The sequence below is a fragment of the Cupriavidus alkaliphilus genome (assembly GCF_900094595.1).
Lineage (GTDB): Bacteria > Pseudomonadota > Gammaproteobacteria > Burkholderiales > Burkholderiaceae > Cupriavidus > Cupriavidus alkaliphilus.
This window is the reverse complement of record NZ_FMAD01000004.1, coordinates 282529-394013: the sequence shown is the minus strand read 5'-3', so window position 1 is coordinate 394013 and position 111485 is coordinate 282529. Positions and strand designations below refer to the sequence as shown.

Here is a 111485-nt window from a genome sequence, read left to right as displayed (position 1 = left end):
AGCGCGGGCTGTCGTGCCGGAATGCGTGCGGCAGTGGGTGCGTTGCTGCGCGGGGGCGCCGGGTCCACCTGCGGGACGAGGCAATGGCGGTGCGCAATGCGGTGCTGCGGATACTGCATGGCGGTGTCTCCTGTGCGATGCGGCGCGAGGGCCGCCCGGCAAGCCGGACGGTGTTGCCGCCCGGTGACGCCGTGTCGGGAAAGCGTTCCCGCACGATCGTTCGTTTTCGCCGACTTTTGCATAGGCCCGCGGGCACCGTCAAGGAAAGCGGCCCGCTATTCCGCACCGCGAAATAGCAGCGGCCGCGCCTCCGGGTAAGCCCTGACGAAGCGGGCCGCCACCATCGCTGCGCTACATGGTTGACATGCCGCGCCTGCATGGTCCGGACCAGCTTGAAAAAGCCGCCGCCGCTTTCTATGGTGCCTTCATCAGCCCAGGCACTGTCGCGGCAATCCACCCTGCAGTTTGCTGATGACCAGGGGGGAGAGCCGATGAAGATTGCGCAGATTGCACCACTCGCCGAACGCTGCCCGCCCAGCCTGTATGGCGGCACCGAGCGCATCGTTTCGTACCTGACGGAAGAACTGGTGCGCCAGGGCCACGAGGTCACGCTGTTCGCCAGCGGCGACTCGGTCACCGGCGCCGAACTGGTGCCGTGCTGCGACATGGCACTGCGCCTCGATGCGGACGTCGGCGACCATCTGCCTTACTACGTGATGATGCTGGACCGCGTGATGGCCGCCGCCACGTGCTTCGATGTCCTGCATTTCCATATCGACATGCTGCAATGCCCGCTGCTGCGGCGCCTGCCGGTGCGCGCGGTGACCACCTTGCACGGGCGGCTGGACCTGCGGGAGCTGCAGCCCTTTTATGCGCATTTCCCGCAATTCCCGCTGGTGTCGGTCTCTGACGCGCAGCGCGCGCCGATGCCGCCGGTAAACTGGGTGGGCACGGTCTACCACGGCATCCCGGCGACGCTGCTGGACTACTGCGCCAATCCGGCGGGCGACTACCTGGCGTTCCTGGGCCGCATCTCGCCGGAAAAGCGTCCCGACCATGCCATCGAGGTGGCCGCGCGCGCGGGTTTGCCGCTGAAGATGGCGGCCAAGGTCGACCGGGTCGACCGCACCTATTGGCAGGAAGTGATCCGCCCGCTGGTGGCCGCGCACGCCGAAGTCGAATACATCGGCGAGATCGACGAGTCCGCGAAGTCGGCGTTCCTGGGCAATGCGCGTGCGCTGTTGTTCCCGATCGCGTGGCCCGAGCCATTCGGCCTGGTGATGATCGAGGCCATGGCCTGTGGCACGCCGGTGATTGCGTTCGACTGCGGTTCGGTGCCCGAGGTGATCGAGCCGGGCATCAGCGGCTATATCGTGCACAGCGTCGACGAAGCAGTGGCAGCCGTCGCCCGCGTGGCCACGCTGCCGCGCGCCGGCGTGCGCGCCGCGTTCGACGCGCGATTTACCGCGGAGCGGATGGCGCGCGACTACGTGCGCATCTACCAGGGCTTGCCGACCCCCGGCGACGCGGGCGAGGCACACGGCGAGGCCGACGGACTCGCGCTCGCATAACCGCACACGACCACTGCTGGAGAGACCCCCTCATGCCTGCAGAATCCACGGAACATTCCAACCGCTCGGTGGCGGTCGCCGGCGCCGGCGACGTCGCGCAGTTCTATATCCCCGCGGCGGCGTCGCTGCAGGAGCGGCGCCCGCGCACGCTCAAGCATGGCGACACCTTCGCGCTGTTCGACCATAACGGCGATGCGATCGGTGCGCCGGGCAGCCCAGAGGGGCTGTTCCATTTCGACACGCGCCACCTGTCCTTCCTGCGGCTGACGGTGGAAGGGCAGCGCCCGATGCTGTTGTCGTCAACGCTGCGCGACGACAATGCCGCGCTGACCTGCGACCTGACCAATCCGGACCTGTTCGACCAGGAGGGCGGCCTGTGGCTCGAGCACGACCTGATCCACCTGCGCCGGTCGCGCTTCCTGTGGAACGGCGCCTGCTATGAACGCCTGAGCGTGCGCAACTTCGACGACCGGCCGCGGCGCGTGTGCATCGACATCGCCTTCGATGCGGACTTTGCCGACCTGTTCGAAGTACGCGGCACGCAGCGGCTGCGCCGCGGCACCATGCACCCGCCGCAAGTCGACGGCGCCGCGGTCACGCTGAGCTATACCGGCCTGGACCAGGCGCGGCGCGAAACCCGGCTGTCGTTCGATCCGCCGCCGCAGGCCCTGAGCGGCACCCGCGCCAGCTTCACGCTGCAGCTCAAGCCGTCGTGCATGCAGCTGCTGCGCATGGAGATCCGCTGCAAGTCGGTGGACCACGAGGAGCGCGAGGCCCAGTCCTTTCTGGGCGCGCTGCTGCAGTCGCGGCGCGAGCTGCGGCGCTCGTCCGGGCGCGCCGCGTCGATCACCACCTCGAACGAGCTGTTCAACGAAGTCGCGCGGCGCAGCATCTCCGACCTGTACATGCTGCTGACCAACACCGTGCACGGACCTTACCCGTATGCCGGCATCCCGTGGTTCAGCACGGTATTCGGCCGGGATGCGCTGATCACCGCGTTGCAGACGCTATGGCTTGATCCCGAGATCGCGCGCGGCGTGCTGCAGTACCTCGCCGCGATGCAGGCCGAGACGGTCGACCCCGGCGCCGATGCCGAGCCCGGCAAGATCCTGCACGAGATGCGCCATGGCGAAATGGCGCGCCTGGGCGAGGTGCCGTTCGCGCTTTACTACGGCAGCGTCGACGCCACGCCGCTGTTCGTGCTGCTGGCGGGCGCCTACCTGCGGCGCACCGGCGATGTCGACACCGTGCGCGCGCTGTGGCCCAGGCTGCAGGCCGCGCTGGACTGGATCAGCGAATACGGCGACCGCGACGGCGACCTGTTCGTCGAATATGGCCGGCAGTCGCCCGAGGGCCTGATCAACCAGGGCTGGAAAGACAGCCGCGATTCGGTGTTCCACGAGGACGGGCGGCTTGCCGCCGGTCCGATCGCGCTGGCCGAGGTCCAGGCCTACACCTACGGCGCCTGGCAGGCCGCGGCGCAGATCCGCGCGGCGCTGGACGACAGCGAAGGCGCCGCCCGCTATGCCGCCAGGGCGGAAGTGCTGCGCGACGCCTTCGACAAGCACTTCTATGACCCCGCGCTGGGTACTTATGTGCTGGCGCTGGATGGCAAGAAGCAGCCGTGCCGCATCCGCGCCTCCAACGCGGGCCATACGCTGTTTACCGGCATCGCGCTGCCGCAGCGCGCGCCGTCCGTCGTAGGCACGCTGATGCAGAGCACTTCCTTCTGTGGCTGGGGCATCCGCACCGTCGCCGCGGACGCGGCGCGCTTCAACCCGATGAGCTACCACAACGGCTCGGTATGGCCGCACGACAATGCGTTGATCGCGGCAGGCATGGCGCGCTACGGCTACCACCCCGAAGCCAGCCGCATCTTCGAGGGCCTGTTCGCGGCATCGAGCTATATCGACCTGCGCCGCCTGCCCGAACTGTTCTGCGGCTTCGCGCGCCAGCGCAGCCAGGGCCCGACCTTCTATCCGGTGGCGTGCGCGCCGCAGGCCTGGGCCGCCGCCGCGCCGCTGCTGATGCTGCAGGCCTGCCTGGGGCTGGACTTCGACACGCAGGAGCCGGCGATCACGTTCGAGAACCCGTCGCTGCCACCGTTCCTGGACGAGGTGGTGTTCCGCAACCTCGGGGTCGGCGGCGGCAGCGCCGACGTCGCGGTGCGGCGCTCCGGCGAGCGCGTGGTGGTCGACGTGCTGGAGCGGCGCGGGCCGGTGCGGGTGCTGACGCGGAATTAGTGCCTGGCGGTGAGCGGGTGCGGGCCTTTCCCGCACGCGTGCCGCGGGCTAGGTGAGGTCTGCCGGCAGCGCGCGCAGGCAGGCTACCAGCGCCGCCACCACATCGTCTTCCACCGGCTGGCGCCGCCACATCACGCCCACCGGCGGCAGGTCCCAGCTCAGCGCATGGGGCAGGGCCACCGCGCCCCTGGCCTCGACCAGTTCGTTGGCGACCGCCCTGGGCACGATGGTCGTCGCCGCCGGATGCCTGCGCATCAGCGTGGCCATGGTCTTGATCGAATAGGTCTCGACCATCGGCGTGGGCTGCGCCACGCCCGCCACCGCGAAGATGGTGTTGATGGTGCGCCGGATCGGCGTGTTGGGCGGCGGCAGGATCCAGTCGCGTTCGGCCAGCCGGTGCCAGTCGAGCGCGCCGCGCGCCAGCCGCGCCGCGGCCGCGATGGGCACGACCAGCGCGGGCTCTTCGCGATACAGCGGCTGCTGCACGATGTCCGCGCCCGGTGCAAAGAAGGTGCGCGCGATGACGCAGTCCAGCTCATGCTCGCGCAGCGCGCTGACCAGCTCGTCGGTGGTGCCTTCGCGCACCAGCACCGACACCCGCGGGGTCTGCGCCATGCCGAAGGTGCAGGCCGTATCGAGCACCCCGCGGCTGATGTAGGGAATCACGCCCAGGCGCAGCCGCCCCGACAGCCCCGCTTCGATTGCCGCCAGTTCGCGCCCCAGCGCATCGGCATCGGCCAGTGTCAGCCTGGCATGTGCCAGCACCGCCAGGCCGGTGGGCGTGGGCTCCAGTCCGCGCCGGGTGCGGGTGAACAGCGGCACCATGAAGATGTCTTCGATCTCGCGCAGGGTCTTGGTGACGGCGGGCTGCGACAGGTTGAGCTCGGCCGCCACGCGCGACACCGAGCGCTGCCGCGCCAGCGCGAGCAGCAGCGGCAGGTGCCGCAGGCGCAGCCGCGATACCAGGTTGTGGACCAGTTTGTCGGGGGCGATGGACATGGTGCCTGCCGCCATGGGGCGGTCTGGTTGTATGACCGAATGGTAATACCACAATAACCAATCAGGCGCTGCCGGTTATCCGGCAAACCTATACTGGCCGGCATCACAGGAGCGTCGAACATGTTCACCACCCGTCCCGAGATCGTTGGCACCTTTGGCGTTGCGTCGTCCACGCACTGGCTGGCCACGCAGACCGCCATGGGCGTGCTGGAGCGCGGCGGCAACGCCTTCGATGCCGCGGCCGCCGCGGGCTTTGTGCTGCAGGTGGTCGAGCCGCACCTGAACGGCCCCGGCGGCGAAGTGCCGATCCTGTACTGGAGCGAGCGCGAGCGCGCCATGCGCTCGGTGTGCGGGCAGGGCCCGGCGCCGGCGCTGGCAGATCCTGCCGCGCTGCGCGCCATGGGCCTGGACCTGGTGCCCGGCATCGGTCTGATCCCGGCCGCCGTGCCCGGTGCCTTCGGCGCATGGCTGACGATGCTGCGCGAGCATGGCAGCTGGTCACTCGCCGAGGTGCTGGCGCCCGCCATCGGCTATGCGCGCGACGGTTTTCCGCTGGTGCCGCGCATCGCGCGCGCGATCCTGGCGGTGCAGGCACTGTTCCGCGACGAATGGCACAGCTCGGCCCAGACCTGGCTGCCCGACGGCAAGGTGCCGCGCCCCGGCAGCCTGCACACGCTGCCGGTGCTGGCGGCCACCTATACCCGCATCGTCGAAGAGGCGCAGCGCCGCAGCGATACCCGCACCGGCCAGATCGATGCCGCGCTGGACTGCTGGTACCGCGGCTTCGTCGCGCAGGAAATCGATGCGTATTGCCGCCATACGCCCGTGCGCGACACCACCGGCGACCAGCACGCCGGCCTGCTGCGCCTTGACGACATGGCAAGCTGGACGCCCGAGATCGAGGCGCCCGCGACCCTGGACTTTGGCCGCTATACCGTGGCCAAGTGCGGCATCTGGAGCCAGGGGCCGGTGTTCCTGCAGCAGCTCGGCATGTTGCGCCATGCCGGCCTCGAGCAACATGCGCCGGATTCGCCCGAGTTCGTGCACCGCATTGCCGAGGCCGCCAAGCTCGCCATGGCCGACCGGCTGGCGTGGTACGGCGATCCGCGCTTCGCCGCGAGCCCGCTGGCGGGTTTGCTGGACGATGCCTACCTGGCCGCGCGCGCGCAGCGCATCGGCGCGCAGGCGGCGCTGTCGCTCGAGCCCGGCACGGTCAACGGCATTGCGCCGCGCCTGCCCGACCTGGCCGCGGCCACGCGCACGCTGCAGCGCGCCGACGTGCGCTTCGGCGTGGGCGAGCCCACCTTTGCCGAACTGCCGCCGGTGGCCGAATGGGCCGAACAGGAGATCTTTGTCGGCGATACCTGCCATATCGATGTGATCGACCGCCACGGCAACATGGTCGCGGCGACGCCGTCGGGCGGCTGGCTGTCGTCGAGCCCGACCATCCCGGCGCTCGGCTTCGCCCTCAATACCCGCCTGCAGATGACATGGCTGGAACCCGGCCTGCCCAATACGCTCGCGCCCGGCAAGCGGCCCTGCACCACGCTGTCGCCGTCGCTGGCGCTGCGCGACGGCGAGCCCTACATGGTGTTCGGCACGCCCGGCGGCGACCAGCAGGACCAGTGGTCGCTGGCGTTCTTCCTGCGCCATGCCGTGCATGGCATGAACCTGCAGGAGGCGATCGACGCACCGGCCTGGCATGTCGACCATTTCCCGGCTTCGTTCTGGCCGCGCCAGACCGTGCTCAACCGCATCAGCATCGAATCGCGCTTCCCGGAAAGCACGCTCGCGGCGCTGCGCGAGCGTGGCCACGACGTGCGCGTGGGCGAGCCGTGGTCCGAGGGCCGCATGTCGGCCTGCTCGCGCCAGTTCGACGCCCGCGGCCGGCTGGTGCTGCGCGCCGGCGCCAATCCGCGCGGCATGCAGGGCTATGCCGCCGGACGCTGACGCTGCACCGGAGCGCAACCCACGAATAAACAGACACGGCGGGCCGCATCGTGCGCCCGTCCCGAAAGAGGAGGAATCACACCATGCGATGGATGACCAAAACCCTGCTGGGCGGCATGGCCGCGCTGGCCATGTGCCTAGGCGGTGCCGCACACGCCGCCGACAACTGGCCGCAGAAGCCGGTCACGCTGATCGTGCCGTGGGCCGCCGGCGGCTCGACCGATATCCTGGCGCGCGTGCTGTCCGAACACCTGACGCGCTCGCTCGGCCAGCCGGTGATCGTCGACAACAAGCCCGGGGCCTCGGGCAATATCGGCTCGGCCATGGTCGCGCGTGCCAGGCCCGACGGCTACACGCTGCTGGTCGGTTCGATGAGTACGCACGCGATGAACCCGGCGCTGATGCCGAACATGCCGTTCCGCGGCGTGGAGGACTTTACGCCGCTGGGCCTGCTGGCCTACGTCACCAACACGCTGGTGGTGCACCCGTCGGTGCCGGCGCAGAACGTCAAGGAGCTGGTTGCCTACGCCAGGGCCAACCCGGGCAAGCTGGCCTACGCCAGCGCCGGTCCGGGCTCGACCAACCACCTGAGCGCGGTGCTGTTCGAGAAGATGGCCGGGGTGCAGATGCTGCACGTGCCGTACAAGGGCGGCGCACCCGCGGTAGTCGATACCGTGGCCGGCCAGACCCAGCTGCTGTTCTCGGCGGGCACGCAGACGCTGCCGCATGTGAAGGGTGGCAAGCTGCGCCTGCTGGCCGTCACGGAGAGCAAACGCTCGCCGCTGCTGCCCAACGTGCCGACCGTGGCCGAGGCCGTGCCCGGTTATGAACTGGCGGTCTGGTATGGCGCCTTCGGTCCGAAGGGCATGCCGGCGGATCTGGCCGCACGCCTGAACCGCGAGATCAACGCGGTGATGTCGCTGCCCGAGGTCAAGTCCAAGATGAACGCGATTGGCGTCGAGACCGCGACCTCCACGCCGCAGCAGTTCGGCACCATCCTGCAGCGCGACGCCGACCGCTACGGCAAGCTGATCCGCGAACTCGGCATCAAGGGGGAATGACGTGAGCCAACTGCGCACGGCCGCGCTGGTGGCCACCGTCAATGCGCTGTGCGACCGGCTGCAGCAGGCCGGCGAGCCGGCCATGGCGTTCGAGGCCATCGGCGCCGCCACGCTGCAGGCCATGGGGCCGGGCCTGCTGACCATCAACGCCTGGCACGCCGGGCCGGCCCAGATCGAGCGCCTGTGGTCTTCCAACCCGTCCGCGTACCCGGTCGGCGGACGCAAGTCGAAGGGCGACAGCGCATGGCGGCGCCAGTTGCTCGAACGCGGCGAAGTCTTTGTCGGCGAGGGCGATGCCGCGCTGGCAGCGGTGTTCGACGACGTGCAGGTGATTCGCGGGCTGGGCTGCACGGCGGTGGTCAATGTGCCGCTGTGCTACCAGTCGCGCGTGATAGGCACCTTCAACTACCTTGCGGACCGATCGGCATGGCCGGTAGCGGAGCTGGCGGCGTTGCGTGTGCTCGCGGCGCTGGCCACGCCTGCCGTGCACGCCTTGCTGGCCGCGCGAGGCTGACCGCCGGATTTTCGCGGCCGCAGCGGTGGCGGCGCGTTTCCTGCCACTCAACCCAGCCTGGTACCGGTGGCACGCGCCAGTTCGGCCAGCAACGCGTCCTGGAAGCGGATATCGTTGACAGCGGGATGCGGCCGCTGGCGCTGCTGGTGGTACCAGTAGCCGCCGCTTGTCAGCGCCGCGGGGTCGTCGCTGGTGGCGAGCCACTCCTGCGTCAGGTGCCCTAGCCGGAGGTTGTCCGGCGCGTCCGGGCCACCCATCTTCGTCGGCACCCAGCCCGGGTCGACGGCGTTGCTGATCACGTCGGGCCACAGCCGCGCAACGGCTGCGGCGAGGGTAGTGATGAAGAGCTTGCTCTCCGAGTAGCCGCCCGTGTCCGTGCGGCCCGTCCAGTCCATCCCGGCAAGCGTGGCGCGTGCGCCCCGGTGCATGCTGCTGCTCAGGTAGATCAGGCGTCGGGGGCGCTGGACCAGGACCGTGAGCAGGTACGGTGCCACGACGTTGATCACCATCAGTTTCGCACCGGAGATGACGGCGGCGTTGTGGATGACAGCGTCCATCCTGCCAATCGCATTGACCTGGCGGGCGAGATCGCGGATCTGCGCAACGTCCGACAGGTCGCCGATCGTGGCGATGGCCCCCTGGTCCACCAGTGCTTTCACGGCGGGCAGCCGGGCCTGCGAGCGGACGTGCACCACCACCTGATGGCCGTCGGCAAGCAGCGTCCGGGCAGCGGCATGGCCCAGTCCGTCGGACGAGCCGGTGATGAACACGCGGGCCTTGCGGCCGGTGCCCCGCCGGGCGTTTGGCATGGAGGGCTGCGTGCGGGGATCCGTGGGCGTCTGCGCCCGGGAGGTCGTGGCGGCGATGAGCGATCCCGCGGCCAGGGCCGGACCCAGTCCGGCGCCTGCGGCAAGAAACTTTCTGCGATCCATGGGCATGTCCTCCTGTCCCGCAATACAGGGAATCGGGTGCTGGGCGTGCTGGTGGTCCTGAAGAACTGCCCAACCTGTTCAATCCGTTTTTTACCACCAAGAAGCACATGGTAACCGGCCTCGGCCTGTCGATCAGCTACGCGCCGGTCGAGCGCCATGGCGGCCGCATTACCGCGGAAAGCACGGTCGGGCAGGGTGCGGAATCTATCGTCAGGCTGCGCGAAGACAGGTCCGCGGCAGGGACAGGGCCGGATGTCCAGCTCTCATAACGCTTCCGCCTCAGGACGCAACGCCTCCGCTATCTGATCCACCTGCATTTTGATCATCGCCAGCAGGCAGTGGACGCCGTGGCATCCCTCCGACCGTTCGCTTTCCACTTCCAGCAGCGACAGGACGCTGCCCAGGCCGGCCTGGATCCGCTCGAGCGATTCCAGGGTTTCTGCCGGAATGCCGATGAAGATGGTTTCGTGCTGGGGATGGGGTTGCTCTTGCATTGCGTTCTCCTGAAGAAGGGTGGAGACCCGCCTGATGCAAAACAGTAGAGGGTGGCGGGCCAGACAGCGGGGGTCGCAATACCGGCTCGCAGACGAACAACCGGCCAGCCTATTGGCTGCCCCGCCCGGCCCGCCATGGTGAAGCGACGCGCGCGTGCGTTTGGAGATGGTCGCCTGAGCGACCATCCGTCCACGAAAAGCGGGTTGCGACACCCGATCACCGTTGTTTCGGTGATGGCCTTAGTTTTGCCTTTTCAGTGGGGGATGGCGATCAGACGATTCGCAATTTTGGGGCGCTTCGTCAGACGACGTTCGTGAGGGGCATCGGCCGGCGGCTTACGACCCATAGCGGCCATCGAAGCTTCCCGAATGCGGACGTTTGTTCGGCGACAGCTATCAGGGCCATACAAAAGACTCGGTCCTTGTCGCGATCCGCTGCGGCCTGTTCGGCGCGACTGCCTGGCTTGCCGCGCCGTCTGGGAAGCGATGTTTGATCCGATCGAGCGATCCGTACAGGGAGGGGACTGGAAGGCCGTTAAATGGTCTTCGATTTCAGGATATGCCGCACGTCGGCACGCTTGCCGTGGACGTAGGGCTAGATGCGGAAGCACTCGGCGATGGCGAATATCCGCTGACAATGTGACCGAGCCGTTACGGACCTGCATCGCCTAATCAAGTGTCCGTTGCGCGTTCCGGACCGGCTGCTACCGTTGCCGTGGCTAATCCCGCGAAGATGCGTTTTTTCGCCGAAGGGCCGGAGGGTGGCTCCGCCCCGCATGGACTCACGTGGCCGTTACTCCGCCGAAATCTTCGCCCGCTTGACCACCTCGCCATAGCGCTGCAGCCTATCAGCCATCATGCGCTCGAATGCGGCCGGTGCCATGTCTTCCGGCGGCACCACGCCGCGTGAGCGCAGTGTGGCCTGCATGGCGGGATCTGTGGCGGCCTTGCGCACGGCCTGGTAGATCTTCTGCACAACCGGCTGAGGCGTGCCGGCCGGTGCCGCGAGGCCGGTCCAAGAGCTCAGGTTCAGTTCCGGATGGCCGAGTTCGGCCAGCGTAGGCACGTCGGGCAGTTGTTCGAGCCGTTGTTCTGAGGCTACCGCCAGGGCGCGTACCTTTCCGTCCTTGATGTGCGGGAGCATGATGACGACGTTGTCGAGAATGAACTGCACCTCGCTGCTCAGCACCGCGGTAATCAACTGCGAGCCACCGCGGTATGGGATATGTGTGGCAACAGCACCCGTGCTTGCCTTGAACATCTCGACATTGAGCTGGCCCATGCTGCCGGCACCGCCGCTGCCGTAGTCCAGCTTGCCAGGGTTCTTCTTCGAATAGGCGATGAACTCGGCAAAAGTGCGGACCGGGAGGCTGGCATGTACAACAAGCGCGTTAGGCTGGCGACCGAGAATGGCGATGTTCTCGAAGTCCTTGATCGGATCGTAGCCGATGCGCGGCTGCGTCAGCGGATTGGCAAGGTGGCTGCTTTGCGACGAGACCACTAGCGTATAGCCGTCTGGCTTGCTGCGGGCGACCGCTTGCGTCGCGACCGAGCCGCCCGCACCCGGACGGTTATCGACAACGACCGGCACGCCGAGAATGCGCGATAGCGGCTCCGAATACTGCCGCGCCATGATGTCGACCGAACCACCAGGCGGAAACGGGACCACCAGCGTGATGGGCCGGGCAGGCCAGCTGTCCTGTGCCATGGCGCCAATCGGTGCGGCGGCGGCAAGAGTGGCGGCGCTCAGGCCAAAAGCAATGATGCTACGGCGGGAAAAGGGCAGGTTCTGCATGATGGCAAAGGCTGGATGGATCAGGGATTCCGGCGATGGCGGGACATGCCGCTCATTGCATGCCGAGGATGGCGAGCGCCAGGGCCTGCGCCCGCGGCACGAAGGTTGAAAGCTCGCAGTACTCGCGCTCGGTATGGGGATGGCCGCCCACCGGGCCGGTTCCGCACAGCGTAGGCGTGCCGACGGAGCTGGTCAGGCCGCTGTCGGCCGCGCCCCCGGTGAATTCGCCGGCGACCGCAAAGCCAACCCGCTCGGCGCTGCGCTGGTAGAGCGCCAGCAGCGCGTCCGGGGTAGTCGCCATCGGCATGGTCCGGCGCATATCGGTGATGCTGCCGCGCGTACGAGGGATCGATTCGGCTTCGATGATCTCGCGGATGCGGCCATACAGCGCCTCCATATCGGTTTCGGCGGTGAAGCGCACGTCGAGCTGCGCCTTCGCGTGTGGCGCCACCATGTTCGGCACGATCCCACCTTGCACGCAACCGACATTGGTCGTGACGCCCGATGCGGCATCGGTCAGCGCGTGCAGTGCCAGGACCTTGCGCGCCAACGCGTCGATTGCGCTGGCGCCATGGGCGTGATTGATGCCCGAATGCGCGGCCACGCCCTCGACCTCGAACTCGACCACCATCGAGCCTTTGCGGCCCGTCACGAGATTTCCGCTGACGCGGCCCGGCTCGGCATTGAAGACCGCGCGCACTTCCCGTGCGACCGTCATGATGCGGTCGCGTGTGGCGGGCGAGCCGATCTCCTCGTCGCACGAGAAGAATAGCCGCACAGGAGGCGCGTTCCGGCCCAGCCGTACGAGCGCTTCAGCAACGAACACATTGAGCACCAGGCCGGATTTCATGTCGGCCACGCCGGGGCCATAGGCACGCCCGCCTTCAACGCGGAACGGGCGCTCGGCCGCCGTACCCACGGGATGCACCGTATCCATATGCCCCATCAACAAGACCGGCAGGCCGTCACCAGAACCGGGGACTTGTGCGTCGAGGCAAACGCCGTATCCAGGGACTGTATGGAAGCGCACAGGAACGCCCGCGGCTTCCAGGTGGGTACCAAGCGTCTCGGCCACGGCTTGCACGCCGGCTTCATGGCGGCTGCTGCTGTCGATATCCACGATTTGCTGCAGCAAATCCTGCATTGCCTGATTCTGGCTCTGCAGCCAGTCGAGCAGCGCATCGGTGCCGGGGGCAGTTTCTTCAAGTTGCATAGGTTTCCTCTTCCCAACCAGGGAGGAACGATGGACTGCAGTGAAACGGCGATGAAATCAATATTGCAGTGATGATATAATCATGCAATGAGCATTGCACGGTGTCAACATGACGAATACCCGCAACGAAACTGTCGGCGACACGCTGCTCGACCGACTGGCGCGCGAAGCCGCTACGCTGACGGCACGCGAGCGCGAACTGGCCGATGCTTTGACGCGAGGCTATCCGCACGTGCTGCTGGAATCCGCAACGGCACTGGCCGCACAGCACGGCACCAGCGCGTCGACGGTGGTAAGGTTGTTTGCCAAGCTGGGCTATGCAAGCTATGCAGAGGCTCAGCGCGAGGCACGAGCCAACGTAACCGCGACGCTGCCGACTGCGGGCCAGCGCGCGCCGGCGCTGATTGGAGGCAAGCGCGACATGCGCGCCTGCCTCGACGACGCCTTCATGCACGACCAGCACAACCTGACGGCGACGCACGAATCGCTGGATTTCGCCGCCTTTGAGGCGATTGCGCGCCTGTTGGCCGGCGGAAAAGGGCGGGTGTTTATCCTCGCCCAAAAGAACAGCGCTCCAGTCAGCGCCTGGTTGGCCCTGCATCTGAACATGTGCCGGCCGAACGTCCAGGAACTAGGCGCAGGCGCCGTGACGGCCACCGACGCCATGTTATGGGTCGAGCCGGAAGACGTGTTGCTGACGTTCAGCATTCGCCGCTATTCCAGTGCGCCGGTCGCCATCGCAAGGGCATTTCGAGAGATGGGCGCCCGCGTCGTGGCCATCTGCGACAGCCCTGCCGCACCGCTCGTGCCACTGGCAAATCACCACCTGCTGGTGCGCACGACCAATGCGTCGCCGTTCGATTCCTACACTGCGTCGTTTTTCCTGTGCAATGCGCTGGTGTCGGCGGTCGCACAACTCCGCCAGCCGGCCGTTATTGATGCCTTGCAGCGCCGCGATGCGCTATGGCAGGCATTTGAGACGGATCCGATAGACGGATTGCGCAAGAAATAATCTGCCTGGGTGGAATGGACTCGAGGCTCGCAGATGGGCCGCCGCGGTCAATGATGGTCGGTCTCGGCCCTCCTTCTGTCGGGAAGCGGCCTTCCTGGCGTCAAGGGCAACTACCGACCCTTCTCTGTCGTTCCACGTGGGCCGCAGTAGCGGCCGCTATCGTGTGTAAAGCGGCCTTTGCCTACCCCGCGCGGACGGCTTTTGCGTTCATGCAATGGCCTTGCCCATCAGTCGTCCACGCATCATCCATAGGTTGCTCAGGGCGAGCGAACAGCGCATGCACCTGCTGCGTGTTTTTCATCGTGCGCGGCGATGAACATGGCGACGGCCGACCGGCAATAGGATTCGATTTCGTTGTCGTCCTCTGCTCTCGCCTCGTCGAAGCGGGCGATAAGCAGGAGATCGGATCCTTTGAAAAGCGCGGCAAACAAGCGGGCCGACTGGCGAGCATCGGGTACGTTCAGAATCGCTTTCGCGTGCAACTGACGCAACACCGCCTCGATTTGGGCGATGACATGGGCGGGCCCTGCTTCGTAATGGAGCTTGCTTAACGACTTTTGGTTCGTCTTGTCGGCCAAAACCATGGCTTCGACACTGCGGACGTCCGGGCTCAACAGCGTGCGAAGCAGGGATGACCCCACCGCCATGAGCTGATCTTCGGCTGAACCGTCGACGCCTTCAAAAAGAGCCTGCGGTGCAAACTGCTCGCAGCGGGCCGTCATGGCCGCGCTGAACAGCGCCTCCTTGTTCTCGAAGTGCCGATAGATGCTTAGCTTGGATATCTTCGCCCGCTGGGCGACCTTGTCCATGGTCGTCGCTTGAAAACCCAGTTCCACGAAGAGTTCGCAGGCGGTGTCGACTATCGTTTGGCGAAGCGCCTCGTTGGCGGGCCGACCGCGCCGGCTCTGGCTGTTTTCGGTCACGTCAATTCCAGTACTTGACAGTATTCAAATTCTTGTACTACGATACCACGGAGTATCGTAAATGTGCAAGCCAAGGGTAGGTTCCAACCGGTTGTCCAATTCAGCTTTCCCCTGGCCGCCTTGCGATAACGAATGCGGCATTGTCCGGCCGGTCAATAGCCATGGGCAACAATCCCGCCAATGCCGAAGCCTTGCTCGCTGACCGTCTCAAGCGCTTATCTCCGGACGTTCTTGCGCACTAGGCCCAGTCACTTCTCCATCTACAACACGGAGCCCAGCACCATGAATGACGTCATCATCATCGGCGGCAGCTTTGCCGGCCTCGCCGCCGCCCTGCAGCTGGGCCGTGCCCGCCGCAAAGTCACCGTTCTCGATACCGGCCGGCCGCGCAACCGCTTTGCCGGCCACTCGCATGGCCTGCTCGGCCACGATCACAAGCCGCCGATGGACATCCTAGTCGAGGCGCGGCAGCAGCTCGCGCGCTATCCAACGATCAGCCTGGTCAATGCTCGGGCCGAGAGCGTGTCTGGCGCCATCGGCGATTTCTGCGTCGTCACTGACGATAACGAAAGCCTTGGGGCGCGCCGCCTGATCCTGAGCTATGGCATCGCCGACCAGATGCCTGATGTTCCGGGCTTTGCCGAAAGCTGGGGCACATCCATCGTGCCCTGCCCCTATTGCGACGGTTTTGAAGTCGCCGGCCAGCATTGGGGCCTCGTCTGGTCCGGCCCACAGTCGCACCAGTCTGCCAGGCTGTTCCGCGATTGGACTGACAAGTTGACTGTCTTCGCCGATGGTCATGACATTGCGGCCGATATCCAGGCCGATCTGGCCCGCCGCAACATACCTGTCGTCGATGGCCGGATCGTCGAGATCGCCCATCACAAGGGCCATATCACCACGGTCAATCTCGATACCCGCCGCAATGTCGCGGTCGACGTCCTGTTCGCCCATCCGCGCAACCAACCGTCAGCAAGCCTGCATGAATCATTGGGTCTTGCCACGGTCGATACGCCCACTGGCATCGTCCTCAAAGTCGACGAGCGCCGCCAAACCAGCATCCCCGGCATCTACGCCGCTGGCGACCTCGCCACGCCCTTCTTGCCCTCGGTCACCCAAGCATCATCGCAGGGCGCGATGGCGGGTATCTTCGCCCAGCAGTCGATGGTTGTTTGAGAGCACAGACTCCTTTCTCCCGTTTGCGTCGTCGCCTTCGAAAAGGTTGGCGTAGATCGGCGCGGTGAAGGACGAATCGTCGAGTCAAGGAGATGACATGGCAGAGCAAAGTGCCGATCAGGTCGGTGGCTGGAACGGTCAAAGCGCGGAACGCTGGGTTGCCAACCAGGCCCGGCTCGACGCTATGGTGGCGGTGTTCGGCCAGGCCGCGATGGAAGCCGCCGCACCTGCGACGGGTGAGCGCGTGCTGGACATCGGCTGCGGCGCGGGCGCGTCGAGTCTGGCTCTCGCAGCCCGCGTCGGCGCAGGGGGCCAAGTGCTGGGCGTGGATATATCCGAACCGCTGATCGGCCGGGCGCGCGCGCTTGCGCAACGGGATACGCCGGCCCTGTTTCAGGTGGCCGACGCCAGCAGCGCAGAGCTGCCCGAGGCCGCGTTCGACATCCTGTTCTCGCGTTTCGGGGTGATGTTCTTCGACGACCCGATAGCGGCGTTCGCACACATGCGACGCGCGCTCCGGCCCGGCGGGCGGGTCGCTTTCGTCTGCTGGCGCGGCGCGGCCGAGAACGATTGGGTGCGCCTGCCGATGGGCGCGCTCAAGGGCATCGTCCCGCCGATCGCGCTGCCCGATCCCGAAGCGCCCGGCCCGTTTTCCTTCGGCGACCCGGGGCGCGTGGCACGCATCCTGACGGCGGCTGGCTTCACCGATATTGCTATCGACCCCTTCGACGCTGCCGTCCCGTTCGGCGAGGGCGGGACGCGGGACGCTGCGATCGACGACGCGGTGACGATGACACTCGAGGTCGGCCCGTTGTCGCGTGCGCTCGCTGATCAGCCCGACGACATCCGCGCCCGCGCCTCGGCCGCAGTTCGTGCCGCCTTCGCGGGCCTCCCCGGCGAGCGGTCGGTGATGATCAACGGCGCGGCGTGGATCGTCATGGCACGCAATCCGGTAAGCTGACAGGGATTAAACAGGGAGACGCCCCCGCTCGGTGGAGTGGGGCGTTTTTGGCCGGCCAAATTGATGTCCCTGCAAGCTTGGAAGCCACCATTAGTGAGCTAGAGGCTCGATGGCACGGTACAGGCCGCTTTTGGCCGGTCTCGACCCGCTGGTCATTTGGGGCCGGACTCTGCAGCGCCAGAAGAGACTTCCGACCCGTCTCTGCCGTCCAGCGACTCAACGCCGAACTGCCGGAGTGGCAATCACGCCGGTGCGTGGCTCCATCGCCATCCCTTTATTGTTATTCGACTTCGCCGCTATCGGTATCGCCAACTTCAGCGTCCTTCTCGTGGCGCATCGCCGCGGTGGTCAAGGCGGCCACTTCCGCTGGCGCGGCGTCCTTGCGCTCGCTGTAGCGGTCCGTCAGGTAGTCACTGCGATCTCGCACCAGCAGCGTGAACTTGTACAGTTCCTCCATGACGTCGACCACTCGGTCATAGTAGGACGATGGCTTCATGCGGCCATTCGCGTCAAATTCCTGGTATGCCTTGGCGACTGACGACTGGTTCGGGATCGTCACCATGCGCATCCATCGCCCAAGCACGCGCAGTGCATTTACCGCGTTGAAGGATTGAGAGCCACCGCAGACTTGCATCACAGCGAGCGTGCGTCCCTGTGTCGGCCGAATGCTGCCCATTTCCAACGGTAGCCAGTCGATCTGGTTCTTGAAGACTGCAGTTAGCGTTCCGTGTCGCTCGGGGCTGCACCACACCTGGCCTTCAGACCACTGCGAGAGCTTGCGCAACTCGACCACCTTGGGATGGTCCGCCGGAACACTGTCGCACATTGGCAGGCCATGTGGATCGAACACGCGGGTCTGCGCGCCGAAATGCTGCAGTATCCGTTCGGCTTCGTGCACGAGCAGGCGGCTGTATGATGACTCTCGCAGCGACCCATAGAGCAGCAAGATACGTGGCGGATGCGTGCTGATCCGTGGCGGCTCCAGCTTGGTCAGGTCCGGTGTGTCGAGCACTGCGGAGACGACATTGGGCAAGTCCACGGTCATTCGACCCTCCGGCCTTGTGCGTCGACGACGATCTCGCCATCCTCTTTGGAAAATGCGCGTTGCTGTGGCGAAGGCAGAATCTCGAGCACGACTTCCGAGGGCCGGCACAGCCGTACGCCAAGCTCCGTTTTGACAAACGGCCGGTTGATCAGGATCGGCTGAGCCAGCATCGCATCGAGTAATTGATCATCGCTGAACGCCGGATCGGAGAGACCCAGTTCGCTGAACGGTGTGCCCTTCTCGCGGATGGCCTGGCGAACCGTGAGCCGGGCTTGGCGGATCATGTCCTGCAATTCGGCGCGAGAGGGAGGGTTGGTCAGGTATTCGATGACTAGTGGCTCGATTCCGGCATTGCGGATCATCGCCAGCGTGTTGCGGGATGTGCCGCACTCAGGATTGTGGTAGATGGTGATGGACATAGTGTTTCTCGGGTGCTCTGCCTCAGAATCAGTCGACCTGATGCTCACCAGAAGACTCAATCACATTGGGATGATCACGGCGCACGCGGCGTGGCTCGAGCATCCGATGCAGCATGAGTCCGATCGCGGCACCTGCGCATTGAGCCAGCACGAATCCCGGTACGCTGCCCGGTACAATACCGGCGAAGCTGTCGCTGAACATCCGCCCAAACGCCGCCGCCGGATTGGCAAACGACGTGGACGCGGTGAACCAGTAGGCAGCACCGATATACGCCGCCACCATGGCGGAAGCCCGACCGTTCGGTGCGCGCAGGATCACCAGAAGGAGACCGGCGGTTGCAACGGTCTCTGCAATCCATTGCCCCGGACCACTACGGACCTTGGCGGAGAACTGCAGGATTGTCATGTCGAACATGGCATGAGCCAGCCACGCTCCCAGGACCGCGCCGATAAGTTGTGCGGCGATATACGGAACCAGTGCGGCGCCAGGCAGTTCTCCTTGCACCACCATGACCGAACTGACCACCGGGTTGAAATGGGCGCCGCTGATCGGACCGAAGACTTCAATCAGGATGTACAGGCCACCGACGGTTGCCGCCGTATTGGCCAGGAGTGCCACAGCGACATTGCCGCCTGCAAGCCGCTCGGCCATGATGCCCGAGCCGATGACGATGGCAAGCAGCAGGGCTGTTCCAAGCGTTTCGGCGGCCAATCTGTTGCGTAAATCGATCATGGCCTCAGCTCTTCGAGATACGGTCGAGGTGCTCCCGCAACTCGGCGTTGCTCATCGAGTCCAGCGGCAGCATCAGCAGTTGCATCATCCGATAGCCGATGGCCTGCCGCGTCAACTCGAAGGCTTGGCGCTTCCCTTCATCACCGCCTGGCGCATTGGAGGGATCGACATATCCCCAATGCACCTTGACTGGGCTTCCCGGCCAGTACGGGCATTCTTCGGCCGCCGCGCTGTCGCAGACAGTGATGACAATGCGCATCTCAGGGGCACCGTCGCCAGTGAACTCATCCCAGCTCTTGCTGCGATAACCGCTGACGTCCACGCCGGCGTTGCCAAGCGCCTCGATGGCTAACGGGTTGATCCGTCCGCTGGGGGCGCTTCCGGCACTATAGGCGCGCACGTCTCGGCCGAATTGTTGGGCCAGATGGTTCAACATCCCTTCGCTCAGCACGCTGCGGGCTGAATTATGGGTACAGAGGATCAATACGTTCGTCGTCATGGGGCGCTGCGAAACAAGAATGAATGCGGATTGGAAAACGTGTCAGCGCTTTCCGATGTCCTGGACAGCCTTCTGAAGCGCGACTGCGTCCAGCTTGGGAAAAGGCAATGACAGGAATAGTTCGATACGGCGCTTGAGCGAAATGGTTGCGTCGTTGATGGCCTGCTGCTTCTGGGCTTCCGTTCCCTCGCAGGCAGCCGGATCGGGGACGCCCCAATGCGCTGTCATGGGCTGGCCAGGCCACACGGGGCAGACCTCACCTGCTGCCTTGTCACATACCGTGAAGACGAAATCGAGTTGTGGCGCACCGTCCTGCGAGAATTCATCCCAGCTCTTGCTGCGAAAAGCCGTTGTATCCAGTCCGTGTCGCGCCAGCGCCGCCAACGCCAGCGGATTTACCACGCCGGTCGGATGGCTACCGGCGGAATACGCCCGGAAGCGCCCCTTGCCCAGATGGTTCATCAGCCCTTCCGACAAAATCGAACGTGCCGAATTGCCCGTGCAGATGAACAGCACATCGCTCATGGAGCACCATTAGCAGCAGGAGGACTTCGAGTTGACCGCAATGCCGAGCGGCTTGCCCTTCGGAGCACGAGGGGCGCAACAGGCCGATTCCTGACCAGACGCGTCGGCTTTTCGGGATTCGCCGTACACCGCCACATTGCCGAGGGTGTGAAAGTGCTCCCATGCAATGCCTTGCGGATCCGTGACCCAGTACTTCTCGCTTCGCGCATAGCAGCAGGTGGTTTCGCCCTCGTCGAGCAGCGCCATGTCGGCGGTTTCGGCGCGCTGCTTCAGTTCGGCCAACTCGCCTGCATCGTCTGTTTGAAACCCGAGATGGTCGACGCCGGTCTCCGCACCGCGCGCCGAAATCGCGAAATTCACGCGAGGATCCTCCAGCATCCATTTCGCGTAGTCTTCTTTCACGACAGTGGGTTCGGCTGCGAAGAGGGCCGAGTAATAGCGGATGCTCGCGGTCAGGTCGGCGACGCTGACGTGGACATGGAAGCGTTTCATGATTTTGGCTCGGAGGCGACGGAGCAGTTGGACACAGGAGAGCACGGATTGCCGCTGCAGCAGTTCTCCGTGAGATAACCCAGCAATGCGTTCATGGTCTCGAACCGAGCCGTATAGATGATGGAGCGTCCAACCTGGCGGCTGGAAAGCAGGCCCGCGCGGTGCAATTCTTTGAGGTGGAAGGACAGCGAGGACGCCGGCATGTCCATCAGTTCGGCGACCCGACCAGCCGGCAGTCCTTGCGGACCGGCCTGGACCAGCATCCTGAACACGGATAAGCGGATCGAATGAGCGAGCGCGGCAAGCGCTTCAAGGGCGTGATTGGTTTCCATGATTCGAATATAGTCGAATCATGGAACTCTGAGAAGTGAATTCTTTATGACAAGTACGAGGGAATATGTGATTTTATCGACACATTGCGTGGTAGAGTGGCAATGACTGGTGCGTGGCAGAGACTCGGCCGAATGCGGTCGTTGCGAGACCGTTTCCCCGATGGCAGAAGTCGGCCGGCAAGCGACCGCTCGCCGGCCGTGATGTCATCAAACTTCGGTCTGCTCCGCCATCTCAAGAGCGTCGTCGACCTCGATGCCAAGATACCAATTTATGACCATAGCGGACGTCTGCGTCAGGTTGTTGTTTTGCTGGAGCGCTTGAAGAGGTGAAGGACCTCGTTTTGTTCGTTCCCGACGATAACTGTCCAGCCCAGCAAAGTCCCCTTGTTACACAGCCATTAGTTGAGGGCGCGCATTCCAGCCGAGCCAAGTTTTGCAAGCATCTTCAGATTCTCCCATCGTCCTCTTGGTCGCTGGGATTCAAGAAGAGGTCGGCCGCCTTCCTGCATTGGGCTACATTTTCCCCCTTGCATGACAATGAATTCTTGATTGCGCGCGAAAAGGCCGTCACACGTTTCTAAGAAATCAGCATCTTCATAATGCACGCTGAACTCGGCACTGGCTTTCACGTTAGCTCCAGGAACTAGGCGCTCCTGATTGTCATCGCAACAAACTTCGGCCATGGTGGTGGAGAGCGGACGCCTATCGACCGGCGATGCCGAAGACGAGCATCGATATCATCCACCGTGCCTCAGCCGCCATGGTGCGACCCTACTTGCAATGACTTTGAATAACGTGCCGGACATTGCGACGACGTGAGTTCGAGGGCGGTTCATCCAAACGGCATACTGCGGCGACCTGCCGCTCCCCAGCCCCTCCAGAAGCGCCGTCGAACCGGGCGTGGAACTCGGGCCTGGATCTGGTCTGACAGGGCGGCCGATACCTGTTCGGGTGCTGATTGAGACCCATGGCGCCTAAAGTTCTGGCAAGGCAGCCGTTTGTTCGCGACGCCCGCCATCAGCCCGCTGCGCCAGCGCATGATTGAAGACATGCGGATGCGCAAGCCCCAGTTCACCGCCGGAACCACAGCAGCGACAGACCGCAGGCCAGGACCAGCAGTGGGACCGAGGCCGCTGCCAGCAAGGCACTGATCTCGATTTCCTTGCGCTCCAGCGCGAAACGGGCGCTCAGTTGGCGATACACCTGCGTCAGGTCCGCAGCCGAGCCAGCCTGGAAGTACTCGCCGTCAGTGAGCGTCGCGACCTCGCGCAACGTGGGTTCATCCAGGGAGTCAGAGAGGCTCGACACTGCCGCACCCTCGTCCCGCGGCGTACCAAAGCCCACGGTATAGACGCGCACACCGCGCTGGGCGGCCATGCGCGCGGCGTCCAGAGGGTCCGGACCAGTGGTGCGGCGACCATCGCTGAGCAGGATCACTGCACCGTGCCGATAAGAACCGGGCTGCGCCGACGGCTGCTCCTGCTCGCGCTTGCGGACGGCCGCCGCCGCGGCGGCCTCTGTCCGGGATCTGCCGCCGGGCCCGGGGGCGAGCGACTCGCCGCTGAAGAGGATTGCTTCCAGGTCGATGCCATCGTCGGGGAACAACACCGCCAGCGCCTGGATCAATCCGCTGCCGGTCGCCGTGCCGTGCTGGAGTTGGAAGCGATCGATCGCGTCGAGCATGTCGTGCCGGTTGTCGGTGGGGGGAAGCACCACGGTCGCCGTGGCGGCAAAAGAGACAATGCCCAGGCGCACGCTGGCCGGCAGGCCGAGGATGAGATCCCGCGCAGCCTGCTGGGCGGCGCTGATCCGGGCGGGCGCGACATCGGTCGCCGCCATGCTGCGGGAGGTATCCATGGCCAGTACCAATGTGACAGTGTCGGTCGGCAGCGTGATGGTCGCGATAGGACGGGCGCAAGCCAGCAGGGCTGCGCCCAGCGCGAGCAGGAAGAGTAGCGGCGGGATGTGACGCCGCAGTCGTTGATTGCGACCCAGCACGGCGCGCGGCAGCGCAAGACTGGCATACAACAGGGCGATTTTCTTGCGCCGCGCAATCAGGTACAGGTAAGCGGCTGCCAGCAGGGGAAGCGAGAGCAGCAGCCAGAGCATTTGCGGCCAGAGAAACTGCATGCCCTGCTCCTTGGCGTGTGGTAAGCCGACGGTACTGCATTTTCCATGTCGGGACGGGACCTCGAGGGCTGCGATGAGATGGGGAGAGCCCGGTTCACGCCTGTAGTTTAGCTACGGCGTACCGGGCTGATGCCTATGGCGTGAGGACGACGCTGCGGAATTGCTTGCGGGCGGGCGGCACATCCTTGCACACGCGCTTGCCGTACCGCACGTCGCCGTCGTCAGAGAGGATGCGGACAGCCGTCGTGCCCGACAGCTCAAACATGCCCTCGGGCTTCACATCGGCGATGGCGTCCGTACCGAATGCCACGGGCGTATCCGTGCTGGCGCCAGATCACCGGTACAGCGCAAACGTCCCATCGTCGGCCACCGGCCCGGCGGCGATCACGTATTCCTTGCCCACCCGCTCGATTCCGTGCCCGGTCTGCTAACCCTGCCCTGTGCCCGCCCACCCCGATTAGCAGCGGACGACGACGGGCCTCCATCCTCCAACTGGCGCGAGCGGCTACCGAACGGCCGGATGCCGGCACCCCCGCATGATGCTTCCGGCCATACCTGGCATCATCCCGACGCCGTGCTGTTCGCGATTACCAAGAATGGGCTGGTAGCCGGGGTGACGGCTCCGGAGGGGTATGTCAGCGATATGCCGGCATTCGGGCAATTGCTGTCCGACCAAGACATCGTCGCCGTGCTGGCGTATATCAAAAGTACCTGGCCTCGGAAAATGGCTGCGGCGCAGCGGGAAGTTACGGAAGCGCAAGGCCGTTGATGCCCGTCGGCAGTGCAGCGATGGGCTGGACGTGGGAAGCGGGGTCTCGGCCACAGGTTGGTCAAGGCTGCAGGTGCACTTGGTCGGTTGCTGTGATGTGCTTGTCGATCGGCCGAGATCACTCGACTGTTGCCACTCGGTCTAGAAAGGAGATGACCGGAAACGGCGCGCAAGACCTGACGACGTTTCGTAAGCTAGCCAAGCGATGGATCAGACAAGCGGAGCCGGTTCCTTTCGGGCCACTGCATCGTCTGCATCGGATGTGAACATGCGGCTGCCCCTTTCACCAACACTTTCCCATGACCCTCGTCCGCCTTCCCAAAAACATACTTGCGCTAGCTGCGGTCTGCCTGACCTCGCTGATGTTTGGTCTCGAAATATCCAGTGTCCCCACGGCCCTCTCGACCATTGAAAATGTGCTGAACACCGATTTCAGCCAGATTCAATGGATCATGAACGCCTATACACTTGCCTGCACCACGGTGCTGATGGCGACTGGGGCGCTGGCGGACCGCTTCGGACGCAAGCGCATTTATGTGGCCAGCATCGTGCTGTTCGGGCTCACGTCCCTGGGCTGCGGGCTCGCGCAAAGCGCGCCGGTCCTGATCGCCAGTCGGTTTCTTCAGGGAATTGCCGGCGGCGCCATGCTGATCTGCCAAGTGGCAGTGCTTTCGCATCAATTCCCGGAAGGGACGGAACGCAGCAAGGCATTCGGCGCCTGGGGAATCATCTTCGGCATTGGCCTTGGCTTTGGTCCGATTATCGGCGGCCTGATCGTCGCAGTTGCCAACTGGCAGTGGGTCTTCCTGGTTCATTCGCCGGTTGCTATCGTTGCACTGGCTCTGGTCCTGGCCGGCGTACAGGAATCCTGCGACCCAAATGCGCAACATCTGGACGTTCTTGGCATCCTGACTCTTTCCGTGTCGTGTTTCGGGCTCGTCTACTTCATCACGCAAGGCCCGGATCTCGGATATTCCAGTCCCACCGCATTGAGTATCGTCTCCGCGACGGTATTGAGCTTCATTGCATTTGTCTTTGTCGAGATGCGCAGCTCTCGACCCATGTTCGACTTTTCGGTGTTCCAGATCCGCTCGTTCTCGGGCGCGCTGTTCGGATCAATCGGCATGAACTTCAGCTACTGGCCGTTCATGATCTACCTGCCGATCTATTTTCAGGACGCCCTTGGCTATACGAGCGTGACCGCCGGACTGTCGCTGCTCGCCTATACGGTACCGACGCTTGTCGTGCCACCGGTTGCAGAGCGACTTGCATTCAGGTTTGAGGCGCGCAGGGTCATTCCGCTCGGCATGTTCACCATCGGCCTTGGCTTCCTGCTGATGATGTTTGGCGCACGCGCGGAGGACGCTAGTTGGCTCACAATGCTGCCGGGTTGCCTGTTGTGCGGAACGGGGCTGGGCCTGACCAATACACCGGTCACCAATACAGCCATGGGTTCAGTCTCGCCAAACCGCGCAGGCATGGCGTCGGGTATTGATATGAGCGCGAGACTGATCAGCCTGGCGATCAATATCGCGCTGATGGGCCTTATTCTTCTCGAGGGCGTGCATGCGTATCTCACGCGCGCACTTTCCAGTTTTCTAGAAACGTCATCGCTTCGTTTGCTCGCAGCACAGGTAGCCGGAGGCAATATCGGGCATCTGGCGCAGAGCGGTGCTGAAATTGCGGCAGTCGACCCGCACGGTGTGATCGTTCATGAGGCTCTCGTACACGGCTTCGGGTTCGTGATGCTGTACGGGGCGATCGGTGCGTGGGCTTTCGCCCTGCTCAGTGTCGCAGTGTTTGACGCTGGCACGCGCGCACATCGCCAGGCACCTGCAGTGGATAACGGTTTCCGCCATCCCAGCCCGTAGAGCAATCATCGGAGCGGAGAAGGTCAGCGGCTCACCAGCAAGTTCAAACTTCACTTGCCCGCAAAGGCAGGCCCCCTGGTACGACGACGCTCGCCGATTCATTTGGAGTCACGAAGACTTACATGAATAGTGGTTCCGCGCATCGCTCATCCTGCAGAGGCTGGTCAACCCAAATCCCTCGCGTCGCTGGCGAAAGACCGGACTGCGCGTAAGTCTTGATGGGCGAACTGGCGGGCACGACGAGGACCAGAGGCGACTGCAGCATCACGCTTATCGGCGTCAGCTTCTGCGGATCGACGATGCCAAGCTTGGTATAGACGATTGCGGAGCTTACGGCGTAGGCTACTGTGCGCACACAGTAACCTACGCAACCGCGCTCGGAACGCACGGCATCCGGGTTGCAGAGAGGCCTAGCGCACGGTCTTGAAGGCCGCGCGCAGTTCCTCGGCGAACAGTTGCGGTTGTTCCCATGCCGCGAAATGCCCGCCCTTGGACACCTGGTTGTAGTAGTAGAGCGACGGGTAGGCCTGCTTGCTCCAGGTTTCGGGCGCACGGTAGATCTCATGCGGGAACACTGTAATCGCTACCGGCACCTTGATGTCGCGCGTTTTCTGGGCTTCGGCGCTGAAGTTATTGTTGTTGTTCTCCCAATAGAACCGAGACGACGATGCGCCGGTGTTCGTCAGCCAGTACAGCGTGATGTCGTTCAGGATCGCGTCGCGCGTCAGCACGCGCTCGGGCATGCCGTCACTGTCGCTCCACTGGGCGATCTTTTCGTATGTCCATGCGGCCAGGCCCGACGGAGAGTCCGACAACGAATAGCCGATGGTCTGCGGACGCGTGACCATCATCGCGCCGTATGCGGCATTGCGGCCGAAGAACGTGCTCAGCGATTGGTAGGCGTCGCGTTCAGCGGGCGTCAGTTCCGTCGGCGCCGGGTCGCCGGCCAGGATCGACTTCATGAGACCGCCGGGCACGGTGGCAGGCATGTTGAGGTGGATCGCACGCAGGCCCGCCGGTGCCTGACGGGCGAGGGCGTCGGAGATCACCGAGCCGTGATCGCCGCCTTGCGATACGTAGTGCGTATAGCCGAGGCGCTTCATCAGGACATCCCATGCGCGGGCGGTGCGGTCGGGGTTCCAGCCGAGCTCTGTGGGCCGGCCCGAGAAACCATAGCCGGGAATCGACGGGATGATGACGTCGAACGCGTCCTCCGCCTTGCCGCCATATTTCTCGGGATCAGTCAGCGGCCCGATCGTATTGACGAACTCAAAGATGGAACCGGGCCAGCCGTGCGTCAGGATCACGGGCAAGGCGTTGGGGTTGCGAGAACGCACGTGGATGAAGTGGATATCGACGCCATCGATCTTCGTGACGAACTGCGGCAGCGCATTGAGCTGTGCCTCGGCCTTGCGCCAGTCGTACTTGGTGCCCCAGTAGCGGACCAGTTCGCGGACCTGCGTGGTCTGAACGCCCTGCGAATCGTCGTTGACGATTTCCTTGTCGGGCCAGCGCGTGGCGGCGATGCGCTTGCGCAGGTCGTTCAGCTGGGCCTGCGGTACGTGGGCCTTGAAGGGGCGGATGCTGTCGTCGGCGTTGGTGGATTTTGCGGCCACCGCTTTCGGGGCGGCATCGACCGCCCTGGCGGGTTGTACGTATCCGGCAAAGGCGAGCGATGCGGTAGCGGCCGCGATAGCGAACGGGAAGCGTGGGAGGCTGCGGATGACTGCGTTTGACACTTTGGTTCTCCTTGTTGATTTCGTCAATTTACAGGTACGTTTGTGCAACCCTACGGAGTCTATCGATCCCATTCGAGCCAAGGTTGTCAGCCGGGAGTGGGTTTTGCATCGAGACGTATCGTTGGGCGATGCAGATACAGAGCGATACACAATGCCGGGCCAGTGGCGTTCGTTCCGCGAGGAAATGAGGGCGGTGCGAATCGTCTCGCAATGCGTGGTCCGGATCCACAGGGGGCATCGATGCATGGACGCGACGCACTGGGAGGCGCAGCGGTTGGGTGCATTTCATTGCCGGGCGGCTACCGGAACGCCAGGCACCGGGAAGTTACCGCGCCGGTACGGTCTTGCTCGCCGCAAGCAATCTCTGAATTTCAGCTTCCGTTTCCTTGTACCGTCCCTCGCCATAGTGCTGATAGACGATGCGGCCGGTGGTATCGATCAGGTATGTGGCGGGCCAGTATTGGTTACGATACGCCGACCACGTGCCGTACATGTTGTCCTGCGCCACCGGATAGCGGATATCGAACCGCTTGAGCGCGGCCTGCACATTGGCCGTCGATTTCTCGAATGGGAACTCGGGCGTGTGCACGCCCACCACCACCAGGCCCTGGTCCTTGTATTTTTCGTACCACTGCTTCACGTATGGCAACGTGTTCACGCAGTTGATGCACGAGTACGTCCAGAAATCCACCAGCACCACCTTGCCGCGCAGTTGCTGCATCGTCAGCGGCTCGGAATTCAGCCAATGGTCGATATTCACGAATTCCGGTGCCTTGCCCTGATCGCCCACCTTGGGGCTCTCAGCGATGGCACCCGTGCCGAACGTATAGATGGCAGCGATGGCTGAGGCCGCCAGGAAGACGCGGATGAGGTTGCGCATGATTCGGGTGTCCGCAGGGAAATGAAGTCGGAAGTGATGTCCCTCATCCGCCCATGGAGGACGAGGGACACATGGGTCAGACCAGCACGGTCTCGATGTGGATGTTGCCGTGCAGCGCCTTCGAGTACGGACACGTACGGTGCGCGGTGTCCACCAGCGATTGGGCCACTTCGCGGTCGATGCCGGGGATGACCGTGGATTGGCGATGGTTGGGCGACGTGCCGGACTCAGGCGTAGGCGCCATCGAGGTACGGATCGACCGAGCGGGCGGGATCGGCCGACACCCCGGTGCGGTCCGTGCCCGCAACGGTGTGTGCGCCGTCATGGTACGGATCCACGGTGCGCGCGCCGTCGAAGTACGGGCTGCGCTGGTCCTGCACGGCACGGGCGCCGTCGCTGAACACGTCGTGGGTATCCTGGATGGTGCGGGCGCCATCTGAATACGGGTCACGGGCACCGAGGACGGAAGCCTGCGCGCCGGCAGCGGCGGCAGCGAGGGACAGAGCGAGGACGAGGCGCTTGGCGAAGTTCTTGGACATGATCGTTATCCTTTGCGTTGAATGAGGTTGCGTGGTTTGCGTGGTGTGTTGCCGGTAAGCTGAAGCAGCGTTTTCGCTTTGTCTGTTGTGCGTTGCGCTGCCACGGAACGTATTTAAGGCGTCCCACGTATCGCGCTCGTAGCGCCTTTGGGGTCCTTATGTCAGGGCACGTATCGGTGCGACGGCCTGATACAAGGGCATACAAAAAGCCGGGGGTGGGAAAGCGTTTGGAAAACCTGGAAGGGCGGGAGCGTGCAGCGCGAGGTGGCGCCAAAACGACATGGCCGCACCGGAAACCGGCGCGGCCACAATAGGGAAGGCAAAGAGGCGACTGCGATGGCCGAAAGGGGCCAGAAGAAGATTGCGAGGTCAGGCGATGCGAATCTCGGCCACCAGGCCGCCGCTTTCACGATTGCGCAGCTTAAGCGAGCCACCCACGGCCACGGCAAGCTGGTGAGCGATGGCCAGGCCCAGGCCCGTGCCGCCGGTTTCGCGGTTGCGCGATTCCTCCAGCCTGACAAATGGCTGCCTGTGGTCGCTGGGAGTCTGATGCCAAAACTCCGTCATTCCGAGCGCAGTCCCTGAAACCGGTGAGGGCACCGCCGTCGCGTGATGCAGTGAACGCACAGCGATTCCGGCTGTAGTCCCTGCTTGTTGCAGCGCCTACGGCGTCTCATTCGCTTGGTCCTTAAGCCATTGTCGAAAGACCTGCAGCGATGGTAATTGCGCGGACTCTTCCGGGTACACCAAATAGTAGCCTTTTGGGTAGCGCCACATACGACGCGACAGGCGTTTCAATCGTCCGAGCGCAATCATGTCGTCGGTCATGTAGGGGGGGAGTAGCGCTACGCCCATTCCGGCAACGGACGCATTTAGCGCCATCGACATGATCTCGTAGCGAGGACCTTCGCGCGTGGCGTCGCCCTCGATGCCTTCGAGCCTGAACCATTCGTCCCATGCGCCAGGCAAGGTCTGATGGTGAATCAGCGCCGAACGGGGCGTATCCGGGTTGATCGCCTTGCCATGCCTGCGGATCCATTCCGGTGCGGCGTAGGGCGAAAGCATTAGCGGCAGCACAAATTCATTGTGAAGTCCTTCGCGCTGTCCATCGCCAAACTCCAGCGATGCGTCCACAGCCGTGGTGCGGAAGTCCACTGGCCCGACACGCGTGCCGAGATTCAGTGTGATCTCGCCGTGGTCTCTCGTGAAGCCGGGCAGGCGCGGAATCAGCCAGTAGGTGCCAACGGATGCGCCGGCCGATAGCGAAAGCGCTCCGCCTCGCCCTTTCAGCGCAATAACATTGGCCGTCGCGCGTTCCAGCCTTTGCAGCAGCGGCGCAATCTCGTTCAGGTAGTAGCGGCCGGCGTCGGTCAGCACCAGCGCATCGCGCCGGCGCGTGAACAGTCTGACCCCGAGCCTGTCTTCCAGTGTCTGGATCTGCCGGCTTACCGCCCCCTGCGTGAGCCGCAGTTCCTTTGCCGCCGCCGTGAACGAATGCAGCCGGGCGCTGGCTTCCAGGCACAACAGGGACATCGTGGAGGGGGCGCGTACGTTGAAGTTCATTGGGGGCAGGAGCGTGCGCGTTGGATTCGGTACCGGCATCCATGAGGAAATCTCATACTAGCCTCAGGAAACATGGTTTGTCCAACACCCGCTGCGAATCTACGATCCGTGGGGTATATGGGGTGTTTCCAACGACAAGAGAGGCAGGAGAAAGGCCAATGACCACCAGACGCTTAACACGGCGCGAGATGATGAAACTGGGGCTCGCCGCCGCATCACTGGGCCTGCCGGGCGTGTCACGGGCCGCCGGCTGGCCCGCCCGCCCGGTTCGGCTCGTCTTGCCGTCCGCCGCGGGCGGCTCGCCGGATGCCCTGTGCCGGATCCTGGCCGAAGAGCTTTCGGTGTCACTGGGGCAGCCGTTCATCGTCGACAATAAGCCCGGCGGGGCAGGGAACGTGGGCATGGTGGACCTGGTCAACGCTGCCGCGGATGGTTACACGATCGGTTACGGCAACGTCGGCACGCTCGCCATCAACAAGTCGCTGTTCCGGAAGCTGCCCTACGATCCGGACAAGCAGCTCGTGCCCGTGGCCCTGCTTGGCTATGTCCAAAACGCATTGGTGGTGCGCAAGGACCTGGGTGTGAACAGTGTCCAGGCGCTCGTCGCGCTGGCCAAGGCCAAGCCCGGCACGCTGACGATGGGGTCCGCGGGCAACGGCACAACTGGGCATCTGAGCGGAGAACTGTTCAAGAGCATGACCGGGGCGTCGATGACCCACGTGCCCTATCGCGGCAGCCCGCAAGCGATTCAGGACCTGATGGGCGGGCAGGTCGATCTGATGTTCGACAATCTCAGCTCCATTTCGCCGCACATCAAGGCGGGCCGGCTCAAGGCGCTGGCGGTGACCGGCGCACAGCGCAGCGGCCTGTTCCCCGACATTCCGACGCTAACCGAATCGGGCGTGCCTGGCTACGACATCGTGGCCTGGGGCGGCATCGTGGCGCCCGCCAAAACGCCGTCAGACATCGTCGCCCGGCTGAACAGTGCCATCAATGCCAGCCTAACCAAGCCGGCCGTGCGTGACCGCTATGCCGCCATCGGCTTCGAGACACTGACCGGCCCGCCCGCGCGGCTGACCGAGCGTGTGGCGCGCGAAACGCCACTTTGGGCTGGCGTCATCAGGCGCTCCGGCGCGCAAGTGGACTGACCTTTCAAACATTTCCCCTCAGATCGCATCATGAAGACTTCCATTCGCGCATGCCTGGCGTGGCTCGCCCTGGCGCCGATGTTCGCACTACCCTCGGCTGCCCAGCAGGCCAAAGGGCAGCCTGAGCCGTCCGGCAATACCCGCAAGCCCGGTGTTGTCATCCTCGCAACTGGCGGCACGATCGTCAGCTCGACGCGCTCGCCCACGGACATGGCCAACTACAGCGGCGCCCTGGCCGGCGTCGATTCGCTGTTGAAGGCGGTGCCGCAGATTCACGACTATGCCAACGTGCGGGCCGAGCAGATTGTCAACGTCGGCAGCAACGTCATCAGCAGCGAAAACATTCTCAACCTTGCCAAGCGGGTGAACGCCGTACTGGCGGAACCCGATGTGGCGGGCGTCGTCGTGACGCACGGCACGGACACGATGGAGGAAACGGCATATTTCCTAAGCCTCGCCACGCGGTCGAGCAAGCCGGTTGTCATCACAGGGTCGATGCGGCCTGCCACGTCGCTGAGCGCGGATGGCCCGGTCAACCTGCTAAACGCGGTCATGGTAGCGGCCGATCCGGGCTCGCGTGACCGTGGCGTCATGGTCGTGATGAACGACCGCATCAGCGCGGCACGGTACGTGACAAAGATGAACACGCTGAACGTGGACACGATGGGCGCGCTGGAGCAAGGCTACCTTGGCGCCATTGCCGGCGAGCGCGTGCTCTATTACTTCGAGCCGGCACGCGCCAAGGGAGAGCTGTACTTCGACGTTTCTTCCGTCACGAAGCTGCCGCTGGTGGAGCTGGTCTATCGCTACCAGGGGCAGGAAATGCAGCTCGTGCGCGATGCGGTGAAGGAGGGTGCGCAGGGCGTGGTCATCGGGTTCACCGGCAATGGAAACGCCAGTCCCGACCACGAGGCGATGATTCGGGAGTTCGGCAGCAAGGGGATTCCGATTGTGCGAAGCTCCCGCGCGGTGAGCGGCATCGTGACGCCCAAGGTATCGGGCAGCATGGCCACCGGCAGCCTGTCCGCGCAGAAGGCACGCATCCTACTGATGCTTGCGCTGACCCGGACAAGGGATCTGGGGCAGATCTCAGAGTTCTTCGCGCAACAATGAATGCCGGGGCAAGCGCATGACTACGACGCTGGATCTGATTATCGAAGGCGGCACCGTCATCGACGGCACTGGCGCGCCCCGTCGCCGCCTGGACGTGGGTATCGCGGGGGACCGCATCGTTCGCCTCGGGGACCTGTCGGGTGTCCCGGCAGCCAGGCGCTTCGATGCGTCCGGGCGCATCGTCGCCCCAGGCTTTATCGACGTACATACGCATGATGACCGGCTCCTGCTCGATGCGCCGGAGGGGCCGCATCCAAAGCTGTCGCAAGGCGTGACAACGGTCATCACCGGTAATTGCGGCATCAGCCTGGCGCCGCTGCAATTGGCGGGGGCGCCCCCCGCGCCGCTCGACCTGCTTGGCACAGGCGCCTGGCGATACGAGAATTTCGGCGACTATCTGGACGACCTTGAGGCGGCCCGGCCGGCGGTCAATGCCGCCTGTCTGGTCGGCCATTCGACGCTGCGGGTAAGGCGCATGGACCGGCTCGACCGGGTTGCCACGGCCGGCGAGCAGCGCTTGATGGCGGCCGATCTCGACGCTGCGCTGGCAGCGGGCGCCATCGGCATGTCCACCGGGCTTTATTACCCGCCCGCCAGGGCGGCGGACGCTGCCGAAGTGATCGCGGTCGGCGCGCCGCTGACCAATGCCCAGGGCATCATCACGATGCATATGCGGGATGAGGGCGACGCCATCGTCGACGCGTTGACCGAGTCGCTGCAGATCGGCTACGCGCTCGGCATCGAAATCGTGCTGTCACACCATAAGCTGGTGGGCAAGGCCAATCATGGGCGATCCGTGGAAACGCTGGCCATGATCGAAGCTGCCGGCAGGAAGCAGTCGGTCTGCCTGGACTGCTACCCCTACAACGCGTCATCAACCATGCTGCTACCGGCGCGTATCGCCCAGTCCGACGACGTCCGTGTGACGTGGTCGAAGGCCGATCCCAGCGCCGCAGGCCAGTCACTGTTCGCATTGGCCCGGGAGCGTGGCACGTCGCCCGAGGCGCTTGCCGAGGCGCTGCAGCCAGCGGGCGCCATCTACTTCGCCATGAACGAAGACGATGTGAGCCGCATCCTGCAGTACCCGGCGACGATGGTTGGCTCCGATGGCCTGGCGCACGACGTGAGTCCACATCCCCGGCTCTGGGGCACCTTTCCCCGTGTGCTGGGGCACTATGCGCGCGATCGCGGGCTGTTCCCGCTGGAAACTGCCGTTCACAAGATGACGGGGTTGAGCGCCAGCCGCTTTGCCCTCGCAGGGCGGGGCGTTGTCGCCGAAAACCATTTCGCCGACATCGTCGTGTTCGACGCACAGACGGTGAGCGATGCGGCCACGTTTGACCACCCCACGGCGGTCAGCACCGGTATCAAGGCGGTGTTCGTCAACGGCAAGCTTGCTTGCCAGGACGGGCAATCCATGAATGTGCACGCGGGCAGCGTGCTGCGCCACCGGCGCGCAACATAGAACGTGTCCGTCCAAGGTCCGCAGCACGCGGCCCGGTCCCCATGACATGGGATCTCAAGCGCTGACGCCGTAGCGAGGAGGCCACGCAAAGAGCAGGCGAAATTTAAGTCGGTGGCAGTCTCCGGCGCGCGAGTGATGGATCTCCTATCGCAACGGTGACACTTGTAATTCGGTCTACGCCCTGTGGCTCCCTCACCCTCCATGCCAACCGCTTGAGGCGGTCACTTTGCCGCTTGGGAGGAACCAGAGCTGTTCAGCGCCGAGTCGCGCTCCGGGTTTCGATCACTACGCAATGTGTAAGAATCTGCGTCGCTCGCCGACCAACAGCCCGGGCCGCCCTCGTCAAATCGGACGACCGAGATTGCGCGTGATTCGGCCAGTCGATAGGCACTCGACTACTGGCCGGAACTGGCCGATCTCGGTCGTCAGCGGCCCTTGCTGCGTGCCGCGTGGCGTAGTGGCGGCGACCGACCCTTCTCGGCCGTTCAATTGACAGAGTGCCAATGGCCGTTTAGGTGCTCAGTAGCTCAGTAGCGGGCCTTTCGCGCGCTGTATGAGTTTCGTGGACCGAAAAAAAAGTGGCCAGCTATCGCTGGCCATCTTCCTACCCATGCGGCCTCATCATTGCAGGCTCTGCAGCTCCTGCGTGTACACCTTCATGAAAGTCGCATTCGAGAAGCCAGCGGCGTAGCCGTAGTTGGATACCCATTTCACCATGCGGCCGAGTTCCGGAGACCACCAGCTGGTGATCGTTTCCGAGTACGTGGCGGTACCGAGATTGCCGTTAGGCAATTGAGTGTCGTTCGAGTTCGTGTACGTGATCACGTAGTTGATGCGCAGCGCGTTGAACGTGCCGGCGGCCGTCGTGATGGGCTCGTAGCCCGCCACATTGGCCTGGACGTTACCTGTTTCATGATAGCCGGCCGCGCAGCTGTAGTTCCACGAATCGGTCCACGTCTTGCCGACGTACAGCGGGAAACTGTAGAGATTGCGCTTGGGCGCGTACGTGCACACGTTGTTATTGCTCAGGTACGTGCGCGTCAGGCGGTTGCGGTCCTGATCCTGCGTGTAGCTTTGGTACGGCGTGTTGGTGTCGACGTTGAGACCGGTGACCGAAGCAATGCCGTTGTAGACCGCCGTCGTCGTGTAGGCGATGTGCTGCGTACCACTGCCGCCACCGAGACGTTGCGATGTTTCGGCGAACGTGGCCACTTCGCCAACCTTGTGGGCAGGTGCAGCGTAGCGCTGCGGCGCCACGGTCAGATTCAGCTTGAACACCTTGCTGGCATCGCTCGCCAGCGTTGCCGTCAACTGGATGGTGTCGCCTGTCGGGCTGATTAGATTGCCGGACCAGTTGGTGTCGTTCAGTGTCTGGTTGGCTACCGTGGTCAGGTTGCTGGTGATGACCGCCTGCCACCTGACCGGTGCACTCGTCCGCAGCGCGATGTAGTCACCCGACTGCACGTTGAGCGTCGCGGCTTGGCCGGTACCGACCGACGTTCCTTGCGTAGTGCTGCCCGACGCGCTGACGTTCAGCGTGCCGCCGCCGCCATCGTCCCCGCCACCGCCACCGCCGCACGCACAAAGCATCGCGGCCAGCGCGCAGCTGGCCATCCATTTACCCATTCCCTTCATGATTTCCCCTAACGACTCTTTTCAGTTTTCTAGGGCTTGGGATCCTTATTCGCATTCCAAAGCCGGGGCAAATTTTAGAAGGGAGTGATGTGCGCGACGCTCCCGACCGAAGAGGGGCTTGACTCCGTGTGCCTGAATGACCGGTCGTAACTCATCAACGAACTGTCTTTATGCCGATCCCCGGCGGCTGCTCATGGCCGATCTCGGCCCTCCGCCTACCCCGACGGGAGCTGGCTGGCGCCAAAGGCGACGACCGACTCATAGCGCAAATTCGCCTTGTCACAAAGCTGCCGTTCAACGAGCAAGCTCAGCCGCGCCGACGTACCGGCGGCGGCTGCAGCGGTTCGTTAGGCATCACGCTGCAACGAAGGACGAGCAGGCTTTGAGCAAGGTGGCCACCACTTACAAAGGTTGAGGATGACCGCTTACTGACTGGAATCCATGTCAATGAAAAAGGTACTCGCGGGAGAGTGTCATTGATCGCCGACCCTGCCCGTCAACTCTCGGGGTCATCCCCGAACTCGCGGAGTTCCTGCGAGCAGCGGCACGCTTTGGCAATCTTCGCAGCCCACAGGATGGCGGCTTCGCGCGATGGGAGCTGCAGGATACAGAAGCCGCCGTCGAACTCCTTGGTCTGGGGATAAGTTTCGTTTGTGACCGTGCCGTCTGAGGCGACCATGAGCGGTGCGACATCCGCGTTGATACCACCACCGAACACGTACACGCCTGCAGCCTTCGCCTCGCGTACGACCTGGCGCGCAGCTTCGCCCACGGCGTCAAGCGACTCGGCGGGAACTTTCATCGCCGTTGCAGGAAAGGAGATAAGGTATTTCGTCATCGTGCTGTCCTCCGGTTGAGGTCGGTGATGTTTGTGAGGCGTGACGGGTGATGGGGCGATGTGGGGCGCACCTGGTACGGATGATCGCACGCTCCTGTGAAGGCATGACGATCACTGGGGGCTGTCAGCGTTTTTGTGTTCAGAGCACTTAAAGGCTCACCGTCAACTTAGCCGGTGGGCCAGCATTATCTCAGCGATGCGGGTGGGTGAAGCGTTCCTCATAGAGAATCGCAAACTGGTTCATGGCAGCCTTCCAGTCATGCGTTGAACTGCCCCACTTGCAGGTGATGTTGCGCAGGGCCAGCCATAGCAGTTTGGTTGCAGCCTCGTCGCTAGGGAAGTGCCCGCGCGTCTTGATGATCTTGCGCAGTTGCGCATTGATGCTCTCAATGGCGTTGGTCGTGTAGATGATCTTGCGGATTGCCGGTGGGAACGTAAAGAACGGGATCACCTGTTCCCAGGCGCGACGCCAGGCCGCGGCGATCGGCGGGTACTTCTGAGCCCATTCGCTCTGCTCGAAGACCGCCAGTTCGGCCAGCGCCGACTCAACAGTGGGCGCGGTGTACACGGGCTTGAGCGCTGCCGCGACGGTGCGGCGCTCTTTCCAACCGGCGTAGTTCACGCTGTTTCGGATCAGGTGCACGATGCAAGTCTGCAGCGTCGTGTCCGGGAACACCGCGTTCAAAGCCTGTTCCATGCCCTTGAGGCCATCCGTGACCGCGATCAGGATGTCCTGCGTGCCACGGGTCTTCAGGTCGTTGAACACCTTCATCCAGAACTTGGCGCCTTCGGTGCTCTCGATCCACAGGCCCAGGATGTCGCGCGTGCCGTCGGGCAGCACACCCAAGGCCAGATAGACGGCCTTGTTGCGCACCACGCCGTCCTCGCGCATCTTGACCCGCAGCGCGTCGAAGAAGACCACCGGGTACATCGCCTCCAGCGGGCGGGCTTGCCAGGTGGTGACCTCGTCCATGACCGCATCGGTGACCGAACTGATGAACTCGGGCGAGACCTCGGTGCCGTACTGTTCGGCCAGAAACGCCTGGATCTCGCGCACAGTCATGCCCCGGGCGTACATGGCGATGATCTTGTCGTCGAACCCGGTGAAGCGCCGCTCGTGCTTGGGGATCAGAATCGGATCGAAACTGCCGTCGCGGTCGCGCGGGATGTCCACTCGCAACGGACCATCCTCGGTCAAGACCGTCTTAGCGCTCTTGCCATTGCGTTGATTGGCCGTGCCGGCTGGGCGTTCAGCGCCAGCCGGGTAGCCCAGATGATGGCCGAGCTCGGCGCCCAAGGCCCGCTCGATGAGGGCCTTCCTGAACGCCATTGAGGCGTCCTGAACGGCCTCGGCAGTCATTGGGCCCTTACGAAATGGGCGATCAGATCCTCGGGAATGGTCGGCAGCTCACGATCGGCGGCCTGGCTCGTCTTGTTTCTACGTGGCATGACATGCTCCTTGGCGACATGTTATGCCCTAAACACAAAATTTCTGACAGGCTCGATCACTGCCCCACGCGCCTCCACGGCAACAACCGCTAAATTCCTTCTAATCCGAAGACTTCCGCCGTGTGCTCCACAAGATTAAGCCAGACAGCTCTCCCGCAGGACTGCGACCGGCGCCCGGAGCCAGCCAGCCGATTGGTGTCCATAAACACCGTTTCTATGGCACATGCTTTCCCTACATAGCGCCCCCGGCCAGCCGCCTTTGCTGCAATCTAATGTGCTCGCCCCGACCGCCTGCCGATGAAACGCACCACCACCATTCCCACGCCGCCGCCCGATGCCGCGCACCTGCCGGTGCCGGCCGACGCGCCGGCGGGCAATGGCTGCGCCGATGACCGCAACTTCGTCACGGCGCTGGCGCGCGGCATGGAACTGCTGCGGGCGTTCGGGCCGCAGGACGATTACCTGGGCAATGCCGAGTTGTCGCGGCGCACGGGCATTCCGCGTCCCACGGTGTCGCGGCTGACCTATACGCTGGCCACGCTTGGCTACCTTACTTATATCGAAGCCACCGAGAAATACCGGCTGGGGCAGGGCGCGATGGTGCTGGGGCATCGCTATGTCGGTGGCGCCGGCATCCGCGAGATCGCGCAGCCGCTGATGCAGTCGCTGGCGTTTGCGACCGATTGCACGGTGGCGCTGGCGATGCCGGACCGCCATGCCATGGTCTACCTGGAAAGCTGCCAGCCGCGCGGCGCGCTGGTGATCCGGCTGGCGCCGGGAGCGCGCCTGCCGATGGCCACCTCGGCGATCGGGCGGGCGTGGCTGGCGGGATTGGATGGCGACCACCGGGACGCGGCGCTGGCGGAGCTGGCGCGCCACTACGGTGCGCGCTGGCCGGCGGTGCGCGTGGGCGTGGAGCGCGCGCTGCGCGACCATGCGCGGCGCGGCTTCTGCGTGGCGCATGCGGAATGGGACCGCACCGTCAGCGGCGCGGCGGCGCCGCTGCGGCTGGCGGGCAGCAGCGAGGTGCTGGCGCTGAACATCGGCGGCGCCGCGGCGCGGCTGTCGCCGGAAATCCTGGAAGCCAACCTGGGCCCGCGCGTACGCGAGCTGGCGCAGACCCTGCAGGCGCGGCTGTGGCAGCCTGGCGGCGCGCGCGCCACTGCGCGCTTTGCTTCGGCGCAGCCGGAACCCGGGCCCGAGCCCGGCGCGGTGAAGCGCGCCTGACGTATCCGGCGCGATGCACCGTCCGCAGACGCCGGCATTCGAATTCAACGAGGAGACCACCCATGGAAGTACGCAACAAGACCGTCGTGGTGACCGGCGCCGCTACCGGCATCGGCCGCGCGCTGGCCCTGGCCTTTGCGCAGGCCGGCGCGCGCGGCGTGGCCGTGGCTGACCTGAACGCAGCCGGCGCCGACACGGTGGCGGCCGAGGTCCAGGCCGCCGTGCCCGGATGCCAGGTCTTTGCCCAGCCGGTCGACGTGGCCGACGCGGACGCGGTGCAGGGGCTGGCCGACATGGCCACGCAGCGCTTCGGCCAGGTCGACATTTTCTGCTCCAACGCCGGCATCATCCTGCGCAAGGGCCTGGACGCCAGCGCCGACGACTGGCAGCGCATCTGGGACATCAACGTGATGGCGCACATCCATGCGGCCAAGGCAGTGCTGCCGCAGATGCTGGAGCGCGGCGACGGCTACTTCGTCAACACGGTGTCGGCGGCGGGCTTGCTGTCGCAGATCGGCTCGGCGCCTTACGCGGTGACCAAGCATGCCGCCATCGGCTTTGCCGAGTGGCTGTCGATCACCTACGGCGACCGCAGCATCAAGGTCAGCTGCATCTGCCCGCAGGGCGTGCAGACCAATATGCTGTTCGGCGAGAACGGCGAGCGCAAGGGCTTCCTGCAGGAAGGCTCGGTCACCGCCGAGCATGTCGCCGCGGTGACGCTGGAGGGCGTGGCCGACGAGCGCTTCCTGATCTTGCCGCACCCCGAAGTGCTTGAGTACTATCGCCGCAAGGGCCAGGATTACGACCGCTGGCTGCGCGGCATGCGCCGCCTGCACGACAAGGTGATGCAGGAGTTCGGCGGCATCGCGGTCTGAGGCAGCAGGCAGCCTGGCAGGTTCCGGCGGCGGCATTGCCGCCGCCTTCACAATGCGCGCGGCCACGCAGCCGCGCGCGACCGGAGGAGCATCCCATGCGTTTCGGTACCGTTGCCGCGGCGGCAGTGCTTGCCGCATCCATCCTGGCCAGCCCCATCGCCGCGCAGGCACAGGGCTACCCCGCCAAGCCCATCCGCATCGTGGTCGGCTTCCCCACCGGGGGCGCGCCCGACACGCTGGCGCGCATCGTCTCGGAGAAGATCTCGCCCGCCTGGGGCCAGCCCGTGGTGGTCGACAACAAGCCCGGCGCGGGCGGCAATATCGGCGCCGAGGCCGTGGCGCACGCGCCGGCGGACGGCCATACGCTGGCGCTCGGCACCGTCGGCACGCATTCGATCAACGGCGCGCTGTATAGCAAGATGCCGTACGACATGGTTAAGGACTTCGCGCCGGTCATGCTGATCGCTTCGACGCCCAATGTGCTGGTGGTCAACCCCGGCGTGCCGGCGAAGAACGTGGCGGAACTGATCGCGCTGGCCAAGGCCAAGCCGGGCGGCCTGACCTTCGGCACGCCGGGCATCGGCACCTCGCCGCATGTGGCCGGGGAAATGTTCAATGCGATGGCGGAGGTCAAGATCACGCATGTCCCCTACAAGGGCCGCGCCATGGCCATTCCCGACCTGCTCGGCGGCCATATCACCATGATGTTCGATAACCTGCCGTCGGCCCTGCCGGTGGTGCGCGAGGGCAAGCTGCGCGCGCTGGGCATCACCAGCGCGAAGCGCTCGGCCTCGGCACCGGATATCCCGACGCTGGCCGAGCAGGGCCTGCCGGGCTTCGAGGCGGATTCGTGGTTCGCGGTATTCGCGCCGGCGAACACGCCGAAGGAGGTGGTGGCCAGACTGAATGCCGAGCTCAACCGCATCTTCACGCTGCCCGAGGTGCAGGCAAAGCTGAAGACGCTGGGGCTGGACCCGGTGCTGGGCACGCCGGAAAAACTGGCCGCGTACCAGCGCCAGGAAATCGCCAAGTGGGCGAGGGTGGTGAAGGAGTCAGGGGCCAAGGCGGAGTAGGTTCATTGCCGCCGGCGCCTTTCAAATCCCGATTGGTTACTCCCTCTCCCGCTTGCGGGAGAGGGGCGCAAACAAGCGGTGTCGGAACAGTCAGTGGTGCCGCTTGCCCCCCATCACCTGCAACCCGAATGATCACGCATCCGGCTCCACCGCCTCCCGCCCCACCGTCTCGCCACTGGCATCGCGCAAGCGGCTCAGGCTGATCATCGCCCCCACCGCCGCCACGGCCGCCGCCACATACAGCGCCATGCGCGCCGCGCCCGCCGGCGACAGGCTGAACATCAGCGCCACCAGTGCCGTGCCGGTGGTCTGCCCCAGCAGCCGCGTGGTCGCCTGCGCGCCACTGGCGCCGCCGCTGCGTTCCGCCGGCGTGGCGCCGATCATGGCGCGGTTGTTAGGGGACTGGAAGAAGCCGAAGCCGGTGCCGCACATGGCCATGCGCCAGGCGATGTCGAAGCTGCCGGCGTCCGGGCCCAGCGTGGCCAGGCCGACCAGTCCGCCGCCGAGCATGGCCAGCCCGATGCCGGCGAGGATGCTGGCCGGATAGCGGTCCGACAGCCGGCCCGAAACCGCGGCCATTACCGCCACCATCAGCGGCCACGGCGTGATCAGCAGGCCGGTCTCCTGCAGCGACCGTCCGAGCTGGTACTCGAGGAAGAACGGCAGCGCGATAAAGGCCAGCATCTGCGTCATGAACGAGCAAAATGAAGTCCCCACCGCCAGCGTGAACGAGCGGCTCGCGAACAGGTCCACTGGCACCAGCGGCGCGGCGCGGCCGCGCTGGCGGCGCACCAGCAGCCAGCCCAGCCCGACCGCCAGCGCCACGCCCGCGCAGCCGGCCAGGCGCCAGCGGGGGTGGCCGAGGCCGTCGACGCTCAGGATAAACATGCCGAACACCAGCGCCGACAGCAGCGCGCTGGGGTAGTCGAAACCGCGCGGCTGCGGCGGCGTATCTGGCAGCGCGGTGCGGCTCAGCGCCAGCGCGGCGATGGCCACCGGCACATTGACCGCGAACAGCCAGGGCCAGCTGGCCACCGCCAGGATCAGTGCACCCAGCGACGGCCCCACGGCGATGGTCACGCCCACCACCAGCGCATTGAGACCGATGCCGCGGCCCAGCCGCGTGGGCGGGTAGATAAAGCGCACCAGCGCGGTGTTGACACTCATGATGCCGGCGCCGCCGATGCCCTGCAGCACGCGCGCGGCCACCAGCATCGGCAGGTTGACCGACAGCGCGCACAGCAGCGATCCTGCCAGGAAGGTCGCAAGCCCGGCGCGGTAGACCCGCTTGTAGCCCAGGATGTCGCCCAGCGACGACAGCGGCAGCAGGCATACGGTCACCGTCAGCTGGTAGGCGTTGACGACCCAGATGGTGCTGGCGGGATCGGCCTGCAGTTCGCGCGAGATCGACGGCAGCGCGATATTGGCGATCGAGCCGTCGAGCACGGCCATGATCAGGCCGAAGAAAACGGTGAGGATGGCCCAGGTGCGCTGGGGCTGGGGCAAGCCTTGTTCTGGCGGCATGGGGGAGACATTGGAGACAATGCCGCGCCCGGGTCGGATCGGCCAGGCGGGCCACGGCGCGGCGTTGCCATTATGGTCGCGCGTGGGGCTGCTCGCAAATCCGCCAATTGTGGTAATGCGGTGCTGTCAGCGGTCACGGACTCGCCGCGGCGCCCAGCGCATAGCGCTGCAGCCGCTTGTACAAGAGGTCTGCCGCTTCGGCCATGGCCGGGACCCAGCCGGGGGCCGCCTCGCACAGTGCCTCGAGGTCCCGGCATTCCCTGACGATGGACTGGCGCCGCACGATCATGAAGGCGCCCGCCGCGGCATGCACCCAGTGGCGCAGGCCGGCCGGGTCCTGCTGCGCGAGGACGCGGGCCAGCGCCGGCAGGTCTTGCTGCAGCTGCCGGCGCAGCATGTCTTCGTAGCGGCGGCGCGGGGCCTCCACCGCGGTGGCCGGGTCGCGCGGTTGCGCGCAGGCGCCGGCATCGGTGGCGGCATCGGTGGCGGCGCCAGGCAGGCCGCGCAGGCACGCGTCCAGGTCCTGCAGCGAGGCGGGCTTGGCCAGGTAACCAGAGAAGCCGCGCAGGCGCCAGTCGTGCTCGGGGTCGCTGCATGCCACGGCGCTGAAGGCGATGACCGGCAGTCCCGGATACTTCGCCTGCACGGCGTGCAGCAAAGCGTGGCCGTCCATTTCCGGCATATGCAGGTCGGTCAGCAGCGCGTCGACGCGCGTGCGCGCCAGCACCGCCAGTGCCTGCCTGCCATTGCCCGTGACGATGGGGTGGCAGCCGATTGCCTGCAGTTGCTCTGCCACCAGCGACTGGTTCAGCGCATTGTCTTCGGCGACCAGGATGGTCAGGGGCGCCGCCGCGGGCGCGGGCAGCGCAGCCGGTGCGGGGGCGGGCATGGGCAGCGTCGCCTGCTGCGTTGCGCCGGCGGCGGCCGCCACGGCGTCGAGCAGTGCGCGATGGCTGAAGGCCGAGGCCTCCAGCATGCCGGGGCTGTGCTGCCGCGGGCGATGCGGGCCGTCGGCCGTCAGCCACACCAGCGGCGCGGACTGGCGCAGCGCATCCAGCGCCGCTGGCGCAAAGTCTTCGGTCGCGACCACGGCAGCGGGCGCGTTGCGCTGCACGCTTTCCTGCGCCGTGGCGATGGAGGCCGCCGCCTCGGTGTGCCAGCCCGCGGACTTGAGCCAGGCTTCGATCGACGCGCCGGTGCGTGGGTCCGGCGACAGCACCAGCACATGGCCGCCGTGCGTCACGCGGGCCGCCGCTGGCGCATACGGCTCGGTATCGGCCGGCGCCAGCGGCACCGACACCGTGAACGCGCTGCCGACGTCCGGCACGCTGTTGACGGCGATGCTGCCGCCCATCAGCTCGCACAGCCTGGCGCAGATCGACAACCCCAGCCCGGTGCCGCCATAGCGGCTGTCGGCGGCGGCATCGCCCTGCACGAACGGCTGGAACACGCGCGCCGCCAGTGCCGGTGTCATGCCGATGCCGGAATCGCTGACGCGGCAGAACAGCCGCTGCGTGCCATGCGCATCGGCCTGCAGTTCGCCGCTCAGCGTGATGCGGCCGCTGTCGGTGAACTTGAAGGCGTTGTTCAGCAGGTTGTTGAAGACCTGCGCCAGCCGCGTGCGATCGCCCACGACTTCCGTGTCCAGCGTCGGCGACAGCTGCAGGCAAAAGCGCAGCGGGCGGCCTGCGACCATGGGCGCATAGGCCAGCGCCAGGCTCTCCAGGGCCTCGACGGGACGGAACGGCGCATTGACGAGCGCCAGCTGCCCCGCGTCGATCTTGGAGAAGTCCAGCACATCGTTGACGATGCGGCGCAGCGAGCCGGCGGCGGTCTCCAGCGCGCGCAGCCGCGCCGCGTGCGGCTCCATGCCGCCGCTGCGCGCCAGCAGTTCGAGGTTGCCGAGCAGCGCGTTCAGCGGCGTGCGGATTTCGTGGCTCATCGCGGCAAAGAAGGTCGAGCGCACCCGCAGCATCGCCTCGGTGGCCTGCTGGGCGGAGCGCAGCTGCTGCTGCAGTGCCTCTTGCGCGGTGCAGTCCTGGACCGCGCAGAACAGCACGGCTTCATCGCGGTAGCGCGCCGGGGCATAGGTAAGCTGCAGGAAGCGCGGTGTCGCTTCAGCCGGGCCGGGCGCTTCCGGGGCCGCGACGGTGATGCTGCAGACCGATGCGGGGCCGCCGCCGGCGCCGCATGGCTGCCGTGACAGCGCCCCGGCCACCGCGGCGGACAGCGGTTGGTGCAGTCGCGCTGGCAGCAGCGATGCCGCCAGCGGATTGCAGGCCAGCACGGCGTAGTCGTGCTGGCGCACGATGCACAGGCCGACCGGCGTGGCACTGACCAGCACCTGGTTCATCAGCTCGCTTTCCAGCGCGCGCCGGGCTTCGGCATGCGAACGCCGCAGCAGGTGCCGGCTCCAGTAGTGCGCCGCGAGCACGATGGCGCCGGTCAGCAGCAGCATGGCGGCGCCGATCACCGCCAGTTCGGCCGCCAGCGCGTTGAACAGCAGCCGGTATGGCAGGTGGTAGACCAGCAGGCCGAAGCCGGGCTGCAGCGGCTGCACCAGCACCACGCCCGAGCGCGTCAGGCGCAACGCGTTGTGCGGCAGGCCGCGGACCCGCGCAGCGATGTCGCGGGCGCTGGCCGAGGTCAGCGTGCCGGCATGCGGCCACACGTCGATCAGGCGGTCCGCGTCATCGAGCAGCGCCAGGCCGGCGTGGTCCCGGGGCGGCGGCAGGCCGGCCAGGAACGCCTGCACCGGCACGCAGGCGGCCACCAGCATGGTGGGTGCGTCGCCGGCATAGGCGGCGCCGGCCAGGACCATGATGGGGCTGTCGTCAACGGGGTCGCGCAGCGGCCCCAGCCAGACGGGGTGGTCGCGCGCCGGCACGGCATGGCCGGTGCGGTCCAGCAGCGCGCGGGTCAGCTGCGCGCGCAGGCGCGGGATCAGCGCCGGATCCAGCGCCAGCGGCGCGTGCTCCTCGGGTTTGCGGATCACGACCGCGCTGTCCTCGTACAGCGAGACCGCGTAGGCGCCATGGTCCAGGTCGAAGGCCTGCTGCGTGGCCACCGCGGCCAGCGCGACCTGCCGCAGCCGCGCGAACTCGGTCGGCAGGCGCGCGCCCCAGGCCTGCCGCGTGGCATCGGCGGCCAGCAGATGGTAGTCCTTGTGCACGGCCTCGACATGGACGCCGGCCGCGCCGGTGCGGCGCAAGGCCTCGACGTCAGGGTCGCGCGACGGGGCCGCGACGGCGGCGCGGAGATGGTAGCGGATGCTGAGCGCGGTACGGCGCACGAACGAGGCTTCGTTCTGCAGCCGCTGCGACACCGTGCCGACATAATGCGCGACCTGGCTGCGCCGATAGTCCAGGTGCTGGTCCGCCGCCAGCCCGGCCAGCAGCGTGCCCGAGCACAGCACGATGGCGATCAGCGCCGCGATGGTCACCGAGTACAGGTGCTGCTGCCGCCGGGCGTGGTCGGCAAGCGCATCGAAGGTGCTGGCGAGGGTGTCGCGGGTGCGGTCGGGGTCTTGCTGCATGGCCCTGGGCGGTCAGATCAACCCGCTTTCATAGGCGTAGCGGATCAGGCCGGTATTGGTCTGCACGCCGAGCTTGCGCATGGCCACGGTCTTCTGGCTGGAAATGGTGCTGACCGAGCGGCCCAGCTTGGCGGCGATCTCGGTCAGCTGCGCGCCTTGCGCATAGAGCCGGATGACTTCGAGCTCGCGCTGGGTCGGCTCCCGCGCGGGCGTGGCGGGCAGCGCCGCGCGCTGCAGCACCGCTTGCACCGCGGGCGAGCAGAAGCAGCCCCTGCCGAACGCCGCGTGGGCGCAGGCGCGCACCACTTCCTCCAGCGGATCCTCCTTGCTGACGAAGCCGCGCACGCCCAGCTTCATCGCGCGGCGGACGATGGCGGCATTGGAGCGGGCGCTGATCACCACCACCCGCGTCGCCGGATGGCGCCGCGCCAGCCGGCTGAGCAGGTTGAAGCCGTCCAGCGAGGCATCGCCGTGGCCCATGCAGAAATCGGTGATGGCGATATCGGCGGGATGCCGCGCCAGCGTGCCGAGCAGCTCGGTGCCGTTGCGGCATTCGGCGCTGATCTGGACGCGCGCGCTGCGCTGCAGGCAGTCGCGCAGCGCGGCCATCACCAGCGGGTGGTCGTCGGCCAGCGCAACGCGCAGGACTTGGTCGTTCATGGGCAATCTCCGGGTGGGACGGCAACCGGCTTCCGGCTGGTGTCGCCGTGCGGTGGCGTCATCACAAGACTCGGATTCTGGCCAGATTCCGCGCCTCGCTGAATCGGAATTCGGCTAGTTCGCGGATGCCGCTGGATCGCGCGGAGGACCGGATCCGGCCAATGCAATGACATCTCTGGAAGATAAGCGGCATGCCGCGCGGCTTGACTTGGGTTTGCGCAGGATTGCGGCGCTTGTCTTGCGATACAGCCATTGCGGGAGATCAATGCACGGCAAAGTGCCGCTGTGGCGACATCGCCGGCCACACGTGCCAGCCACATGCCGGCGGCCGCGGCATTTTGGCGCTTGGCGGCGCGGACCGCTGTCCTAGAATGAAGCTGACACGCGCCCCGCGGCGTGTGCACCGCGTGGGGGAATGCCATGCCCGTCTATCAATACCGCTGCGAGAAGTGCGGCCATGTGTTCGAAAAAACCGAACATCTCGCGGAACATGCCTCTGCCCATCCACCATGCCCGAATTGCGGCAGCCAGTCCGTGCAGCACGCACCGGCGCCGTTCGTGGCGGTGACCCAGCGCAAGAGCTGAGTCGCGAACAACAAGATCCCAGGAGGGTGCGGACGCGCCGCCGGCCGGATGCCGGCAGCGCGTGCCGCTTCATGCGTGGCGCCTGCGGTGTCACGCGCGTTCGCGCTGCGCGCAAGCGGCGATCTCAACCTTGACGGAGGATGCCATGGCAACGAGACCGTTCACTGAATTTCCCGCCGACGAGCAGCAGCAGGTCGTGGACGCGTGCAGGCATGTCGGGCTGGCGGCGGAGATGTTCGACATTACCGACGAGGGCGACGGCGACGGCGACGCCGCGCGGCGCGTCAGCGTACGCCGGGTCGGCACCGACAAGACCAGCGTCTATGAAGCCGGCGCCGGGACCGCCTGGATGGAAGAGTTCGAGAGCGACCTGGAGTGCGGCCTGTACGGGCCGGTCACGGTCTAGCGGTGCGCGGGCGCGGCTCAGTGCCGTCCGCGCTCGCCGGTGCGCGACACCACCGACGCGCCGGCGATCAGCTCCTTGAGCAGCGCCAGCGAGGCCGCGCCGCCGGTGCGGTAGGGATCGAGCTCGGCGCGCGCGGAGAACTTGAGCAGGGTGGCGGTATTGAGCCGCGCCGCATTGACCTGCCCCATCGCCCAGCCGGCAAAGTCGCGCGTGCAGGTTTCCTCGAAATGCAGCAGGGTCACGTCGTGGTGGCGCGGATCGCGCGCGATCGACTGGAACAGCTGCGAGACCTCCTGCCGGTCGCCTTCCAGCGCCTGCAGGAAGATGCCGTTGCCATGGCACAGCACGCCGGTGATGCCGTGGCGCGGATTGCGTTCCAGGCTGGCGGCCAGGATGGCATCGAGCAGGGCGGCATCGATGGCCTGGCGGGCACGGCTGGCATAGAGCAGGCGGACTAGCATGGTCGTGGCGCTCCGGTAATGGCGCTCCGTGTGGCGGCCGGCTCGCTGCCCGCTAGCCGCGGTTATTGTTCAGCAGCGTGAGGAATTCGCGGCGCAGGCTGTCGTCCTTCAGAAACGAGCCGCGCATCACGCTGTTGGTCATCTTGGCGTCGGTGTCGCGCACGCCGCGCCAGTGCATGCAGAAGTGCTCGGCCTCCATCACGATGGCGAGACCGTCGGGACTCATCTTTTCCTGCAGCAGGTCGGCCACCTGCGCCACCGCCTCTTCCTGGATCTGCGGACGGCACATGATCCATTCGGCCAGACGCGCATACTTGGACAGGCCGATCAGGTTGGAATGCTGGTTCGGCATCACCCCGATCCACAGCTTGCCGATGATCGGGCACAGGTGGTGCGAGCAGGCGCTGCGCACGCGCAGCGGGCCCACGATCATCAGCTCGTTGAGCTGGCCGACGTTGGGGAATTCCGTCACCGGCGGGGCCTTGGCATAGCGGCCGGCAAAGATCTCCTTCAAATACATCTTGGCCACCCGGCGCGCGGTTTCCTGCGTGTTGTGGTCGTTGTCGACGTCGATCACCAGCGCCCGCAGCACGTCCTGCAGCCGGGCCTGGACTTCGGCCTGCAGCTGTTCCATTTCACCGGGCTCGATATAGCGGGCGATATTGTCGTTGGCGTGGAAGCGCCCCTGCGCGGCCTCCAGCCGCGCGCGGATGCGGGCCGAGACGCTGCCGGCGGGATGGCCGGCCCGTTCGCCGCCCGTGTGGCCGCCGGTGTCGCCGGCGTTGCTGTCCTTTGCGCGGTGCGCTGCGTCCTTGCTGTTCATGGATGGGGGTGGTGATGGCGTGAATGGCTGCGCAGCGGGTGTGTGCCGGATTCACTATATGGCAGATGCCGTGGCCTCACAACCCGCGCAGTGGCTGGGAAAGGACGTTGCGGTGGGCCGGATACGCCACAACCGATGCGCTTTCCATGAAGAGTTCGTGACATCGCTCAAGCCCGCCACGCAGGGCGCCGACAAGCCCACATAATGTCTGCACAACACCAGGCAGCCCGTCGCAGGCTGCCGGCACCCGGCCGCGGCCAAGCGCGGCCTGACGCTTTGTCGGGATCCACCTCATCATGCCGATCGCCTTTCCGTGCAGCAGCCTGATGTTGCTCCATGTGGTGACAGTGCCGGTACCGGCCACGCCGGTGGAAACCGGTGTCGCGGAACACCATGCCAGCGCCGTGCGCCACGGCGCGGGCGGACTGCGCCGGCCATTGTCGCCGGCGCCGCGCAGCCCGGCGGCGGACGTCCCCGCCAACGGTTGAGGCCGACGGCCTAAAGCAACAGCAGCGCCAGTGCCGGCAGCATTGCCGCCGGCATCACCACGGCGCCCACGCGCAGGAACTGGCCGGCGCTGACCTGCAGCCCTTCGCGGCGCAGCGCCGTCAGCCACAGCAGTGTGGCGAGCGAGCCGGTGACGGACAGGTTGGGGCCCAGGTCGATGCCGACCAGCACCGCGCCGCTGACTGCGTGCGACGCGTGTCCGGCGTCGAGCGCAGACGCCGCGATCAGACCGGCCGGCAGGTTGTTGGCCACGTTGCCCGCCAGTGCCACCACCGCGCCCACGCCCAGCAGCGCCAGCGCGCCGCCGTCGCGCGAGGCCGCCGCGACTGCGTCGGCAAGATGGCGGATCACCGCGGTCTGCTCCAGCGCCGCCACCAGCACGAACAGCCCGGCCACCATCGGCAGCACGCCCCACGACACCTCGCGCAGCGTCGGCCACAGCAGCTCGCGCCGGGTGGCGCAAACCAGCAGCAGCGTGGCCACGCCCGCGGCGCAGGTGGGCAAGCCCAGCGCGTTGCCGCGCAGCGACGCCACCAGCAGCCCCAGCCCGGTCAGCACGATGCCCAGCGCGCTCATCCACGCCTGCCGCGACAGCGGCGGCACCGGCACGTCATCGGCAATGGGCTCGGCCAGCGCTGCGCGCTGGGTCCACCACAGCGCCGCCAGCGTGGCCACGATCGCGGCCAGCGACGGCAGCGCGAAGCTCGCCAGCCATCCGGCCAGCGGCGGCATGCGCTCGCCGAAGATCACCAGGTTGGCCGGGTTGGAGATCGGCAGCACGAAGCTGGCCGCGTTGGCGATAAAGGCGCAGGCGTACAGGTAGGGCAGCGGCTGGCGCACGCGCGCGGCGCGGGTCGCGGCCAGCACGGCGGGCGTCAGCACCACGGCGGTGGCGTCGTTGGACATGAACGCCGTTACCAGCGTGCCGAAGCCGTACACCAGCAGAAACAGCCGCGGCGCCGAGCCGCGCGCCTGGCGCACGGCGAGCGCGGCAACGTGGTCGAACAGCCCGGTCTTGCGGGCCAGTTCCGCGATCAGCATCATGCCGGCCAGGAACAGGTACACGTCGTAGCCGCGCAGCACCGCGGCGAAGGCCTCGGGCAGCGCCATCAGGCCGGTGGCGCACAGCAGCAGGGCGCCACCGGCAGCCCAGAAGGCTTCGGGCAGGCGGAAGGGGCGGAACAGGACGCCAGCGGTGGTCAGCGCGGCGACCGACCAGATCAGCAGCGGGCTGTGGCTGGACATCGGGTTCGGGACGGAAATCGGGAAAGCCGCAAGTCTACAGCGGGTTTGCGGTTGGCGCTGCCGGCGTGGCGGCGCCTGGCTCCGCGCTGGTGACGGGGGTGGGCGCGGCCGGAACCGCGGGGGACGCCTGGGAGGGGCTGCCGGGGTTGCTCGCGACCGGATCCGCGAGCGGCTGGCTGGCCGGCGCCGTGGCGGGAGCCGGCGGCGGGAAGCCGATCGCGGCGATGCCCTGGCTGCCGTCGGCATTCTCCGCGTACATCCAGTCGCCGCCCGCCTGCACGAGGCCGGCGGGCGCCTGCACGCCGGCCTCCGGCACGCCGGCCAGGCGGCCTTCCATGTAGGCGGCCCACACCGGCAGCGCGGTGGTGGCGCCGAACTCATGCTCGCCCAGGCTGCGGTTGTCGTCATAGCCCATCCACGCCACCGTGACCACGCCGCCGCCATAGCCGGCGAACCAGCCGTCGACCGAGTCGTTGGTAGTGCCGGTCTTGCCGGCCACGTCGTCGCGGCGCAGGTAGCGGCGCACGCCGGTGCCGGTGCCGGTGTCGACCACGCTGCGCAGCAGGCTGTCCATCACGAAGGCGTTGCGCTTGCTGATCACGGGCGGCGGCGCGGGGCGTTCCTGCGCGTCCTGCGCGGCGCTGAACAGCACGTTGCCGTCGCTGTCGGTGATGCGCTCGATCAGGTAGGGCTCGAGGCGGTGGCCGCCGTTGGCGAATACGCCATAGGCCGCGGCCAGGCGCAGCGGCGAGGTGGTGCCGGTGCCCAGCGCCAGCGGCAGGTAACGCGGCAGCCGCCTGGGAGAGAAGCCGAAGCGGCTGGCGAATTCCACCGCATAGGGGATGCCGATCGCCTGCAGCGTGCGGATCGCGGGCAGGTTGCGCGATTCGGCCAGCGCCTGGCGCACGCTGATGGGGCCGACAAAGCGCCCGTCGTCGTTGGACGGCTGCCAGCGCGAACCCGTCGGCAGCGGCGCGTCGTTGATCAGCGTGCCGGGCGACACACCACGCTCCAGCGCCGCGGCATAGACGAAGGGTTTGAAGGTCGAGCCCGGCTGGCGCAGCGCCTGGGTGGCATGGTTGAAGCGGCTGGCGGCGAAATCGGCGCCGCCGACCATGGCCTCGATCGCGCCGGTGCTGGTGTCGAGCGACACCAGCGCGGCCTGCGGCCCTTGCGACAGGTCCTTGACGAACTTGCGGTGGCGGCGCGCGTAGCGCTCCAGCCCGCCGTGCACGGCATCGTAGGCCAGGGTCTGGCGCACCGACGACACCGTGGTGTAGACGTTCAGGCCGCGCGTGTAGGCCTCGTCGCCAAAGCGCTCGCGCGCGAGCTGGCGCGCCAGCTCGGCCACGTACTCCGCATGGCCGGCAAAGCTGCCGGGGCTGTCGTCGCTGACGACCAGGCGCGCGGCGCGGGCTTCGCGGTAATCGTCCTGGCTGATCATGCCCAGCGCCAGCATGCGCCCCAGCACATACTCCTGGCGCCGCTTGGCGCGCGCGAAATTGACCACCGGGTTCACCGCCGAAGGCGCCTTCGGCAGGCCAGCCAGCATCGCGGTCTCGGCCAGCGACAGCGACGCCAGCGGCTTGCCGAAGTAGGCGTGCGCGGCGCTGCCGAAGCCATAGGCATGCTCGCCCAGGTAGACCTGGTTCATGTACAGCTCGAGGATGCGGTCCTTGGGCAGCGCATGGTCGATGCGCCAGGCCAGCAGCATCTCGTACCATTTGCGCGCCAGCGTCTTCTCGCGCGACAGGTAGAAGGCGCGCGCCACCTGCATGGTGATGGTGGAAGCGCCCTGGGCGTAGCCCTGGCCGAGGTTGGCCAGCGCGGCGCGCAACACGCCGGGGATGTCGATGCCCTGGTGCTCGTAGAACTGGTCGTCCTCGGCCGCGAGCAGCGCCTGCACCATGTGTCGCGGGATCTGCTCGAAGGGAATGAACTCGCGGTGCTCGCTGCCGAACTCGCCGATCTGGACGTTGTCGCTGGTGTAGATGCGCAGCGGCACATCGGGCCGGTAGTCGCGCAGCGCATCGACGGGGGGAAGCTGCCGCAGGCTGACCACCGCGGCAAAACCGGCCAGCAAGGCACCGGCGGCAGCCAGCGCCAGTGCGGCGCCGCCTGCCTTGACTGCGAACTTTTTCATGGGCCGCATTTTACCCGCTGCCACCGGCCGGACCTCCGGCCGGCTCAGCGGCTGGCCGCCAGCGGCAGCGGATTGCCCAGCTCGTCATGGTCGACCGGCTGCGGCGCGGGCGCACTCGGCGGTGCCGGCCGCGGCACTGGCTGTGCCGGCGCTGGCTCCGGCTGGACCGCGGCGACGCGCAGGCGCGCCTGGCTGTGCTGGCGCGCGAATTCGCACAGCGCGAGCCAGGTCTCCTCGCGTTCGATGATGGTGAAGTGATCGGTATCCGGCACGGTCTGCAGCGCCACCGGGCCGGGCCACGCTGCCATCAGCCGTTCCGAGCAGGCATGCGGCACCACTTCGTCAGTGGCGGCCAACAGCACCTTGGTGCTCTGTACGACCTTTTTGCAATGCGAGATCGAGTCGAAGTGGTGGCGCATCAGCTGGCGCAGCGGCACCAGCGGAAAGCGCTTGCGCACCAGCTCGAGCAGCGAATCGTAGGGGGTGATCAGCTGCAGGCTCTCGAAATCCTGCAGGTCCGCCAGCTGGATCGCCACGCCGGTGCCCAGGCTGCGCCCCACCACGTGCACGCGGGCGTCGGGGAACACGCGCCGCACATGCAACAGGAACTGGCTGGCGTCGGCCACCGCCGCGCCCTCGGACGGGCGCCCGTCGGAGTGGCCCAGTCCGCGGTAATCGTAGGTGGCGAAGCCCATGCCGGCAGGCAGCCAGCGCGCGTATTGCAGCGTTTCCAGCACATCTTCGCCGCGGCCCGGCAGGTAGAACAGCAGGTCGCGCACGGTGTCGCCGGGCGCGTGGTAGATGTAGCCCCGCACCACGCCGCCGGGGATCAGGTGCGAATAGCCGATGATGCCGTCGGGCAGGTCGCGCGGGGGGCGCCGGCGCGCGTCGAACAGCAGCCGGTCCTGGTTCAGCGTCAGGTAGGTCCAGTAGCAGGCAAAGCCGCTGGCGGTCATCAGCGCGGCCGCCAGCGCGCGGCGGGTGGTCAATGGCATGGCATTCGTCAGTGGCCGCGGCCAGGCGTGGCGCGTATGCGCCGGCCTTGCCGCCCAGCCGCGCAGCCTACCTTATTTTTGCCGGCGGCGTGGCCGCGGCGCAAGCCGGCCGGCGCAGTTCTTGTACGATATGCCTCATTCGGGCGCGCGCACCCCACCGAGACGACGCGCCTTCAGGGAGCCAACCGGCATGAGCGAACAGAAACACGAGCAATACCGCGCCGAAGAGGCGCAGGCGATGGAACGCGTGGTTGCGGCCACGCGGCAGGTGCAGGTCGCCTTCACGGCGCTGCAGGCCCACTATCCGCCGCAGGGCAGCGGCAAGCCGTCGAAACTGGCGCTGCAGACCTTCGACGCGGCACTGCAGGCGCTGGAGGACGCGCAGGCGACCTTCGACGAGATCCTGAACGACCTGCTCGACGAGAAACGCTGAGCCGCCGGGCCTTTTCTGACCGCACTTTGCTTCCAGGCGCTACGTAGTACGCGGCGGCTCCGCGGAGAAGAATCCCGGCGCTTGGTCGCCGGATAAGGCAACGCGATCGAAGATTGCGGTGGCCGGGCCCCTCGCTCGTTCGAGCTTCAGCGGTTCCATATCCGCCGCAGCGGATCAAAGCATGTTGGCGATGGCTGGCCGGTGAGCGTGCCATCGTCGTAGCGCTTGATCATGGCTCCGGAGCGGCCGCCCAACGGACGGAATGCGAGGTTTGCAGGTTCCAGCGCGGGAAAGGACAGGCCGCGCGGGCATCAGTCCGCATTGTGTTCCCCAACCCCCGCCACAAAATCGTCCCCCGCCGGCAACCCCAACGAAAACTTCACCGGAAAACTCACCGCAATTCCACCCTCGACCCGCCGCACCACCTCCCGCGCCCGCACATGCGCATCCTCGAACAACTCGCCAGCCCCCAGCACCGGCGAGAACGGAATATCGAGCGGCGCAAAGAAGTCCTCCCATTCCGCCAGGTCCCGCGTGCGAAACACCGCCGCCAGCAGGTCATTGACCTCCACCTTGTGCGCACCGCGCCCGGCGCGCGTGGCGAAGCGCGGATCGCGCAGGGCCGGGAACGCGTCGCCCAGCGCCGCGCACAGGTTGTCCCAGAACTTGTTTTCCAGGATGCCCATCGCCAGGTGCCGCCGGTCGCGGGTTTCGAACAGGTCGTTCTCCGGCATCACGGTGGATGAGGCCCGGGGTGAATCCTCGTGCGCGCGCGCCGTCCAGGCACCATGGGCGGTCCACGACAGCACCGCATCGTGGATCGACACATCGAGATGCTGCCCCTGTCCGTTCTGCCGCGCGCTCATGATCGCGACGGCCAGCGATAACGCGGCGTAGCCCGACGCTGCGTAGTCCGACACCCGCACGCGCGGGCGCGAGACCACGTCGTGCACCTGCACCGGCGTGGCCCAGTACCCGGCCAGCGCCAGGTAGTTCAGGTCATGCCCGGCGTGGCTGGCATACGGCCCGGTCTGGCCGAAGCCGGAGACGGAACACAGCACGATGGCCGGATTGACCGCCGCCAGCGCGTCATAGCCCAAGCCCAGGCGCGCCATCACGCCGGGGCGGAAGCCTTCGACCACGGCGTCGGCATCGCGTACCAGGTCCAGGAAGGCCGCGCGGCCGGCGTCCGATTTCAGGTCCAGCGCCACCGAGCGCTTGCCGCGGTTGAACTGCGCATACACATGCGCGCCCAGTTGGCGCGCGGTGTCGCCGCTGCCGGGCTGCTCGACCTTGATCACCTCAGCGCCAAGCTGGCGCAGCAGGCTGCAGGCGTGCGGGCCGGGCAGCAACTGGCTGACGTCGATGATGGTGACGTCCTTCAGGCAAGACCATGCTGGCTTCATGCGGAGCCTCTGGCAGAAGGGAGGAAACACAGGCGCCGCACGCGCGGGATGGCGTGCGGCGCAAGGGGCGGGGCAGTTGTATCAGCCCAGGTCGCCGGTCATGCCGATCGACTTCATCAGGTCGCCATAGCGCGCGTTGTCGCTGGCGACCATGGTGCCGAATTGCGCCGGCGACGCGCTGCGGCGCAGCTCGCCGGCATTGGCCTTGATCTGTGCGTCGAACACGCCGGCGGTCTGCAGCGCGCGCACCGCGGCGTGCAGCTTCTGCGCCAGCTCGGGCGGGAAGTTGGCCGGCGCAAACAGGCCGCTCCAGTTGTCGATGACAAAGCCGGGCGGCAGCGCTTCGGCCATGGTCGGCACGTCGGGGAAGTACGGGGAGCGGGCGGCGGCGGTGACGGCCAGCACCCTGACCTGGTTGTTGCGCACGTACTGCGTTGCGGTGCCCAGCACCGGCATGCCGAACTGGGTCTGCCCGGTCACCATCGAGGTGATGATTTCCGGCGCGCCCTTGTAGGGAATATGCACCGCGTCGCACCCGGTCTGGTGCAGCATGGTTTCCACGGCCAGATGGGCGATGCTGCCCTTGCCGCCGGAGCCGTAGTTGAACTTGCCCGGCTCCTTCTTCATCGCCGCGACCAGCTCGGCCGCGCTCTTGTAGGGCGAGGAGGTTGGCACCACCAGCGCCGACGGCCCGCCCGACAACGCCGTGATCGGCGTGAAGTCCTGGGTCGGGTCGTACGGCATCTTGCGGTACATGTGCACGTTGATGACGTGCGAGTTGGCCAGGATGCCCAGCGTGTAGCCATCGGGCGCGGCACGGCGCAGCGCGCCCGCGCCGATGATGCCGCCGGCGCCGGGCATGTTCTCGACCACCAGCGGCTGGCCAAGCTTCTTGCCCAACTCTGCCGACAGCGTGCGCGCAATGTTGTCCGGCGTGCTGCCGGCGATAAACGGCACGATCAGGCGGATCGGGCGGCTGGGGTAGGGGGATGAGGCGCTGGCGGCGCGGGCCGGCAGCAGCAGGCTGCCCAGCGCGGCGGCGCCGGCGGTGGCAAGCCAGTTTCGGCGGTTCATGCTTGGTCTCCGTGGTCTTGTCGTATTGTGCTGTGGGCGGGGCCCGATGCCGGCGGCGACCGTGCCGCCGGCACGGTCAGCCTTGCTGCTGCTGCGGTTCCAGAATAGCCCGCGCGATGGTGTTGCGCTGGATCTCGCTGGTGCCGGTAAAGATGCGGAACATGCGCAGCTTGCGGAAGGTCTGCTCGACCGGATGGCCGCGCGTGACGCCGACATTGCCGTGGATCTGCACGGCCTTGTCCGCCACCTCGAAGCAGCGCTCCGAGACAAAGAGCTTGCACGCCGCGGCCTTCATGCGCAGGTCGGCGCCGGCGTCCGCGAGCGCGGCGGTGTGCGCGATCATGCTTTCGCTGGCCCACAGCGCCGCGGCCATGTCGGCCAGCATGTGCTGGATCGCCTGGAAGCGCGCGATCGGGCCGCCGAACTGGCGGCGCTGGCCGGCATATTCCACCGACGATTGATAGGCCCGCATGGCCAGCCCCAGCATGCTGGGGCAGTGCAGCAGGCGGTTCACGTTGATGCGCGACATGCCCAGCCTGAAGCCGTTGCCCTCGCCGCCGAAGATATTGGCGCGCGGCACGCGCACGTTGTCGAAGCGGATATCGCCATCGATATGCTGGCCCGACATCGGCACGTACTCGTTGGTCACGGTCACGCCCGGCAGATCCAGGTCGACCAGCACCGCGGTGATGGCCGGCGGCGTGGCGGTGGCGTCGGTCACGCACATGACGATGGCGAAGTCGGCAAACGGCGCGCCGCTGATGTAGTGCTTGCCGCCGTTGATGACCAGCTCGTCGCCGTCGGCCACGGCCGAGGTCTTGATGCTTTGCGCATCGGAGCCGGAATGCGTTTCCGTCAGCGCGAAGCAGGTCGATTTCTCGCCGCGGATCACCGGCTTGAAATACCGCTCGAGCTGCCCGGGCGTGGCGTATTTCAGCATGTTGCCCACGCGCGGCGGGCCGCCCAGGTCGCCCAGCACGTGCGCGGCCAGCGTCGAGCCGCTCGCGGCCAGGTCGGCCTTGAGCGCGCATTGCTCCTGGATGTTCAGGCCCTTGCCGCCGAGCGCGGTGGGCAGGCAGGCGGCGTAGAAGCCCAGCTCGCTGGAGCGCCGCCAGACCTGGCGCAGGGTCTCGCGCGGCCACGGGTCCTCGGAACCCAGGCCGAGTTCCTGTTCGAGCGGGCGCAGCTCTTCGTCGATAAAGCGGCGGATGCCGGCGCGGGTTTCCAGCAGGACGGGGTTGGTCAGGTGATCGAACATGGCGGTTTCCTCGGTGCGGTTCCGGGTTCAGTTGACGCGGCGTCCGACGCCTTGCCAGTAGCGTTCGCGCACGATCTTGCGGGCCAGCTTGCCGCTGGCGTTCTTGGGCAGCTCGGCGACAAAGTCCACCGAGCGCGGCGACTTGTAGTCGGCAATGCGCTCGCGGCAGTGCGCGATCAGCTGCTGCGCGGTGGCCTCGCGCCCGGGGCGCAGCGTGACCACGGCCTTGACGCTTTCGCCCCAGGTGTCGTCCGGCACGCTGATGACGCAGGCCTCGAGCACGTCGGGATGCTGGTACAGCGTGGCCTCGACCTCGGTCGGGTAGACGTTGAAGCCGCCGGAGATGATCATGTCCTTCTTGCGGTCGACCAGGTACAGGTAGCCGGCCTCGTCCACGCGCGCCATGTCGCCGGTGTGCAGCCAGCCGTCGACCAGGGTCTCGCGCGTCAGCTCGGGCGCGTTCCAGTAGCCGTGGAACACGTCTTCGCCACGGATCACCAGTTCGCCGATCTCGCCCACGGCCACTTCCTTGCCGTGCTCGTCGACCACGCGCACTTCGGTCTCGCCGAGCGCGCGGCCGCACGAGGCCAGGCGTTCCGGATGGCGGGCGATGGCCTCGGCATGGTCATGGGTGGACAGCCGCGTGACGCCCGAGGTCGATTCGCTCGCGCCATAGCCCTGCGACAGGATCGGGCCGATGCGCCCCCAGGCCTCGCGGATGCGTGCCGGCGCCATCGGCGCGGCGCCGTAGGCCAGCGTCTTCAGGCTCGACAGGTCGGCCTGCGCCAGCGTGGGCTCGGCCAGCAGCATGTTGATCATGGCCGGCACCATGAACACGTGCGTGATGCGCAGCCGCGCCACCTCGGCCAGGAAGTGCGCCGGCTCGAATTTCTCGAACAGCACCAGCGTCGCGCCGACGTACAGGTAAGGCTGCATCAGCATGCCGGAGGCGTGCGTGACCGGGCCGATCAGCGCCAGCCGGTCGCCGGGGCGGGCGGGGCGGTCCATGCCCGACACCACCTTGCGCAGCGCCGCCAGGCGGTTGCCGTAGCTCTGCATGGCCGCCTTGATCTTGCCGGTGGAGCCCGATGAAAAGTGCAGCACCGCCAGATCGTCGGCGGCCGGGGTGATGTCGGGCGGCGTGGTGCCGGCGTTGGCCAGCAGCGCCTCGTATTCGACGTAGCCGGCGGGCGCCGCGCCGATGGCGATAAAGGTCTCGATGCTGCCGAAGCCCGTCGTGGTGCGGTCATAGCCGGTATAGCCAGGGCCCGCGATCAGCACGCGCGGGGTGCAGTTCTCGACCACGTCGCTGGCCTCGGCCGCGGTAAAGCGCGGGTTGAGCGCGGCCTTGACCAGGCCGGCCTTGTACAGCGCGCATTCCAGTTCGACCAGCTCGGGCCGGTTGCGCGACTGCACCGCGACGCGGTCGCCGGGACGCAGGCCCAGCGCCAGCAGCGCATTGGCCAGCCGCGTCGAGCGTTCGTCGAGCTGGCGATAGGTCACGACCTGGTCCTGGTAGAGGATGGCGGGCTGGTCGCCCCAGTAACGCGCGGCGCGGCGCAGGAAATACGCGAAACCCATGCTGTCTCCGTGTAGGCTGAGTGATGTTGCTGCACGCTCGGTGGTGTGCTCGTGCGCTGTAGTCTGTAAGATGGCAGGCATCACCACAATGACGCGATGGCTATAAAGCCATAACCGTCGGGAATGTGAGGCAATGGAGACGCGCGATATCGAATACATCCTCGCCGTGGCGGCGCACGGCGGCATCGGCCGCGCCGCCGAGGCGCTGGGGATCAGCCAGCCGGCGCTGACCAAGGCGGTGCAACGGGTCGAGACGCAGGCGGGGCTGCCGCTGTTCGAGCGCACCGCCAACGGCATGGCCGCCACCTACGCCGGCACCCGCTTCCTCGAGCGCGCGCGGCGCATCCAGCTGGAGTACCAGGACGGCATCAAGGAGATGCTGGGCATCCGCACCGGCGAGCAGGGCATCCTGCGCGTGGGCTATTCACCGTCGATCCCGGGCGATGTGGTGCTCGGCGCTTGCCAGCAGCTGGTGCGCGAGCGCCCGGTGGCGCGGCTGCGGCTGCGCCGCCGGCTTGCGCGCGACCTGCTGGACCTGCTGGCGGCCGGGGAACTGGACATGGCGGTGGCGCCCACCCCGTCCGGCGCTCTGGCGGACACCTTCGCCGTGCAGCCGCTGTTCGACGACCGGCTGGTGGTGGTGGCTGACCAGGGCCACGCGCTGCTGCGGCGGCGCAAGCTGCGCCTGGCCGACCTTGCCGACCAGGAATGGCTGCTGCCGGAACGGCATATCACGCTGCGCCAGCAGGTCGATGCGGCGTTCCGCCAGCGCGGCCTGCCGGAGCCGCAGCCACGCATCGAGATCGACTTCGGCAGCAGCTCGCTGTTCGCGCTGATGCAGGGCACGCAGATGCTGAGCATCGCCAATGCCAGCGGCGACGCCATGCAGCGCGGCCTGCGCGTGCTGCCGCTGGGCGTGGAAGAGCTGGACCTGCGCCGGCGCATCGGCGTGGTCACGCGCGAAGGCGCCTACCTGTCGCCGCTGGCGCAGCGCCTGACGGTGCTGCTGCGCGAGCATAGCGGCTAGCGGGGCGCGCTTACTGCAGCGGGATCTTCGCCACTGCCGCGAGCCGCTTCCAGCGCTGGATCTCGTCCTTCTGGTACTGCCGCATCTCGGCCGGCGACGACAGGATCAGCCGGGTCGACTGGCGCGAGTAGTACTCGCGCACGTCCGCGGCATTGCCGGCCTGCGTGAACAGGTCCTGCAACCGCTTCACCACCGCCGGCGGCGTCTTGGCCGATACCGCCGCCGCAACCCAGTTGTAGGCCAGGAAGTCCGGCAGGCCGGCTTCGACGATGGACGGCACGTCCGGCAGCAGCGGCGAGCGCTGCGGCGCGGTGTAGGCCAGCGCGCGCACCTTGCCGCCGCGGGCCAGCTCGATCGCGCCGGTGGCGTCGACCACCGCGAAATCGACATTGGCCGCCATCACGCCATTGATGGCATCGCCGGCGCCCTTGTACGGTACCGCCGTGGTCTTGATGCGGGCCAGTTCGTTGAGCCATTCCGAATACAGTGTGTACGAGATCGAGCCGGTGCCGTAGTTCAGCGCGCCGGGACGCTTGCGCGCGTCGTCCAGCAGCTCGGACAGCGTGCGGTAGGGCGAGCCGGCCGGCACGATGATCACGCACGGCCCGCGCGACAGCAGCGTGATCGGCGCGAAGTCCGTCAACGGGTTGTACGGCAGCTTGCGGAAGGTGGCGGCATTGGTCGACAGCGTGGAATTGCTGCCGATAAAGACGGTGTAGCCGTCGGCTGGCGCGTTCAGCGCGGTCTGCACCCCGATAAAGCCGTTGCCGCCGGGCTTGTTTTCCACCGCCACGCCCTGGCCAGTCAGCTCGCCGATCTTCTTGGCGAACATGCGCGCGGTGGTGTCAGTACCGCTGCCCGAAGGGAAGGGCACGATGAAGCGCAGCGGCCGCGACGGAAAGGCGTCGGCCTCGGCGGCATGCGCCGCCGGCGCGGCGGCGCCCAGCAGCGCCAGTGCGGCCGGAAAGAGTCCGAGGAAGCGGCGACGGGGACGGAAAGCCTGTTGCATGGTGGTCTCCTGACGGTGGAATGCCCGGCGTGTTTCCGCCGGTGCAAGGGATCGATGCGGGCCTAACGGCGCAGGCCGAGCAGGTCGCGCGCAATGACCCAGCGGTGCACTTCGCTGGGGCCTTCGTAGATGCGCATCAGCCGGGTCTCGTTGGCCATCTGCTGCAGCGGCAGCTCCTTGGTCATGCCCATCGCGCCGAAGGTCTGCATGGCCTGGTCGATCACGTCCCAGGCCATTTCGGTGGCAAACACCTTGATCATCGACACCTGCGTGCGGGCTTCTTGCCCGGCGTCGATGCGGGTGGCGGCTTCGTAGGTCATCAGGCGGCAGGCGTGGATGCGCGTGGCGGCGTCGGCCACCCACCACTGGATTGCCTGGCGCTGCGCCAGCGGCGCGCCAAAGGTCTGGCGCTGCGGGGCGTACTCGCAGATCATGTCCAGCGCGCGCTGGGCCCGCCCGATGCACCAGGCGGCCATCTGCACGCGCCGCGTCGACAGCCGCGCCTGCATCGGCGCAAAGCCTTGTCCCTCGGCGCCGAGCAGCTGCGTGGCGGGGATGCGGCAGTCTTCCAGCACCACTTCATAGGTCGACGCGCCGCCGATCATCGGGATGCGCCGCTCGACCCGCAGCCCCGGCGTGCCGCGCTCGACGATAAAGGCCGAGATGCCGCCGCGCGCGCCGCGGGCCTTGTCGGTCACGGCCATGACGATGGTCCAGTCGGCGCGCGCCGCGCGGCTGATCCAGATCTTGCGCCCGTTCAGCACCCAGTGGTCGCCGTCGCGCTCGGCGCGCGTGGCCATCATGGCGGGATCGCCGCCGGCGCCGGGCTCGGAGATGGCGATGGCCGAGACCGTCTCTCCGCGCGCATACGGCGCCAGGTAGCGCTCGCGCTGGGCCTCGCTCGCGGTCAGCATCAGCATGCGCAGGTTGGGCGAATCCGGCGGCAGGTCATAGGGCGTGATGGTCTTGCCGAGTTCTTCGTTGACGCCCACCATCGCCACCGTGGGCAGGTCGGAGCCGCCCATTTCCGCCGGGGCATCCAGTCCCCACAGGCCCAGCTCCCGCGACATGGCGTCAAGGCGCGCATGCTCCTCGGGCAGCAGCGCCATCTGGCCGCCGGCGGCTTCGCGCGCCAGCACCGTCGGTTCCAGCGGGACCAGCTGCTCGCGTACGAAACGCGCGACCAGGTCCTTGAGCATCCGGTGTTCTTCGTCAAGTTCAAAATGCATGGGGGTGTTCTCGGCTGTTTATCGGGATTGGCGCGGATCCGGCGCGCGGGGCAGTTCGCGCAGGACCTCCTCGGTGTGCTCGCCCAGCGCCGGCGCATGGCGGCGCAGCGACAGCGGCGTGGCCGAGAAGCGCGCGGCCGGGCGCAGTTCGCGCACGGTGCCTTCGGTGGGGTGCTGCGTTTGCTGGAACAGGCCGACCGCGCGCAGGTGCGGGTGGTCGACCAGCGCATCGAGGCCGTAGATGGGCGTGGCGGGAATGTCGAGCGACTCGAACAGCTGCATCCATTCGACCGTAGTGCGCGCCGGCGTGAGTTCCGCCAGATGGCCGTACAGCGCACGGATGTTGGCGTTGCGCTGCGCGCGGTCGGCCACGTCATAGCGCTCGGCCAGGTCGTCGCGGCCCACCGCGCGGAAGAAGGCCTGCCAGTGGCGCTCGGTGTAGGGCAGCGCGCAGATCCAGCCGTCGCGGGTCGGCGCGGGGCGCCGCCCGCCTTGCAGCAGGCGGGCGTACCCGGCGCCGGCCGGTGGCGGGTCGAAGGTCAGGCCGCCCAGATGCTCGGTCATCACGAAGGCGGTCATGGTTTCCAGCATCGGCACCTCCACCATCTGGCCCACGCCGTGGCGCTCGCGGTACAGCAGCGCGGCCAGCACGGCGTTGGCCAGCGCCAGTCCGGTGGTCTTGTCGGCGAGCAGGCTGGGCACGTATTGCGGACGCTCGCCGCCGGCGGAGCCCAGCGCGACCAGGCCGCAGCCGGCCTGGATGATGTCGTCGAAGGCCGGCTTGTCGCGGTGCGGGCCGTCCTGGCCGAAGCCGGTGGCCATGCAGTAGACGATGCGCGGGTTGATGCGCGCCACCTCGGCATAGCCGAAGCCCAGCCGCTCGATCGCGGCGACGCGCATGTTGTGCACCAGCACGTCGGCGCCGGCAATCAGGCCGCGCAGCGCCGCCGCGCCCTCGGCGGTCTTCAGGTCGAGCACGACCGAGCGCTTGTTGCGGTTCAGCGCCAGGTAGATCGAGCTCATGCCGGCATGCTGCGACACGCCATTGGCGCGCATCAGGTCGCCCTCCGGGCCTTCGACCTTGATCACGTCGGCGCCGAAGTCGGCCAGCACCTGCGTTGCCAGCGGGCCGAGCACGACCGCGGTCAGGTCGAGCACGCGGATGCCATCGAGCGGGCCGGCCGGCGCCGCGCGCTTGTCTGCTTCGCTCATCGATGCCTCCTTCAACGGCGCCGGAACACGGGGGCGCGGCGCGCGGCCATGGCGGCGACGCCCTCGCGGAAATCCTCGCTGCGGAACTGGTCGCGCTGGATCGCGAGTTCGCGCCGGTTGACCTCGGCAATGCGGTCCGCCAGCCCGTCGCGCAGCGTGGCGCGCGTGGTTTCCACCGCCAGCGGCGCCGAGGCAGCGATCTCCTGCGCCAGCGCCATGGCACGGGCCTCGACCTCGTCCCTGGCGACCAGCTCGTCGGCCAGGCCGATGCCGGCTGCCTCGGTCCCGCTGATGCGCCGGCCGGTGTAGAACAGCAGCGCTGCCTGCTGCTGGCCCACCAGTTGCGGCAGCGTCAGGCTCAGGCCGAAGCCGGGGTGGAAGCCGAGCCGGTTGAAGTTGGCGCTGAAGCGGGCCTCGGCGCAGGTCACGCGGAAATCGGCCACCAGCGCCAGGCCGAGCCCCGCGCCGATGGCGGCGCCTGCCACCGCGGCGACGATGGGCTTGCGGTTGCGGTACAGCTTCATCGCATGCACGTAGAAGGCGGCGGGGTCGCTGGCGACTTCGCCCTGGCCGGCGCCGCTGAAGTCGGCACCGGCGCAGAACGCGCCGACGCCCGAGGCCAGCACGATGGCGCGGCAATGGTGGTCGTCGTCGAGCGCCAGCAGGGTATCGGCCAGGCGCCGCATCACCTCGGCGTCGACAAAGTTGTGCGGCGGGCGGGACAGCACCACGCGGGCCACGTGGCCGTCGCGGGTGACATGGATGTCGGCATCGGTTGACATGCGGGGTTGCTCCTGTGGGGGCGGCCGGCTCGGGGCCGCGTGTCCACAGTATTCGCGCGGTGCCGCCGCGCCGCTATACTCGAATTTCACTTACTGAAATTGAGTGCGATGCCTGACGCCATCCCGCCGCCCGACTCCACGCGCAGCGTGACCCATCGGACCGGCCGCTTTACCCGCGAGACCGCGGGCAGCCAGTCGCTGGAGCGCGGGCTGGTGCTGCTGCGCGCCTTCCGCGTCGGCACCACCAGCCTGACCAACGCGGAACTGGCCGCGCGCACCGGCCTGCCGCGCCCGACCGTGAGCCGGCTGACGCGCTCGCTGGTCGATGCCGGCTTCCTGCGCTACGACGTCAACGAGCGCGCCTACCGGCTGGCGCCGGTGGTGCTGAGCCTGGCGGATGCCTTCCACCAGTCCAGCCGCGCGCCGGAGATAGCGCTGCCGCTGATGCGCAGGGTAGCCGAGGCCGGCAAGGTCAACGTGGGGCTGGCGGTGGGGGACCAGCTGGAGATGGTGTACCTGGCATCGATCCGGCACAGCCGCGACAGCGTGTCGCGCACGCGGCGCGTGGTGCCGGGATCGCGCGTGCCGATGGAGCTGACGGCGATCGGCCTGTCATGGCTGGCGGCGCAGCCCGAGGAGGTGCGCAGGGACCTGCTGGCCGGCATCGCCGCCCGCCAGGGGGAGGCCTGGTCCGGCATGCGCGCGCGCGTGCTGCGCGGCATCGCGCAGGCTCAGCGGCACGGCCATTGCACCGCGGCCTACCAGCCGGGGCATCTGCTGGCCGTGGGCGCGGCTTTTTCAGGCCCGGACCAGCAGCTGTACGGGCTCAACATCAGCTACCCGTTCAACGACGCCGAGCGCCGTCGCGACCACGCGCGCTATGCCGCGCAGCTGACGCGGCTGGTGGCCGAGATCCAGCAAGCCTGGCGGCGCGCCGCCGGCTAGAGCCGCGTCAGTACACCGACGGCATGCCTTCCGGGCGGTTCTTGAAGCGCCGGTGGATCCAGTAATACTGCTCCGGCATGGTGGCGATCTGGGTTTCGAGGAAGGCGTTCATGCGGCGCGAGTCCTCTTCGACGCTGCCAGAGGGAAAGCCCTCCAGCGGGTCGAACACGCGCAGCCGGTAGCCGCGATAGTCGGGCAGCACTTCAGTGGTGAACGGCACCACGCGCGCGCCGGTCATGCTGGCCAGGCGCGAGGCCGAGGTCAGCGTGCACGCCGGCACGCCGAAGAACGGCACGAACACCGAATCGTTGATGCCGAAGTCCATGTCCGCCGCCAGCATCACCGGGCAGCCGGCGCGCAGCGTGCGCACTACCTGCTTGCCGCTGCCGTTGCGCGGGATCATCTCGGCGCCGAAGCGCCCGCGCTGGGTGCGCGAGATCTGCTCCAGCAGCGGGCTCGACATGCGCGTGTACAGCGATGCCACCGGGTGGCGCATCGAATAGAACATGCAGCCGGCCTCGATGCCGACGAAATGAAAGCCCATGAAGATGGTCGGATGCTCGGCGCACGAGGCCAGGTCGATGCGCGAATCCAGTTCGACCAGCTTGCCCAGCCGCTCGGCGTTGCCGAACCACTGCACGCCGCGCTCCAGGTAGCTGCGCAGCACATGGCCGAAGTGGTTGCGCGCCAGCCGCTCGCGCTCGGCCGGATCCATGTCCGGGAAGCACAGCGCCAGGTTGGTATGGACGATGCGCCGGCGGCGGCTGGGGATGCGGTACAGCAGCTTGCCGAGGGCGTCGCCCAGCCGGGCGGTCACGCCGTATGGCAAGGCGGCAAAGAGCTTGAAGGCTGCGATGGTGAGCGCAGCCTGGAGCTGGTGCGTCATGAAGATCCTGGGGGCGGCAGCGACGTCCGGGGCGGCCCCGGGAGCAGGCGGCTGCGCGGCAATGGTTCGGCGCCACGCGGGTGGCGGGCGGCGGGCGCGGGGAAGGCGCGAAGAGCAAGGGCCGGCTCCCGGCACATGCCGGCGCCTGGTGCGCACCGTGTGCGCGTCGGGGCGACAAAGCGGGGAAGCCACGCTGGCGCGCCATCCCGTGCGGCAGCCTGTTGCGGGCCGCTGGAGTGCGCTATGCGTCGCTGCGCAGCTTTGTGCTGAGGGCGCACTGTAGCACGATGGCAGGGGGCCAGGAACGGCAGTTACGACCGGTATCAAACCGGCAACAGATGCCGGTTGCGCAACCCCATGGCGCAGGATAGCGAGGGGCTGGTGAGGGCACGGCGCGGCCTGGCAGCAAAAACCGCCCGAGGCAACGCGCAGGGCGCGGTGCCGTCAGCGTTGTTTCAGCTCGCCGAGGTAGTAATTGACCTCGGCCAGCAGCGCCGTGTGGAATTCGGCCGGCAGCACGTGGTCGTCGGTCAGCGACAGCAACTGGTCGATGCGCTGCCGGAACTGCCGCTGGGCGCTGGCGCGCGCATCGGGCGGCAGCGCCACGGCCATGGCGCACAGCATCTCGCGCATCACCAGCAGCCGGGCGCCGTACTGGATCATGGCGTCGCCCTGGGTCTTGAGGTTCTGCGCAAGCTGTTCCGGCATGCCCTTGCGCGGCGCGCCGGTGCCGGGCGGGGCGGGTGGTGGCTCGGCGCGGGCCTTGCCGCTGGCCTCGGGCGCGGGGGTGCCCAGCATCTTGCCGAGCATGGGGATCTTGAACATGGCGAGGCTCCGGATGCGCCGGGGGCGGGGTGGTCGGGTGCATCCATCATGGAAGGGTGCGGATGGCCGGACTGTGCGGCAGCAGACAATGGAGCCGCTGCGGCACCGGCGTTCATGCGCCGGCGGCCCGGGGTTTGCGACACTTGCCCGCGCGTGCCGGCGGCAGGCACAGGCCGCAGGTATAGCGCTGGCGCGCATCGTGGGCGCCCACCACGAACTCGCCGCGGCAACCCTGGCAGCGCGCCAGCCGCAGCATGCCGCGCTCATAGAAGCGGACCAGCATCCAGGCGCGGGTAAAGCTGAGCTGCGCGGCCTCGCCGGTGACGCTCAGGTGTTCGCGATACATGCGAAAGCCGGCCAGCGTGGCTCGGATGCCGTCCAGGTGGCCGGCACGGATCATGAAGCAGTACGCGCCGAGCAGCATCGAGGCATGGGCGTTGGGGCGCCAGCCCAGGAACCAGTCGGTCGAGAACGGCAGCATTCCCTTGGGCGGAGGCGCCCCGCAAAGCTCCTTGTATAGGCGGGCCAGCCGCTCGCGCGGCAGCGACACCTCCGCCTCCAGCACCTGCAGGCGCGCGCCCAGGCCGATCATCTCGATCGCGAGCCGGGTTTGTTCCAGGTCGTGCAGCACGCTCTTGCGGGCGGGGGCAGGTAAAGGGCGGGAAGCTGCCGCAGCGGGGTCGCCAACGGCGGCGTGAGGGTGTGGGTCCATGGTCTCCTCCTGCCCGGGGCGGGTCACGGTGCGGCGCTGTCCGCATGCGTCCCGGGTCCGGCTTTGCGTGATGGAGGACGATTCTTCGATCGCAGCCGGCTTATATCCGTGATTCTTGTCAACAATCGCAATTCCACGATCGACGGCATCAAATTTGCCCGGTCTGTTGTTGGCGCAATTTGTCGGTGTCCGGCACGCCATCCAGGACGACTGTAGGAGAAGCGCCCACACGCTATCGGACAGACGCCGATTTAACGGTTCTACCCATGGGCTACGCTGCAAGAACACCAACGACAGGGAGCAACCCATGGCTGCAAACTTCCTGATCAGGCAGACCGCGCAGGGCTGGGAACTGACGGTCGAAAGCGCGCGCAAGGGCCTGGTCCAATGCGACGACCGCGACGTCGCCGTCAACATCGGCATGGCCGCGGCCAAGCGGCGCGGTGTCGTGTTGATCGTGCATGAAGAAGAGGACGATGCCCCGCACGGCCTCACTTCCCTGGCCGCCTGACGCGGCAACCCGGTTGCGTGACAACGGCGGGCGCCCTTTATCGGTGGCGCCCGCCTTTGCTTTGGTGCGGGGCGCGCGGCATGCGTGCCGCCCTCCATGCCCGCCAATGGTATGGAACTTGCGCCCCGGTGACTGGCTGCGCGGCCCGCCGGGCCGCGCCGGAAGCTCAACCCTTGGAGACAGCGATGCATCCATTCCGAAATGAAGGCGGCGGCTCCTGGTGGCGCGAGGACCGCGACGCCGATGAATCGCGCCGCAATCGCGGCGACAACCCGCGCGGCTACGGCGAGGGGCGCTATGGCCAGCGCGGCGGCCCCGCGCGCGACTACGGCGAAGGCCGCTATGAAGGCCGCCAGCGGCACGACAGCGACGTGCGCGAGTCCGGCTACTACGGCGGCCGCTCCAGCCCGGCGCAGCGGGTCTGGGAAACCTCCGCCCGGCGCCCGCCGTGGGAAGAGGATGAAGCCTGGCGCCGCGGCAGCGAAGTGCGCGACGAATGGGGCGACAGCCGCGGCAATGCGTCGCGCGACATGCCACGCGGGCGCGACCGCGTCGGCCCCAAGGGCTATCAGCGCAGCGACGAGCGCATCCGCGAGGACATCTGCGAACGGCTCGCGCACGCGCGCCATGTCGATGTGCGCGACGTGGAAGTCGAAGTGCAGGGCGGCGTGGTGCGCCTGACCGGCAACGTGCGCGACCGGCGCCAGAAATACTGCATCGAGGACATCGTCGACGATGTCTTCGGCGTGCAGGAAATCCATAACGCGGTGCGCCTGGGCGCGCCGGGCGCGTTCGGCGTATCGGGGATCACCGAAGGGGCGCAGTCTGGCGGGCAGTCGGGAGCGCAGTCCGGCGGCTCCGGCCAGGGACACATCAGCGGCGTCAGCAGTTCAGGCAGTGCCACCGGCTCCAGCGCCAGCAGCTATGGGGGCGGCATGGAAACCGGCAGCGGTGGTCCCGGCCAGGGACGCGACAGCACCGGCGGCACCACGCGCATGGGCTGATGCGGAGTTACGGCGCCGGCGGCTTGTCCGCCGGCGCTGCCGGGGCGCTCCCCGATGCGTCCTGCGCCTCGGCCATGCGGCGATGCTGCTCGGCCAGCACGTCGGCGGGCGTCACCATGGCGATGGCGGCGCGCAGCTTGTTCTGCCAGCCCGGCACCACCTCGCCCTCGCCGCGCATCATGGCATCGAAGCCGATCCGCGCCACCTCGGCGGGATCGGCCTTTTTCTGCTGGCCGAGGCGGGTATCGAGCAGGTCCGCGCGTTCGAAGAAATCGGTTTCGGTGGCCCCCGGCATCAGGCAGGTGACGGACACGCCGGTGTGCTGCAGCTCATGCCGCAGCGCGTAGGAGAAAGAATCCAGGAAGGCCTTGGTCGCGTTGTACACGGCCTGGCAGGTGCCGCGAACGAAGCCGGCGATCGATCCCGTGATCAGGATGCGCCCCTCGTGCTGGGCGCGCATGATCTGCCCCACCCGGTGCAGCAGGTGCAGGGTGCCGGTCACGTTGGTCTCCACCACGCGCTGGATGGCTGCGAAGTCCTGGTCCAGGAAGGCATGGCCCAGCCCGCGGCCGGCATTGGCGCACAGCACGTCGACGCGGCGGCTGCCGAGCGCGGCGCATACCTGTTCGACGCCGTCGGGCGTGGACAGGTCCGCCAGCAGCGCCGTCACTTCGGCGCCTTCGTCGCGCAGTTGCCTGCCGGCGATTTCGATCTGCGGTTCGTCCGCGGCAATCACCAGGTCATAGCCGCGCCGCACGCAGCAGCGCGCCAGCTCGTAGCCGATACCGGAGGACGCTCCGGTGACGACGGCTAGCAGGCCGGTACGGCGAAGCGAAGTGTCAGGCACCGAATCTCCTCGGGGTTTGTGGCGAGTTTTTACTGTGGCGTTGTAAGGATTAGCGACGCATCACCCTACGCGCCGCCAGGTGCGCACGCCCATCCAGACCCCCAGCAGCGCCACCAGCGTGACCACTACCGCCAGCGTCACCGCGGTGCCGGGGCCGAGCCCGCCGAACCACGCATAGGCATCGGAACGGCGCCACAGCGCCCAGGCGAGGGTGGCGGTGGCGACCACCAGCGCCGTCTGCGTCAGCGCGTCGACCACGCGCATCACGCCGCGCGCGGTGCCGGCAAGCGGATCGCGCCGGGCTTCTGAAGCGGAAATTTCGGGGTCGTCCATGGCAAGGGGCCGCAAAGGAATGCCTGGGACGTGCAAGTCCCGTTCCCGGTCCGCGCCCTGGTTGTGCGATGGCCGGGAGGGCCTCAGAACACCCCCAGGCCCAGTCCCGCGGCCAGCCCCTCGCCAAGCTCGGCGCACCGCGCCAGGTCGGCGGCTTCGATCTGCTTGGGGGCGAGGATGCGCTCCGGCGTCTGGGCATGCGTACAGACGATCAGCCCGGGCGCGACGCGGTTCAGGCGCCAGCCGGTGGCGATGCGCTCGAGCTGGCGCAGCGCATTCTGGCCATCGCTGCCGGCGCAGATCATGGCGGCGTAGGGCCGGCCGTTGATGCGGTCCAGCGCGGGGTAATAGCAGCGGTCGAAGAAGTCCTTCATCATGCCCGCGAGCGCGGCAAGGTTTTCCGGGCTGGCAAACAGGTAGCCGTCGGCGGCCAGCACATCGTCGGGGCCGGCCTCGGCGGCGGTCTTGAGCACGACCGTGACGCCGGGCTGCCGGCGTGCTGCATCCGCGGCGGCGGCGGCCATCTGGCGCGTGCCGCCGGTCATGGTGTGGTAGACGATCAGCAGCGTTTTCATGCGTGCGGGGGGCATGCGCGGCCGGGTGCCGCGTCTCGGGCACTGTATCACGCGGCTGCCGCCGCCCTCAGTCCAGCGTCACGCCCGTATCCGCGGTCAGCTTCAGCACTACCGGCAGGTAGGCCTTGTAGGCCGCCTCGGCCTGCGCCGGCGTGGTGCCCAGCGGTTCCGCGCCCATGTCCACGATGCGCCGCTGCATGTCGGCGCTGGCAATCAGGCTGGCGGTCTCGCGGCCGAGGCGGTCGATGATGTCCGGCGGGGTCTTTGCCGGCGCCATCAGCGTGATGGGACCGGTCAGCCGGAACGGCTCGTCGGCGTAGCCGGCTTCGGTGAAGGTGGGCACGTCCGGCAGCGCCTGTGCGCGCCGCGTGCCGGTGACCGCCAGCGGACGCAGCTTGCCGGTGGCGAAATGCTGCTTGAGCGCGGTCACCGAGCCCACCGTCACGTTGACCTGGCCGGCCAGCAGGTCGGTCACCATCGGCCCTTCGCCGCGGTAGGGCACGTGCAGCATGTCGACCTGGTATTGCCTGGCGAAATAGGTCTGGATGGTATGCGGCTGCGTGCCCGCGCCCCATGAACCCATGCGCAGCTTGCCGGGCGAGGCCTTGGCATAGGCCAGCAGCTCGGCGACGGTCTTGGCCGGCACGCTGCTGTTGACCGCCAGCACGGTGCGCGCGGTGGCAATGTCGGAGACCGGGCGCAGGTCGGTGCGGGGATCGTAGGGCAGCTTCTTGTACAGCGCCAGGTTGGAAGTGATCGGGCCCGGAATGGTCATCAGCAGGGTGTAGCCGTCCGGCGCCGCCTTGGCGACATAGTCGGTGCCGATGATGCCCCCGGCGCCGCCCTTGTTCTCGACCACCACGGTCTTGCCGAGCTGGCGCGACAGGCCGTCGCCGACGGCGCGCGCCAGCGTGTCGGTCAGGCCGCCCGGCGGATAGGCGACGATCAGGTGGATGGGCTTGGCCGGGTAGGCGCCCTGTGCCGGCGCGGCGACGGGTGCGACGGCGAGCGCCGCGACGCCGAGCCAGGGCAGAGTGGCCTGCAGCAGCGTGCCGCGCAGCCACGGCGAAAAACGGGCAACGGTCTTCATGATGGCGAGGTCTCCAGTTGATGCGATGTCACGGTTTGCCTTGCGCGGACGCCGTGCGCCCGTACGCTAGTCCAGCTTGATGCCGCGGGCCTGGATCAGCTTGCCCCACTTGCCGATCTCCTGGTCGATGAAGGCCGAGAACGCGCTGCCGCGCTCGGGATGCGGCTCCAGGCCCAGGCCAAGCAGCTTGCTGCGGGTTTGCGCATCCGCCAGGACGGCCGACGCCTCGCGGTTCAGCCGCTCGGTGACGGCGGGCGGCGTGCCGGCCGGCGCGACCAGCCCGAACCAGCCGTAGCCGACCGTGCCCGGATAGCCCTGTTCGGCGAAGGTGGGCGCATCCGGATAGACCGGCGTGCGCTGTTCCGAGGCCACTGCCAGCACGCGCAGCTTGCCGGCCTTGATGAAGGGCAGCGCCGAGGTAATGGCGGTCAGCGTGGCATCGGCTCGGCCCGCCAGCAGTTCGGTGTAGGCGGTGGCGTCGCCGCGGTAGTGGACGCTCAGCAGCTTGAACTTGCCGACCTGCCCGAACAGCTCGGCGGTCAGGTGCGGACCGGAGCCCGCGCCCGGCGAGGCCACCGTCACGCCGTCCGGCTTTTCCCTGGCCATGCGTACGAAGTCCGCCACCGTGCGCGCCGGCGAATTGGCATTGACGATCAGGAAGATCGGCCCCAGCACGCGCGGTCCCACCGCGACGAAGTGCTTGTGCACATCGTAGCGCTGCGCAATGCCGGCGGCGGTGTTGATGGCAAAGGGCGCGGCCGCCCACAGCAGCGTATAGCCGTCCGGCGCGGCGTGCGCCACGTGCTCCGTGGCCAGGCGCGTGCCGGCGCCGGGCTTGTTCTCGACCACCACCTGCTGGCCGAGCTTGCTGCCCAGCGCGTCGGCGAGGATACGCGCCGAGATATCGTTGGAGCCGCCCGCGCCGTAGGGCGACACCAGCTTGACCGGCCGCGACGGATAGGTTTGCGCCTGCGCCTGGCCGCCCAGGCACAGCACGGCCACGCTGGCCGTCAGCACGGCCCGGGCGAAGACTGCGGTTCGGTTCATGACGCTTCCTTGATGCGGCGGATGGCGGGGTAGCGGAAGGTGCGATCCAGGTGCGCGCTGCCGGGGACGTACAGGCGCAACGCCACGTAGAACGGTTCGGGCGGCGCAGGCAGCCAGTTGCCGGCGTCCGCGGGGTCCGCCGGGCCGCGCGCGCCCAGCACGATGCGCAGGCTGCCATCGGGCGCCGCGCGCAGGCCTGGCGAGCGGTCGCCCAGCGAATAGCGCTGCAGCGGGTTTTCCGCCAGCATGCAGTCCGCCTTGCGATACAGGGTCAGCGACCAGAACGCGCCCACCTGCGGCAAGCCGTGCGCGGGGAACACCAGCTCGTACTGGTGGGTGCCGTCCAGCGGCAGGCCGTCGGCATCGCAATCGGCCATCAGGTACATGGCTTCCTCGATGCCCAGCGCGCCGATGTAGTTGCGCGCCACCTCGGCGCGCAGCGCGTAATGCGAGCCGAACGAGGTGCCGATTTCCACCGGCAGCGACCAGCCGCCGCCCAGCGCGGAAGCCCTGGGCGCGGCCAGTTCTGCATCGACCTGCGCCAGTGCCGCAGCCAGCGCGGTGCGTTGCGCCTGCGTCAGCGGCGTTGCGCTGCCGATGCCGGCGGCGGCGAAGCTGCGCACCAGGTCCGCTTCGGCGGCGGGCGGCGGGTTGTCGGCCAGCATGCGCCCGACGATGGCGGCGTAGCGGTCGGGATCGCCCGGCCGCTCGCCGGCGTGCATGCCGGCGTCGATCACGCTGGCGGCAGCGGTGCCGTCGGGGCGGCGCAGGCGGATGCCGTCCTGCAAGGCATGCGCGCCGGCCAGGTCGGCTTCGCCGTCGGCCAGGATACGGCCGATGATCCAGACCGCATCGGTGGGGCAGGGCAGCGGCGTGGCGCCGGCGGGCACTTCGCCGCGCCAGGCCGGCCCGTGCAGCAGCCAGGTGCCGCCTTGGGTGCCGGTGGTGCGGGTGCCGATGTAGCCGAACGGGTTGGTATAGGCGTCGAGCAGCCCCAGCACGTAGTAGCGGCCGTGACAGTCGGGCACGTCCAGCAGCAGCGGGCCGCGCGACAGGTCGAGCCAGGCGTTGGTGTAAAGCGTGTCGTTGTTCGGCGTGACGACCTGCCGGTGCTGCGGGCCGAGCAGCGCGCGCACGTGCGTGACGGTGTTGATCCAGCGCAGCGTGGAATCGGGGCCGTCCCCGGCAAAGGTGCCGGCGCTGTCGCGGCGCGGACAGGTGGCGGCGCGCATGCGCGCCATTTCGTACAGCGGCAGCGTGTAGCGCACCGCGTCGCGGGCAAGCGCGTCGAGGGCAATGTCATGGGTTGCCATGGGCGGGCTCCTTCAGGCGATGCGCCGCAGCGGCGGGATTACGTAGTCGCCGGCGATGAAGCCGTCGGTGGGGTGGTACAGGCGCAGGATCAGGTAGAACGGGGCGTCCGGCGCCGGCAGCCAGTTGTCCTGTGCCTGCCCGGGGCGCTGGTGCGAGATAGTCAGCGTGAGCCCGCCATCGGCGTCGTATTGCAGCCCCGGGCTGCGGTCGCCCAGCGCATAGCGGCCGATCGCGTTGTCGGTGAAGAAGCGGTCGGCGCCGTAGAGCGAGACCGACCAGAACGCCTGCGCCGGCGGCAGGTGTCCGGCCGGGAAGTGCAGCGTGTAGGTGTGGCGCCCATGCAGCAGCTCGCCGTCGGCATCGTAGTCGGCGGCGGCGTAGACGGCTTCGTCGGCGCGCAGCGCGCCCAGGCCCTTCATCGCGGTCACGGCGCGCTGCATCCAGTCGTCGCCATAGCGGCCCAGCAGCAGGCTGTAGGTCCAGCTCTTGCGCGCATGGCTGCGGGTATTGGCTTCGATCAGCGCCATGCCCTCGCGCCAGGCGCGCACCAGGCCCTGCTGCACCGCGGGCCGCAGTGCGCCCACGTCGACCGGCTCGCCCGCACGGATGCCGCACTTGCGCAGCAGCGACAGCAGGCCCGCCGTGGAAGGCTCGGCCGGATACTCACGCAGCGCGTTGAAGACGTTGGCGAAGAAGTCGAGCGCCGGCTCGCCGCTGTCCTGCCAGTCGCGCACGCAGGCGGGCTGCCGTGCATTGCCGCCGGACAGGCGGAAGCCCTGCTCGAAGGCGCTGGCGGCCGGCAGGTCGTCGGAGCCGGTCACCAGCACGCGACCCAGCAGCCAGACCAGCGAGGTGGGGCAATGCACCACGTGCGCGCCGTCGGCGTGCTGGCCCGGGCCGGCCAGCACGATGTCGGCGCCCGCGGCGGGCACGTTGCGCGGGCCCAGGTTCTCGAAGTTGTTGGTCCAGGCGTCGAGCAGTTCCACCACGTAGTAGCGGCGCGCATCCGGCAGCGCGGGCACGCGCAGCGTGACCGGCCCGTCGGCCAGGTTGACCCAGGCGCAGAAGTAGAGCAGGTCATTGGCCGGGGTGACGATGTCGCGGTCGCGGTGCGTCCACGGCTGGGTGCTGGCCGACAGCGTGTTGACCGGCGCGCGCCCGTAGCCGGTGGCCTGCGCCACCGAGGTCTGCAGCCGGCAGGTGCGCAAACTTTCAAACAGCGGATACGTGGCCAGCACCAGCGGCACAGCCGCCGCGGCGGTCAGTGCTTCCTGCGGGGTGTCGACGGGAGCGCCGGCAAGGAAGGGCGCAGCGGGTTGGTTCATCGGGTGGTCTCCTGGTTTGGTCCGTTCTTGTGGCTGTCGGGGTCCGCCGCATGCAGGGTCACCACGGCATCGGCGGCGACCACGCCGCGCGCGGTGACGATCAGCGGGTTGATTTCGAGTGTGTCCAGCCCCGGCCCCAGCGCCGCCGCGGCCTGCGAGACGCGCACCAGCACCTCGGCCACGGCCTCGGCATCGATCGCGGGATGGCCGCGGTGGCCCGACAGCAGTGCCTCGGCACGGCTCGCGCGCAGCATGGTGCGCGCACGGCCATGGCTCAGCGGTGCCAGGCCGAACGCAGTCTGGCGGAAGATTTCCACCGCGGTGCCGCCGATGCCGGCCAGCGCCACCAGGCCGAACACCGGGTCACGCCGCACGCCTACCATCAGTTCGCCCCAGCCGCGCACCATGCCGGCGACCAGCGCCCCGTCAAAGCGCGCGGAGGTGCCGTGGCTGGCCGCGGCGGCATGCACCTGGGCAAAGGCCGCGCGTGCCGCCCGGGCGTCGGCCACGTTCAGCACCACGCCGCCGACATCGCTCTTGTGCAGGATGTCGGGCGAGCACAGCTTGATCGCAACCGGATAGCCGATGGTTTCGGCGATGCGCACGGCCTCGTCGGCATCGCGCGCCAGGCCGTGCGGCGCGGTGGGGATGCCGCACGCGGCCAGCCACTGCATGGCTTCGAACTCGGACAAGTCGGTGGTGCCGGGCGGGACATTGGGAACGGGCAGGCTGTCCGCGGCGGCCGATACGGAGACGGGCGCCTGTGCCGCCGCAGCTTGCGCCGCGGCACGGGCCAGCACGGCCACGGCCTGCACCGCGTGCGCCGGTTCGCGGAACACCAGCGCGCCGCGCGCTTCGAGCCAGCGGCGCTTGTCGTCATCGGCGAGGCCGCTGAACAGCAATGGCGCCGCGGTGCCGCTGCGGTACAGGGCGTCGACGGTGTCCTGCAGGCCGGGCCAGATCCGCGGCGAGCCTGCGCCGCCGGCCAGGAAGGCCACCACGCTGCCGTAGTCCGGGCTTTGTGCCGCGGCGGCAATGGCGCCCAGCAAGACTTCGGGCTGCGCCACCACCTGGCCGGTGACGTCGATGGGGTTGGCGGTGCTGGCGAACGGAATTGCGCTGCGCAGCGCCGCGGCCGGAGCTTCGGGCATCGGCGGCAGTGGCACGTCCAGCGCCTCGGCCTGGTCGGCCATCATGATGCCGACGCCGCCGGAGACGGTGACCAGCGCGACCGGGGTGACGGCATTGGCCGGCTCCTTCGCCGAAGGCTGCCAGCGCGTCGGCCGGCGCCCGCGCGACAGCACGTAGCCGAGCCGGAAGAATTCCTCCAGCGTATCGGCGCGGAACACGCCGTACTCGTCGAACACCGCCTGGTAGACCGCGTCTTCGCCAGCGAGGCTGGCGGTATGCGATTGCGCGGAGCGCGCCCCGGCTGCGGTGGTGCCGACCTTGGTCACCACCACCGGCTTGCCCGCGGCCCGCGCGGCCGCCAGCGCGCGGCGCAGGCGGGCGCCGTCGCGGCAGCCTTCCAGGTAGGCGAGGATCACGCGCGTGGCCTCGTCGCGGGCCAGCCATTCGATCACGTCGGCCACATGCAGGCCGGCTTCGTTGCCGGTGGTGACCCAGTGGCTCAGGCCCAGTGCGGCCTCGCGCGCCAGCGCGAAGGCATAGGCCCCGAACGCGCCGCTCTGGCTGACCAGTCCGACATCGCCGACCGGCGGCAGCCCGCTGAGCGGGATCGGCGAGAAGGTGGCGAACACGCGCTCGCGCAGGTTCATCGCGCCCAGGCAGTTGGGACCCAGCAGCGTGATGCCATGGGCCTGCGCCAGCGCCGCCAGTTCGGCCTGGAGCGCGGTGCCATCGCCGCCGGTCTCGGCAAAGCCGGAGGTGAAGAACACCGCGGCGCGCGTGCCGTTGCGCGCCAGCTGGCGCATCGCGTCAAGACTGGCACTGACCGGCAGCGCCACGATGGCGAGGTCGGCCGGCGTATCCAGCGCGTCCAGCGTCGGCACCGCCGCCAGCCCCTGCACTTCGCTGGCGCTTGCGTGGACCGGGACGATGCGGCCGGTGTAGCCCAGCTCGCTCAGCAGCCGCACCGGCATGCCGCCTACCTTGTCGGGCTGGGTGGATGCGCCGATCACGGCGATGGTGCGCGGTTGCAGCAATGCGCTCAGGTCTGGCATCGGTGTCTCCGTATGCGTGCGCCGTCACGTAGGGCCCTTGCGGGCGGGCGCCGCTGGTCTTGTCATGGATGATGCCGGCCGATGTTGTCATAACATGTTATGATGAGTCAACGTTGTTATGATAAGTAGATGCCCGCATGGGCCGTCCCCATGAATCCCGCGAATCTCGTGACAACCAGTTCATTGCCCCGCTTCAAGCAGATCGAAGGCGCGCTGCGCCAGCGCATCGTCAACAACGAATGGACGCCGGGCATCAAGCTGCCGTCGGAGGCCGAGCTGATGGCGGAGTTCGGCGTCAGCCGCATCACCGTGCGCCAGTCGCTGGCATCGCTGCTGGCGGAGGGGCTGATCGAGACGGTCCACGGCAAGGGCAGCTTTGTCAGCCGCCCCGCCGGGCAGGCCGACCTGGGACCGCTGACCGGCTTCTACGACTACATGCGCGCCCGTGGCCACGAAGCGCACGGCAAGCTGCTGTCGACGCGGCTGATTACGGCGCCGGCCATCGCCGCCGATGCGCTGCGCATGCCGCCCGGCAGCAAGCTGCTGAGCGTGACCACGCTCAAGTCCGTGGGCGGCACGCCGGTGGCGGTCGGCATGACCATGGCGCCTGAAGCGCTGATGCGCGCGATCCTCGAGCACGACCTGGAAAACAACGACGCGCTGATGATCGTGGAGGCCCGGCTCGGCTATCGCCTCAAGTACCTGCACACGGAAAGCGCGGCGATCCCCGCCACCGCGGAAAGCGCGCGCCGGCTCCAGGTCGCGCCGGGCGAGCCGCTGCTGCGCATCCGCTTCACGCCGCACGACATCGACGACCGGCCGCTGGCGTTTTCGGAATTCATGTTCCGCGGCGACAAGTTCACCTACAAGGCCTGCGTGCGGCGTTAGGGCCGCTGGCTGTGGCGGCAAGGGAACTTTCGCATGCGCGCCGTGGCCTGATCTGCATCGGCGCCGGCGCCAGGTGGTGCGGTTCGGCGCCGCCAGTCGCAGGAGTCCAGGATGTTCTCGCCGCTTTCCCCACGTTTGCTGTCTACCGCGCTTGCGGTAGCGTTGTCCGCGGGCGTGCCGGCCGCGCTGGCCGCGGCCCAGCAGGACGCATCGCGTCCATCGGCCAAGGAGGGCGCGCCCGAGGCCGCCTGCAAGCACGCGGTCAAGGCCGCGCTGCCCAATCCCGGCAGCTTCAAGTGGGTGGCCGCCACCGCGCGCCAGATCGACAAGGACAACTACAGCGTGGTGGCCGATGTCGAATACCTGGCCCAGGACGGCGCCGTGCGCGAGGCCAAGGTCCAGTGCGACGTACGCCGCGCCCAGGGCAACCGCTTCGCCGTGCCCAAGCTGCGGCTGCCGCATTAACCCCAGACTGATCGCCCAAGCCGGCTGTTGCAATTTAATGTGGACACTGTCCATTTGGTTTGCTAGTCTATGTGTACAGCATCCACAAATGCTCGCGGCAATCGCCGCACCCCGGCCGTTACCCACTCACTGGAGACCGAAAATGCAAATCGAAGCACAAAAGGAACACCGCTGGCTGCAACGTCTGGTTGGCAACTGGATGGCGGAGGGCGAAGCCGTCATGGGACCGGACCAGCCGGTGCAGACCTGGCAGACTCCGGAGCGGGTCAGCGCGATCGGCGACGTCTGGGTGCAGTGCGTGGCCGAGGGCGACATGCCCGGCTGCGGCCAGGCCTCGACGGTCATGACGCTGGGCTACGACCCGGCGCGCAAGCACTTTGTCGGCACCTTCATCGGCTCGATGATGACCCACCTGTGGGTGTATGAGGGCGATCTCGACGCGGGCGGCCAGCAGCTGACGCTGCGCGCCGAAGGGCCGGACTGCTCGGGCAACGGCCGCATGGTGCAGTACCGCGACGTGATCACGTTCCGCGACGACAACCACCGCGAACTGACTTCGTACATGCAGGGCGAAAACGGCGAATGGACGCAGATCGTGAAGGCTACCTACCGCCGCCAGTCGTGAGCTTCAGGAACGCTCCCGGCCATCCGCGCCAGCCGCGACAAGCGCGAGCCGGGGCCGGGCGGATCGTCGTGGCGGCCGCCGCGCGACCGCTGCGCATTGCGCCGGCGCCGGCGGCGCAGCAACAGCAACAGCGAGGCGGGCACCAGCAGCACCAGTACCAGCAGCGCAAAGGTGACCAGGCCCGGTTCGCGCGCCGCGGCGGCGACCCGGTCCACCAGCAAGGCACTGACCACGATGCCCGGCAACATCCCCAGCGCAGTGCCGATCAGGCAATCGCGCAGGCTGATGCGCGAGGCCCCCACCACCAGGTTGACCAGCGAGAACGGTGCGATCGGCACCAGCCTCAGCACCACCATGGCGACGATGCCGTGTTTGCCCAGCTGGTGGCTGACGCGGTTCAGCCGCCTGCCGCCGAAGCGGCGCACGGCGTTGCGACCCAGCAGCCGGCCGGCCAGGTAGCCCGCGCCGGTGCTGAGCACCGTGCCGCACAGGGCCAGCACGGCGCCGTAGAGCGGGCCGAACACCACCACGGTGACCAGGATCAGCAGGGTCACCGGCAGCAGTGTTACCGCACCGGCCAGATAGACCCCCATCATGGCCAGCGGGGCCAGCGGCATCTCGTCCACCCGCTCGATTGCCCCCAGCAGGGCTCGGAAGTCCGCCCACTCGCGCAGCGGCGTATAGCGCCACGCAAAGGCCAGCCCCGCCACCAGCAGCGCCAGCACCACCATCACCCCCACGCGCCCGAGCACGCGCGGGCGCGCCTCGTGGCTGACGAACTCGGCCAGCACCTGGTCGCTGTCGATCGGCTCGATCGGGTCCAGCAGGTTGGCGGCCGGTGACGCCGCATCGACATCGTCGGGCAGCGGCGGCACATAGTCTTCCAGTGAGCGCCCGTCGCTGCGCTGCAGGTTGCGGATCGCGCCGAGCACGCTGCGCGTGGCGGCCACCTCGGCCTGGAACGCCTCGGGCGCCACCTCCAGGTGTTCGCCCAGCAGCCGCGCGCGCATGGCGGCGATCGCCGCCTGGATGCGCGGCTCGCCGCCCGAGACCACCACGATATTGCACTCGGTGTCGAGTCCCAGCGAACGATTGCTGAGGTTGGAGGAGCCAATGGTGAGGAAGTCGTCGTCGATCACCGTCACCTTGCTGTGGACGTTGACGCATTCGGGCAGCAGGCCGGGAATCGTCGGGCAGTAAAGGCGAAAGCGATCGAAGCGGTCGGCCGCGCGCAACTGCCGGTACAGGCGTGCGCGCAGCACGCCCATGCTGTGTGCCTCGAGCCAGCCGCTTTCATTGCGGCGCGACACCAGCACGATATCCGGGCCGTCCTCGTGCCCCAGGCGCGCGGCCAGCGCCTTGGCGATCTCGCCCGAGCTGAAGTACTGGTTCTCCATGTAGATGCTGTGCCGGGCCGAGGCGATGGCATCTTGCAGCAGCATGCGGATCTCGCTGACGCCGGGCTCGTCCTCGCATGTGGGCATGGTGCGGGCGATGCCCACGCGCACGTCGGTCAGTTCGGGCGCCAGACTTGGCGGCCACGGATCCGACGAGGTCGGCGCCACCGGCCGCGGCTGGCTGCCGCTGGCGCGCAGCCAGCGTTGCGCGCACAGCTTGCCCAGCGCCGCGGCGGCGCTGCCGTCGACCACGCACTGCACGTCATGGAAGGGCGCGTAGGGCCGGCCTTCGGCCATGCGCAGGGGCGCGCCGGGCGCGTGCTGGTTGTCGTCCCAGCGGCGCAACGTCAGGTCCAGCCCGCCGACGAAGGCGACCTTGTTGTCGAGCACCACCACTTTCTGGTGGTGCGAAGCGCCGGGAGGATGATTGCCGTCCAGCAGGAACGACAGATGCCGGTGCGCCTGCCAGTGCGCGCTGGCCGAGGGCAGCCATTCGCGCTCCATCGCCATCACCATGGCGTAGTCCCAGCTCAGGATGTAGATGCGCAGGTTGGGGCGGCGGTCGGCCAACGCGCACAGGAAGTCGCGCAGCCCGGGCGGCAGGCCATCCTGCGCGCCGGCCGGGACCAGTTCCATGCGACTGTCGATGTCCCAGCCCAGGATGAAGATGGTGTGCTCGGCCAGCGGCAGCGCCTCGCGCAGTGCGCGGAAATAGGCGTCGGCGTCGACCAGCATGGCAAAGCGCCGGCAAGCTTCGACGCGCCAGCAGTTGCGCCCGGGTTTGAGCTGGAAGCCGGGCGGCGAGGCGGGATCATGCGGTGGCGGCGACGCCGGGGGCGCTGGGGACGCCGTGGTGCCGGGCGGATTGTATTGCCTCATTGCGTACGCTCAGGGGAAGCGAAAGCCATAGCCTGAAGCGTCGCGCAAGTTCCGTACCCTGCGCAGGCGCCCGCTGCTGCCGCGCCGGGCCCGGCTTTTGCGTGTGCGCCTTACATGCCTTTGTAAGAACGGCACGCGCGAGCCGGCGTGCCGGAGGGCGTGGAGCGAGTCAGGAAGCGTGTCCGCGCCGCATCGTGGCGGGCCGGGCGATGCCCCAGACGTCCAGCAGCGGCTCGAAGTGCGGGGTGTTGTCGCGCGGCGCGGGCGTGACGCGCCTTGGCGGCGGCAACGGCCGGCCGGTCAGCACCAGCGGAGTTTCGGCCTCGGGCGGCAGCTCGGGCTCGCCCTCGTAGGCCACGACGCCCATCTGGCGGGCGGATTTGAGCGCGCGGGTCAGTTCGGCGGCGCTCAGGCGGCTGGCGGTGGCGAGCCGGTGCCGGGGCATGGGCCCATTGGCACGCAGGCTGGAAATCAACGCCATCACGCATTCCCGGGTGGTTCGATTCATGTCGCTGCGTCAGAAAAATGGTGCGGCAGCGAACCCGCCGATCGGGTTCCTTGCCTGCGGATAACCATTCTTCAGCAGGGGTCATGGTCTTGCCAACCCGATATGACACTTGTTCACATTCCTGCAAGAGAAGGCAACGAAATCACCATGGTGCGTCAGTGCCGTGTTTTCGGGTCGCCGGTGGGAAAGCTGGGCGGCGCGCCGTCATGCCGGGCCAGCATGGAGCCATGCCGGCGCCACTTGCGGGCGTGGCGATCCTGGATGTCTTCGGCAAGATCGTGCAATTCCGCCACCCTGGCGTCGAGCGGGTCGGGGTAAATGTCCAGCGGACGGTATCGGAGAAGAAAACGCATGACGGGTCTCGGTGGTCCTGGTCGTCGGCCTGTGGCCTGACTCCAGTATTGGCGGTGAACCCGAGGTTTTCAGCAGAAGATGCGCGTCACTTTGATGCGACTCAATGCATCTCGCGCAATGAACTGTTGCGGCCCGCTGTGTCAGCGGGCATGCGAGGCAATGATGGCGAGGCAGCCGGCGCCGCGGCGGGCGGGCCGGCCGAGACGGCGCTAGCGGCCGAGGCGGGCATTGCCGCGGGCATCGCGGCAGTAGATCTTGCGTTCACGCACCAGGCCGTCGCGGCCATGGATGCACAGCGGCACGCCGTCCTCGCGGGCACGCATCCAGCCGGCGGCAATGGCGGCTTCCTGCGTCGGGAAGTGCAGTGCCGCGTCGTCGGGGCCGCTTTCCAGGCCCTCGATGGTAAGCGCCCATTGCTCCTCGCTGGCGTATTCGGAGTCGCCGGTCGAGGCGGGAAGCACGTGGATGCTGCGTGACGTCATGGTGTTCTCCGTGATGGCTGGCAGTGACATTGGGGTTTTAAAGGATCCCGCGGCCGCGGGCTATCGGTCGCAGTCCTACAAGCATTTTCGGGACCAGCCGGCACGCCGGGCGCGGCACCGCCGTAGTGCGGCATGCCGTATGACATGTCGCGCGTTCTGCTGACATCGCGGTAGGACGAATGCCGACTTTTCGTACCGCCACGGATTGCTACGATCCAATTGCCGGTTGGGCAACAGGCTGCCCGGTCAAGCCATTCCGAGCTCTTCCATCCTGGCGGCGCATGCCGCATCCACACGAAGCAAGGAGATCATCATGAGAAAGCTATACGCACTGTTTGCCCTCGCTGGCATGCTGCTGGTCACGGGTTGCAACACCATGGCCGGTGCCGGCAAGGATATCGAGCGCGGCGGCGAGAAGGTGCAGGGCGCGGCGGAAAGCACCAAGCAGAAGATGTAAGACACTGACGGCCACACGGTGGCAGTCGACGGCCCGTGCCTCCAGGCGCGGGCCGTTTTCATTTACGGGTGGTTCATGCGTGCGCCGCTTCGGTGCAATTGCGCCGCCAGCTGGCCGGCGGCAGCCCGAACTCGCGCTTGAAGGCGCGGCTGAAGGCGGCCTCGGAGTCATAGCCGACCGCGCCGGCGACCTCGCTGATGGAGCGGTTGCCGGTGCGCAGCTCGGCCGCGGCGGTGCGCAGGCGCCAGTGCGCGAGGTACTGCATCGGCGGCTGCCCCAGCAGGTCGGTGAAGCGCTGCGCCAAAGCCGAGCGCGACAGCCCCACGTTTCCGGCCAGTTCGTCGACGGTCCACGGATAGGCCGGCCGCGCATGCATGCGCGACAGCGCACGCGCCACGTAGCGGTCGCGCAGCGCGGCGAGCCAGCCGCTTTCATTGGCCGGCAGGGTGTCGATGCAGCGTCGCACCGCCTGCACGAAGAGCAGTTCCGACAGCTTGGCCAGCACGGTGGCGCTGCCGGCGCGCGGTTCCGCCGCCTCCGAGGTGGCGAAGGCCAGCGCCGAGGCCAGCCACGCGGATTCCAGCCCGCTGCCCAGCCCCACCTTGAACAGCCGCGGCAGCGACGTCAGCAGCGGATTGCCCATGGTGTCGTCGAAACCGAGGAAGCCGCAGACCATGCGCGTGTGTTCGCCGCCGCCGCCGTACGAGACCCGCATGACTTCGCCCGGGCTGTTGCGCAACAGGTCATACACCAGAGGCGCCGATGGCAAGGGCTGCAGATGGAGGTCGCTGCCGAGCACATGCGGCTCGCCCTGCGGCACCACCAGCAGCTCGCCGGCTTCCACGCGCACCCCGGGGCCGGTGTCGTCGACCAGGCGCGCCCAGCAGACGCCTTCCGTGATCAGGTGGTACGAGACCACGCGGTCGGCGCGCGGCAGGAACGCGGCGCGCAACTCAGCATCGGCTTCACTGATCAGGCACCACGGTGATTTGAATTCGCCGTTCAGGAACACGGCACCGCTCAGCTGCACGGCGCGCAAGAGGTCGGACAAGGCATCCATGGCCACATTCCTCCAGATCCGGGGTTTCGCGCAAGAAAGCCGGACGCCCGATCATACGGGCGAGGGGACCGGGCTCCGATACTAGCACCGTGCCCGTGGCCGTACAACGGCGCGGGACACGCCACCTGACTGGACGGAGACAACACCATGGAAACCCTTTCCGCAGCGGATGCCAGCGCCGGCGCGCAGGCCGACTGGATCGGCCTTGCCGCCACGCTGGGCCGCACCTTCGATGGCCGCGCGCCCGAGATCGACGCGAGCGAACAGTTCGTCAGCGCCAACTATGACGACCTGCGCGCGCACCGCTTCTTTGCCGCGGCGGTGCCGCAGGAGCTGGGCGGCGCCGGGCTGTCGCACCAGCAGCTTGGCGCGGTGCTGCGCGAACTGGGCAAGTATTGCGGCTCGACCGCGCTGGCCTTTGCCATGCATACGCATCCGGTGGCCACGGCGGCATGGCGCTGGCGCAATCAGCAAGCGCCGGTGGAGGGCCTGCTCAAGCGCGTCGGCGCCGAGCAGCTGGTGTTGCTCGGCAGCGGCGGCTCCGACTGGCTGCAGGGCAGCGGCAAGGCCACGCGCGTGGACGGCGGATATCGCGTCGAGGCGCGCAAGATCTTCGCCAGCGGCGCGCCGGTGGCGGACCTGTTCATGACCTGCGCGGTGTATGACGACCCGGAGGCCGGCCCCACTGTGCTGCATTTCGCGCTGCCGATGAAGACGCCGGGCGTACGCGTGCTGTCGAACTGGCACACGCTGGGCATGCGCGGCACCGGCTCGCACGATGTCATGCTGGAAGGCGTGCTGGTGCCCGACACCGCCGTTGCCGCGCGCCGGCCGCAAGGCGTGTGGCATCCGATGATGCATACGGTGGCGATGATCGCGTTGCCGCTGATCTACGCCGTCTACGTCGGCATCGCCGAGGCCGCGCGGGATATCGCGCTGCAGCTGGCCCGCCAGCGGCGCCTGAACGCACATGCGGTCGACGCCGCGGGACGCCTGTGCAATGAAGCGGATGCCGCGCGGCTGGCGCTCGATGCGATGTTTGCTGCCGCGGCCGGCCAGGCACCCGGCGCGATCACCACCAACCGCATCATGAGCGCCCGCACGCTGGCGGCGCGCGCGGTGCTGGCGACCGTGGAGGCGGCGATGGACCTGGCCGGCGGCGCGGGTTTCTATCGCGATGCCGGACTGGAGCGGCGCTTCCGCGATGCGCAGGGCGCGCGCTTCCATCCCTTGCAGGCCGCGGCCCAGCAGGAGTACGCCGGACGCATGGCGCTGGGGCTGGATGTCGATGCGCCGACCGGCGAGGTGCGCACGGCAGCGCAATGATGTCCGCCCTGGCCCAGCTTTCCTACGACACCGAGGCCTGCAACGACAGCGGCCAGGGTGAAGACGCCTGCGCCATCGGCCACGATGGCGCGGCGCGCCGCGCCTTGCGCGACGCGCTGGGGCAGTTTGCCACCGGCGTGACCGTGGTCACGGCCGCCGGCGCCGATGGCCGCCCGGTCGGCGTGACGATCAATGCGTTCGCTTCCGTGTCGCTGGCGCCGCCGCTGCTGCTGTGGTGCCTGGCGCGAAGCTCCGGCAGCCTGCCGGTGTTGCGCGCCGCGCCCTGTCACGCGATCAACGTGCTGGGCAGCGCCCAGCTGGAGGTGTGCCGGCGCTTTGCGTCGCGTGCCGGCGATCGCTTCGCCGGCATCGGCCATCGCCCCGGCCCGTGCGGCACGGTCCTGATTGAGGGCACGCTGGCTTACTTTATCTGCCGGCACCGCTCGGTGCGCACGGTGGGGGACCATGTGCTGTTCGTCGTGGAAGTGGTGGCCTATGGCGCGGCGCCGGGCTCGCCGCTGGTGTTCCATGGCGGCGGCTTTGCCGACGCGCGCGAACCCTGCGCCGGCTAGGCGCGCTCGGCCCGCTTGCCCAGGATCACCAGCGCGATGCCGCCCAGCACCGCCGCCGCGCTCAGCGCCAGGCGCAAGGTCAGGGCCTCGCCGAGCCACGCGGTGCCGCCTGCCGCGGCGATGACCGGCACGCTCAGCTGGACGGTGGCCGCGGTAGCCGCGCGCAGGCGCGGCACCGCGGCGTACCAGATCACATAGCCAAGCCCCGAGGTGATCGCGCCGGACACCACCGCATAGGCGAGCCCGGTGCCATCCATCGAACGCTGCGCCTGGATCGCGGCACCGAGCGCCAGCGCCATGGGCACGGCGCGCACGAAGTTGCCCGCGGTGGTCTCGACCGGATCCGCGGCGCGCTTGCCACGCAGCGAATAAACGCCCCAGGCGATGCCCGCCGCAATCATCAGCAGCGATGAGGCCAGCGGTGGCGTCGCCAGGCTCGGCAGCATCAGCCACACCAGGCCGGTCAGCGCCAGCGCCAGGCCCACCCACTGCTGCGCGCGCAGCGGCTCGCCGGTGTAGAGCCCGTAGCCGGTCATGGTGGCCTGCACCGCGGCGAACAGCAGCAGCGCGCCGGTGCCGGCGCTCAGGCGCTCATACGCGAACGAGAACGCCGCGGCATAGCAGAACAGCGCGAGCGCCGATACCCAGTTGCCGCCCAGCGTCATGGCGCCCGTGCCGTGGCGTCCGGCCTGCCGCCGCGCCATCACGATCAGCCACAACACCGCCGCCGCGGCCGCGACGCGCGCCAGCGTGAAGGTGCCGGCGTCGATGGTGGTGCCTTTCAGGGCCAGCCGGCACAGCAGCGAATTGCCGGCGAAGGCCAGCATCGCCAGCGCGGTCAGCAGCGCGGTGTTTGCGGGCGGCATGCGGGCCGGCCTTGCGCTTAGCCGGCGGGCCGCTCGTCGCCCGTGTCGCCGATGGCGTACGAGGACAAATGTTCGATCGCCCGGACCAGCCCGGAATGGTCCCAGGCCGCGCCGCCCAGCCCGTTGCAGACATTGAACAGTTGCTGGCACGACGCCGTATTGGGCAGGCCCACGCCAAGCTCGCGCGCGGTCGAGAGCGCCAGCTCCAGGTCCTTCTGGTGCAGCGCGATGCGAAAGCCCGGGTCGAAGGTGCGGCGGATCATCCGTTCGCCATGCACTTCCAGGATGCGCGAGCTGGCAAAGCCGCCCATCAACGCTTCGCGCACGCGGGCCGGGTCGGCGCCGGCGCGGGCCGCCAGCACCAGGGCCTCGCCGACCGCCTCGATGGTCAGCGCCACGATCACCTGGTTGGCCACCTTCGCCACCTGGCCGTCGCCGGCGGCACCCACGCGCGTGATGTTCTTGCCCATCAGCTGCAGGATGGGCAGCACGCGGTCGAACACCTCCTGCTTGCCGCCGGCCATGATCGACAAGGTGCCGGCCCTGGCGCCGACTTCGCCGCCCGACACCGGCGCGTCGACATAGTCCGCGCCGATGGCCTCGATGCAGCGCGCGAACTCGCGCGTGGCGATCGGCGAGATCGAGCTCATGTCGATCACCGTGACGCCGCCCGCGGTATCGGCCAGGCCATCGGCGACGCCGCGCTCGCCGAACAGCACCTTTTCCACGTCGGGCGTGTCGGGCAGCATCAGGATGATGGTTTCCGACTGCCGCGCCACCTCCTCGGCGCTGGCGCAGGCGTTCACGCCGGCATCCTGCAGGTCTTGCGGCACGCCGCTGCGGCTGTGGGCGAACACCGTATGCCCGCCGTCGACCAGGTGCCGCACCATGGGCTTGCCCATCACGCCAAGCCCGATAAAGCCGATCTTGCTCATGTCAGTGTCCGGTTGGGTGGTGCGCCGTGCCGGCGCCTATCCAGATGATAGACCGCATTGCCGGCATCCCCGCTTCTGCGCGGCCACGCCGCGCTCGCGGCGGGCGCGCGGCCAAAGGCGGGCCCGTCGCCAATATCTTTGCTTCGGCTGCAAAAGCATTAGGCAGTGCGAAGGTCTTATCGCCCGCCGCAGCGGCCCATATTATTGGATCGGCAAAAAGCGGCCTCTCATCTTTGCTCAGAAAGCAATAGGTGAGATGTGTCCGCCGAAAAACAAACCAATGCAAACCGAGGTGAAGCAAATGGAGACGGCATCTGTACGCAAGCAACGTTTCATGGTCCGCCGGGTGGCCCCGCTGGCGCCGGGCATCCGGTGGCTGGCCCCGGTGCTGGTTGCCCAGGCGCTGGCGCTGCCCGCCGCTGCGGCCGCGGCCGAGACTTGGCCGACCAGGCCGGTCACGCTGATCGTGCCGTTTCCCGCTGGCGGCGTGGTCGACAAGGTCGCGCGTCAGATGCAGGAGGGACTACGCAAGCGATTGGACCAGTCGGTGATCATCGACAACCGCCCCGGCGCCAGCGGCACCATTGGCACGGCTCAGATCGCGCGCAGCCAGCCGGACGGGTACACCATCGGCATGGTGTTCGACAGCTTTGCCACCGAGCGCCACTTCTATCCGAAGCTGCCGTATGACGCGCATAAGGACCTGGCCGGCGTCTCGTACATGGTACGCGCGCCGATGGTGCTGGTCGTGCCCGCTGCTTCGCCCTACAAGACCGTGCAGGAATACGTGGCCGCTGCGCGCACGCCCGGCAAGGTGTCGTACGCGTCGGTCGGGTCCGGCAGCTCCAACCAGCTGGTGGCCGAGGCTTTCCACGAGGCGGCCCGCACCAGCGGCGTCCATACTCCCTACAAGGGCGGCGGCCCGGCTATCAATGACCTGCTCGGCGGCCACGTCGATTCGATGATCGCCAGCCTGGCGCTGTGCCTGCCGTATGTGCAGGCCGGCAAGCTGCGCGCGCTGGCGATCACGTCGACGCAACGCGACGCCCGGCTGCCGGGCGTGCCGGCCGTGGCGGAGCTTTACAAGGGCTTCGAGGCGTACTCGTGGGTCGCCATGATCGCACCGGCGAAGACGCCGCCCGCGGTCCTCGCCAGGCTTGGGACGGCGGTGACCGCAACGCTGCGCGACCCGGCCGTGGCGAGACAACTGACCGATGGCGGCTTCGACATCGTGGCTGGCGACGGCGCTCAGGCAAACCAACTGGTCCAGCAGGAATCGGCGCGCTGGGGCCGGCTGATCAAGTCGCGCAATATCGTTGCCGAATAGTTCGTCGGCTTTAACCTGTCAACCATTCCAGCATGCAGAACAAGCTCTTTATCAACGGGCGCTTCGTCGACGCACTGAGCGGCGTCACCATCGAAGTATTGAACCCGCACGACGGCAGTGTCATCACCCACATCGCGGCAGCGGAAGCGGCCGATGTCGACCTGGCGGTGGAAGCCGCCGCGCGCGCTTTCCCGGCGTGGTCCCGCATGGCGGCCGCGCAGCGCGGGCGCCTGCTGCTCAGGCTGGCGGATGCCATCGAAGCCAACGCCGAAGAGCTGGCACGGCTCGAATCGCTGGACACCGGCCATCCGATCCGCGACTCCCGCGCCCTCGATGTGCCGCGCACGGCCGCCTGCTTCCGCTACTTCGGCGGCATGGCCGACAAGCTCGAAGGCGCGGTGGTGCCGGTGGAGCCGGGTTTCCTCAACTACGTGCAGCGGGCGCCGATCGGCGTGGTCGGCCAGATCGTGCCGTGGAACTTCCCGCTGATGTTCACCAGCTGGAAGATGGGCCCGGCGCTGGCGGCGGGCAATACGGTGGTGATCAAGCCGTCCGAGCTGACGCCGCTGTCGTCGCTGCGCATTGCGGAACTGATGGCCGAGGTCGGCTTTCCGGACGGCGTGGTCAACGTGGTGCCCGGATACGGGCATACGGCGGGCCAGCGCCTTGCCGAGCATCCGCGCGTCGGCAAGATCGCCTTTACGGGCTCGACCGCCACGGGGCGCAGCATTGTCGAGGCCTCGCAGGGCAACCTGAAACGCGTGCAGCTCGAGCTTGGCGGCAAAGGTGCCAACATCGTCTTTGACGATGCCGATCTGGATGCCGCGGTCAACGGCGCGGCCTGGGCCATTTTCCATAACCAGGGCCAGGCCTGCATCGCCGGATCGCGCCTTGTGCTGCACGAGCGCATTGCCGATGCGTTTTTGGACCGGTTCAGCGCGCTGGCGGCTTCGATCCGGCTCGGCAACCCGCTGGACCCGGAGACGGAGATGGGGCCTCTCACTTCGGCGCAGCATCGCGACCGGGTGCTGTCTTACGTGGATGTCGCGCGCGAGCAGGGCGGTCAGCTGCTGGCGGGGGGCAAGGCGCCCGCAGCCGCGTCGCTGGCGCAAGGCTACTACGTCGAGCCGACCATCGTGCAGGCGCGGCCCGACGACCGCGTGGCGCAGGAAGAGGTGTTCGGCCCGTTCGTCACCGTGCTGCGCTTTGGCAGCGATGAGCAGGCGCTGGCCATTGCCAACGGCACGCCGTACGGGCTCGGCAGCGGCCTGTGGACCCGCGACCTGTCACGGGCGCACAAGCTGGCCGGGGCGATGCAGGCCGGGATGTGCTGGATCAACTGCTACAAGCGTGTCAGCCCCGGCAGCCCGTTTGGCGGCGTCGGACAGTCGGGCTACGGTCGCGAGATGGGCTTCGAAGCCATGCGCGACTACACCGAGGCACGCTCGGTGTGGGTGAATGTCGACGCGCAGATCGCGCCACACTACCGCCGCTGAGGCGGCGGGCGTCTCGCGCCCCGGCCGCGTGTCAGGTGCGCGGCGGCCGCCCCGCGAAGGCATCCTCGAGCAGTTGCCGGATGCCTTCCGGTTCGAGCGGCCGCGGGTTCGGATACTGGTCGCGCAGCGCCAGCGCGCAGACCCGGTCGAGATCGGTCGCCGCCATGCCCAGTTGCCGCAGCGAGCTCGGCGCGCCCAGCCGAAGGGACAGGTCGAAGACGGCGCGCGCGCCGCAAGCCTGCGGAGCGCCCACCGCCTGCGCGATGGCCTGCATGGCTTGCGGCGCGGCAGCGGCATTGTAGGCCAGCGCATGCGGCAGCACCACCGTGTGCACTTCGGCGTGCGGCAGGTTCAGCGTGCCGCCCAGCGTGTGGCACAACTTGTGATGCAGCCCCACCGTGACGCTGCCGAGCACGGCGCCGCACAGCCAGGCCCCATACAGCGCATCGCCGCGCGCCACATGCAGGGCCTCGGTCGGCGACGCCGCGTCGGCAATGACCGGCAAGGCCCGGCTCATTGCCGCGATGCCTTCGCGCGACATCCAAGCGCTGACCGGGTTGCGGTCCGCGGCATAGAGTCCCTCGGCCGCGTGGGCGATCGCATTGATGCCGCTGGTCACGCTGATCGCGGCGGGCAGCGCCTGCGACAGCTCGGGGTCGTAGATGACCGTGCGCGGCAGCACGCGGGCATCGCGGCCGGTGCGCTTCAGGCCGGCATCGGTCAGGCCGTAGATCGGGGTCATTTCGGAGCCGGCGTAGGTCGACGGCACGGCAATCACCGGCAGATCCGATTCGAGCGCGATGGCCTTGCCCAGGCCGACGGTCGAGCCGCCGCCGATGGCGACCACCGCGCTGGCGCCGCAGCGCGCGGCGGCGTCGCGCGCGCGGCGTGCCTGTTCGATCGGGACGTGCATGACCGCGCCATCGAAGATGCCGGCGCTGCGTGGCCCCAGCAGCGCGGCGGCACGTTCGGCAAGCCCGCGCTGGCCGGGGGTGCACAGTACCAGCACGCGACCGGCGCCGAGTGCGTCGGCTTCATCGGGAAGCCGTGCCAGGGTGCCATGGCCGAACACGACACGCTGGGGCAAGGTCTGGTAGGAAAAGGGATGCATTGAAAGATTCGCGTCGGATAACGGGGCCGGCCTTAGCGCTTTGCATGGCGTGCAAAGACTTGTCGCCGACCTGAATGACACCGATACTACGGGCAGCATGATGGCTGCGAGAAGCCGTTGCCGCTGCGCAATGCCTTTGCGAAGGAAGCACAAATGGAATTTGTCCGCTTTGCCGAAAACCTGGCCACCTTTGTCGACGTCGCGCGTACCGGCAGCTTTTCCGCCGTGGCGCGCCAGCGCGGACAGGTGGCGTCGTCGGTGGCGCGCCAGATCGACGCGCTCGAACGCGAAATGGGCGTGGCGCTGTTCACGCGCTCGACCCGGGCGCTGGCGCGCACCGACGCGGGCGACCTCTTGTATGAGCGCGCCGCGCGCATCCTGCAGGACCTGAGCGAAACCCGCGATGCGGTGGCGGCGCTGGAGCAGGGCGTCGCCGGACGGCTGCGTGTCGCCTGCCTGCCGGCGTTCGCCCGCCGCCATGTGGTGCCTCAACTGGGCAGCCTCTACGCGCAGTACCCCGGCCTGTCGGTCGAACTGGAGCTGACCGAGCGCGTGGTCGACCCGGTGGTAGAGCGCTTTGACCTGGTGATCCGCGTGGGCCAGCAGGCCGACAGCAACCTGATCGCCCGTTCGATCGCCACGCAGCGCTATGTCGTTTGCGCAACGCCGGACTATCTGAGGATGCATGGGCGTCCAACCCATGTCGATGACCTGGTGCGGCATCGGCTGATCGACCGTGCGCACAGCACCAGCATGCGCGGCTGGCGCGAGCTGCTGACACCGGCCCATGCCGCGCGCGTGGCATTCGCGGTCGAGTGCGACGATTGCGATGCTCGGCGCCTGTCGGTGCTGCAGGGACTGGGCATCGCGCTGATGCCGGACTGGTCCGTGGGCGAGGACATCGGCGCCGGGCGCCTCGAAGAACTGTTGCTCGAAGGCACCTTGCCGCAGCCGCAAAGCAATATCTACCTGCTGCGCGCGGCACCGCGCGCCACGGCGAAGGTCAAGGCGTTCTGCGCCCATCTTGCGCACGGCATTGGCTCGCCGCCGAGCTGGCAACTGGCAATGGTGCCGGCGCGCGAGCGCGCACGGCGCAACCCGGCCGCACCGTTGCCGGAAGGCCCGCGGCGCGCGCCGGCGCCCAACGCCGGAAGCAGGACGACCGCGCGGCAAGCGCGGGCATGACGACGCGGGGCAGGACCAGGGGATGTCGCCGGGGCGGTCCTGCCCTGGCGCATCAGGATGATTCAGAACCGGCGCCAGGCGCCGCATCGAAGTGAACTGGGACGATACTCGAATTTTCCTCGCGCTCCAGCGCGAGCGCACGCTGCGCCAGGCTGCCCGTGTGGCCGGTGTCGACCAGGCGACGGTAGGGCGCCGGCTGGCGGCACTTGAGCATGCCCTTGGGGCCACGCTGTTCCTGCGGACTTCCGAAGGCTATGTGCTGACGCCCGCCGGCGAGAATGCACTGCGCTCGGCCGAAAAGATGGAGAAGTTCGCCCATGACCTGGTCAGGCAGGCACAGGGCGCGGACAGCCGGCTGGCCGGGGAGGTCAAGGTGACCACTACCGATTCGCTGGCGCTCGAGTTCGTGATCCCGGCCATCGCGCGCGTGCATGCCGAGCATCCGGATGTGCGCGTCATGCTGAATACTTCGACGCAGATGCTGAACCTGGCGCGCCGCGAGGCGGATATCGCGATACGCAACATGAAGCCCGAGAATCCGGACCTGGTGGCGCGCCGGCTCGCGCATTGGCCAGTCGGCCTGTTTGCGTCACCTGGATACCTCGCGCGGCGCGGCACGCCTGCGCAGGCCGATGCCTTCGCGGGCCATGACCTGGTGATGTACCAGCCGTTCCTGCACGGCAGTGCCGCGCCGACGCTCGTCGGCGAGCCGATCCACACGGGCAGGCTGGTGGCGACGGCCAATTCCAGCCTGATGCTGCGTAGCATGATCCGGACCGGCATGGCCATCGGCGAGGTGCCGGTGCCGCTGGCCGAGCGCGACGGGCTGGTGCGGATCTGGCCTGAGCGCGAGCGTGCCGGCCGCTACGAGGTCTGGCTGGTCACGCACCAGGACCTGCGGCATACCGCGCGGGTCAGAGCGATGATCGACAGCATCGTCGACGCTTTCCAGCCTCGCGGCAGCTAGCGGCGGCCGCAGCCGGGGTGCTGCAGACCTGCACCGCTGACCGAGGCCCATTGGTTCTCTGCTTCGAACGTGGTGTTGCTGGGATCGGATGCTGTTTGGCATCGCCCTGGGGGCGCTGGTGATCGCGATCGCTTCGGGTCTCGCGAGCGCTGAAGTATGGCTGGCACGCGCGGACCTCGCACAGCGGTAACCCGGTGGGGCCGGCGGCATCTGATGCCTGCCGGCCCTCGCCGCTACGCGGCGCCGTGGTGGTTCACGGCGAGCACGATCTTGCCCAGGTTCTGGTTGGACTCCATGCGCCGGTGGGCTTCGGCGGCACGTTCCAGCGGCACCACGCTGTCGACCACCGGCTTCAGTCCTCTGGCCTGGAAGTCCGCCAGCCAATGCGCGCTGAAGCGATTGACCATCGCGTGCTTCTCCGCTGGCGTGCGCGACTTCATCACCGTGCCGAGGATCCTGAGGTGGCCGTACAGAATGCGTTCCAGCGGCACGCTGGCGCCGGTGCCGCCGCCGAGGAGGCCGACCTGGACCAGGCGGCCGCCATTGGCGAGCGACAAAATATTGCGCTCGAAATACGGGGCGCCGATAAAGTCGACGATGACATCGACACCACCTCCCGCGGTGGTTTGCTCGACGACGGCCTGGAAGTCTTCGCGCTGGTAATCGATCAGCACGCTTGCGCCGAGTGCGTTCAGTTGATCCAGCTTGTGGCCGCTGGCCGTCGCAAAGACCTGCGCCCCGCACGCTGCCGCCAGCTGCACCGCGGCGGAGCCCACGCCGCTTGCCGCGGCGTGAATCAGCACGCGCTCGGCGGGGCGGAGCTGGCCAAGGTGGAGCAGGGCCTCGTGCGCGGTGACATAGGCTTCCGGGATGGCTGCGGCTTCCACGTAAGCCAGTCCCGCCGGGACCGGCATGGCCATGCGATAGTCGATCCGTGCCAGTTCCGCATAGGCACCCCCGCCGACGATGCCCATGACGCGGTCGCCCGGAGCGAAGCCCTGTACCGCGTCGCCAACGGCCAGGACCTCGCCGGCGATCTCGAGGCCCATGAGCGCGGAGTCGCCAAAGTCGGTGCGGCCATAGGCGCCCTGCCGCTGGTTGACGTCGGCGCGGTTCACGCCGGCGGCGTGGTTGCGCACCAGCAGGTCGTGGGGGCGTAACACGGGATCGGGGACCTCGGCCAGTTGCAGGACATCGGCATCGCCGAAGGACGGGAGGGTGATGGCTTTCACTTGGGCTCCTGGAGTGGCCTGCGCGGGAGGGAGGGCGCGCAAGCCGAGAAGGGGGGCCCAGTATAGGTTGGCGGTTTCTCGGAAAATGCAGGGATTTTTCCCTTGGTGCCATGCAATTCTGCAGCGGTCCGCCAACAGCGGCGGTTCGCCCAGGTCTTCACGAAGTCCGCAGGTGAAGTCAACCTCCGAAAACTCGCGCACGCTCGCATACTGGCCTGGCAAGGACGGTGGCGAGCCTTGCGCGAGCCCCCATTCAGTCGCACGCCAGCGCAGACAGCGGACCGGGCGCCGCATGGGTGCCGGCCCGCGCCGCCGCCACGCGCGCCGCGGCGTCGTCCAGTTGCGCCAGCGTGCCGGCATCGATCGGGATCCGCTGCGCGCGGGCGGCGCGGAATGCGCGCTCCGGTTCGCCGGGCAGCTGGATGCCGGTCTGCCCGGGTTGCAACCGCGCGCTTTTCATCCAGTCGACGAAGGCCGCGACTTCATGCCCGAACGAGGTACTGGTGCCGAGCCGCGCGGGATCGAACACGATCGCCAGCATGTTGTTCCAGACCGCGTGCTCATGCCGCAGCGTTTCCGGGCGGATGGTATGGCCGCCCGTGACGGCGGCGCCGAGCAGTTCGCACATCACCGCCAGCACGTGGCCCTTGTGCTCGGCGAAGGGCCGCAAGGCGCCTTGCGGCGTGTCGGCGGGCGGGTACATCACGGCGGCATCGGTGGTGGGCTCGCCCTGCGCATCGAGCAGGCAGCCGGCCCTCACCGGCACGCCCTTGTTATGGGCCACGCGCACCTTGCCCAGCGCGATGGCGCTGGTGGCGAAGTCCAGCACCAGCGGCGGCGCGCCGGCCATCGGCACGCCGATGGTGAACGGATTGGTGCCGTAGCGCGCGTCGTAGCCGCCGTGGGGCGCCACGATCGGCTTGGAAAGCACGTTGACGAAGTGGATCGAGATCATGCCGGCGGCTGTGGCTTGCTCGGCCCAATGGCCGACGCGCCCGAGGTGGTGCGACTGGCGCAGGCCCATCACGCAGACGCCGTGCTCGCGGGCGCGGCCGATGGCCATCTCCATGGCCTGCGCCGTTACCGCCTGCCCCATGCCGCGGTTGCCGTCCAGGCTGAGCAGGCTGCCGCCGTCCTGCAGCACGCTGACCTGACGGTTCAGCTGCAGCTCGTCGGCCTGCCACGCCAGCACATAGCGCGGGATCATGCCGACGCCGTGGGAGTCATGTCCGCTCAGGTTGGCGCTGACCAGGTGGTCGGCCGTCAGTTGCGCTTCCTGGGTGCCGCTGCCGGCGGCAAGCCAGAGATCGGTGACCCACTGGTGCAGCGCGCGGGTGGGAATGCGGAGTTCGCTCATGTCGGCCTTGGAGGGAGGAATACGTTGCGAAACACAAAGCCCCGTTGCCGTGTGACGGCAACGGGGCTTTCATGATACGTCCGGCGCGCGCGCGACGGTCCGCGCCTGGCCGGTGATCGGCAAATGCCTACTGGCGCTGGGCTTCCTGCGCCGGGGCTTTTGCCAGGATTTCCCTGATGCGGGCCAGGTAGCTGTCGCCCACCGCGCGGTGGATGCGCGCTGTCTCCGCGGCAAACTGGCGCCGGCTCGGCGGGCGGATGCCCAGGCTGCGGCAGAGCGTGGACAGGTAGGGCTTGCGCGGGCCTCCCAGGCGATGCACGGCGCTCTGCAGCGCGGCGTCGCCGATGCGGCCGCGCAGCCACGCCAGCACCTGGCGGTCATAGTCGTTTTGCACGCGGATCAGGTGTTCCATGCCGGGACTCCACTGTTCATCCATACAGGTACTGTAAATATATACAGTATCGGCGTGGAGGCAAGAAAAATCCGGCCCGGGTACGGCAAAAGGTTGCCTCGAAACTACGCGTGCGTCGCGTTCAGAAGATTCCTGGTGCCAGCGGCGTCGCCCGACACCAGCGGCAGCACCGCGTCGCGCTTCTCCAGCAAGTGGCGCTTCAGTACCGCCGCCAGGCGCTTGCCGTCGCGGGCTTCCAGCGCCTGGATCATCTCTTCATGGTCCTCGACCGCCTCGTCCCACTTGCCGCTTTGCTGGTTGGAGCGAAAACGCAGGGCCTGCAGGCGGCGATTGATCGACTGGTAGGTCTGCCGTAGCGCCCCGTTGCGCGCGGCCTCGTTGATGCGGTCGTGGATCTCCTGGTTGCGGCTGTAGTAGCCCGGCAGGTCGTTCTGGGCGCGGCAGGCCAGCATCGCGTAGTGCAGCGCCTTGATCTGCGCGAGTTCCGCCGCGGTGATGCGCTCGCAGGCCAGCTCTCCGGAAAACGCCTCCAGCCCGCTCATCAGCTCGAAGCTCTCCCTGACTTCGGCCTCGCTCATGCGCGAGATGCTGGCGCCGCGGTTGGGCAGAAGGTCGATCAGGCCTTCGGCCGCCAGCACCTTGAGCGCCTCGCGCAGCGGCGTCCGCGAGATGCCCAGGGTTTCGCACAGCTCGCGTTCATTGAGCTTGGTGCCCGGCGCGAATACGCCTTCGACGATGAACTGGCGCAGGTGCTCGACCACGGTGTCGTGCAGGCGCGGACGTGCCAGGCGCGGCAGCGAGGGCGGCGGAACGTGCTCCGCTAAGCCTGCCGCTCGGTCATCGTTATATGAGTTTTGCATTCAATGTCCTCTATTCACTTGACGTGGATTCTACTGCATCCCGCTTCCTGACCTCAAATCGCGGGTTAACCACGACAAATTACCGCAAATTTCATCTTGGGCCGCCTCGATCGCTCTGCTATAGTCGATTGCATTCAAAATTCATAAAACAACAAGGAGGCACGATTTCCATGGTTCACCTCGATTTCCATCCTTCTGGCCGCCACTTCCTGCAGATCCCGGGCCCGAGCCCGGTGCCGGACCGGATCCTGCGTGCCATGAGCTATCCGACCATAGATCACCGTGGCCCGGAGTTCGGCGCACTCGGCCGCAAGGTGCTGGCGGGCATCAAGGAAATCTTCAAGACCAGGCACCCGGTGATCATCTATCCGGCGTCGGGCACCGGCGCCTGGGAAGCGGCGCTGACCAACACGCTCAGCCCGGGCGACCATGTGCTGATGTTCGAGACCGGGCATTTCGCCACCCTGTGGAAGAAGATGGCCGAGGCGCTCGGCCTGCGCCCGGAATTCCTGGGCCTGCCCGGCATCGAAGGCTGGCGCCGCGGAGTGCAGGCGGACATGATCGAGGCGCGCTTGCGCAAGGACAGCGGCCACACCATTCGCGCCGTCTGCGTGGTGCACAACGAAACCTCGACCGGCGTGACCTCCGATATCGCCGCGGTGCGCCGCGCCATCGATGCCGCCGGGCACCCGGCGCTGCTGCTGGTGGACACGATCTCGGGTCTGGGTTCGGCCGACTATCGCCATGACGAGTGGGGCGTCGACGTGACCGTGTCCGGCTCGCAGAAGGGCCTGATGCTGCCGCCGGGGATCAGCTTCAACGCGCTGTCGCCCAGGGCGATCGCCGCCAGCCAGAACGCTACGCTGCCGCGCGCGTTCTGGGGCTGGGCCGAGATCATCGAAGCCAACAAGAACGGCTACTGGCCGTACACGCCCAACACCAACCTGCTGTATGGCCTGTCCGAAGCGCTCGACATGATCCTGGGCGAGGGGCTGGAGCAGGTCTTCGCCCGCCACCAGCGGCTGGCGGAGGCGACACGCCAGGCCGTGCGCGCTTGGGGCCTGCAGATCCAGTGCGCAGACCCGGCGGTGTACAGCCCGGTGCTGACCGGCGTGATGATGCCCGACGGCGTCGACGCGGATGCGGTGCGCAAGCTGATCTATGAGCGCTTCGACATGTCGCTGGGGCAGGCGCTGGGCAAGATGCGCGGGCGCATGTTCCGCATCGGCCATCTCGGCGATTGCAATGACCTGACCCTGATGGCAACGCTGGCCGGTTGCGAGATGGGACTGAAGCTGGCAGGCGTGCCGCTTGCCGGCAGCGGCGTGGCCGCGGCCATGGCGTCGCTCGCCGCGCACGCCGACAAGCCGGTGCTCAAGGCCGCCGCCTGAGCACAGCCGACTGAGCGCAGCCGACTGAGCCGCGCAGGCCAGGGCGGGCGCGGCACGGTCCGCCGCCTGCCTGACTTTCCTGCCGGAGCATCACCACGACATGCGCCCACCGCAGGCGGCCGCATGCATCGCCGTGGGCGCGCAGCCCTTGTTTCTTGCATGCCATGAACATGACTTCGTCCTCCCTGCTGGTCAAGCCGATCCACCTGGTGCCAGCGCAGCACCGGGCCATCTCGCCGCTGTCGGCGCTGCTGCGCAAGGAACTGCGCGGCGACGTGCTGTTCGACCGCGCCGCCCGCGGCCGCTATGCCACCGACGCCTCCATCTACCAGATCACGCCGGTCGGCGTGGTGGTGCCGCGCGACCAGGCCGACCTGGTGCGCGCGCTCGACATCGCGCGCGACCAGCGCGTGCCGGTGCTGGCCCGCGGCGCCGGCACCAGCCAGTGCGGTCAGACCGTGGGCGAGGCGCTGGTGATCGACACCAGCAAGTGGCTCAACAACGTGGTCGCCTTCGATGCCGAGGCGCGCACGGTGACGGTGGAGCCCGGCATCGTGCTGGACCACCTGAACGCCTGGCTCAGGCCGCACGGGCTGTGGTTCCCGGTGGACGTTTCCACCGGGGCGCAATGCACCATCGGCGGCATGGCCGGCAACAACTCGTGCGGCTCGCGCTCGATCGCCTACGGCAACATGGTGCATAACGTGCTGGCCATCGATGCGGTGCTGGCGGACGGCAGCGATTGCCACTTCGGTTCGCTGGCGCAACCGGTGGCGGCAGGGCGCGCCGAGGGCATCCTTCATGGGCTGCAGCGCATCGCCACGCGCGAGCGCGGCGAGATCGCCGAGCGCATGCCCAAGGTGCTGCGCCGCGTGGCCGGCTACAACATCGACCTGTTCGACTGCCAGAATCCGCGCGCCTATACCGACGACGGCCACGCCAACCTGGCGCATATCCTGGTTGGTTCGGAGGGCACGCTGGCCTGCAGCCGCCAGCTCACGCTGAAGCTGGCGCCGCTGCCGGCGCACAAGGTGCTGGGCGTGGTCAACTTCCCCACCTTCTACCAGGCGATGGACCTGACGCAGCATATCGTCACGCTGCAACCGGTGGCGGTGGAACTGGTCGATCGCACCATGATCGACCTGTCGATGGAAAACCCCGCCTTCCGCCCGGTGGTCGAGCGCGCGCTGGCCGGCGATCCACAGGCCATCCTGCTGGTGGAATTCGCCGGCGACGACCGCCAGGCGCTGCTGGCGCAACTGGACCGGCTTGCCGAACTGATGGCCGACCTGGGCCTGCCGGGCTCGGTGGTGAAGATGCCGGAGGAGAAGGCGCAGAAGGCGCTGTGGGACGTGCGCAAGGCCGGCCTGAACATCATGATGAGCATGAAGGGCGACGGCAAGCCGGTCTCGTTCATCGAGGATTGCGCGGTTCCGCTCGAACACCTGGCCGAGTACACGCGCCGGCTCACCGAGGTCTTCCACAAGCACGAGACCGAGGGCACGTGGTACGCCCATGCCAGCGTCGGCACGCTGCACGTGCGGCCGATCCTGGACATGCGCCGCGACGGCGCGCTGCGCATGCGCGAGATCGCGCAAGAGGCGGCGGAGCTGGTGCGCGAATACAAGGGCGCCTATTCCGGCGAGCACGGCGACGGCCTGTGCCGCGGCGAATGGGTGGCCTGGCAATACGGCCCGCGCATCAACGCCGCGTTCAGCGAGATCAAGGCGCTGTTCGATCCGGACAACCGCTTCAACCCCGACAAGATCGTGCGCCCGCCCCGCATGGATGCGCGCGAGAACTTCCGCTTCGCGCCCGGCTACGCCGCGTTGCCGCTGACGCCGGCGCTGGACTGGTCGGCCTGGAACGTGCGGCGCGATCCGATGACGGGCGCCGAGACCGCGCCGGGCACGGGCAACGATACCGCCACGCATGGCCTCGCCTCGGCCGTGGAGATGTGCAACAACAACGGCCACTGCCGCAAGTTCGACGCCGGCACCATGTGCCCCAGCTATCGCGTGACCAAGGACGAGCAGCACGTCACGCGCGGCCGCGCCAACACGCTGCGGCTGGCGCTGACCGGACAGCTCGGCGGCGACGGGCTGGCCAGCGCGGAAGTGAAGGAGGCGCTGGACCTGTGCGTCTCGTGCAAGGGCTGCAAGCGCGACTGCCCGACCGGCGTCGACATGGCGAAGTTCAAGATCGAGGCGCGCCACGCGTGGACCAGCCGGCACGGCATCAGCCTGCGCGAGCGCATGGTCGCATTCCTGCCGCGCTACGCACCGGCGGCCAGCCGCGTGCCGGGCCTGCTGGCGCTGGCCGACAGCCTGCCCGGGGTTTCCGGCTGGATCAAGCGCGCGCTCGGGTTTGCCCCGCAGCGGTCGCTGCCGCGCTTCGCCGCGCCGTTCCTGGCGGGCCGCCGCGGCACAGCCAGCGATGCCGGCAGCAACGCCGATGGCCGCGAAGTGCTGCTCTTCGTCGATACCTTCAGCAACTACATGGAGCCCGACAATGCGCGCGCCGCGCAGGCCGTGCTGGAAGCCGCAGGCTATACCGTGCACTTCAACACCCGCGCAGGCGAACGTCCGCTGTGCTGCGGCCGGACCTTCCTCGCCGCGGGCCTGGTTGACGAGGCGAAGGCCGAGGCGCGGCGCCTGCTCGACACACTGCGTCCCTTCGTCGAGCGCGGCGTGCCGGTGGTCGGCCTGGAGCCATCGTGCCTGCTGTCGCTGCGCGACGAGTTCCTGGGCTACGGCTATGGCGACGAGGCGCGCCAGCTGGCCAGCCTGTCGTTCCTGTTCGAGGAGTTCCTGGTGCGCGAGCGCCAGGCGGGCCGGCTGGCGTTGCCGCTGCGGCCGCTGCAGGTCTCCGAGGCCATTGTGCACGGGCACTGCCACCAGAAGGCGTTCGATGCCTTCACGCCGGTGCAGACCGTGCTGGGATGGATTCCGGGCCTGAAGGTGGCACCGGTGGAGTCGTCGTGCTGCGGCATGGCCGGCAGCTTCGGCTATGAGGCCGAGCACTTCGAAGCATCGCAGGCGATGGCCGAACTGTCGCTGCTGCCGGCGGTGCGCCGGCGCGGCGCCGATGCCGTCGTGGTCGCGGACGGCACCAGTTGCCGCCACCAGATCCGCGACGGCGCGCAGGCCGAGGCGATGCATGTGGCAAGAGTGCTGGCGATGGCGCTGGAGGGCGGCCGCCATGACTGAGCCGATGCGCAATCCCGTCCACGCCCGTGCCCGCCTGCAGCTGCCGGCGCCGGCAAAGATCGGCGATCGCGTCGAGGACGTCGGCACGCCGGCGCTGCTGGTCGACCTCGATGCTTTCGACCAGAACGTAGCCCGGATGCAGTCGCTTGCCGATGCCGGCGGTGTGGCGCTGCGCCCGCATGCCAAGGCGCACAAGTCGGTCGCGATCGCGCAGCGGCAGATCGCCGCCGGCGCGGTGGGCATCTGCTGCCAGAAGCTCAGCGAGGCTTATCCGTTTGCCGCCGCCGGCATCGCCAGCGTCCATATCAGCAACGAGTTCGTCGGCGCCGACAAGCTGGCGATGGCGGTGGAGCTGGCCCGGCATGTCGACCTGAGCGTTTGCGTGGACGACCTGCGCCAGGTATCCGCGATCGCCGCCGCCGCGACGGCCGGCGGCGTGCGCATCACCGTGCTGGCGGAAGCCGATGTCGGGCAGGGGCGATGCGGTGTCGACAGCCCCGAAGCGCTGAGCCGGCTGGCCGATGCGATCGGCGAGGCGCCGTCGCTGCATTTCGGCGGGCTGCAGGCGTATCACGGCGGCGCCCAGCACCTGGCGCACTGGACGCAGCGCCGCGACGCGGCCCGGCGCGCCGCCGAGCAGGCGGGCGCCTACGTGGCGCACCTGCGTGCCCGCGGCATCGCCTGCCCGGTCATCACCGGCGGCGGCAGCGGCACCGCGGAGTTCGATTGCGAGAGCGGCGTCTATACCGAGATCCAGCCCGGCAGCTACGTGTTCCTGGACGGCCACTATGGCGCCAGCGAATGGCCCGGGCGCTTCCAGCCGCGGCACGGCCTGTTCCTGGCGACCACGGTGATGAGCACCGCGCGCGCCGGCGTGGCGGTGTGCGATGCGGGCCTGAAGTCGCTCGCGGTGGATTCCGGCCTGCCGCGCCTGTGGTCCGGCCCCGGGAGCGAGTGGCTGCGCTATATCGCGGCCAACGACGAGCACGGCGTGCTGCAGGTGCTGGACGAAGGCGGCCAGGCCCTGCTGGGCAGCAAGCTCTGGCTGGTGCCCGGCCATTGCGACCCCACCGCGAACCTGCACGCGCAATACGTGTGCTGCCGCGACGGGCATGTGGCCGAGCTGTGGGACATCGCGGCGCGCGGCCTGAGCCGCTGACGCCGCGCGGCAGCGCAGATAAAGAGAAGAGAAAAGAGCCGCAACAAGCGGCACCGGGTAGTCAAAGCCAAAGGAGACCAACGATGCAACGCAACACAGTCAGGAAGACCCTGGCGGCCGTGGTGGGTGCCACGGCCTGCCTGAGCGCATGGGCATGGGAGCCGGCCAAGCCGGTCGAGATCGTGGTGCCGTTCAGCGCCGGTGGCGCCTCGGACCAGATGGCACGGTCGATCCAGGGCATCATCGCCCGGCACAAGCTGATGAGCCAGCCGGTGATCGTGCTGAACAAGGCGGGCGCCAGCGGTGCCGAAGGGCTGATGGACACCAAGGCCTCGCAAGGCAACCCGCACAAGCTGCTGGTGGCTTCGTCGGCGCTCTACACGGTGCCGATGGTGAGCCACCTGCCGTTCAGCTGGCGCGACCTCACGCCGGTGGCGATGATTGCCCAGGACGAGTTCGTGCTGTGGACCAATGCCGCGGCACCGTACAAGTCCGTCGCGCAGTTCATCGACGCGTCCAAGGCCAGCGCGGGCAAGATCAAGGTCGGCGGCACCAGCTCCAAGCGCGAAGACCAGATCATCAGCGCGCTGGTGCAGAAGAAGGCCGGCACCCGCTTTATCTATGTGCCGTACAAGGGCGGCGGCGAGGCCGCCACGCAGCTGTCGGGCCAGCATATCGACGCCAACGTGAACAACCCGTCCGAATCGATCGGCCAGTGGCGCGCCGGCGAGCATCGCGCGCTGTGCGTGTTCGCGCCGGAGCGCATGGCCTACAACGGCAAGGTCACGCAGACCCAGAGCTGGCATGACGTGCCGACCTGCAAGGAGCAGGGCCTCGACGTGCAATACCAGATGCTGCGCGTGTTCATGATGCCGGGCGGCGTGACCCCGGAACAGCAGAAGTACTACGTGGACCTGATGCAGAAGATCGTGGCCACCCCCGAGTGGAAGGAATACCTGGAGAAGAACGCGCTGAAGAACGAGTTCCTGACCGGCAAGGCGCTGACCGACTTCCTGGCGCGCGACGAAGCCGCGCACCGCGACATCATCAAGGAGGCGGGCTTCGTCGCCGCGCGCTGACGCTGGCACGGATCACCAACGGGCTGCGCCGCGCGGCGCAGCCGATGACCTGAAGCAAGGCAGGGGACAACATGGATTCACAACAGGAAACGGCGCATGCGGGCGCCGGCATCTCGGTCAAGGCGGTTGAACTGGCAGTGGCGCTATGCCTGCTGGCCGGCGCGCTGGTGGTGATCTGGAGCAACCATGCCATCGGCGCCGGCTGGGCGCCGGACGGGCCCGAAGCGGGCTATTTCCCGATGCGGGTCGGGATCATCATCCTGGTCTGCAGCGTGCTGGTGGGCGTGCAGGCGCTGCGCGGGGACCGCGCCGCCGTGTTTGCGACATGGCAGCAACTGCGGCAGGTCGGCGTGATCCTGGTGCCGCTGACCGTGTATGTCGGGTTGATCGGGCTGCTCGGCATCTACGTCGCGTCGGCGGCCTTCATCGCCGGCTTCATGGTGTGGGTGGGCAAGGCGGCGTGGTGGAAGGCCGCGCTGATCGGCGTCGGCGTCAATGCCTTGCTGTTCTGGATCTTCGAGATCCAGTTCCGCGTACCGTTGCCCAAGGGCCCGCTCGAAGCGGCGCTGGGCTACTAGGGAGGGGCCGGTCATGGATGAACTCAATGCATTGATGGGCGGCTTCGCCGTGGCGCTGTCATGGCAGAACGTCGGCCTGATGTTCGTCGGCATCCTGCTTGGCATCGTGGTGGGCGTGCTGCCCGGCCTGGGCGGCCCCAATGGCGTGGCGATCCTGCTGCCGCTGACGTTTTCGATGGACCCGGTGTCGGCCATCATCATGCTGTCCTGCATCTATTGGGGCGCATTGTTCGGCGGGGCGATCACCTCGATCCTGTTCAATATTCCGGGCGAGGCCTGGTCGGTGGCCACCACCTTCGACGGCTACCCGATGGCGCAGCGCGGCGAGGCCGGCAAGGCGCTGACCTCGGCCTTCACCGGTTCGTGCCTGGGTGCGCTGGCCGGCGTGCTGCTGATCACCTTCCTGGCGCCGCTGGTGGCAAAGTTCGCGCTGCGCTTTGGCCCGCCCGAGTTCTTCGCGGTGTACCTGCTGACCTTCTGCAGCTTCGTCGGCATGGGCAAGGAGTCCAAGCCCAAGATCCTGATCGCGATGTGCCTGGGCTTCGTGCTGGCGGCGGTCGGCATGGACACGGTATCGGGCACGCTGCGCATGACCTTCGGCTCGACCGAGCTGCTGCGCGGCTTCGACTTCCTGGTGGCGGTGATCGGCCTGTTCGGCATCAGCGAGATCCTGATGACGATGGAGGAGGGCGTGGCCTTCCGCGGCAAGCAGGCTCGCATCGACCTGAAGGTGGTGCTGAAGACCTGGGCCGAGTTGCCGCGCTACTGGCTGACCGTGGTGCGCTCGTCGGTGATCGGCTGCTGGCTGGGCATCACCCCGGGCGGCGCCACCGCGGCGTCGTTCATGGGCTATGGCGTGGCCAAGCGCATGGCCAGGGATCCCGATTCGTTCGGGCAGGGCAACGTCGAAGGGGTGGTCGCACCCGAGACCGCCGCGCATGCGGCCGGCACCAGCGCGCTGCTGCCGATGCTGGCACTGGGCATTCCCGGTTCCGCCACCGCGGCGGTGCTGCTGGGCGGCCTGATGATCTGGGGCCTGCAGCCGGGGCCGCTGCTGTTCGCCGAGCAGGGGCCGTTCGTATGGGGGCTGATCGCCAGCATGTACCTGGGCAATATCGTCGGGCTGATCGTGGTGCTGTCGACGGTGCCGCTGTTCGCCGCGATCCTGCGCATTCCGTTCTCGATCATCGCGCCGCTGATCCTGGTGATCTGCGCGATCGGCGCGTACACCGTGAACGGCGCGTTGTTCGACGTCTGGCTGATGCTGGGCTTCGGCGTGGTGGGCTATGTGCTGAAGAAGCTGGATTACCCGTTGGCGCCGATGGTGCTGGCGCTGGTGCTGGGCGACCGGGCCGAGGACGCGTTCCGGCAAACGATGCTGGTGTCGTCCGGGGCGTTGGATGTGTTCTGGTCGAATGGGCTGGTGGGGACGATCATGGGGCTGGCCGTGTTTGTGCTGGTGTGGCCGGTGGTCAGTGATTTGAGGATGCGGGCGAAGCGGGTTGCGTGAGGAACGGGCGGTCGTGACTGGCCGCCTTCTTCAGCAGGGATCCCCCGCAAGACCCCAGGGACACCGCCGGCGCCGCACACAACAATGCACTCATCTGCGACAACTCCCGCAGGATATCCAGATGCAACGCACTGGTCTCCACGCTCGGCGCAAGCCGCTGCGCCACACGCGCAATATGGCGCGCGGTGAAGCGCTCGGCGCGTCCCTGGAACTCGGCAGCGCAATCGCGCAGCAATGCCGCGGCGACGCGGTCGTTGGCAACGAACAGCGACAGCCTGGTGCGCAGGTGGGCCACCAGCAGGTCGCACAGGTCGAGCAGCTCGGCGCTGCCTGCGTCCGAGAAACGGAGGTTGCGGCTGAGCTTGCGCTGGTCCAGGTCCAGCAGCACCCGCTCGACGATGTCGCCGACATACTCGAGATTGATGTTGACCAGCATGATGTCATCCCAGCGCGCGGCGTCCTGTTCGCCAAGGCGCGTGGCCGCGACGTCGGTCAGGTACAGCTTGACCGACGAGTACAGTTCATCGATGCGGTCGTCGAGGGCGCGGCAGCGGGCATTCAGGGCGCGGTCGTTGCCGGCGATCGCCAGCTTCATGCCCTGCAGCATTTCTTCGATGACGTCGCCGATGCGCACCACCTCGCGCGCCGCATTGCCGAGCGCGACCGACGGGTGCTGCAGGTCGCCCTGGCTCAGGTAACGGGCCCCGGGGGGCTCGGCATCGTGCCGCGCATCGGGCAGCCAGCGCATGCACAGCGCCGCCACCGGGTTGACGAACCAGACCAGCGTCGCCGCCAGCGCCAGGTTGAAGGCCAGGTGGAAATCGATCGCCATGGTGCCGGCCTGGCTGCCAAGGCGCGCCAGTAACGATGGCACGGCATCGAGCAGCGGCAGGCAGGCCAGTACGCCGATGATGCGGAACAGCAGGTTGGCCAGCGACACCCGGCGCGCGGCCGGTGCGCCGCCGGCATTGGCCAGGCACGCAATCAGGCCGCTGCCCAGGTTGGCGCCGAGCACCAGCGGCAGCGCGGTGGCAGGTGCAATCACGCCGGCCATGGCCAGCGTGGCGGTGAGCAGCACTGCCGCCAGGCTGGAATAGGCGAGCAGGGTCACCAGCGCGCCCACCACCACCGCCAGCAGGGCGTCGCTGCCAAGGGCGTTAAACATGGCGCGCACGATGTCGGCATGCAGCAGCGGGGCGGTATAGAGCCGGATCAGCTGCAGCGCCAGCGTGATCAGCCCGAGTCCGACCACGACTTCGCCGGCCTGCCCGCGCACGCTGGCCTTGCCCGACAGGCGCAGGCCGATGCCGGCGACCAGCAGCAGCGGCGACAGCCACGCGATGTCGACCGCCAGCAGGCGCGCCATCACGCTGGTGCCGACATCGGCGCCCAGCACGATCGGCAGCGCCGCAGGCAGCGAGACCAGCCCGCCGGCGACGAAGGCGCTGGTCATCAGCGCGGTCGCGCTGCTGCTCTGGATCAGCGCGGTGACACCCAGGCCCGCCAGGAAGCCGCGCAGCGGGCTGGCGGTGCCGGCGGCCAGCACCAGGCGCAGGCGCGGCCCCAGTACCTCCAGCATGCCGTGGCGCGTGACGTGCGTGCCCCAGATCAGCAGGGCGACACCGGACATCAGGGATAGCAGGATCTGCATGGCGCCTCGCGTATGTGTGGCCGGTTGTGCCCGGTCGCGGCCGGCCTGGCCGGGCTTCAGTCGGCGTGGTTCAGCGCCAGCCGCAGGATGTCGAAGTTGCGCAGCCGCTGCCCGGGCGGCACGCTGAGCTTGCGGTTGAACAGCAGCGGCACCTTCTGCTCGGACAGGCCGCCGTGCGAGCGCAGCGGCGCATCGAGGCCGCTCAGGTCGTGGCGCGCCGGCGTGGTGCCCAGCACCGTCAGGCGCTCGCTGACTACGACCAGGTCGCCGATGCGGTCGGGCGGGAGTTCGAAGCGCGCGCTGGCGGCGCGCCGGTCCAGTACCAGCTCGATGCCGGGCAGCGCCGCGATCGCGTCATGCACCGCGCGCGGGTCGGTGCCGGCCGGCAGGTACACGGTGGCGTACGAACCCAGCGCGCCGTGATGGGCGACATAGGGGTCGGTGATCGGCAGCAGCACGCGGGTGGTATCGGTGCCGAAGCGCTGGTCCAGCACCTGCTGCAGGAACACGATGTTCGGCGTGCCTAGCGCGTCGGTCTTGGCGTTCATGCCGTGGTCGGCGGTGACGCCAATGACCGCGCCGAGCGCATCCAGCCGCTGCAGATAGCGATCGATCATCGCGTAGAAGGCGTTGGCCTGCGGCGTGCCCGGCGCGTGCTTGTGCTGGACATAGTCGGTGGTCGACAGGTACATCAGGTCCGGCCGCACGCTTTCCAGCAGCGCCACGCCGGCGGCGAACACGAACTCGGACAGTCCGGCGCTGTAGACCGACGGCAGCGGCATGCCGACCTTGCGCAGCACGTCGTCGATGCCGTTTTCAGCGAGGGTGGCCTGGTCGGCTTTCTCCGCCGAGAAGCAGATGCCCTGAAGGCCATGGCCCAGCAGCGCGCGCAGCTTGTCCTTGGCGGTGACCACGGCGACCCTGGCGCCGGCTTGTGCCGCGGCGGCCAGCACGGTGGGCGCGCGCAGGTAGCGGGCGTCGTTCATCAGCACCTCGGCGCCGGCTTCGCTGTCGTAGAAGAAGTTGCCGCAGATGCCGTGTACCGACGGCGGCACGCCGGTCACGATCGACAGGTTGTTGGGGTTGGTGAACGACGGCACCACGCAGTCGCCGCTCAGCACGGTGCCGCGCCGGGCCAGGCTGGCGAAGAACGGCGTGGCGCCCGCCTGCGCCGCAAGGTTGATGTATTCCTGCTCGCAGCCGTCGATGCAGACGATGACGGTGGGACGGGCGGGAAACTGGTAACTGTGGCCGTTGGCCTGGATCGGGGTGCTCATGGGGTCTCTTGGGGCGGGATTTGAGAAGGGATTTGCCTGAGACCCATGCTAAGTTAGGCGATAAACTCTCACAAACGAGTTTATTTTCCAGGTTCTGTCAGGAAATCTCACAATGCCGCACAAGCTGCCCCCGCTCAACGCCCTGCGCATCTTCGAGGTGGCCGCCCGCGCCGGC

103 protein-coding genes and 5 pseudogenes (1 of these 108 running past the window's edge) are annotated in these 111485 nt (G+C 67.8%); 42 read left to right on the top strand and 66 right to left on the bottom strand.

What is annotated here, in order from left to right; all coding sequences use genetic code 11:
* Positions 1-491: 491 nt before the first annotated feature.
* Together GA0116996_RS11170 and GA0116996_RS11165 are read left to right on the top strand one after the other, a co-directional pair.
* Positions 492-1571: a glycosyltransferase family 4 protein gene (locus GA0116996_RS11170; protein ID WP_092310752.1), complete on the top strand. Its 1080-nt coding sequence runs from the start codon at positions 492-494 to the stop codon at positions 1569-1571.
* Between the two features lie 32 nt (positions 1572-1603).
* Complete coding sequence (locus GA0116996_RS11165) at positions 1604-3814, top strand: amylo-alpha-1,6-glucosidase (RefSeq protein ID WP_092310749.1); 2211 nt, start codon at positions 1604-1606, stop codon at positions 3812-3814.
* Between the two features lie 48 nt (positions 3815-3862).
* On the opposite strand, the gene GA0116996_RS11160 is transcribed toward GA0116996_RS11165, so the two are convergent.
* Positions 3863-4813: a LysR family transcriptional regulator gene (locus tag GA0116996_RS11160; protein WP_092311228.1), complete on the bottom strand. Its 951-nt coding sequence runs from the start codon at positions 4811-4813 to the stop codon at positions 3863-3865.
* A gap of 120 nt (positions 4814-4933) precedes the next feature.
* On the opposite strand from GA0116996_RS11160, the gene GA0116996_RS11155 reads away from it, so the two are divergent.
* The 3 genes from GA0116996_RS11155 to GA0116996_RS11145 all read left to right on the top strand — a co-directional run bounded on the left by GA0116996_RS11155 (position 4934) and on the right by GA0116996_RS11145 (position 8338).
* The gene (locus tag GA0116996_RS11155; RefSeq protein WP_092310746.1) at positions 4934-6763 is read left to right on the top strand and encodes a gamma-glutamyltransferase family protein; all 1830 of its coding nucleotides are present in this window, start codon (positions 4934-4936) and stop codon (positions 6761-6763) included.
* An 83-nt stretch (positions 6764-6846) separates the two neighbouring features.
* Positions 6847-7824 (top strand): Bug family tripartite tricarboxylate transporter substrate binding protein, encoded by a 978-nt coding sequence (locus tag GA0116996_RS11150; protein WP_092310743.1) that lies wholly within the window; start codon positions 6847-6849, stop codon positions 7822-7824.
* A gap of 1 nt (position 7825) precedes the next feature.
* Positions 7826-8338 (top strand): GAF domain-containing protein, encoded by a 513-nt coding sequence (locus GA0116996_RS11145; RefSeq protein ID WP_092310740.1) that lies wholly within the window; start codon positions 7826-7828, stop codon positions 8336-8338.
* A gap of 47 nt (positions 8339-8385) precedes the next feature.
* Here GA0116996_RS11145 and GA0116996_RS11140 read toward each other — a convergent pair whose 3' ends face one another.
* Positions 8386-9270 carry an SDR family NAD(P)-dependent oxidoreductase gene (locus GA0116996_RS11140; RefSeq protein ID WP_092310737.1) on the bottom strand — a complete coding sequence of 295 codons (885 nt, stop codon included), beginning with the start codon at positions 9268-9270 and terminating at the stop codon, positions 8386-8388.
* Here GA0116996_RS11140 and GA0116996_RS28575 point away from each other — a divergent pair.
* Complete coding sequence (locus GA0116996_RS28575) at positions 9210-9539, top strand: ATP-binding protein (RefSeq protein ID WP_341845098.1); 330 nt, start codon at positions 9210-9212, stop codon at positions 9537-9539. The two genes, GA0116996_RS11140 and GA0116996_RS28575, sit on opposite strands and share 61 nt — an antisense overlap.
* On the opposite strand, the gene GA0116996_RS11130 is transcribed toward GA0116996_RS28575, so the two are convergent.
* From GA0116996_RS11130 to GA0116996_RS11120, 3 genes are all read right to left on the bottom strand, one after another.
* A complete protein-coding gene (locus GA0116996_RS11130) occupies positions 9534-9764 on the bottom strand; it encodes a DUF1484 family protein (protein WP_092310734.1) in 231 nt (76 codons plus the stop codon). The genes GA0116996_RS28575 and GA0116996_RS11130 overlap by 6 nt on opposite strands.
* A 793-nt stretch (positions 9765-10557) precedes the next feature.
* The gene (locus GA0116996_RS11125; protein WP_092310731.1) at positions 10558-11559 is read right to left on the bottom strand and encodes a Bug family tripartite tricarboxylate transporter substrate binding protein; all 1002 of its coding nucleotides are present in this window, start codon (positions 11557-11559) and stop codon (positions 10558-10560) included.
* A gap of 52 nt (positions 11560-11611) precedes the next feature.
* A complete protein-coding gene (locus tag GA0116996_RS11120) occupies positions 11612-12772 on the bottom strand; it encodes a M20 family metallopeptidase (RefSeq protein ID WP_092310729.1) in 1161 nt (386 codons plus the stop codon).
* A 109-nt stretch (positions 12773-12881) separates the two neighbouring features.
* On the opposite strand from GA0116996_RS11120, the gene GA0116996_RS11115 reads away from it, so the two are divergent.
* A complete protein-coding gene (locus tag GA0116996_RS11115; RefSeq protein WP_092310726.1) occupies positions 12882-13784 on the top strand; it encodes a MurR/RpiR family transcriptional regulator in 903 nt (300 codons plus the stop codon).
* 302 nt (positions 13785-14086) lie between these two features.
* Here the strand turns inward: GA0116996_RS11115 and GA0116996_RS11110 are convergent.
* Positions 14087-14707: pseudogene (locus GA0116996_RS11110) on the bottom strand (TetR/AcrR family transcriptional regulator); the annotation flags it as partial.
* 282 nt (positions 14708-14989) lie between these two features.
* Here GA0116996_RS11110 and GA0116996_RS11105 point away from each other — a divergent pair.
* The gene (locus GA0116996_RS11105; RefSeq protein ID WP_092310720.1) at positions 14990-15883 is read left to right on the top strand and encodes an NAD(P)/FAD-dependent oxidoreductase; all 894 of its coding nucleotides are present in this window, start codon (positions 14990-14992) and stop codon (positions 15881-15883) included.
* Positions 15884-15980: 97 nt separating this feature from the next.
* The gene (locus GA0116996_RS11100) at positions 15981-16844 is read left to right on the top strand and encodes a class I SAM-dependent methyltransferase (protein ID WP_092310718.1); all 864 of its coding nucleotides are present in this window, start codon (positions 15981-15983) and stop codon (positions 16842-16844) included.
* A 280-nt stretch (positions 16845-17124) separates the two neighbouring features.
* On the opposite strand, the gene arsH is transcribed toward GA0116996_RS11100, so the two are convergent.
* The 10 genes from arsH to GA0116996_RS28260 all read right to left on the bottom strand — a co-directional run bounded on the left by arsH (position 17125) and on the right by GA0116996_RS28260 (position 23329).
* Positions 17125-17889 carry an arsenical resistance protein ArsH gene (gene arsH / locus GA0116996_RS11095; RefSeq protein ID WP_092310715.1) on the bottom strand — a complete coding sequence of 255 codons (765 nt, stop codon included), beginning with the start codon at positions 17887-17889 and terminating at the stop codon, positions 17125-17127.
* On the bottom strand, positions 17886-18308 hold the full coding sequence (gene arsC, locus GA0116996_RS11090) for an arsenate reductase (glutaredoxin) (RefSeq protein ID WP_092310712.1): 423 nt from the start codon (positions 18306-18308) through the stop codon (positions 17886-17888). Before arsC ends, arsH begins: the two co-directional genes overlap by 4 nt.
* A 28-nt stretch (positions 18309-18336) precedes the next feature.
* Positions 18337-19041, bottom strand: coding sequence for an aquaporin (locus GA0116996_RS11085; RefSeq protein WP_092310709.1), 705 nt, complete (start codon positions 19039-19041; stop codon positions 18337-18339).
* A 4-nt stretch (positions 19042-19045) separates the two neighbouring features.
* On the bottom strand, positions 19046-19540 hold the full coding sequence (locus tag GA0116996_RS11080; protein ID WP_092310705.1) for an arsenate reductase ArsC: 495 nt from the start codon (positions 19538-19540) through the stop codon (positions 19046-19048).
* Positions 19541-19582: 42 nt separating this feature from the next.
* The gene (locus GA0116996_RS11075) at positions 19583-20065 is read right to left on the bottom strand and encodes an arsenate reductase ArsC (protein WP_092310702.1); all 483 of its coding nucleotides are present in this window, start codon (positions 20063-20065) and stop codon (positions 19583-19585) included.
* 9 nt (positions 20066-20074) lie between these two features.
* Complete coding sequence (locus GA0116996_RS11070) at positions 20075-20557, bottom strand: ArsI/CadI family heavy metal resistance metalloenzyme (protein WP_092310699.1); 483 nt, start codon at positions 20555-20557, stop codon at positions 20075-20077.
* Positions 20554-20889, bottom strand: coding sequence for an ArsR/SmtB family transcription factor (locus GA0116996_RS11065; RefSeq protein ID WP_092310696.1), 336 nt, complete (start codon positions 20887-20889; stop codon positions 20554-20556). Before GA0116996_RS11065 ends, GA0116996_RS11070 begins: the two co-directional genes overlap by 4 nt.
* 398 nt (positions 20890-21287) lie before the next feature.
* Positions 21288-21518 carry a hypothetical protein gene (locus tag GA0116996_RS27965; RefSeq protein ID WP_133250548.1) on the bottom strand — a complete coding sequence of 77 codons (231 nt, stop codon included), beginning with the start codon at positions 21516-21518 and terminating at the stop codon, positions 21288-21290.
* A 442-nt stretch (positions 21519-21960) separates the two neighbouring features.
* The gene (locus GA0116996_RS11060; RefSeq protein ID WP_092310693.1) at positions 21961-23019 is read right to left on the bottom strand and encodes a VWA domain-containing protein; all 1059 of its coding nucleotides are present in this window, start codon (positions 23017-23019) and stop codon (positions 21961-21963) included.
* A 133-nt stretch (positions 23020-23152) separates the two neighbouring features.
* Positions 23153-23329 carry a hypothetical protein gene (locus GA0116996_RS28260; RefSeq protein WP_167355489.1) on the bottom strand — a complete coding sequence of 59 codons (177 nt, stop codon included), beginning with the start codon at positions 23327-23329 and terminating at the stop codon, positions 23153-23155.
* Between the two features lie 162 nt (positions 23330-23491).
* On the opposite strand from GA0116996_RS28260, the pseudogene GA0116996_RS11055 reads away from it, so the two are divergent.
* Positions 23492-23788 (top strand): annotated as a pseudogene (locus GA0116996_RS11055) (c-type cytochrome); the annotation flags it as partial.
* A 299-nt stretch (positions 23789-24087) separates the two neighbouring features.
* Positions 24088-25659: an MFS transporter gene (locus GA0116996_RS11050; protein ID WP_092310690.1), complete on the top strand. Its 1572-nt coding sequence runs from the start codon at positions 24088-24090 to the stop codon at positions 25657-25659.
* 410 nt (positions 25660-26069) lie between these two features.
* Here the strand turns inward: GA0116996_RS11050 and GA0116996_RS11040 are convergent, their stop codons facing one another.
* From GA0116996_RS11040 to GA0116996_RS11015, 6 genes and pseudogenes are all read right to left on the bottom strand, one after another.
* Positions 26070-27383 (bottom strand): epoxide hydrolase family protein, encoded by a 1314-nt coding sequence (locus GA0116996_RS11040; RefSeq protein ID WP_425248311.1) that lies wholly within the window; start codon positions 27381-27383, stop codon positions 26070-26072.
* A 340-nt stretch (positions 27384-27723) separates the two neighbouring features.
* Entirely contained in the window at positions 27724-28278 is a 555-nt protein-coding gene (locus GA0116996_RS11035) for a thioredoxin family protein (protein WP_092310682.1), read from the bottom strand.
* Positions 28279-28354: 76 nt separating this feature from the next.
* Positions 28355-28483, bottom strand: a pseudogene (locus GA0116996_RS11030) (peroxiredoxin); the annotation flags it as partial.
* A gap of 22 nt (positions 28484-28505) precedes the next feature.
* The gene (locus GA0116996_RS11025; protein ID WP_092310679.1) at positions 28506-28817 is read right to left on the bottom strand and encodes a hydroxyquinol 1,2-dioxygenase; all 312 of its coding nucleotides are present in this window, start codon (positions 28815-28817) and stop codon (positions 28506-28508) included.
* A gap of 369 nt (positions 28818-29186) precedes the next feature.
* Positions 29187-29342: pseudogene (locus tag GA0116996_RS11020) on the bottom strand (ATP-binding protein); the annotation flags it as partial.
* 138 nt (positions 29343-29480) lie between these two features.
* On the bottom strand, positions 29481-30380 hold the full coding sequence (locus GA0116996_RS11015; RefSeq protein ID WP_243419673.1) for a LysR substrate-binding domain-containing protein: 900 nt from the start codon (positions 30378-30380) through the stop codon (positions 29481-29483).
* 158 nt (positions 30381-30538) lie between these two features.
* Here GA0116996_RS11015 and GA0116996_RS11010 point away from each other — a divergent pair, with 158 nt between their 5' ends.
* Genes GA0116996_RS11010 through GA0116996_RS11000 form a run of 3 tightly spaced genes read left to right on the top strand, consistent with a single transcriptional unit; the run spans position 30539 to position 34106 of the window.
* Positions 30539-31528 (top strand): Bug family tripartite tricarboxylate transporter substrate binding protein, encoded by a 990-nt coding sequence (locus tag GA0116996_RS11010; protein WP_092310673.1) that lies wholly within the window; start codon positions 30539-30541, stop codon positions 31526-31528.
* A gap of 30 nt (positions 31529-31558) precedes the next feature.
* Positions 31559-32641 carry an asparaginase gene (locus GA0116996_RS11005; RefSeq protein WP_092310671.1) on the top strand — a complete coding sequence of 361 codons (1083 nt, stop codon included), beginning with the start codon at positions 31559-31561 and terminating at the stop codon, positions 32639-32641.
* Between the two features lie 16 nt (positions 32642-32657).
* Positions 32658-34106, top strand: a complete 1449-nt coding sequence (locus GA0116996_RS11000) for an N-acyl-D-amino-acid deacylase family protein (RefSeq protein WP_092310668.1) — start codon at positions 32658-32660, stop codon at positions 34104-34106.
* Positions 34107-34727: 621 nt separating this feature from the next.
* Here GA0116996_RS11000 and GA0116996_RS10995 read toward each other — a convergent pair.
* The 3 genes and pseudogenes from GA0116996_RS10995 to GA0116996_RS10985 form a co-directional block, all read right to left on the bottom strand.
* Positions 34728-35741, bottom strand: a complete 1014-nt coding sequence (locus GA0116996_RS10995; RefSeq protein WP_141693727.1) for a hypothetical protein — start codon at positions 35739-35741, stop codon at positions 34728-34730.
* Positions 35742-36237: 496 nt separating this feature from the next.
* Positions 36238-36579, bottom strand: coding sequence for a YciI family protein (locus GA0116996_RS10990; protein WP_167355493.1), 342 nt, complete (start codon positions 36577-36579; stop codon positions 36238-36240).
* 190 nt (positions 36580-36769) lie between these two features.
* A pseudogene (locus GA0116996_RS10985) lies at positions 36770-38028 on the bottom strand (IS256 family transposase).
* A gap of 297 nt (positions 38029-38325) precedes the next feature.
* On the opposite strand from GA0116996_RS10985, the gene GA0116996_RS10980 reads away from it, so the two are divergent.
* The 3 genes from GA0116996_RS10980 (at position 38326) to GA0116996_RS10970 (ending at position 41203) form a co-directional block, all read left to right on the top strand.
* The gene (locus GA0116996_RS10980) at positions 38326-39255 is read left to right on the top strand and encodes an IclR family transcriptional regulator (RefSeq protein ID WP_092310662.1); all 930 of its coding nucleotides are present in this window, start codon (positions 38326-38328) and stop codon (positions 39253-39255) included.
* 62 nt (positions 39256-39317) lie between these two features.
* Positions 39318-40130, top strand: a complete 813-nt coding sequence (locus GA0116996_RS10975; RefSeq protein WP_092310659.1) for an SDR family oxidoreductase — start codon at positions 39318-39320, stop codon at positions 40128-40130.
* Positions 40131-40225: 95 nt separating this feature from the next.
* A complete protein-coding gene (locus tag GA0116996_RS10970) occupies positions 40226-41203 on the top strand; it encodes a Bug family tripartite tricarboxylate transporter substrate binding protein (RefSeq protein WP_092310656.1) in 978 nt (325 codons plus the stop codon).
* Between the two features lie 132 nt (positions 41204-41335).
* Here the strand turns inward: GA0116996_RS10970 and GA0116996_RS10965 are convergent, their stop codons facing one another.
* The 3 genes from GA0116996_RS10965 to GA0116996_RS10955 form a co-directional block, all read right to left on the bottom strand.
* Entirely contained in the window at positions 41336-42727 is a 1392-nt protein-coding gene (locus GA0116996_RS10965; RefSeq protein WP_092310653.1) for an MFS transporter, read from the bottom strand.
* A gap of 133 nt (positions 42728-42860) precedes the next feature.
* Positions 42861-46262, bottom strand: coding sequence for an ATP-binding protein (locus GA0116996_RS10960; protein WP_092310651.1), 3402 nt, complete (start codon positions 46260-46262; stop codon positions 42861-42863).
* A 12-nt stretch (positions 46263-46274) separates the two neighbouring features.
* A complete protein-coding gene (locus tag GA0116996_RS10955) occupies positions 46275-46922 on the bottom strand; it encodes a response regulator (RefSeq protein ID WP_092310648.1) in 648 nt (215 codons plus the stop codon).
* A gap of 420 nt (positions 46923-47342) precedes the next feature.
* On the opposite strand from GA0116996_RS10955, the gene GA0116996_RS10950 reads away from it, so the two are divergent.
* Positions 47343-47507 carry an FmdB family zinc ribbon protein gene (locus GA0116996_RS10950; protein WP_018008406.1) on the top strand — a complete coding sequence of 55 codons (165 nt, stop codon included), beginning with the start codon at positions 47343-47345 and terminating at the stop codon, positions 47505-47507.
* A gap of 145 nt (positions 47508-47652) precedes the next feature.
* On the top strand, positions 47653-47913 hold the full coding sequence (locus GA0116996_RS10945) for a hypothetical protein (RefSeq protein WP_092310645.1): 261 nt from the start codon (positions 47653-47655) through the stop codon (positions 47911-47913).
* 17 nt (positions 47914-47930) lie between these two features.
* On the opposite strand, the gene GA0116996_RS10940 is transcribed toward GA0116996_RS10945, so the two are convergent.
* Positions 47931-48374: a BLUF domain-containing protein gene (locus GA0116996_RS10940; protein ID WP_018008408.1), complete on the bottom strand. Its 444-nt coding sequence runs from the start codon at positions 48372-48374 to the stop codon at positions 47931-47933.
* A gap of 52 nt (positions 48375-48426) precedes the next feature.
* Positions 48427-49197, bottom strand: a complete 771-nt coding sequence (folE, locus tag GA0116996_RS10935; RefSeq protein WP_092310642.1) for a GTP cyclohydrolase I — start codon at positions 49195-49197, stop codon at positions 48427-48429.
* A gap of 296 nt (positions 49198-49493) precedes the next feature.
* On the opposite strand from folE, the gene GA0116996_RS10930 reads away from it, so the two are divergent.
* Positions 49494-49685, top strand: coding sequence for an arsenite efflux pump ArsB (locus GA0116996_RS10930; RefSeq protein WP_092310639.1), 192 nt, complete (start codon positions 49494-49496; stop codon positions 49683-49685).
* 10 nt (positions 49686-49695) lie between these two features.
* Here the strand turns inward: GA0116996_RS10930 and GA0116996_RS10925 are convergent, their stop codons facing one another.
* The 3 genes from GA0116996_RS10925 to GA0116996_RS10915 are packed head-to-tail and all read right to left on the bottom strand — an operon-like array spanning position 49696 to position 54087.
* The gene (locus GA0116996_RS10925) at positions 49696-50949 is read right to left on the bottom strand and encodes an arsenic transporter (protein ID WP_092310636.1); all 1254 of its coding nucleotides are present in this window, start codon (positions 50947-50949) and stop codon (positions 49696-49698) included.
* 34 nt (positions 50950-50983) lie between these two features.
* Positions 50984-53092 (bottom strand): penicillin-binding protein 1A, encoded by a 2109-nt coding sequence (locus GA0116996_RS10920; protein ID WP_092310633.1) that lies wholly within the window; start codon positions 53090-53092, stop codon positions 50984-50986.
* 44 nt (positions 53093-53136) lie between these two features.
* The gene (locus GA0116996_RS10915; protein WP_092310631.1) at positions 53137-54087 is read right to left on the bottom strand and encodes an alpha/beta hydrolase; all 951 of its coding nucleotides are present in this window, start codon (positions 54085-54087) and stop codon (positions 53137-53139) included.
* 190 nt (positions 54088-54277) lie between these two features.
* Between GA0116996_RS10915 and GA0116996_RS10910 the strand changes: the two genes are divergently transcribed.
* Entirely contained in the window at positions 54278-54520 is a 243-nt protein-coding gene (locus GA0116996_RS10910; protein WP_010812795.1) for a hypothetical protein, read from the top strand.
* Positions 54521-54831: 311 nt separating this feature from the next.
* Here GA0116996_RS10910 and GA0116996_RS10905 read toward each other — a convergent pair whose 3' ends face one another.
* The 4 genes from GA0116996_RS10905 to GA0116996_RS10890 form a co-directional block, all read right to left on the bottom strand.
* Complete coding sequence (locus GA0116996_RS10905; protein ID WP_092310628.1) at positions 54832-55926, bottom strand: CaiB/BaiF CoA transferase family protein; 1095 nt, start codon at positions 55924-55926, stop codon at positions 54832-54834.
* 81 nt (positions 55927-56007) lie between these two features.
* Positions 56008-57000 carry a tripartite tricarboxylate transporter substrate binding protein gene (locus GA0116996_RS10900; protein WP_092310625.1) on the bottom strand — a complete coding sequence of 331 codons (993 nt, stop codon included), beginning with the start codon at positions 56998-57000 and terminating at the stop codon, positions 56008-56010.
* Positions 57001-57076: 76 nt separating this feature from the next.
* Entirely contained in the window at positions 57077-58258 is a 1182-nt protein-coding gene (locus tag GA0116996_RS10895; protein WP_092310622.1) for an acyl-CoA dehydrogenase family protein, read from the bottom strand.
* 27 nt (positions 58259-58285) lie between these two features.
* Positions 58286-59839 (bottom strand): AMP-binding protein, encoded by a 1554-nt coding sequence (locus GA0116996_RS10890; protein ID WP_092310619.1) that lies wholly within the window; start codon positions 59837-59839, stop codon positions 58286-58288.
* Positions 59840-59972: 133 nt separating this feature from the next.
* Here GA0116996_RS10890 and GA0116996_RS10885 point away from each other — a divergent pair, with 133 nt between their 5' ends.
* A complete protein-coding gene (locus GA0116996_RS10885; RefSeq protein ID WP_092310616.1) occupies positions 59973-60866 on the top strand; it encodes a LysR family transcriptional regulator in 894 nt (297 codons plus the stop codon).
* A 10-nt stretch (positions 60867-60876) separates the two neighbouring features.
* Here GA0116996_RS10885 and GA0116996_RS10880 read toward each other — a convergent pair whose 3' ends face one another.
* From GA0116996_RS10880 to GA0116996_RS10865, 4 genes are all read right to left on the bottom strand, one after another.
* On the bottom strand, positions 60877-61875 hold the full coding sequence (locus GA0116996_RS10880; protein ID WP_092310613.1) for a Bug family tripartite tricarboxylate transporter substrate binding protein: 999 nt from the start codon (positions 61873-61875) through the stop codon (positions 60877-60879).
* Positions 61876-61937: 62 nt separating this feature from the next.
* Positions 61938-63104 (bottom strand): acyl-CoA dehydrogenase family protein, encoded by a 1167-nt coding sequence (locus tag GA0116996_RS10875; protein WP_092310610.1) that lies wholly within the window; start codon positions 63102-63104, stop codon positions 61938-61940.
* Positions 63105-63122: 18 nt separating this feature from the next.
* Complete coding sequence (locus tag GA0116996_RS10870) at positions 63123-64316, bottom strand: CaiB/BaiF CoA transferase family protein (protein ID WP_092310607.1); 1194 nt, start codon at positions 64314-64316, stop codon at positions 63123-63125.
* An 11-nt stretch (positions 64317-64327) separates the two neighbouring features.
* A complete protein-coding gene (locus GA0116996_RS10865; RefSeq protein ID WP_092310604.1) occupies positions 64328-65098 on the bottom strand; it encodes an enoyl-CoA hydratase/isomerase family protein in 771 nt (256 codons plus the stop codon).
* Between the two features lie 108 nt (positions 65099-65206).
* On the opposite strand from GA0116996_RS10865, the gene GA0116996_RS10860 reads away from it, so the two are divergent.
* Positions 65207-66043, top strand: coding sequence for an IclR family transcriptional regulator (locus GA0116996_RS10860; protein WP_092310601.1), 837 nt, complete (start codon positions 65207-65209; stop codon positions 66041-66043).
* A gap of 7 nt (positions 66044-66050) precedes the next feature.
* Here GA0116996_RS10860 and GA0116996_RS10855 read toward each other — a convergent pair whose 3' ends face one another.
* From GA0116996_RS10855 to flhC, 3 genes are all read right to left on the bottom strand, one after another.
* Positions 66051-66929: a lipid A biosynthesis lauroyl acyltransferase gene (locus tag GA0116996_RS10855; protein ID WP_092310598.1), complete on the bottom strand. Its 879-nt coding sequence runs from the start codon at positions 66927-66929 to the stop codon at positions 66051-66053.
* 444 nt (positions 66930-67373) lie between these two features.
* Positions 67374-67754: a hypothetical protein gene (locus GA0116996_RS10850; protein WP_092310595.1), complete on the bottom strand. Its 381-nt coding sequence runs from the start codon at positions 67752-67754 to the stop codon at positions 67374-67376.
* Between the two features lie 112 nt (positions 67755-67866).
* Positions 67867-68466: a flagellar transcriptional regulator FlhC gene (flhC, locus tag GA0116996_RS10845; protein WP_092310592.1), complete on the bottom strand. Its 600-nt coding sequence runs from the start codon at positions 68464-68466 to the stop codon at positions 67867-67869.
* Positions 68467-68773: 307 nt separating this feature from the next.
* Between flhC and GA0116996_RS10840 the strand changes: the two genes are divergently transcribed.
* Positions 68774-68977 carry a hypothetical protein gene (locus GA0116996_RS10840; protein WP_092310590.1) on the top strand — a complete coding sequence of 68 codons (204 nt, stop codon included), beginning with the start codon at positions 68774-68776 and terminating at the stop codon, positions 68975-68977.
* 185 nt (positions 68978-69162) lie between these two features.
* Positions 69163-69981 carry a BON domain-containing protein gene (locus GA0116996_RS10835; protein ID WP_092310587.1) on the top strand — a complete coding sequence of 273 codons (819 nt, stop codon included), beginning with the start codon at positions 69163-69165 and terminating at the stop codon, positions 69979-69981.
* Positions 69982-69988: 7 nt separating this feature from the next.
* Here the strand turns inward: GA0116996_RS10835 and GA0116996_RS10830 are convergent, their stop codons facing one another.
* The 8 genes from GA0116996_RS10830 to GA0116996_RS10795 form a co-directional block, all read right to left on the bottom strand.
* Positions 69989-70828, bottom strand: coding sequence for an SDR family NAD(P)-dependent oxidoreductase (locus GA0116996_RS10830; RefSeq protein WP_092310584.1), 840 nt, complete (start codon positions 70826-70828; stop codon positions 69989-69991).
* A gap of 60 nt (positions 70829-70888) precedes the next feature.
* Positions 70889-71161, bottom strand: a complete 273-nt coding sequence (locus GA0116996_RS10825) for a hypothetical protein (RefSeq protein ID WP_092310582.1) — start codon at positions 71159-71161, stop codon at positions 70889-70891.
* A gap of 83 nt (positions 71162-71244) precedes the next feature.
* Complete coding sequence (locus GA0116996_RS10820; RefSeq protein WP_092310579.1) at positions 71245-71736, bottom strand: flavodoxin family protein; 492 nt, start codon at positions 71734-71736, stop codon at positions 71245-71247.
* 67 nt (positions 71737-71803) lie between these two features.
* The gene (locus GA0116996_RS10815) at positions 71804-72826 is read right to left on the bottom strand and encodes a Bug family tripartite tricarboxylate transporter substrate binding protein (protein WP_092310576.1); all 1023 of its coding nucleotides are present in this window, start codon (positions 72824-72826) and stop codon (positions 71804-71806) included.
* Between the two features lie 66 nt (positions 72827-72892).
* Positions 72893-73873: a Bug family tripartite tricarboxylate transporter substrate binding protein gene (locus GA0116996_RS10810; protein WP_092310573.1), complete on the bottom strand. Its 981-nt coding sequence runs from the start codon at positions 73871-73873 to the stop codon at positions 72893-72895.
* On the bottom strand, positions 73870-75186 hold the full coding sequence (locus tag GA0116996_RS10805) for a DUF1254 domain-containing protein (RefSeq protein WP_092310570.1): 1317 nt from the start codon (positions 75184-75186) through the stop codon (positions 73870-73872). Before GA0116996_RS10805 ends, GA0116996_RS10810 begins: the two co-directional genes overlap by 4 nt.
* 12 nt (positions 75187-75198) lie before the next feature.
* Positions 75199-76512: a DUF1254 domain-containing protein gene (locus GA0116996_RS10800; RefSeq protein ID WP_092310567.1), complete on the bottom strand. Its 1314-nt coding sequence runs from the start codon at positions 76510-76512 to the stop codon at positions 75199-75201.
* A complete protein-coding gene (locus tag GA0116996_RS10795; RefSeq protein ID WP_092310564.1) occupies positions 76509-78695 on the bottom strand; it encodes an acetate--CoA ligase family protein in 2187 nt (728 codons plus the stop codon). Before GA0116996_RS10795 ends, GA0116996_RS10800 begins: the two co-directional genes overlap by 4 nt.
* Positions 78696-78845: 150 nt before the next feature.
* Here GA0116996_RS10795 and GA0116996_RS10790 point away from each other — a divergent pair, with 150 nt between their 5' ends.
* From GA0116996_RS10790 to GA0116996_RS10780, 3 genes are all read left to right on the top strand, one after another.
* Positions 78846-79583, top strand: coding sequence for a GntR family transcriptional regulator (locus GA0116996_RS10790; RefSeq protein ID WP_092310561.1), 738 nt, complete (start codon positions 78846-78848; stop codon positions 79581-79583).
* A 111-nt stretch (positions 79584-79694) separates the two neighbouring features.
* Positions 79695-80048, top strand: a complete 354-nt coding sequence (locus GA0116996_RS10785; RefSeq protein ID WP_092310558.1) for a DUF2880 domain-containing protein — start codon at positions 79695-79697, stop codon at positions 80046-80048.
* A 142-nt stretch (positions 80049-80190) separates the two neighbouring features.
* The gene (locus GA0116996_RS10780) at positions 80191-80673 is read left to right on the top strand and encodes a DUF1579 domain-containing protein (protein WP_092310555.1); all 483 of its coding nucleotides are present in this window, start codon (positions 80191-80193) and stop codon (positions 80671-80673) included.
* Here the strand turns inward: GA0116996_RS10780 and GA0116996_RS10775 are convergent.
* The 4 genes from GA0116996_RS10775 to GA0116996_RS10760 all read right to left on the bottom strand — a co-directional run bounded on the left by GA0116996_RS10775 (position 80655) and on the right by GA0116996_RS10760 (position 84293).
* Positions 80655-82949: a VTT domain-containing protein gene (locus GA0116996_RS10775; RefSeq protein WP_092310553.1), complete on the bottom strand. Its 2295-nt coding sequence runs from the start codon at positions 82947-82949 to the stop codon at positions 80655-80657. The genes GA0116996_RS10780 and GA0116996_RS10775 overlap by 19 nt on opposite strands.
* Positions 82950-83118: 169 nt before the next feature.
* A complete protein-coding gene (locus GA0116996_RS10770) occupies positions 83119-83457 on the bottom strand; it encodes a hypothetical protein (RefSeq protein WP_373456671.1) in 339 nt (112 codons plus the stop codon).
* 155 nt (positions 83458-83612) lie between these two features.
* Complete coding sequence (locus GA0116996_RS10765; protein ID WP_092310547.1) at positions 83613-83810, bottom strand: hypothetical protein; 198 nt, start codon at positions 83808-83810, stop codon at positions 83613-83615.
* Positions 83811-84020: 210 nt separating this feature from the next.
* A complete protein-coding gene (locus GA0116996_RS10760) occupies positions 84021-84293 on the bottom strand; it encodes a DUF2188 domain-containing protein (protein ID WP_092310544.1) in 273 nt (90 codons plus the stop codon).
* 313 nt (positions 84294-84606) lie between these two features.
* Between GA0116996_RS10760 and GA0116996_RS10755 the strand changes: the two genes are divergently transcribed.
* Positions 84607-84750 carry an entericidin A/B family lipoprotein gene (locus GA0116996_RS10755; protein ID WP_012355598.1) on the top strand — a complete coding sequence of 48 codons (144 nt, stop codon included), beginning with the start codon at positions 84607-84609 and terminating at the stop codon, positions 84748-84750.
* 73 nt (positions 84751-84823) lie between these two features.
* On the opposite strand, the gene GA0116996_RS10750 is transcribed toward GA0116996_RS10755, so the two are convergent.
* Positions 84824-85810, bottom strand: coding sequence for an AraC family transcriptional regulator (locus GA0116996_RS10750; RefSeq protein WP_092310541.1), 987 nt, complete (start codon positions 85808-85810; stop codon positions 84824-84826).
* 147 nt (positions 85811-85957) lie between these two features.
* On the opposite strand from GA0116996_RS10750, the gene GA0116996_RS10745 reads away from it, so the two are divergent.
* Together GA0116996_RS10745 and GA0116996_RS10740 are read left to right on the top strand one after the other, a co-directional pair.
* Entirely contained in the window at positions 85958-87136 is a 1179-nt protein-coding gene (locus tag GA0116996_RS10745; protein WP_092310538.1) for an acyl-CoA dehydrogenase family protein, read from the top strand.
* Complete coding sequence (locus tag GA0116996_RS10740) at positions 87133-87708, top strand: flavin reductase family protein (protein WP_092310535.1); 576 nt, start codon at positions 87133-87135, stop codon at positions 87706-87708. Before GA0116996_RS10745 ends, GA0116996_RS10740 begins: the two co-directional genes overlap by 4 nt.
* Here GA0116996_RS10740 and GA0116996_RS10735 read toward each other — a convergent pair.
* Both GA0116996_RS10735 and GA0116996_RS10730 read right to left on the bottom strand, forming a co-directional pair.
* Positions 87705-88574 (bottom strand): DMT family transporter, encoded by an 870-nt coding sequence (locus tag GA0116996_RS10735; protein WP_092310532.1) that lies wholly within the window; start codon positions 88572-88574, stop codon positions 87705-87707. The two genes, GA0116996_RS10740 and GA0116996_RS10735, sit on opposite strands and share 4 nt — an antisense overlap.
* A gap of 17 nt (positions 88575-88591) precedes the next feature.
* Positions 88592-89509, bottom strand: a complete 918-nt coding sequence (locus GA0116996_RS10730) for a 2-hydroxy-3-oxopropionate reductase (protein ID WP_092310529.1) — start codon at positions 89507-89509, stop codon at positions 88592-88594.
* Positions 89510-89810: 301 nt separating this feature from the next.
* Between GA0116996_RS10730 and GA0116996_RS10725 the strand changes: the two genes are divergently transcribed.
* Entirely contained in the window at positions 89811-90836 is a 1026-nt protein-coding gene (locus tag GA0116996_RS10725) for a tripartite tricarboxylate transporter substrate binding protein (RefSeq protein ID WP_167355492.1), read from the top strand.
* A 32-nt stretch (positions 90837-90868) separates the two neighbouring features.
* Positions 90869-92332 carry an aldehyde dehydrogenase family protein gene (locus tag GA0116996_RS10720; protein WP_092310523.1) on the top strand — a complete coding sequence of 488 codons (1464 nt, stop codon included), beginning with the start codon at positions 90869-90871 and terminating at the stop codon, positions 92330-92332.
* Between the two features lie 31 nt (positions 92333-92363).
* On the opposite strand, the gene GA0116996_RS10715 is transcribed toward GA0116996_RS10720, so the two are convergent.
* Entirely contained in the window at positions 92364-93443 is a 1080-nt protein-coding gene (locus GA0116996_RS10715; protein WP_092310520.1) for a maleylacetate reductase, read from the bottom strand.
* Between the two features lie 153 nt (positions 93444-93596).
* Between GA0116996_RS10715 and GA0116996_RS10710 the strand changes: the two genes are divergently transcribed.
* Positions 93597-94628: a LysR family transcriptional regulator gene (locus GA0116996_RS10710; RefSeq protein WP_092311216.1), complete on the top strand. Its 1032-nt coding sequence runs from the start codon at positions 93597-93599 to the stop codon at positions 94626-94628.
* A gap of 91 nt (positions 94629-94719) precedes the next feature.
* Positions 94720-95595 (top strand): LysR family transcriptional regulator, encoded by an 876-nt coding sequence (locus tag GA0116996_RS10705; RefSeq protein WP_092310517.1) that lies wholly within the window; start codon positions 94720-94722, stop codon positions 95593-95595.
* 233 nt (positions 95596-95828) lie between these two features.
* Here the strand turns inward: GA0116996_RS10705 and GA0116996_RS10700 are convergent, their stop codons facing one another.
* From GA0116996_RS10700 to GA0116996_RS10685, 4 genes are all read right to left on the bottom strand, one after another.
* Positions 95829-96827, bottom strand: coding sequence for an NAD(P)H-quinone oxidoreductase (locus GA0116996_RS10700; protein ID WP_092310514.1), 999 nt, complete (start codon positions 96825-96827; stop codon positions 95829-95831).
* 253 nt (positions 96828-97080) lie between these two features.
* Entirely contained in the window at positions 97081-98184 is a 1104-nt protein-coding gene (locus GA0116996_RS10695) for a malate/lactate/ureidoglycolate dehydrogenase (protein ID WP_092310511.1), read from the bottom strand.
* 127 nt (positions 98185-98311) lie between these two features.
* Positions 98312-98596: a CppA family protein gene (locus GA0116996_RS10690; protein ID WP_092310508.1), complete on the bottom strand. Its 285-nt coding sequence runs from the start codon at positions 98594-98596 to the stop codon at positions 98312-98314.
* 104 nt (positions 98597-98700) lie between these two features.
* Complete coding sequence (locus GA0116996_RS10685; protein ID WP_092310505.1) at positions 98701-99456, bottom strand: GntR family transcriptional regulator; 756 nt, start codon at positions 99454-99456, stop codon at positions 98701-98703.
* A gap of 170 nt (positions 99457-99626) precedes the next feature.
* Between GA0116996_RS10685 and GA0116996_RS10680 the strand changes: the two genes are divergently transcribed.
* The 6 genes from GA0116996_RS10680 (at position 99627) to GA0116996_RS10655 (ending at position 108382) form a co-directional block, all read left to right on the top strand.
* Entirely contained in the window at positions 99627-100847 is a 1221-nt protein-coding gene (locus GA0116996_RS10680) for a pyridoxal-phosphate-dependent aminotransferase family protein (protein ID WP_092310502.1), read from the top strand.
* A gap of 164 nt (positions 100848-101011) precedes the next feature.
* Positions 101012-104056 carry an FAD-binding and (Fe-S)-binding domain-containing protein gene (locus GA0116996_RS10675; RefSeq protein WP_092310499.1) on the top strand — a complete coding sequence of 1015 codons (3045 nt, stop codon included), beginning with the start codon at positions 101012-101014 and terminating at the stop codon, positions 104054-104056.
* A complete protein-coding gene (locus GA0116996_RS10670; protein ID WP_244159803.1) occupies positions 104049-105215 on the top strand; it encodes a DSD1 family PLP-dependent enzyme in 1167 nt (388 codons plus the stop codon). Before GA0116996_RS10675 ends, GA0116996_RS10670 begins: the two co-directional genes overlap by 8 nt.
* Before the next feature lie 83 nt (positions 105216-105298).
* On the top strand, positions 105299-106294 hold the full coding sequence (locus GA0116996_RS10665; protein WP_092310493.1) for a Bug family tripartite tricarboxylate transporter substrate binding protein: 996 nt from the start codon (positions 105299-105301) through the stop codon (positions 106292-106294).
* A gap of 71 nt (positions 106295-106365) precedes the next feature.
* Complete coding sequence (locus tag GA0116996_RS10660; protein WP_092310490.1) at positions 106366-106872, top strand: tripartite tricarboxylate transporter TctB family protein; 507 nt, start codon at positions 106366-106368, stop codon at positions 106870-106872.
* Between the two features lie 13 nt (positions 106873-106885).
* Positions 106886-108382, top strand: coding sequence for a tripartite tricarboxylate transporter permease (locus GA0116996_RS10655; RefSeq protein ID WP_092310487.1), 1497 nt, complete (start codon positions 106886-106888; stop codon positions 108380-108382).
* Here GA0116996_RS10655 and GA0116996_RS10650 read toward each other — a convergent pair.
* Both GA0116996_RS10650 and phnA read right to left on the bottom strand, forming a co-directional pair.
* Complete coding sequence (locus GA0116996_RS10650) at positions 108345-110033, bottom strand: Na/Pi cotransporter family protein (protein WP_092310484.1); 1689 nt, start codon at positions 110031-110033, stop codon at positions 108345-108347. The two genes, GA0116996_RS10655 and GA0116996_RS10650, sit on opposite strands and share 38 nt — an antisense overlap.
* Before the next feature lie 56 nt (positions 110034-110089).
* Positions 110090-111310, bottom strand: coding sequence for a phosphonoacetate hydrolase (gene phnA, locus GA0116996_RS10645; RefSeq protein WP_092310481.1), 1221 nt, complete (start codon positions 111308-111310; stop codon positions 110090-110092).
* Between the two features lie 112 nt (positions 111311-111422).
* On the opposite strand from phnA, the gene GA0116996_RS10640 reads away from it, so the two are divergent.
* A protein-coding gene (locus GA0116996_RS10640) for a LysR substrate-binding domain-containing protein (RefSeq protein ID WP_092310478.1) crosses the window boundary here: on the top strand, positions 111423-111485 show its beginning. 834 nt of this gene lie beyond the right edge of the window; only the first 63 of its 897 coding nucleotides appear in the window; it begins with the start codon at positions 111423-111425; its stop codon lies beyond the right edge, outside the window.

Bases quoted from the DNA above. Each gene is read 5' to 3' on its own strand.
- GA0116996_RS11170 (WP_092310752.1), top strand. From the start codon at position 492: ATGAAGATTGCGCAGATTGCACCACTCGCCGAACGCTGCCCGCCCAGC.
- GA0116996_RS11165 (WP_092310749.1), top strand. From the start codon at position 1,604: ATGCCTGCAGAATCCACGGAACATTCCAACCGCTCGGTGGCGGTCGCC.
- GA0116996_RS11160 (WP_092311228.1), bottom strand. From the start codon at position 4,813: ATGTCCATCGCCCCCGACAAACTGGTCCACAACCTGGTATCGCGGCTG.
- GA0116996_RS11155 (WP_092310746.1), top strand. From the start codon at position 4,934: ATGTTCACCACCCGTCCCGAGATCGTTGGCACCTTTGGCGTTGCGTCG.
- GA0116996_RS11150 (WP_092310743.1), top strand. From the start codon at position 6,847: ATGCGATGGATGACCAAAACCCTGCTGGGCGGCATGGCCGCGCTGGCC.
- GA0116996_RS11140 (WP_092310737.1), bottom strand. From the start codon at position 9,270: ATGGATCGCAGAAAGTTTCTTGCCGCAGGCGCCGGACTGGGTCCGGCC.
- GA0116996_RS11130 (WP_092310734.1), bottom strand. From the start codon at position 9,764: ATGCAAGAGCAACCCCATCCCCAGCACGAAACCATCTTCATCGGCATT.
- GA0116996_RS11125 (WP_092310731.1), bottom strand. From the start codon at position 11,559: ATGCAGAACCTGCCCTTTTCCCGCCGTAGCATCATTGCTTTTGGCCTG.
- GA0116996_RS11120 (WP_092310729.1), bottom strand. From the start codon at position 12,772: ATGCAACTTGAAGAAACTGCCCCCGGCACCGATGCGCTGCTCGACTGG.
- GA0116996_RS11115 (WP_092310726.1), top strand. From the start codon at position 12,882: ATGACGAATACCCGCAACGAAACTGTCGGCGACACGCTGCTCGACCGA.
- GA0116996_RS11105 (WP_092310720.1), top strand. From the start codon at position 14,990: ATGAATGACGTCATCATCATCGGCGGCAGCTTTGCCGGCCTCGCCGCC.
- GA0116996_RS11100 (WP_092310718.1), top strand. From the start codon at position 15,981: ATGGCAGAGCAAAGTGCCGATCAGGTCGGTGGCTGGAACGGTCAAAGC.
- arsH (WP_092310715.1), bottom strand. From the start codon at position 17,889: ATGACCGTGGACTTGCCCAATGTCGTCTCCGCAGTGCTCGACACACCG.
- arsC (WP_092310712.1), bottom strand. From the start codon at position 18,308: ATGTCCATCACCATCTACCACAATCCTGAGTGCGGCACATCCCGCAAC.
- GA0116996_RS11085 (WP_092310709.1), bottom strand. From the start codon at position 19,041: ATGATCGATTTACGCAACAGATTGGCCGCCGAAACGCTTGGAACAGCC.
- GA0116996_RS11080 (WP_092310705.1), bottom strand. From the start codon at position 19,540: ATGACGACGAACGTATTGATCCTCTGTACCCATAATTCAGCCCGCAGC.
- GA0116996_RS11075 (WP_092310702.1), bottom strand. From the start codon at position 20,065: ATGAGCGATGTGCTGTTCATCTGCACGGGCAATTCGGCACGTTCGATT.
- GA0116996_RS11070 (WP_092310699.1), bottom strand. From the start codon at position 20,557: ATGAAACGCTTCCATGTCCACGTCAGCGTCGCCGACCTGACCGCGAGC.
- GA0116996_RS11065 (WP_092310696.1), bottom strand. From the start codon at position 20,889: ATGGAAACCAATCACGCCCTTGAAGCGCTTGCCGCGCTCGCTCATTCG.
- GA0116996_RS11060 (WP_092310693.1), bottom strand. From the start codon at position 23,019: ATGCAGTTTCTCTGGCCGCAAATGCTCTGGCTGCTGCTCTCGCTTCCC.
- GA0116996_RS11050 (WP_092310690.1), top strand. From the start codon at position 24,088: ATGACCCTCGTCCGCCTTCCCAAAAACATACTTGCGCTAGCTGCGGTC.
- GA0116996_RS11035 (WP_092310682.1), bottom strand. From the start codon at position 28,278: ATGCGCAACCTCATCCGCGTCTTCCTGGCGGCCTCAGCCATCGCTGCC.
- GA0116996_RS11025 (WP_092310679.1), bottom strand. From the start codon at position 28,817: ATGTCCAAGAACTTCGCCAAGCGCCTCGTCCTCGCTCTGTCCCTCGCT.
- GA0116996_RS11015 (WP_243419673.1), bottom strand. From the start codon at position 30,380: ATGAACTTCAACGTACGCGCCCCCTCCACGATGTCCCTGTTGTGCCTG.
- GA0116996_RS11010 (WP_092310673.1), top strand. From the start codon at position 30,539: ATGACCACCAGACGCTTAACACGGCGCGAGATGATGAAACTGGGGCTC.
- GA0116996_RS11005 (WP_092310671.1), top strand. From the start codon at position 31,559: ATGAAGACTTCCATTCGCGCATGCCTGGCGTGGCTCGCCCTGGCGCCG.
- GA0116996_RS11000 (WP_092310668.1), top strand. From the start codon at position 32,658: ATGACTACGACGCTGGATCTGATTATCGAAGGCGGCACCGTCATCGAC.
- GA0116996_RS10995 (WP_141693727.1), bottom strand. From the start codon at position 35,741: ATGAAGGGAATGGGTAAATGGATGGCCAGCTGCGCGCTGGCCGCGATG.
- GA0116996_RS10990 (WP_167355493.1), bottom strand. From the start codon at position 36,579: ATGACGAAATACCTTATCTCCTTTCCTGCAACGGCGATGAAAGTTCCC.
- GA0116996_RS10980 (WP_092310662.1), top strand. From the start codon at position 38,326: ATGAAACGCACCACCACCATTCCCACGCCGCCGCCCGATGCCGCGCAC.
- GA0116996_RS10975 (WP_092310659.1), top strand. From the start codon at position 39,318: ATGGAAGTACGCAACAAGACCGTCGTGGTGACCGGCGCCGCTACCGGC.
- GA0116996_RS10970 (WP_092310656.1), top strand. From the start codon at position 40,226: ATGCGTTTCGGTACCGTTGCCGCGGCGGCAGTGCTTGCCGCATCCATC.
- GA0116996_RS10965 (WP_092310653.1), bottom strand. From the start codon at position 42,727: ATGCCGCCAGAACAAGGCTTGCCCCAGCCCCAGCGCACCTGGGCCATC.
- GA0116996_RS10960 (WP_092310651.1), bottom strand. From the start codon at position 46,262: ATGCAGCAAGACCCCGACCGCACCCGCGACACCCTCGCCAGCACCTTC.
- GA0116996_RS10955 (WP_092310648.1), bottom strand. From the start codon at position 46,922: ATGAACGACCAAGTCCTGCGCGTTGCGCTGGCCGACGACCACCCGCTG.
- GA0116996_RS10950 (WP_018008406.1), top strand. From the start codon at position 47,343: ATGCCCGTCTATCAATACCGCTGCGAGAAGTGCGGCCATGTGTTCGAA.
- GA0116996_RS10945 (WP_092310645.1), top strand. From the start codon at position 47,653: ATGGCAACGAGACCGTTCACTGAATTTCCCGCCGACGAGCAGCAGCAG.
- GA0116996_RS10940 (WP_018008408.1), bottom strand. From the start codon at position 48,374: ATGCTAGTCCGCCTGCTCTATGCCAGCCGTGCCCGCCAGGCCATCGAT.
- folE (WP_092310642.1), bottom strand. From the start codon at position 49,197: ATGAACAGCAAGGACGCAGCGCACCGCGCAAAGGACAGCAACGCCGGC.
- GA0116996_RS10930 (WP_092310639.1), top strand. From the start codon at position 49,494: ATGCCGATCGCCTTTCCGTGCAGCAGCCTGATGTTGCTCCATGTGGTG.
- GA0116996_RS10925 (WP_092310636.1), bottom strand. From the start codon at position 50,949: ATGTCCAGCCACAGCCCGCTGCTGATCTGGTCGGTCGCCGCGCTGACC.
- GA0116996_RS10920 (WP_092310633.1), bottom strand. From the start codon at position 53,092: ATGAAAAAGTTCGCAGTCAAGGCAGGCGGCGCCGCACTGGCGCTGGCT.
- GA0116996_RS10915 (WP_092310631.1), bottom strand. From the start codon at position 54,087: ATGCCATTGACCACCCGCCGCGCGCTGGCGGCCGCGCTGATGACCGCC.
- GA0116996_RS10910 (WP_010812795.1), top strand. From the start codon at position 54,278: ATGAGCGAACAGAAACACGAGCAATACCGCGCCGAAGAGGCGCAGGCG.
- GA0116996_RS10905 (WP_092310628.1), bottom strand. From the start codon at position 55,926: ATGAAGCCAGCATGGTCTTGCCTGAAGGACGTCACCATCATCGACGTC.
- GA0116996_RS10900 (WP_092310625.1), bottom strand. From the start codon at position 57,000: ATGAACCGCCGAAACTGGCTTGCCACCGCCGGCGCCGCCGCGCTGGGC.
- GA0116996_RS10895 (WP_092310622.1), bottom strand. From the start codon at position 58,258: ATGTTCGATCACCTGACCAACCCCGTCCTGCTGGAAACCCGCGCCGGC.
- GA0116996_RS10890 (WP_092310619.1), bottom strand. From the start codon at position 59,839: ATGGGTTTCGCGTATTTCCTGCGCCGCGCCGCGCGTTACTGGGGCGAC.
- GA0116996_RS10885 (WP_092310616.1), top strand. From the start codon at position 59,973: ATGGAGACGCGCGATATCGAATACATCCTCGCCGTGGCGGCGCACGGC.
- GA0116996_RS10880 (WP_092310613.1), bottom strand. From the start codon at position 61,875: ATGCAACAGGCTTTCCGTCCCCGTCGCCGCTTCCTCGGACTCTTTCCG.
- GA0116996_RS10875 (WP_092310610.1), bottom strand. From the start codon at position 63,104: ATGCATTTTGAACTTGACGAAGAACACCGGATGCTCAAGGACCTGGTC.
- GA0116996_RS10870 (WP_092310607.1), bottom strand. From the start codon at position 64,316: ATGAGCGAAGCAGACAAGCGCGCGGCGCCGGCCGGCCCGCTCGATGGC.
- GA0116996_RS10865 (WP_092310604.1), bottom strand. From the start codon at position 65,098: ATGTCAACCGATGCCGACATCCATGTCACCCGCGACGGCCACGTGGCC.
- GA0116996_RS10860 (WP_092310601.1), top strand. From the start codon at position 65,207: ATGCCTGACGCCATCCCGCCGCCCGACTCCACGCGCAGCGTGACCCAT.
- GA0116996_RS10855 (WP_092310598.1), bottom strand. From the start codon at position 66,929: ATGACGCACCAGCTCCAGGCTGCGCTCACCATCGCAGCCTTCAAGCTC.
- GA0116996_RS10850 (WP_092310595.1), bottom strand. From the start codon at position 67,754: ATGTTCAAGATCCCCATGCTCGGCAAGATGCTGGGCACCCCCGCGCCC.
- flhC (WP_092310592.1), bottom strand. From the start codon at position 68,466: ATGGACCCACACCCTCACGCCGCCGTTGGCGACCCCGCTGCGGCAGCT.
- GA0116996_RS10840 (WP_092310590.1), top strand. From the start codon at position 68,774: ATGGCTGCAAACTTCCTGATCAGGCAGACCGCGCAGGGCTGGGAACTG.
- GA0116996_RS10835 (WP_092310587.1), top strand. From the start codon at position 69,163: ATGCATCCATTCCGAAATGAAGGCGGCGGCTCCTGGTGGCGCGAGGAC.
- GA0116996_RS10825 (WP_092310582.1), bottom strand. From the start codon at position 71,161: ATGGACGACCCCGAAATTTCCGCTTCAGAAGCCCGGCGCGATCCGCTT.
- GA0116996_RS10820 (WP_092310579.1), bottom strand. From the start codon at position 71,736: ATGAAAACGCTGCTGATCGTCTACCACACCATGACCGGCGGCACGCGC.
- GA0116996_RS10815 (WP_092310576.1), bottom strand. From the start codon at position 72,826: ATGAAGACCGTTGCCCGTTTTTCGCCGTGGCTGCGCGGCACGCTGCTG.
- GA0116996_RS10810 (WP_092310573.1), bottom strand. From the start codon at position 73,873: ATGAACCGAACCGCAGTCTTCGCCCGGGCCGTGCTGACGGCCAGCGTG.
- GA0116996_RS10805 (WP_092310570.1), bottom strand. From the start codon at position 75,186: ATGGCAACCCATGACATTGCCCTCGACGCGCTTGCCCGCGACGCGGTG.
- GA0116996_RS10800 (WP_092310567.1), bottom strand. From the start codon at position 76,512: ATGAACCAACCCGCTGCGCCCTTCCTTGCCGGCGCTCCCGTCGACACC.
- GA0116996_RS10795 (WP_092310564.1), bottom strand. From the start codon at position 78,695: ATGCCAGACCTGAGCGCATTGCTGCAACCGCGCACCATCGCCGTGATC.
- GA0116996_RS10790 (WP_092310561.1), top strand. From the start codon at position 78,846: ATGAATCCCGCGAATCTCGTGACAACCAGTTCATTGCCCCGCTTCAAG.
- GA0116996_RS10785 (WP_092310558.1), top strand. From the start codon at position 79,695: ATGTTCTCGCCGCTTTCCCCACGTTTGCTGTCTACCGCGCTTGCGGTA.
- GA0116996_RS10780 (WP_092310555.1), top strand. From the start codon at position 80,191: ATGCAAATCGAAGCACAAAAGGAACACCGCTGGCTGCAACGTCTGGTT.
- GA0116996_RS10775 (WP_092310553.1), bottom strand. From the start codon at position 82,949: ATGAGGCAATACAATCCGCCCGGCACCACGGCGTCCCCAGCGCCCCCG.
- GA0116996_RS10770 (WP_373456671.1), bottom strand. From the start codon at position 83,457: ATGAATCGAACCACCCGGGAATGCGTGATGGCGTTGATTTCCAGCCTG.
- GA0116996_RS10765 (WP_092310547.1), bottom strand. From the start codon at position 83,810: ATGCGTTTTCTTCTCCGATACCGTCCGCTGGACATTTACCCCGACCCG.
- GA0116996_RS10760 (WP_092310544.1), bottom strand. From the start codon at position 84,293: ATGACGTCACGCAGCATCCACGTGCTTCCCGCCTCGACCGGCGACTCC.
- GA0116996_RS10755 (WP_012355598.1), top strand. From the start codon at position 84,607: ATGAGAAAGCTATACGCACTGTTTGCCCTCGCTGGCATGCTGCTGGTC.
- GA0116996_RS10750 (WP_092310541.1), bottom strand. From the start codon at position 85,810: ATGGATGCCTTGTCCGACCTCTTGCGCGCCGTGCAGCTGAGCGGTGCC.
- GA0116996_RS10745 (WP_092310538.1), top strand. From the start codon at position 85,958: ATGGAAACCCTTTCCGCAGCGGATGCCAGCGCCGGCGCGCAGGCCGAC.
- GA0116996_RS10740 (WP_092310535.1), top strand. From the start codon at position 87,133: ATGATGTCCGCCCTGGCCCAGCTTTCCTACGACACCGAGGCCTGCAAC.
- GA0116996_RS10735 (WP_092310532.1), bottom strand. From the start codon at position 88,574: ATGCCGCCCGCAAACACCGCGCTGCTGACCGCGCTGGCGATGCTGGCC.
- GA0116996_RS10730 (WP_092310529.1), bottom strand. From the start codon at position 89,509: ATGAGCAAGATCGGCTTTATCGGGCTTGGCGTGATGGGCAAGCCCATG.
- GA0116996_RS10725 (WP_167355492.1), top strand. From the start codon at position 89,811: ATGGAGACGGCATCTGTACGCAAGCAACGTTTCATGGTCCGCCGGGTG.
- GA0116996_RS10720 (WP_092310523.1), top strand. From the start codon at position 90,869: ATGCAGAACAAGCTCTTTATCAACGGGCGCTTCGTCGACGCACTGAGC.
- GA0116996_RS10715 (WP_092310520.1), bottom strand. From the start codon at position 93,443: ATGCATCCCTTTTCCTACCAGACCTTGCCCCAGCGTGTCGTGTTCGGC.
- GA0116996_RS10710 (WP_092311216.1), top strand. From the start codon at position 93,597: ATGGAATTTGTCCGCTTTGCCGAAAACCTGGCCACCTTTGTCGACGTC.
- GA0116996_RS10695 (WP_092310511.1), bottom strand. From the start codon at position 98,184: ATGAGCGAACTCCGCATTCCCACCCGCGCGCTGCACCAGTGGGTCACC.
- GA0116996_RS10690 (WP_092310508.1), bottom strand. From the start codon at position 98,596: ATGGAACACCTGATCCGCGTGCAAAACGACTATGACCGCCAGGTGCTG.
- GA0116996_RS10685 (WP_092310505.1), bottom strand. From the start codon at position 99,456: ATGCAAAACTCATATAACGATGACCGAGCGGCAGGCTTAGCGGAGCAC.
- GA0116996_RS10680 (WP_092310502.1), top strand. From the start codon at position 99,627: ATGGTTCACCTCGATTTCCATCCTTCTGGCCGCCACTTCCTGCAGATC.
- GA0116996_RS10675 (WP_092310499.1), top strand. From the start codon at position 101,012: ATGAACATGACTTCGTCCTCCCTGCTGGTCAAGCCGATCCACCTGGTG.
- GA0116996_RS10670 (WP_244159803.1), top strand. From the start codon at position 104,049: ATGACTGAGCCGATGCGCAATCCCGTCCACGCCCGTGCCCGCCTGCAG.
- GA0116996_RS10665 (WP_092310493.1), top strand. From the start codon at position 105,299: ATGCAACGCAACACAGTCAGGAAGACCCTGGCGGCCGTGGTGGGTGCC.
- GA0116996_RS10660 (WP_092310490.1), top strand. From the start codon at position 106,366: ATGGATTCACAACAGGAAACGGCGCATGCGGGCGCCGGCATCTCGGTC.
- GA0116996_RS10655 (WP_092310487.1), top strand. From the start codon at position 106,886: ATGGATGAACTCAATGCATTGATGGGCGGCTTCGCCGTGGCGCTGTCA.
- GA0116996_RS10650 (WP_092310484.1), bottom strand. From the start codon at position 110,033: ATGCAGATCCTGCTATCCCTGATGTCCGGTGTCGCCCTGCTGATCTGG.
- phnA (WP_092310481.1), bottom strand. From the start codon at position 111,310: ATGAGCACCCCGATCCAGGCCAACGGCCACAGTTACCAGTTTCCCGCC.